The sequence below is a fragment of the Variovorax sp. Varisp53 genome (genome assembly GCF_059491555.1).
The window spans coordinates 2919788-3031126 of record NZ_CP168512.1 but is presented as its reverse complement, the minus strand read 5'-3'; the positions used below and the strand labels follow the sequence as shown (position 1 = coordinate 3031126).

The 111339-nt window shown below is 67.2% G+C and carries 109 protein-coding genes (2 of these 109 only partly in view); 53 read left to right on the top strand and 56 right to left on the bottom strand.

Going from position 1 to position 111339, the window contains the following annotated elements; genetic code table 11:
* The 13 genes in view from ACEOAB_RS14240 to ACEOAB_RS14180 are tightly spaced (at most 55 nt apart) and all read left to right on the top strand, a layout consistent with a single transcriptional unit that may run on beyond the window.
* Positions 1-394, top strand: partial view of a polysaccharide biosynthesis tyrosine autokinase gene (locus tag ACEOAB_RS14240; RefSeq protein ID WP_413750024.1) — the 3' portion only. Its footprint begins 1931 nt before the window's first position; 394 of the gene's 2325 nt are visible here — the last part of the coding sequence; the start codon falls outside the window, past its left edge; it ends in the stop codon at positions 392-394.
* On the top strand, positions 391-1095 hold the full coding sequence (locus ACEOAB_RS14235; RefSeq protein ID WP_413750025.1) for a sugar transferase: 705 nt from the start codon (positions 391-393) through the stop codon (positions 1093-1095). The genes ACEOAB_RS14240 and ACEOAB_RS14235 overlap by 4 nt, the downstream gene beginning before the upstream one ends.
* A 55-nt stretch (positions 1096-1150) precedes the next feature.
* Complete coding sequence (locus tag ACEOAB_RS14230) at positions 1151-2146, top strand: GDP-L-fucose synthase family protein (protein WP_495653798.1); 996 nt, start codon at positions 1151-1153, stop codon at positions 2144-2146.
* A 43-nt stretch (positions 2147-2189) separates the two neighbouring features.
* Positions 2190-2582: a hypothetical protein gene (locus tag ACEOAB_RS14225; RefSeq protein ID WP_495653797.1), complete on the top strand. Its 393-nt coding sequence runs from the start codon at positions 2190-2192 to the stop codon at positions 2580-2582.
* On the top strand, positions 2555-3511 hold the full coding sequence (locus ACEOAB_RS14220) for a hypothetical protein (RefSeq protein WP_495653796.1): 957 nt from the start codon (positions 2555-2557) through the stop codon (positions 3509-3511). Before ACEOAB_RS14225 ends, ACEOAB_RS14220 begins: the two co-directional genes overlap by 28 nt.
* A gap of 13 nt (positions 3512-3524) precedes the next feature.
* Positions 3525-4601 carry a glycosyltransferase gene (locus ACEOAB_RS14215; RefSeq protein WP_495653795.1) on the top strand — a complete coding sequence of 359 codons (1077 nt, stop codon included), beginning with the start codon at positions 3525-3527 and terminating at the stop codon, positions 4599-4601.
* Entirely contained in the window at positions 4598-5551 is a 954-nt protein-coding gene (locus ACEOAB_RS14210; protein WP_157610201.1) for a hypothetical protein, read from the top strand. The genes ACEOAB_RS14215 and ACEOAB_RS14210 overlap by 4 nt, the downstream gene beginning before the upstream one ends.
* Before the next feature lie 45 nt (positions 5552-5596).
* Positions 5597-6535, top strand: coding sequence for a hypothetical protein (locus tag ACEOAB_RS14205; RefSeq protein ID WP_413750028.1), 939 nt, complete (start codon positions 5597-5599; stop codon positions 6533-6535).
* A 13-nt stretch (positions 6536-6548) separates the two neighbouring features.
* Positions 6549-7808, top strand: a complete 1260-nt coding sequence (locus ACEOAB_RS14200) for an MATE family efflux transporter (RefSeq protein ID WP_495653794.1) — start codon at positions 6549-6551, stop codon at positions 7806-7808.
* Positions 7805-9052 carry a glycosyltransferase WbuB gene (locus ACEOAB_RS14195; RefSeq protein WP_413749751.1) on the top strand — a complete coding sequence of 416 codons (1248 nt, stop codon included), beginning with the start codon at positions 7805-7807 and terminating at the stop codon, positions 9050-9052. Before ACEOAB_RS14200 ends, ACEOAB_RS14195 begins: the two co-directional genes overlap by 4 nt.
* A gap of 30 nt (positions 9053-9082) precedes the next feature.
* On the top strand, positions 9083-10192 hold the full coding sequence (gene galE, locus ACEOAB_RS14190; protein ID WP_495653793.1) for a UDP-glucose 4-epimerase GalE: 1110 nt from the start codon (positions 9083-9085) through the stop codon (positions 10190-10192).
* Positions 10185-10961 (top strand): LuxR C-terminal-related transcriptional regulator, encoded by a 777-nt coding sequence (locus ACEOAB_RS14185; RefSeq protein ID WP_056596931.1) that lies wholly within the window; start codon positions 10185-10187, stop codon positions 10959-10961. The genes galE and ACEOAB_RS14185 overlap by 8 nt, the downstream gene beginning before the upstream one ends.
* 46 nt (positions 10962-11007) lie before the next feature.
* Positions 11008-12489 carry a mannose-1-phosphate guanylyltransferase/mannose-6-phosphate isomerase gene (locus ACEOAB_RS14180; RefSeq protein WP_413749749.1) on the top strand — a complete coding sequence of 494 codons (1482 nt, stop codon included), beginning with the start codon at positions 11008-11010 and terminating at the stop codon, positions 12487-12489.
* Between the two features lie 26 nt (positions 12490-12515).
* Here the strand turns inward: ACEOAB_RS14180 and ACEOAB_RS14175 are convergent, their stop codons facing one another.
* Positions 12516-13118 (bottom strand): DJ-1/PfpI family protein, encoded by a 603-nt coding sequence (locus ACEOAB_RS14175; protein ID WP_413749748.1) that lies wholly within the window; start codon positions 13116-13118, stop codon positions 12516-12518.
* Positions 13119-13214: 96 nt separating this feature from the next.
* Between ACEOAB_RS14175 and ACEOAB_RS14170 the strand changes: the two genes are divergently transcribed.
* From ACEOAB_RS14170 to ACEOAB_RS14150, 5 genes are all read left to right on the top strand, one after another.
* Positions 13215-14549 (top strand): aminotransferase-like domain-containing protein, encoded by a 1335-nt coding sequence (locus tag ACEOAB_RS14170; protein ID WP_056596917.1) that lies wholly within the window; start codon positions 13215-13217, stop codon positions 14547-14549.
* 80 nt (positions 14550-14629) lie between these two features.
* Positions 14630-14920, top strand: coding sequence for a DUF1330 domain-containing protein (locus ACEOAB_RS14165; protein WP_056596913.1), 291 nt, complete (start codon positions 14630-14632; stop codon positions 14918-14920).
* A gap of 74 nt (positions 14921-14994) precedes the next feature.
* Positions 14995-15342: a GFA family protein gene (locus ACEOAB_RS14160; protein ID WP_056596911.1), complete on the top strand. Its 348-nt coding sequence runs from the start codon at positions 14995-14997 to the stop codon at positions 15340-15342.
* Between the two features lie 155 nt (positions 15343-15497).
* Positions 15498-16178 carry a hypothetical protein gene (locus ACEOAB_RS14155; RefSeq protein ID WP_056596908.1) on the top strand — a complete coding sequence of 227 codons (681 nt, stop codon included), beginning with the start codon at positions 15498-15500 and terminating at the stop codon, positions 16176-16178.
* 411 nt (positions 16179-16589) lie between these two features.
* The gene (locus ACEOAB_RS14150) at positions 16590-17861 is read left to right on the top strand and encodes an acyl-CoA thioester hydrolase/BAAT C-terminal domain-containing protein (protein ID WP_056596905.1); all 1272 of its coding nucleotides are present in this window, start codon (positions 16590-16592) and stop codon (positions 17859-17861) included.
* Positions 17862-19013: 1152 nt separating this feature from the next.
* Here ACEOAB_RS14150 and ACEOAB_RS14145 read toward each other — a convergent pair.
* The 3 genes from ACEOAB_RS14145 to ACEOAB_RS14135 are packed head-to-tail and all read right to left on the bottom strand — an operon-like array spanning position 19014 to position 27129.
* Positions 19014-24653: an alkaline phosphatase D family protein gene (locus ACEOAB_RS14145; protein ID WP_495653792.1), complete on the bottom strand. Its 5640-nt coding sequence runs from the start codon at positions 24651-24653 to the stop codon at positions 19014-19016.
* 29 nt (positions 24654-24682) lie between these two features.
* Positions 24683-26443, bottom strand: a complete 1761-nt coding sequence (locus ACEOAB_RS14140) for a hybrid sensor histidine kinase/response regulator (RefSeq protein WP_495653838.1) — start codon at positions 26441-26443, stop codon at positions 24683-24685.
* A 2-nt stretch (positions 26444-26445) separates the two neighbouring features.
* Positions 26446-27129, bottom strand: coding sequence for a response regulator (locus ACEOAB_RS14135; protein ID WP_413751307.1), 684 nt, complete (start codon positions 27127-27129; stop codon positions 26446-26448).
* A gap of 465 nt (positions 27130-27594) precedes the next feature.
* Between ACEOAB_RS14135 and ACEOAB_RS14130 the strand changes: the two genes are divergently transcribed.
* From ACEOAB_RS14130 to ACEOAB_RS14120, 3 genes are all read left to right on the top strand, one after another.
* Positions 27595-28671: a phospholipase D family protein gene (locus ACEOAB_RS14130; protein ID WP_495653791.1), complete on the top strand. Its 1077-nt coding sequence runs from the start codon at positions 27595-27597 to the stop codon at positions 28669-28671.
* A gap of 24 nt (positions 28672-28695) precedes the next feature.
* Positions 28696-29019, top strand: a complete 324-nt coding sequence (locus ACEOAB_RS14125; RefSeq protein WP_495653837.1) for a phospholipase D-like domain-containing protein — start codon at positions 28696-28698, stop codon at positions 29017-29019.
* 168 nt (positions 29020-29187) lie between these two features.
* Positions 29188-29568 (top strand): cupin domain-containing protein, encoded by a 381-nt coding sequence (locus tag ACEOAB_RS14120; protein WP_413750639.1) that lies wholly within the window; start codon positions 29188-29190, stop codon positions 29566-29568.
* A 154-nt stretch (positions 29569-29722) separates the two neighbouring features.
* Here ACEOAB_RS14120 and ACEOAB_RS14115 read toward each other — a convergent pair whose 3' ends face one another.
* On the bottom strand, positions 29723-30376 hold the full coding sequence (locus tag ACEOAB_RS14115) for a hydrolase (protein ID WP_413750638.1): 654 nt from the start codon (positions 30374-30376) through the stop codon (positions 29723-29725).
* Positions 30377-30529: 153 nt separating this feature from the next.
* On the opposite strand from ACEOAB_RS14115, the gene ACEOAB_RS14110 reads away from it, so the two are divergent.
* Positions 30530-31441: a LysR family transcriptional regulator gene (locus ACEOAB_RS14110; protein WP_413750637.1), complete on the top strand. Its 912-nt coding sequence runs from the start codon at positions 30530-30532 to the stop codon at positions 31439-31441.
* Positions 31442-31506: 65 nt separating this feature from the next.
* On the opposite strand, the gene ACEOAB_RS14105 is transcribed toward ACEOAB_RS14110, so the two are convergent.
* From ACEOAB_RS14105 to ACEOAB_RS14095, 3 genes are read right to left on the bottom strand one after another with little or no spacing between them, the layout of a single operon-like run.
* Complete coding sequence (locus ACEOAB_RS14105; RefSeq protein ID WP_413750636.1) at positions 31507-32151, bottom strand: NAD(P)-dependent oxidoreductase; 645 nt, start codon at positions 32149-32151, stop codon at positions 31507-31509.
* A 21-nt stretch (positions 32152-32172) separates the two neighbouring features.
* The gene (locus tag ACEOAB_RS14100; protein WP_413750635.1) at positions 32173-32916 is read right to left on the bottom strand and encodes an SDR family NAD(P)-dependent oxidoreductase; all 744 of its coding nucleotides are present in this window, start codon (positions 32914-32916) and stop codon (positions 32173-32175) included.
* A 12-nt stretch (positions 32917-32928) separates the two neighbouring features.
* On the bottom strand, positions 32929-33375 hold the full coding sequence (locus ACEOAB_RS14095; protein ID WP_413750634.1) for a DoxX family protein: 447 nt from the start codon (positions 33373-33375) through the stop codon (positions 32929-32931).
* Positions 33376-33428: 53 nt separating this feature from the next.
* Here ACEOAB_RS14095 and ACEOAB_RS14090 point away from each other — a divergent pair, with 53 nt between their 5' ends.
* Positions 33429-33803: a winged helix-turn-helix transcriptional regulator gene (locus ACEOAB_RS14090; RefSeq protein ID WP_413750633.1), complete on the top strand. Its 375-nt coding sequence runs from the start codon at positions 33429-33431 to the stop codon at positions 33801-33803.
* A gap of 75 nt (positions 33804-33878) precedes the next feature.
* On the opposite strand, the gene ACEOAB_RS14085 is transcribed toward ACEOAB_RS14090, so the two are convergent.
* On the bottom strand, positions 33879-35012 hold the full coding sequence (locus ACEOAB_RS14085; RefSeq protein WP_413750632.1) for a DSD1 family PLP-dependent enzyme: 1134 nt from the start codon (positions 35010-35012) through the stop codon (positions 33879-33881).
* A 72-nt stretch (positions 35013-35084) separates the two neighbouring features.
* Here ACEOAB_RS14085 and ACEOAB_RS14080 point away from each other — a divergent pair, with 72 nt between their 5' ends.
* Positions 35085-36029, top strand: a complete 945-nt coding sequence (locus tag ACEOAB_RS14080) for a LysR family transcriptional regulator (RefSeq protein ID WP_495653790.1) — start codon at positions 35085-35087, stop codon at positions 36027-36029.
* A gap of 95 nt (positions 36030-36124) precedes the next feature.
* Positions 36125-36331 (top strand): dodecin, encoded by a 207-nt coding sequence (locus ACEOAB_RS14075; protein WP_056518453.1) that lies wholly within the window; start codon positions 36125-36127, stop codon positions 36329-36331.
* Positions 36332-36353: 22 nt separating this feature from the next.
* Here ACEOAB_RS14075 and ACEOAB_RS14070 read toward each other — a convergent pair whose 3' ends face one another.
* Positions 36354-36848 carry an arsenate-mycothiol transferase ArsC gene (locus tag ACEOAB_RS14070; protein ID WP_495653789.1) on the bottom strand — a complete coding sequence of 165 codons (495 nt, stop codon included), beginning with the start codon at positions 36846-36848 and terminating at the stop codon, positions 36354-36356.
* Between the two features lie 85 nt (positions 36849-36933).
* Here ACEOAB_RS14070 and ACEOAB_RS14065 point away from each other — a divergent pair, with 85 nt between their 5' ends.
* Complete coding sequence (locus tag ACEOAB_RS14065) at positions 36934-39633, top strand: bifunctional acetate--CoA ligase family protein/GNAT family N-acetyltransferase (protein WP_413749305.1); 2700 nt, start codon at positions 36934-36936, stop codon at positions 39631-39633.
* 137 nt (positions 39634-39770) lie between these two features.
* On the opposite strand, the gene ACEOAB_RS14060 is transcribed toward ACEOAB_RS14065, so the two are convergent.
* The 9 genes from ACEOAB_RS14060 to ACEOAB_RS14020 all read right to left on the bottom strand — a co-directional run bounded on the left by ACEOAB_RS14060 (position 39771) and on the right by ACEOAB_RS14020 (position 48343).
* Positions 39771-40778: an LLM class flavin-dependent oxidoreductase gene (locus tag ACEOAB_RS14060; protein ID WP_413749306.1), complete on the bottom strand. Its 1008-nt coding sequence runs from the start codon at positions 40776-40778 to the stop codon at positions 39771-39773.
* Entirely contained in the window at positions 40775-41719 is a 945-nt protein-coding gene (locus ACEOAB_RS14055; protein WP_413749307.1) for an ABC transporter substrate-binding protein, read from the bottom strand. The genes ACEOAB_RS14060 and ACEOAB_RS14055 overlap by 4 nt, the downstream gene beginning before the upstream one ends.
* A gap of 9 nt (positions 41720-41728) precedes the next feature.
* Positions 41729-42646 carry an ABC transporter substrate-binding protein gene (locus tag ACEOAB_RS14050; RefSeq protein WP_413749308.1) on the bottom strand — a complete coding sequence of 306 codons (918 nt, stop codon included), beginning with the start codon at positions 42644-42646 and terminating at the stop codon, positions 41729-41731.
* A gap of 37 nt (positions 42647-42683) precedes the next feature.
* Positions 42684-44519, bottom strand: a complete 1836-nt coding sequence (locus ACEOAB_RS14045) for an amino acid ABC transporter permease/ATP-binding protein (RefSeq protein ID WP_413749309.1) — start codon at positions 44517-44519, stop codon at positions 42684-42686.
* Entirely contained in the window at positions 44516-45058 is a 543-nt protein-coding gene (locus tag ACEOAB_RS14040) for a GNAT family N-acetyltransferase (RefSeq protein ID WP_495653788.1), read from the bottom strand. The genes ACEOAB_RS14045 and ACEOAB_RS14040 overlap by 4 nt, the downstream gene beginning before the upstream one ends.
* Positions 45058-46395 (bottom strand): LLM class flavin-dependent oxidoreductase, encoded by a 1338-nt coding sequence (locus tag ACEOAB_RS14035; protein WP_413749311.1) that lies wholly within the window; start codon positions 46393-46395, stop codon positions 45058-45060. Before ACEOAB_RS14035 ends, ACEOAB_RS14040 begins: the two co-directional genes overlap by 1 nt.
* A gap of 33 nt (positions 46396-46428) precedes the next feature.
* Positions 46429-47436, bottom strand: coding sequence for an LLM class flavin-dependent oxidoreductase (locus ACEOAB_RS14030; RefSeq protein WP_413749312.1), 1008 nt, complete (start codon positions 47434-47436; stop codon positions 46429-46431).
* A 101-nt stretch (positions 47437-47537) separates the two neighbouring features.
* Positions 47538-48038 (bottom strand): P-loop nucleotide/nucleoside kinase family protein, encoded by a 501-nt coding sequence (locus ACEOAB_RS14025; protein ID WP_413749313.1) that lies wholly within the window; start codon positions 48036-48038, stop codon positions 47538-47540.
* A 38-nt stretch (positions 48039-48076) separates the two neighbouring features.
* Complete coding sequence (locus ACEOAB_RS14020) at positions 48077-48343, bottom strand: hypothetical protein (RefSeq protein ID WP_413749314.1); 267 nt, start codon at positions 48341-48343, stop codon at positions 48077-48079.
* Between the two features lie 110 nt (positions 48344-48453).
* Here ACEOAB_RS14020 and ACEOAB_RS14015 point away from each other — a divergent pair, with 110 nt between their 5' ends.
* Entirely contained in the window at positions 48454-48882 is a 429-nt protein-coding gene (locus ACEOAB_RS14015; RefSeq protein ID WP_413749315.1) for a GNAT family N-acetyltransferase, read from the top strand.
* A 6-nt stretch (positions 48883-48888) separates the two neighbouring features.
* Here the strand turns inward: ACEOAB_RS14015 and ACEOAB_RS14010 are convergent, their stop codons facing one another.
* From ACEOAB_RS14010 to ACEOAB_RS14000, 3 genes are all read right to left on the bottom strand, one after another.
* Complete coding sequence (locus ACEOAB_RS14010) at positions 48889-50376, bottom strand: MFS transporter (protein WP_413749316.1); 1488 nt, start codon at positions 50374-50376, stop codon at positions 48889-48891.
* 49 nt (positions 50377-50425) lie between these two features.
* A complete protein-coding gene (locus ACEOAB_RS14005; protein ID WP_413749317.1) occupies positions 50426-51655 on the bottom strand; it encodes a class I SAM-dependent methyltransferase in 1230 nt (409 codons plus the stop codon).
* Between the two features lie 186 nt (positions 51656-51841).
* A complete protein-coding gene (locus ACEOAB_RS14000; protein ID WP_413749318.1) occupies positions 51842-52834 on the bottom strand; it encodes an AraC family transcriptional regulator in 993 nt (330 codons plus the stop codon).
* 240 nt (positions 52835-53074) lie between these two features.
* Between ACEOAB_RS14000 and ACEOAB_RS13995 the strand changes: the two genes are divergently transcribed.
* The gene (locus ACEOAB_RS13995) at positions 53075-54127 is read left to right on the top strand and encodes an aldo/keto reductase (RefSeq protein ID WP_413749319.1); all 1053 of its coding nucleotides are present in this window, start codon (positions 53075-53077) and stop codon (positions 54125-54127) included.
* Here ACEOAB_RS13995 and bioD read toward each other — a convergent pair.
* From bioD to ACEOAB_RS13975, 4 genes are all read right to left on the bottom strand, one after another.
* Positions 54110-54838 carry a dethiobiotin synthase gene (gene bioD / locus ACEOAB_RS13990; protein WP_495653787.1) on the bottom strand — a complete coding sequence of 243 codons (729 nt, stop codon included), beginning with the start codon at positions 54836-54838 and terminating at the stop codon, positions 54110-54112. The two genes, ACEOAB_RS13995 and bioD, sit on opposite strands and share 18 nt — an antisense overlap.
* Entirely contained in the window at positions 54835-56067 is a 1233-nt protein-coding gene (gene bioF / locus ACEOAB_RS13985; RefSeq protein WP_495653786.1) for an 8-amino-7-oxononanoate synthase, read from the bottom strand. The genes bioD and bioF overlap by 4 nt, the downstream gene beginning before the upstream one ends.
* Positions 56051-57439 carry an adenosylmethionine--8-amino-7-oxononanoate transaminase gene (locus ACEOAB_RS13980; protein ID WP_495653785.1) on the bottom strand — a complete coding sequence of 463 codons (1389 nt, stop codon included), beginning with the start codon at positions 57437-57439 and terminating at the stop codon, positions 56051-56053. Before ACEOAB_RS13980 ends, bioF begins: the two co-directional genes overlap by 17 nt.
* Positions 57440-57776: 337 nt before the next feature.
* Positions 57777-58088, bottom strand: coding sequence for a plasmid stabilization protein (locus tag ACEOAB_RS13975; RefSeq protein WP_495653784.1), 312 nt, complete (start codon positions 58086-58088; stop codon positions 57777-57779).
* A 228-nt stretch (positions 58089-58316) separates the two neighbouring features.
* Here ACEOAB_RS13975 and ACEOAB_RS13970 point away from each other — a divergent pair, with 228 nt between their 5' ends.
* The gene (locus ACEOAB_RS13970) at positions 58317-58529 is read left to right on the top strand and encodes a hypothetical protein (RefSeq protein ID WP_413749109.1); all 213 of its coding nucleotides are present in this window, start codon (positions 58317-58319) and stop codon (positions 58527-58529) included.
* 9 nt (positions 58530-58538) lie between these two features.
* On the opposite strand, the gene ACEOAB_RS13965 is transcribed toward ACEOAB_RS13970, so the two are convergent.
* Positions 58539-59168, bottom strand: a complete 630-nt coding sequence (locus ACEOAB_RS13965) for an alpha-ketoglutarate-dependent dioxygenase AlkB (protein WP_413749108.1) — start codon at positions 59166-59168, stop codon at positions 58539-58541.
* Positions 59146-61452 carry an ATP-dependent DNA helicase gene (locus ACEOAB_RS13960; protein ID WP_413749107.1) on the bottom strand — a complete coding sequence of 769 codons (2307 nt, stop codon included), beginning with the start codon at positions 61450-61452 and terminating at the stop codon, positions 59146-59148. Before ACEOAB_RS13960 ends, ACEOAB_RS13965 begins: the two co-directional genes overlap by 23 nt.
* Before the next feature lie 150 nt (positions 61453-61602).
* Here ACEOAB_RS13960 and ACEOAB_RS13955 point away from each other — a divergent pair, with 150 nt between their 5' ends.
* The 14 genes from ACEOAB_RS13955 (at position 61603) to ACEOAB_RS13890 (ending at position 76815) form a co-directional block, all read left to right on the top strand.
* On the top strand, positions 61603-65088 hold the full coding sequence (locus tag ACEOAB_RS13955) for a response regulator (protein WP_413749106.1): 3486 nt from the start codon (positions 61603-61605) through the stop codon (positions 65086-65088).
* The gene (locus ACEOAB_RS13950; RefSeq protein ID WP_200955466.1) at positions 65085-65954 is read left to right on the top strand and encodes a CheR family methyltransferase; all 870 of its coding nucleotides are present in this window, start codon (positions 65085-65087) and stop codon (positions 65952-65954) included. The genes ACEOAB_RS13955 and ACEOAB_RS13950 overlap by 4 nt, the downstream gene beginning before the upstream one ends.
* Entirely contained in the window at positions 65951-66556 is a 606-nt protein-coding gene (locus tag ACEOAB_RS13945; protein WP_413749105.1) for a chemotaxis protein CheB, read from the top strand. Before ACEOAB_RS13950 ends, ACEOAB_RS13945 begins: the two co-directional genes overlap by 4 nt.
* Entirely contained in the window at positions 66546-67760 is a 1215-nt protein-coding gene (locus tag ACEOAB_RS13940; protein ID WP_413749104.1) for a hybrid sensor histidine kinase/response regulator, read from the top strand. The genes ACEOAB_RS13945 and ACEOAB_RS13940 overlap by 11 nt, the downstream gene beginning before the upstream one ends.
* Before the next feature lie 16 nt (positions 67761-67776).
* Positions 67777-68133, top strand: a complete 357-nt coding sequence (locus ACEOAB_RS13935) for a response regulator (RefSeq protein ID WP_413749103.1) — start codon at positions 67777-67779, stop codon at positions 68131-68133.
* Between the two features lie 88 nt (positions 68134-68221).
* Entirely contained in the window at positions 68222-68953 is a 732-nt protein-coding gene (locus tag ACEOAB_RS13930; RefSeq protein WP_413749102.1) for a FadR/GntR family transcriptional regulator, read from the top strand.
* Positions 68954-69011: 58 nt separating this feature from the next.
* Complete coding sequence (locus tag ACEOAB_RS13925) at positions 69012-69857, top strand: substrate-binding periplasmic protein (protein ID WP_413749101.1); 846 nt, start codon at positions 69012-69014, stop codon at positions 69855-69857.
* Between the two features lie 25 nt (positions 69858-69882).
* On the top strand, positions 69883-70734 hold the full coding sequence (locus ACEOAB_RS13920; protein WP_056596778.1) for a transporter substrate-binding domain-containing protein: 852 nt from the start codon (positions 69883-69885) through the stop codon (positions 70732-70734).
* Positions 70735-70842: 108 nt separating this feature from the next.
* Positions 70843-71880, top strand: coding sequence for an L-idonate 5-dehydrogenase (locus tag ACEOAB_RS13915; protein WP_413749100.1), 1038 nt, complete (start codon positions 70843-70845; stop codon positions 71878-71880).
* 46 nt (positions 71881-71926) lie between these two features.
* Positions 71927-72592, top strand: coding sequence for an amino acid ABC transporter permease (locus ACEOAB_RS13910; protein ID WP_007832206.1), 666 nt, complete (start codon positions 71927-71929; stop codon positions 72590-72592).
* A gap of 13 nt (positions 72593-72605) precedes the next feature.
* Positions 72606-73265: an amino acid ABC transporter permease gene (locus ACEOAB_RS13905; protein WP_056596773.1), complete on the top strand. Its 660-nt coding sequence runs from the start codon at positions 72606-72608 to the stop codon at positions 73263-73265.
* Positions 73262-74053, top strand: coding sequence for an amino acid ABC transporter ATP-binding protein (locus ACEOAB_RS13900; protein ID WP_413749099.1), 792 nt, complete (start codon positions 73262-73264; stop codon positions 74051-74053). The genes ACEOAB_RS13905 and ACEOAB_RS13900 overlap by 4 nt, the downstream gene beginning before the upstream one ends.
* 27 nt (positions 74054-74080) lie before the next feature.
* Positions 74081-75292, top strand: coding sequence for a D-mannonate dehydratase ManD (gene manD, locus ACEOAB_RS13895; protein WP_056596768.1), 1212 nt, complete (start codon positions 74081-74083; stop codon positions 75290-75292).
* A gap of 14 nt (positions 75293-75306) precedes the next feature.
* Positions 75307-76815 carry a mannitol dehydrogenase family protein gene (locus ACEOAB_RS13890; RefSeq protein WP_413749098.1) on the top strand — a complete coding sequence of 503 codons (1509 nt, stop codon included), beginning with the start codon at positions 75307-75309 and terminating at the stop codon, positions 76813-76815.
* Between the two features lie 22 nt (positions 76816-76837).
* Here the strand turns inward: ACEOAB_RS13890 and ACEOAB_RS13885 are convergent, their stop codons facing one another.
* The 4 genes from ACEOAB_RS13885 to ACEOAB_RS13870 form a co-directional block, all read right to left on the bottom strand.
* On the bottom strand, positions 76838-77212 hold the full coding sequence (locus tag ACEOAB_RS13885; protein ID WP_413749097.1) for a hypothetical protein: 375 nt from the start codon (positions 77210-77212) through the stop codon (positions 76838-76840).
* A complete protein-coding gene (locus tag ACEOAB_RS13880) occupies positions 77209-78669 on the bottom strand; it encodes a DUF1501 domain-containing protein (RefSeq protein ID WP_413749096.1) in 1461 nt (486 codons plus the stop codon). The genes ACEOAB_RS13885 and ACEOAB_RS13880 overlap by 4 nt, the downstream gene beginning before the upstream one ends.
* Positions 78670-78689: 20 nt before the next feature.
* The gene (locus tag ACEOAB_RS13875) at positions 78690-80573 is read right to left on the bottom strand and encodes a DUF1800 domain-containing protein (protein WP_495653783.1); all 1884 of its coding nucleotides are present in this window, start codon (positions 80571-80573) and stop codon (positions 78690-78692) included.
* A gap of 239 nt (positions 80574-80812) precedes the next feature.
* Positions 80813-81760: an adenylate/guanylate cyclase domain-containing protein gene (locus tag ACEOAB_RS13870; RefSeq protein ID WP_007832214.1), complete on the bottom strand. Its 948-nt coding sequence runs from the start codon at positions 81758-81760 to the stop codon at positions 80813-80815.
* Positions 81761-82096: 336 nt separating this feature from the next.
* Here ACEOAB_RS13870 and ACEOAB_RS13865 point away from each other — a divergent pair, with 336 nt between their 5' ends.
* A complete protein-coding gene (locus ACEOAB_RS13865; protein ID WP_056596754.1) occupies positions 82097-82432 on the top strand; it encodes a hypothetical protein in 336 nt (111 codons plus the stop codon).
* 59 nt (positions 82433-82491) lie between these two features.
* Here the strand turns inward: ACEOAB_RS13865 and ACEOAB_RS13860 are convergent, their stop codons facing one another.
* From ACEOAB_RS13860 to ACEOAB_RS13825, 8 genes are all read right to left on the bottom strand, one after another.
* Positions 82492-83460, bottom strand: coding sequence for an LD-carboxypeptidase (locus ACEOAB_RS13860; RefSeq protein ID WP_413750580.1), 969 nt, complete (start codon positions 83458-83460; stop codon positions 82492-82494).
* Positions 83457-84563 carry a tRNA adenosine(34) deaminase TadA gene (tadA, locus tag ACEOAB_RS13855; protein ID WP_413750581.1) on the bottom strand — a complete coding sequence of 369 codons (1107 nt, stop codon included), beginning with the start codon at positions 84561-84563 and terminating at the stop codon, positions 83457-83459. The genes ACEOAB_RS13860 and tadA overlap by 4 nt, the downstream gene beginning before the upstream one ends.
* Positions 84553-84774: a hypothetical protein gene (locus ACEOAB_RS13850; protein ID WP_056518417.1), complete on the bottom strand. Its 222-nt coding sequence runs from the start codon at positions 84772-84774 to the stop codon at positions 84553-84555. Before ACEOAB_RS13850 ends, tadA begins: the two co-directional genes overlap by 11 nt.
* A gap of 1 nt (position 84775) precedes the next feature.
* On the bottom strand, positions 84776-85420 hold the full coding sequence (locus ACEOAB_RS13845; protein WP_413750582.1) for an FMN-binding negative transcriptional regulator: 645 nt from the start codon (positions 85418-85420) through the stop codon (positions 84776-84778).
* A 45-nt stretch (positions 85421-85465) separates the two neighbouring features.
* Positions 85466-86164, bottom strand: coding sequence for an ankyrin repeat domain-containing protein (locus ACEOAB_RS13840; protein WP_056596741.1), 699 nt, complete (start codon positions 86162-86164; stop codon positions 85466-85468).
* Positions 86164-86673: a GlcG/HbpS family heme-binding protein gene (locus ACEOAB_RS13835; protein ID WP_413750583.1), complete on the bottom strand. Its 510-nt coding sequence runs from the start codon at positions 86671-86673 to the stop codon at positions 86164-86166. The genes ACEOAB_RS13840 and ACEOAB_RS13835 overlap by 1 nt, the downstream gene beginning before the upstream one ends.
* Before the next feature lie 118 nt (positions 86674-86791).
* Positions 86792-87430, bottom strand: coding sequence for a response regulator transcription factor (locus tag ACEOAB_RS13830; RefSeq protein WP_413750584.1), 639 nt, complete (start codon positions 87428-87430; stop codon positions 86792-86794).
* Complete coding sequence (locus ACEOAB_RS13825; protein ID WP_056596725.1) at positions 87427-88905, bottom strand: sensor histidine kinase; 1479 nt, start codon at positions 88903-88905, stop codon at positions 87427-87429. Before ACEOAB_RS13825 ends, ACEOAB_RS13830 begins: the two co-directional genes overlap by 4 nt.
* A gap of 62 nt (positions 88906-88967) precedes the next feature.
* Here ACEOAB_RS13825 and ACEOAB_RS13820 point away from each other — a divergent pair, with 62 nt between their 5' ends.
* Complete coding sequence (locus ACEOAB_RS13820; RefSeq protein ID WP_495653782.1) at positions 88968-90050, top strand: DUF72 domain-containing protein; 1083 nt, start codon at positions 88968-88970, stop codon at positions 90048-90050.
* Here ACEOAB_RS13820 and ACEOAB_RS13815 read toward each other — a convergent pair.
* The 5 genes from ACEOAB_RS13815 to ACEOAB_RS13795 form a co-directional block, all read right to left on the bottom strand.
* Positions 90047-90541 (bottom strand): RidA family protein, encoded by a 495-nt coding sequence (locus tag ACEOAB_RS13815; protein WP_413748833.1) that lies wholly within the window; start codon positions 90539-90541, stop codon positions 90047-90049. The genes ACEOAB_RS13820 and ACEOAB_RS13815 overlap by 4 nt on opposite strands.
* Positions 90542-90627: 86 nt before the next feature.
* A complete protein-coding gene (locus ACEOAB_RS13810) occupies positions 90628-90948 on the bottom strand; it encodes a non-heme iron oxygenase ferredoxin subunit (protein ID WP_413748834.1) in 321 nt (106 codons plus the stop codon).
* Positions 90949-90956: 8 nt separating this feature from the next.
* Complete coding sequence (locus ACEOAB_RS13805) at positions 90957-91439, bottom strand: aromatic-ring-hydroxylating dioxygenase subunit beta (protein WP_413748835.1); 483 nt, start codon at positions 91437-91439, stop codon at positions 90957-90959.
* Positions 91436-92692 (bottom strand): aromatic ring-hydroxylating dioxygenase subunit alpha, encoded by a 1257-nt coding sequence (locus tag ACEOAB_RS13800; RefSeq protein WP_056596714.1) that lies wholly within the window; start codon positions 92690-92692, stop codon positions 91436-91438. Before ACEOAB_RS13800 ends, ACEOAB_RS13805 begins: the two co-directional genes overlap by 4 nt.
* Before the next feature lie 33 nt (positions 92693-92725).
* Positions 92726-93715: a 2Fe-2S iron-sulfur cluster-binding protein gene (locus ACEOAB_RS13795; RefSeq protein WP_056596711.1), complete on the bottom strand. Its 990-nt coding sequence runs from the start codon at positions 93713-93715 to the stop codon at positions 92726-92728.
* A gap of 125 nt (positions 93716-93840) precedes the next feature.
* On the opposite strand from ACEOAB_RS13795, the gene ACEOAB_RS13790 reads away from it, so the two are divergent.
* The 3 genes from ACEOAB_RS13790 (at position 93841) to ACEOAB_RS13780 (ending at position 97348) form a co-directional block, all read left to right on the top strand.
* A complete protein-coding gene (locus tag ACEOAB_RS13790) occupies positions 93841-94755 on the top strand; it encodes a LysR family transcriptional regulator (protein ID WP_056596708.1) in 915 nt (304 codons plus the stop codon).
* Positions 94756-95032: 277 nt separating this feature from the next.
* Complete coding sequence (gene mhpT, locus ACEOAB_RS13785; RefSeq protein WP_413748836.1) at positions 95033-96265, top strand: 3-(3-hydroxy-phenyl)propionate transporter MhpT; 1233 nt, start codon at positions 95033-95035, stop codon at positions 96263-96265.
* Positions 96266-96562: 297 nt separating this feature from the next.
* Positions 96563-97348 (top strand): acid phosphatase, encoded by a 786-nt coding sequence (locus ACEOAB_RS13780; RefSeq protein ID WP_495653781.1) that lies wholly within the window; start codon positions 96563-96565, stop codon positions 97346-97348.
* A 239-nt stretch (positions 97349-97587) separates the two neighbouring features.
* On the opposite strand, the gene ACEOAB_RS13775 is transcribed toward ACEOAB_RS13780, so the two are convergent.
* Together ACEOAB_RS13775 and ACEOAB_RS13770 are read right to left on the bottom strand one after the other, a co-directional pair.
* Positions 97588-98178, bottom strand: coding sequence for a DUF308 domain-containing protein (locus ACEOAB_RS13775; protein WP_413748838.1), 591 nt, complete (start codon positions 98176-98178; stop codon positions 97588-97590).
* Positions 98179-98238: 60 nt separating this feature from the next.
* Positions 98239-98862, bottom strand: coding sequence for a hypothetical protein (locus ACEOAB_RS13770; protein ID WP_413748839.1), 624 nt, complete (start codon positions 98860-98862; stop codon positions 98239-98241).
* Positions 98863-99087: 225 nt separating this feature from the next.
* On the opposite strand from ACEOAB_RS13770, the gene ACEOAB_RS13765 reads away from it, so the two are divergent.
* Both ACEOAB_RS13765 and ACEOAB_RS13760 read left to right on the top strand, forming a co-directional pair.
* The gene (locus ACEOAB_RS13765) at positions 99088-99783 is read left to right on the top strand and encodes a heavy metal response regulator transcription factor (protein ID WP_413748840.1); all 696 of its coding nucleotides are present in this window, start codon (positions 99088-99090) and stop codon (positions 99781-99783) included.
* A 29-nt stretch (positions 99784-99812) separates the two neighbouring features.
* Complete coding sequence (locus tag ACEOAB_RS13760; protein WP_056596690.1) at positions 99813-101177, top strand: heavy metal sensor histidine kinase; 1365 nt, start codon at positions 99813-99815, stop codon at positions 101175-101177.
* 104 nt (positions 101178-101281) lie between these two features.
* On the opposite strand, the gene guaA is transcribed toward ACEOAB_RS13760, so the two are convergent.
* From guaA to guaB, 4 genes are all read right to left on the bottom strand, one after another.
* On the bottom strand, positions 101282-102898 hold the full coding sequence (gene guaA / locus ACEOAB_RS13755; RefSeq protein ID WP_056596688.1) for a glutamine-hydrolyzing GMP synthase: 1617 nt from the start codon (positions 102896-102898) through the stop codon (positions 101282-101284).
* A 12-nt stretch (positions 102899-102910) separates the two neighbouring features.
* Positions 102911-103330, bottom strand: a complete 420-nt coding sequence (locus ACEOAB_RS13750; protein WP_056596685.1) for a type II toxin-antitoxin system VapC family toxin — start codon at positions 103328-103330, stop codon at positions 102911-102913.
* Between the two features lie 11 nt (positions 103331-103341).
* Positions 103342-103590, bottom strand: coding sequence for a type II toxin-antitoxin system Phd/YefM family antitoxin (locus ACEOAB_RS13745; RefSeq protein WP_056596682.1), 249 nt, complete (start codon positions 103588-103590; stop codon positions 103342-103344).
* Positions 103591-103756: 166 nt separating this feature from the next.
* Positions 103757-105226, bottom strand: coding sequence for an IMP dehydrogenase (gene guaB, locus ACEOAB_RS13740; RefSeq protein ID WP_007832241.1), 1470 nt, complete (start codon positions 105224-105226; stop codon positions 103757-103759).
* Positions 105227-105354: 128 nt separating this feature from the next.
* Between guaB and ACEOAB_RS13735 the strand changes: the two genes are divergently transcribed.
* Entirely contained in the window at positions 105355-105879 is a 525-nt protein-coding gene (locus ACEOAB_RS13735; protein WP_413748841.1) for a DUF4124 domain-containing protein, read from the top strand.
* Positions 105880-105886: 7 nt separating this feature from the next.
* Here ACEOAB_RS13735 and ACEOAB_RS13730 read toward each other — a convergent pair whose 3' ends face one another.
* Positions 105887-106225, bottom strand: coding sequence for an RnfH family protein (locus ACEOAB_RS13730; protein WP_413748842.1), 339 nt, complete (start codon positions 106223-106225; stop codon positions 105887-105889).
* Positions 106225-106671 carry a type II toxin-antitoxin system RatA family toxin gene (locus tag ACEOAB_RS13725; protein ID WP_007832245.1) on the bottom strand — a complete coding sequence of 149 codons (447 nt, stop codon included), beginning with the start codon at positions 106669-106671 and terminating at the stop codon, positions 106225-106227. Before ACEOAB_RS13725 ends, ACEOAB_RS13730 begins: the two co-directional genes overlap by 1 nt.
* 63 nt (positions 106672-106734) lie before the next feature.
* Between ACEOAB_RS13725 and smpB the strand changes: the two genes are divergently transcribed.
* Both smpB and ACEOAB_RS13715 read left to right on the top strand, forming a co-directional pair.
* A complete protein-coding gene (gene smpB / locus ACEOAB_RS13720; RefSeq protein ID WP_007832247.1) occupies positions 106735-107211 on the top strand; it encodes an SsrA-binding protein SmpB in 477 nt (158 codons plus the stop codon).
* Positions 107212-107390: 179 nt separating this feature from the next.
* Positions 107391-107786: a COG4315 family predicted lipoprotein gene (locus tag ACEOAB_RS13715; protein ID WP_056596670.1), complete on the top strand. Its 396-nt coding sequence runs from the start codon at positions 107391-107393 to the stop codon at positions 107784-107786.
* 102 nt (positions 107787-107888) lie between these two features.
* Here the strand turns inward: ACEOAB_RS13715 and ACEOAB_RS13710 are convergent, their stop codons facing one another.
* The 3 genes in view from ACEOAB_RS13710 to truB are tightly spaced (at most 25 nt apart) and all read right to left on the bottom strand, a layout consistent with a single transcriptional unit that may run on beyond the window.
* On the bottom strand, positions 107889-108806 hold the full coding sequence (locus ACEOAB_RS13710; RefSeq protein WP_413748843.1) for a DMT family transporter: 918 nt from the start codon (positions 108804-108806) through the stop codon (positions 107889-107891).
* A 25-nt stretch (positions 108807-108831) separates the two neighbouring features.
* Complete coding sequence (gene typA / locus ACEOAB_RS13705; RefSeq protein ID WP_413748844.1) at positions 108832-110670, bottom strand: translational GTPase TypA; 1839 nt, start codon at positions 110668-110670, stop codon at positions 108832-108834.
* Positions 110667-111339: the 3' portion of a tRNA pseudouridine(55) synthase TruB gene (truB, locus tag ACEOAB_RS13700; protein ID WP_413748845.1), read on the bottom strand. Its footprint extends 284 nt past the window's final position; only the last 673 of its 957 coding nucleotides appear in the window; its start codon lies beyond the right edge, outside the window — the gene reads right to left on this strand; it ends in the stop codon at positions 110667-110669. The genes typA and truB overlap by 4 nt, the downstream gene beginning before the upstream one ends.

Genomic DNA, 111339 nt, shown 5'->3' with positions numbered 1-111339 from the left:
GGACCCCGCCTCCATGATGACCAGCGACACCTTCGCGCACATGCTGTCTACGCTGTCCGCGCGCTACGACGTCGTGGTCGTCGATGGTCCTCCCGCCCTGCTCGCGTCCGAGACCGCCGCGATGGCACCGAGCATGGGCACGGTGCTGCTCGTGGCCCGCGCCGGCGAGAGCGAGCTCGGCGAGCTGGTGGAAAGCGCCAAGCGGCTGGCCCACGTGGGCGCGGCCTTCCACGGCGCGGTGTTCAACGCGGTCGACACCTCGAAGCGCCACTACCGCAGCTACAGCTACGGCTACTACGGCTATGCCCCGACCCGCCGCGAACCCACCTACGCGCTGGAAACGGCCGACACCGTCATGCCCAAGCGCATCCACCCGGAGCACGCAGAATCATGAACACGCTGCGATCGACATCCTCCACCGGGCGAGGCGCCGGTGGCACGGCGGCCAACACGGCCGCGTACGGGCCGCTGGGCGGCACGCCATCGCTGCGCCGCGCCAAGCGTGCGGCCGACATCCTGATGGCCGGCTCGTTCTTCCTGTTCTTCGGCTGGGCCTACGCGCTCATCTGGCTGGGCGTGCTCTACACCTCGGGCGGCCCGGCCATCTACATGCAGCCGCGCTACGGCAAGGACGGCCGCGTCTTCAAGTTCTACAAGTTCCGCTCGATGGTGGTCAATGCCGACGCGGTGCTGGCGCGCCACCTGCGCGACAACGAGGCCGCGCGGCGCGAATGGGCCATGTACCAGAAGCTGCAGAACGACCCGCGCATCACCCGCTTCGGTGCCTTCCTTCGCAAGTACAGCATCGACGAGTTCCCTCAGTTCTGGAACGTGCTCAAGGGCGACATGAGCATGGTGGGCCCGCGCCCCTGCATGTTCGCGCAGAAGGACCTGTACGGCGAGTACTGGGCCCACTACCGCGCCGTGCGCCCGGGCATCACGGGCCTGTGGCAGATCAGCGGGCGCAACGAGATCAGCTACCGCCGGCGCGCGGCGATGGACGCGGAATACGTGGCCCACCTGTCGCTGTGGCGCGACTTCGTGATCCTGCTGAAGACCTTCGGCGTGGTCGCCGGCGCGCGCGGGTCCCGGTAGCCGGCTTCGATTTTGTCTGGCCTCGAACTTCATCAACCCCTTCACGAAAGCTCATATGCGAATCTTTGTTGCAGGTCATCGCGGCTTGGTGGGTCAGGCGACGGCAAGGCGGCTGCGCGAACTGGGCCACGACGTGGTGACACGAACCCACAGCGAACTCGACCTCCTCGACCAGGCGGCAGTGGCCCGTTTCTTCGCGACGGAGCAGATCGACCAGGTCTACCTGGCAGCCGCCAAGGTCGGCGGCATCCACGCCAACATGACCTACCCCGCGCAGTTCATCTACGAGAACCTGACGATCGCCACCAACGTCACGCACCAGGCCTTCGTGTCGGGCGTGAAGCGGCTGCTGTTCCTCGGCTCCAGCTGCATCTATCCGCGCATGGCCGAGCAGCCGATCCGCGAGGAGTATCTGCTCAACGGCAAGCTCGAACCCACCAACGAGCCCTATGCGATCGCCAAGATCGCGGGCCTCAAGCTGTGCGAGAGCTACAACCGCCAGTACGGGGCCAGCCACGGCATCGACTACCGCAGCGTGATGCCGACCAACCTGTACGGCCCCGGCGACAACTACCACCTGGAGAACAGCCACGTGGTGCCGGCGCTGATCCAGCGCTTCCACCTGGCCAAGATCAGCAATGCGCCCAGCGTGCTGATCTGGGGCAGCGGGCGCGCGCGTCGCGAGTTCCTGTACGTCGACGACATGGTCGAAGGCTGCCTCGCGGTGATGAACCTGTCGCGCGCCGACTACGACCGGCAGACCGACGCGATGCGCGGGCACATCAACCTCGGCACCGGCGAAGACGTGTCGATCGCCGAGCTCACCGAGCTGATCAGCCAAGTCGTGGGCTACACCGGCAGCATCCGCTACGACCTCGCGCAGCCCGATGGCGCGCCGAGAAAGCTGCTGGACGTGTCGCGCGCCCCCAGCCTGGGCTGGCACGCGACCGTGCCGCTGGCAGAGGGGCTTCGCCGCACCTACGCCGACTACCAGAAGGCGCCCCGGCCACTCGAGGAAAGCAACCCGGTCCAGGCGCACGTGCACGCCTGAACCGTCCCGCCCCATTCATCCACCCGACCACGGCAGGCCCGCCATGCGAACCCTCTCCTTCTGGTCCGGCATCGTCTGCGCCATGCTGTGCGGCCTGGTCGATCCGGTGTGGGGCTATGCGGCGGTGTTCGCGCTGTCGCTGATCCAGCTCTCGATGCTGGGTTCCTCCGGCGGCAGCGTGTTCCTGCTGATCCACTACGCGACGATCCTCACCTACTTCTCGATCGCGCCGGCGATGCAGATCTCGCAGGACGTCGAGTTCTGGGAGGCCGGCGTCATGCGCACGGACGCGTACACGCAGGCGCTGATGCTCCTGTTGCTGTACATGGCCGGCGTGGAGGCCGCGCGGCTGGGCGTGCCCGACGCGCCCGAGCACCTGCCGGGGGCCACGACCGGCGGCTGGTCGGCGTGGCCCACCCTCTTCTTCTGTTGCTGAGCTGCTCGCTGGCCGCCTTCGCCTCGCTGTTCATCAAGCCCGAGCTCAACTTCGTGGCGCGCGGCGTCGTGGGCGGTGCCGGCGAAGACAACGTGCCAATCGACTACATCTTCTATTCCACGCTGCCCAAACTGGTGGTTCTGCTGTGCTTCGTGGCGCTGGCCATCCACGCGGTGCGCCGCCGCACGCTGTGGTCCTGGTGCGCGGCGGGCCTGGCGTTCGGCCTGGCGATGGCCGCGGCCAACCCGGTGAACACGGCGCGGCAGGTCCTGCTGATCGGGCTGCTGCCGCTGCTCATCCATGGGATGGGGCGCAGCCGGCGCTGGCTGCTCGCCGGGGTGATCTTCGGTTCCATCGCCGGCCTGGGCCCGGTGCTGAACCTGATCTCGCGCGGCAGCATGTGGGGCGAGGAGCTCACGACCTTCCCGTTCAGCCAGGACTTCGACGCCATGTTCGTTGTCGCGGGCATCCTGGAGCGCGCGCCCATTCCGGACCTCGGCTGGGGCCGCTACCTGCTCTCGGCGTTCTCCTTCTTCCTGCCGCGCGACCTGAAGATGTTTCCCGACTTCGACCCGCTCGGCTGGTCGGCCATCCTCGGCAACTTCTCCCAGAGCAACCTGTCGCTGCCGCCCTTCACCACGGCGTATTTCGACTTCGGCCTGGCGGGGCCGGCGCTGTTCGGCTTTGCGATCTCGGCGGGCTTTCGCATGGTCGATCGCGCCGTCGATCCGAACCGGCCGCTGTCGGGCGCCTACCTGTCGGCGCTGGTGCTGCATGCGGCCTACGTGCCGTTCATGCGAGGCCCGATCCTGGGCTGGGGTCCGTTCGCGGCTTCGGGCCTGATCGCCGCGCTCATTGCCGGCGCCCTGAGTTCCCGCGCCCGCCGCCCGCTGCCGCGCGCCGTGCGGCATGGCCTTCCGAGCGCATGAGAGGGGCATCGCCATGGCCACCTACCTCTACTACGACACCGTGCGCCTCAACAAAGCGGCCGGCGGCGTGCTCAACGTGTCCGAGGTGCTGCTGCGCCACATGCGGCTGTCTCAGGACGACCGGGTCGAGCCGGTCAGCGAGCGGCATCCGCGCCTGTTCGCCCTGGCGCAGCGCCTGAAGATCAGCCGCTTCATCCTCGACACGCTGCTCTACAACTTCCACTGCCTGCGCACGCTGTTGACGGGGGAGCGGCTGTACTCGTTCTTTCCCAACTACTTCCTGCCGTTCACGCTTTTCGGGCGGCACCGCAATTCGATCGTCATCGTCCACGACCTGCAGTACAAGGCCTATCCGCAGTACTTCAAGCGCAGCAAGCGCCTCTTCCTGGACTGGAGCCTGTGGCGCGCGGCACGCAGCGCGGCGGACGTGGTCTTCATCAGCCGCAGCAGCCAGCGCGACTTCGAGCGCCACTTCGGCCACTGCGAGCATTCGACGGTCATCTTCAACCCGGTGGACGCGCCCCGGGTCGCCGCGGCGCCCGCCGCGATGCCGAACGAGCGCTACCTCATCGCGGCCTACCACTACTACCCGCACAAGAACTTCGGCGGCATCCTCACGCTGTTCGAGCGCATGAGGCGCGCCGGCCTCGTCGACTACCTCGACATCACCGGCAACGGCGCGGCCGAGGTCGAGCGCATGGTGGCCGCGCTGGCGCCCGAGGTGCGCGGCTTAGTGCGGCACCCGGGGCTGGTGTCGCGCGAGGAACTGCTGCGGCTCTACCAGGGCGCCACCGCTTTCATCTCGCTGTCCACCTTCGAGGGCTTCAACCTCTCGGCGGCCGAGGCGGCGACGCTGGGCGTGCCGCTGCTGCTGTCGGACATTCCGGTGCACCGCGAGTTGTTCGAGGGCTACGGCTTCTTCGTGGGGAGCGCTTCCAGCGACCCCTTCCGGCTCGCCAAGCACCTCGCCCAACACGAGCGCACGCATCCGGTGTGGGCGCATGCCGCCGCCTGCGCGCCCGCCACCATCGCGGGGCGCTACCTGATGCTCAAGCGCGGCACGCTGTCGCTCGCCAGGGCCATGACATGACGAAGCGGCCGCTGCGCGCCATGCGATTTCTCGCGGCGCTGCTGTTGTTCCAGCTGGCGGCGCTGCCGCTGGCCGGCCATGCGCAGCCTGTGGGCAGTCCGGTGCCGGGCTTCGGCGTGATGGTGCATTACCTGCCCGACAAGCAGTCGATCGGCGAGATCGGGCGCTTCGACGTCGAGGCCTTCGCGTCGGCACTGGCGGACATGCGCGCCTCGCACCTGATCCTGACGCTCGGGCAGAACAACGGCCAGTACATCGCGCCCAATGCCGCGCTCGAAGTGCTCTGCCCGGCCAGCGCAGGCAATCGTTCGCCGCGCGACCTGCCGATGGAGATCGGCCAGGCGCTTCGCAGCCGCGGCATTGCGCTGATCCTGTACCTGCCGTTCCGCGCGCCGCAAGGCGACCGCGCGCTGATGGAATGCCTGGGCGACGTGTCCGAGCAGGAGCCGCCGCCCGCGCGCTTCATCGCCGCCTGGTCGAGCGTGATCCGCGACTGGTCGGAACGCTACGGGTCGCTCCTGAGCGGCTGGTGGTTCGACGGCACCTACAACACGAAGGGCATCACGCCGGCCGGCTGGGAGCTGCTGTGCAGCGCAGCCCGCGCGGGCGGGGTCAACCGCTGGCTGGCCTTCAACGCGGGGGAAGGCGCGGAGCGCTTCAGCGCGAAATCGGCGCCCTGCCAGAACCTGATGGCCGGCGAGTACATGCAGCCGCCCGCGCGTCTGTCGGCGCCGCCGTCGGAGCTGGCGCTCCACGTGCTCACGCCGCTGACTGCCTCGTGGGGCCGCGAGGCGCCCGCGCGCTTCTCGGCCACGCAGCTGCGCAACTGGATCTCGGAAGCGGCCGCCGCGCGCGGCCTCTTCACGCTGGACATGCCCATCGACGCCACCGGCCGTTTTCTTCCCGCGCATGTCGCGCTGATGAAGAGCGTCACGGCGCGCACCCCCTGAATTCAACGATTGCTGTCACATCCCTTCAACCCTCAAACAAGAGCCATGAATCCATCCTTGCCCTTCATCGTCGTGGAAGACCGCCAGAACAAGACCCTCGCGCTATGCCGCGAATCGGCCGCGCTGGCCGGCGAGCCGCTTTTCGTGCTCTCGAGCACCGACGCCGGCCCGGCCTACGAACGCTTCTGCCGGTCGTACGTGCATCTGTCGAGCAACTCGCCCGAGTTCGAGAAGATCTGCTTTCGGCGCTACTTCCTTCTAGCGCAGTTTCTGGAATCCAACCCGGAGGTGCGCCAGTTCACGCTGATCGACAGCGACGTGCTGCTCTTCCAGGGGGCCGGGCCGCATGTCGCCCGGCTCGTGGGCAAGGCCGATTTCTCGGGTTCCTGCATGCAGACCTCGGACGGCTGGAACCACTGCCAGATCTCGCCGCACGTGAGCTACTGGACCGCGAACGGCCTGCGCCGCTTCGTGGCCTACGTGCTCGACTGCTACGCCTCCCCGTCGGGGCGCAGGAAGCTGCGCGAAATTGCCGCGCGCTTTGCCGCGCGGGGCGTGCGCGGCGGCGTGTCGGACATGACACTGCTCTACCTCTGGGCCCACGCCACGGGCAACGACGCGCCCATCAACCGCGTGCTCAACGGCACCGTCATCGACCACAACATCAACGGCATGCACAACCAGCTGCAGCGGGAGTTCAAGGTGCTGGGCGGCGCCAAGCGCATCGCGTACCGAGAGGGCAAGGCCTGGCTGACGAGCACCGCCGGCGAAATGACGCGCGTGGTGGCGCTGCACTTCCAGGGCAGCGCCAAGATGGCCATGCCCTACGCACTGCGCGGCCACACGTACACCGTGGCGGGCGTGACCTTTGCGCTGCAGATGGCACGCCGCGCCAGGAACAACGCGTTCCGCGCCGCGACGTTCGCGCGCCGGCTGTTCGACCCGCGCCGCGCGCCCCGCGCCTCGGCCACCAAGCAACCGTGAACCGGTCCGCGCCATGAAGCACTTCAGCCCGCAACTCGCACTGCCCGGCGCCCGCATGGCCTGGCTTTCGGGCGTGGGCGCGCTGGCTTCGCGGCTGTATGTGTACCTGTCGGGTTTCCTGGCCATCTTCCTGATGGCGGCGAGCATTTCCCCGGCGCGCTTCGGCGAGTACTCCATCTACCAGTCGGTCATGGAAGTGGCGCTGGTGGTGGGCACGCTGGGCAGCTCGCTGCTGTTCTCGCGCAATGCGGCCACCGTGCCGCCGGGCGTCACGCGCGGCGACGTGATGCGCACGCTGGCCATCGGGCTGCCGCTGGCCGCGGTGCTGGCGACCGTGATCCTCACGGTGCAGCACATGCCGGTGGGAGACGCGCCCTTCCTGCTCGTGATTGCCACGCTGGCGGTCTTCGCGTTCAACAGCCTGCGCCTCTCGTTCAGCCGCGGCCTCGGCCATGCGGGGCTGCTCAACCTAGAGACCGGCATCCGCTCGACCATCCTGGTCGCCGGCGTGAGCCTCTGCGTGGCGGTGCGCTTCGAACTGGGCGTGGCGCACCTGCTGCTCATCAACCTGTTCGCCGTGGTGGTGGTGTGCGTGGCCATCGGCCTGCCGGGCAACGGCACGGCGCCGCCGGCCGGGCGGGCCGCGCTCGGGCTGGCGTCGCAGGCCGGCGCAACGGTGTATTCGCTGCTCATGTTCCTGCTGCGCAAATCGGACCTGCTCATCGTGGCGTACTTCATGCCGCTCGGCTACGTGGGGGCCTTCAAGATCGCCTTCCTGCTGGCCGAGGCACCGTCGCAGTTCGTGCAGGCTTTTCTCATCACGAAGACACCCGCGATGCTGGAGACGGATGCGCACGATTTCTCCGCGGAAAAACTGCGCCTCGCCAAGTATTCCTTCCTGCTGGGCTGCGGGCTCTTCGTCGGGCTGGCCGCCCTCATCTCGGTGGCCGCTCCGCTGCTCAAGCTGGGCAACGAGGCGCGCTCCATCTTCCTGTGCATTGCGCCGTACTTCCTGCTGCGCACCTACACGATCCATCACGAGATGGTGCTCTCGCTGAAGACCTCGATGGGGTCGCTCGGCCGGTGGGCTCTGCTGGAGGTTGCGCTGCGGCTGGCGTCTTACGTCGCGGTGGCGGCGATGTTTCCGGGCAAGCCGCACTACGTGTTCTTCATCGCCTGTGCGACCGACCTCGCGCTGTACGAAACACGCATGCGCCTGCATTTCGGCTTCTTCCCCCTGCTGCGCCTGCTGGCGCGGAGGCAGGCATCGTGAAGATCCTCCTCTACTCGATGAACTTCGCGCCCGAGCTGGCCGGCATCGGCAAGTACTCGGGCGAGATGGCCGAGTGGCTGCACGCCCGCGGACACGAGGTGCGGGTGATCGCGTCGCCGCCCTTCTTTCCGCAATGGTCGGTGTTCGAGGGCTACTCGGCATGGACCTGGCGCAAGACCGGCTGGAACGGTGTCACGGTCTGGCGCGCGCCCACCTGGGTACCGTCGAAGCCCCGTGCACTGGGGCGCATCGGGCACCTGCTGTCCTTCACGCTGTCGAGCATTCCGCTGCTGCTGGCGCACCTGCGCTGGAAGCCCGACGTGATGTTCGTCGTGGAGCCGCCCATTTCCTGCACACCGGCCGCCTTGTGCTTTGCGAAGCTGCTCGGCATCCGGTCGTGGCTGCACATCCAGGACTACGAGGTGGACGCGGCATTCGGCCTCGGCTGGGTGCGCGGCGAACGGGTGCGGCGCTTCGCGCTGGCGGCCGAGCGCTGGCTCATGCAGCGGTTCGACCGGGTGTCGAGCATCTCTTCAGCGATGTGCACCAAGGCCCTCGAAAAAGGCGTGGACGAGGCCCGGCTGGTGCTGTTTCCGAACTGGGTCGACGTGGAGGCCGTCCAGCCTGTCGCACGGCCGGCAGTGGCCGAAGGCGTGCCGCCGCAGGGCTATCGGGCCGAGCTGAACATTCCGGCCGACGCGGTGGTGGTGCTCTATGCGGGCAGCCTCGGCAGCAAGCAGGGCATCGAGCTGCTGGCCGAGGCGGCGCGCCTGCTGGTCTGCTCGCACGGCATCCACTTCGTGTTCTGCGGCAACGGACCGAGCCGCGCTTCGCTGATGGACGCCTGCGTCCGGCTGGCCAACACGCATTTTCTCGACCTGCAGCCGGCCGAGCGATTCAACGAACTGCTGGGCATGGCCGACATCCACGTGCTGCCCCAGCGCGCCGATGCCGCGGACCTCGTCATGCCGTCGAAGCTGGGCGGCATGTTCGCGAGCGGCCGAGCCGTGATCGTCACCGCGCACGCCGGCACCGCGCTCAGCGAGGCCGTGTGGGGCCGCGGCGTGGTGGTCGAGCCGGGCGACGCGGCCGCGCTGGCCGATGCCATCGAACAGCTCTCCATGTCGCCCGCGACGCGCGATCTGCTGGGCTCGGCCGGCCGCCGCTTCGCGGAGGAAGAGCTGGACCGCAACACCATCCTGCAGCGCCTCGAAGAGGAACTGCAGCGCTGCATCGCGCGCTGACGAAACGCGCCGCACACCAGGACCACGACCATGCGCGCACCCAGAATTCTCGTGACCGGCGGCGCTGGATTCATCGGCAGCCACACCTGCGTGGCGCTGATCGCGGCGGGCTACCTGCCGGTGGTGCTCGACACGCTCGTCAACAGCGACGCGCGCTCGCTGCAGCGGGTGGCGTGCATCACGGGCGTCGAGCCCGTCCTCGTGTGCGGCGACGTGCGCGACGCGCTGGCGCTCGACCGGGTGTTCGCGGCGTATGACGTCTCGGCGGTCGTGCATCTCGCTGGCCTGAAGGCGGTCGGCGAATCGGTGGTCGACCCGGTGAGCTACTACGACGTCAACCTCGCCGGCACGCTGGCGCTGGTGCAGGCCATGGACCGGGCCGGCGTGCGCACGCTGGTGTTTTCCTCGTCGGCCACGGTGTACGGCGACTCGCAGCCCTCGCCGATCGCGGAGAGCGCGCCGTACGCTGCGGTGAACCCCTACGGCCGCACCAAGGCAATGGTGGAAAGCTTGCTGGCCGACCTCGCACGGGCCGATGCGCGCTGGGGCATCGCCTGCCTGCGCTACTTCAACCCCATCGGCGCACACGAAAGCGGACTGCTCGGCGAGCGGCCGCACGGGCCGCCCAACAACCTGATGCCCTACATCACTCAGGTCGCGGCCGGCCAGCGCGAATGCCTGGTGGTGCATGGCGCCGACTACGACACCATCGACGGCACCGGCGTGCGCGACTACGTGCACGTGATGGACGTAGCCGAGGGCCACGTGGCGGCGCTGCGCCACGCTGCCCGCCGGCCCGGCATTCTCATGGCCAACCTCGGCACCGGCCGCGGCGCATCGGTGCTGGAGGTGGTGTCGGCCTTCGAGCGCGCGAGCGGCCGCCGCATCGCGCTGCGCATCGGGCCGCGCAGACCGGGGGACGCACCCGCCTACTGGGCCGATGCGCGCGGTGCCTGGCAGGCCTTCGGCTGGCGCGCGCGCCGCGACCTCGACCAGATGTGCGCGGACAGCTGGCGCTGGCAAGCCGCGAATCCGCACGGTTTCGACGACCCGGCACCGGCCCATGCCTCGGGCCTGCCGCGCTTCCAGGACAACACCAGCACGAGCATCAACTCCAAACCGGGACACAGCCATGCCTGAAAACGCATCCTCATCTCCTGGCGAGCAGGCCGCCGGCCACTCGGGGTATCCACCGGGTGTCTGCGCGCCCGCCGCGCCGCTATGGCCCGGCTTCCTGAGGGGGCAGGAAAACGCGCCGGTGCGCGTGCTGCTCGTCGACGACGACGAGTTCATGCGCCGGGTCATCGCGCAGGAACTGCTGTCGGACCTGCGCATCCAGCTCGAAGGCCAGGCCGGCAGCCTGCGCGACGGCCGCCGGCTGCTGGTCACGCACGAGTTCGACGTGCTGATGGTCGACCTGCGCCTGGGCGACGGCAGCGGCTTCGAACTGATCCAGGAGGCCCGCGAGCTCCACCGCGCGGGAGAGGTCATCGTGATCTCCGCGATGGAGGACGAGGCGCACGTGCTGCATGCCTTCGAACTGGGCGCCACCGGCTACCTGCTGAAGGACGCCTGGCTGCAGAGCTTTTCCCAGGCCGTGCTGCAGGTGGTCAACGGTGGCGCGGCCATCACGCCGCGGCTGGCGCGGCGGCTGCTCTCGCGGCTGATCCATCGGCCCGGCAACATGCCGCCGTCGGTGGAGCCGCCCGCGCGCGAAGCGACGCTGACGGCCCGCGAGTGCGAGATCCTGCGCTGCGTGGCGCGCGGCCACGTCACCGACGAGATCGGTACCAAGCTCGGCATCTCGGGCCAGACCGTCAACGCGCACATCAAGAACATCTACAAGAAGCTGCACGTGCATTCGCGTGCGCAGGCCGTGAGCTACGCGGCGTACTCCGGGCTGATCTGAAGTTCCCCTTTCCCACTCCCTCAAGAAGAAACGCAGGCAGGCCATCATGAAAACTCCTCTCATCCATCCCGTGGTTCTGTGCGGCGGCAGCGGCACGCGGCTGTGGCCGCTGTCGCGCAAGGCGCTGCCCAAGCAGTTCGCGCCGCTGGTCGACGGCAAGAGCCTGCTGCACCTCACGCTCGAACGACTGTCGGTGCTGAACCGCGACATCACCTGCATCACGTCGGAAGACCATCGCTTCCTGGTGAAGGAAACGATGGAGAACACCAATGCCACGGGCCGGCAGATCCTGGAGCCGGTGGCGCGCAACACCGCCGCGGCCATGGCCTCGGCCGCGCTGCTGGCCGATCCCGGCGATCTGCTGCTGTTCGCGCCGGCCGACCACCACATTCCCGACACCGCGCTGTTCGCCCGCACCGTGCGCACCGGCGTCAAGGCGGCACTGGCCGGCAAGATCGTCACCTTCGGCGTGGTGCCGAGTTTTCCGAGCACCGCCTATGGCTACATCGAGGCCGGCGAGCCCTCGGCCGACGGGCGCAGCCAGGCCGTGGCGCGCTTTGTGGAAAAGCCGACGGCGGCGGTGGCCGAAACACTGATCCTGCATGGCGGCTACAGCTGGAACGCGGGCATCTTCCTCGTGCAGGCGCGCACGCTGATCGCGGCACTGCGCGAGCACGCGCCCGACATCCTGCTGGCCTGCGAACAGGCTACCGCCGCGGTGGCCGCCGACGGCAGCTTCCTGCGGCTGGAGCCCGTCGCCTTCGAGGGCTGCCGCGCCGACAGCATCGACTACGCGGTGCTCGAAAAGCACAAGAACATCGCGGTCGTGAAATTCGAAGGCGCCTGGAGCGACGTCGGCAGCTGGAACGCGGTTGCCAGCCTGCATCCGGCGGACGATGCGGGCAACCGCCTGAGCGGCAAGGCCAGCGCGCTGAATTCGCGCAACACCTTCATCCACGCGCCGCACCGGCCGGTGGTGGCGCTGGGCACCGAAGACCTGATCATCGTGGACACCCCCGACGCCGTGCTGGTGGCCGGCGCGGGCTGCGCCGAGCAGGTGGCTGACGTCGTGCGCAAGCTCGTGCGGGAAGGCTGCGCCGAGGCCACCCAGCACCGCCGCGTGGTGCGGCCCTGGGGCGCGTACGACAGCATCGACCTGGGCGAGCGCTTCCAGGTCAAGCGCCTGACCGTCAAGCCCGGCGGCAAGCTGTCGCTGCAAATGCACCACCACCGCGCCGAGCACTGGATCGTCGTGCAGGGCACGGCGCGGGCCACCTGCAACGGCGAAGTCACGCTGGTGCACGAGAACGAATCGATCTACCTGCCCCTGGGCGCGATCCACCGGCTCGAGAACCCGGGCAAGACCGTGCTCGAAGTGATCGAGGTGCAGACCGGCGGCTACCTGGGCGAGGACGACATCGTGCGCTTCGACGACACCTACGGCCGCTGCGGGCCGGCCAGGATACTGGCGGACGCGTCGGCCGGATCGGGCGCGACCGCGGTGCTGCAGGCGCCCGTGGACCACTGAGGTCCACGTTCAGCCGAGCCCGGGTGTCATAGCGGCAGGTACGGCGCGATGTTCTTCAGCGCATTGGCAACGTAGGCGTCCTTCTCGCCCACGGGTGCGACGTAGTGGAGCGCCGCGGTGGCGGCTTCGAGCCCCTCGGTGCGGGCGATGATCCAGCCGGCCAGGTAGGGAGAAGCAAGGCAGCCGCCCGCGGTGGCGACATTGCCGCGCGCATAAAAGGGCTGGTTCAGCACCTCCACGCCCGCCTCCTGCACCCAGGGCTTGGTGGTCAGGTCGGTGCATGCCGGCACGCTGCCCACGAGGCCCAGCTTTGCCAGGATCAACGTGCCCGAGCACTGGGCCGCGATCAGCTGGCGCGCCGGATCGAGTGCGAGGCGCCCCATCAACTCGGGACTGGCGACGACATCGCGCGTCCGGATGCCGCTGCCGACGACAACGGCATCCGCATGGCGCGCGTCTTCGAGCAGGGACTGCGCACGAACGGTCACGCCGTTCATCGACGTGACTTCAGCCGCCGGGCAGCACAGGCTCACGCGCCAGTCCGGCTTCTTGATCCGGTTGAGGACGCCCAGCGCGATGAGCGAATCAAGTTCATTGAAACCGTCGAAGGTGAGGATCGCGATGTGCATGGTGTTCGTGGTGCTCGTGCGTTGAGAAGGAGGGGCTCATCCATCGTAGGAGAGACGATCAATACAATCAAAAAATTGTCATGGATACATCCCGCGATGGCCGAAGCCCGCTACAAGCAACTGGTCGATCAACTCGCCGCCGAGATCCGCGCGGGGCGCCTGCAGCCCGGCACCCGCCTGCCCACGCACCGGCGGCTGGCCGAACGCCACGGGCTGGCGCTGGTCACTGCATCGCGCGTCTATGCGGAGCTCGAGGCCATGGGGCTGGTCAGCGGCGAGGTCGGTCGCGGCACTTTCGTGCGCGAGACCGTGCGGCCTCGCGGACTGGGCATCGACCAGCAGGCCGTGGCCGCGGGCCTGGTGGACCTGAACTTCAACTACCCCTCGCTGCCCGGACAGGCCGAACTGCTGCGCGGCGCATTGCGCCAGCTTGCCGCCGGCGGCGAACTGGAAGCGATGCTGCGCTATGCGCCCCATGGCGGCCGGATGCACGAACGCGCCTGCATTGCGCGGCACCTCGAGTCGCGCGGGCTGGCGGCCGAACCGTCGAGCGTGCTGATCGTCGACGGCGCGCAGCACGGGTTGGCAGTGACGGTCATGGCGCTGCTGCAGCCGGGCGACGTGGTCGCGGTCGATGCCCTCACCTACCCGGGCTTCAAGGTGCTCGCCGAGGCGCAGCGGCTGGAGCTGGCACCCATTCCTGCATCCGGCCAGGGACCCGACCTCGATGCACTGGAGCGCCTGTGCATGCAGCGCCGCGTGCGCGCCGTCTACACCATGCCGACCTTGCACAACCCGCTCGGCTGGGTGATGAGCGCGAGCCGGCGCCGCCGCCTGGCAGCCATCGCGCGGCGGCACGGCCTGCTCGTCATCGAAGACGCGGCCTACGCCTTTCTGGCCGACGACCCGCCTCCCCCGCTGGCAACCCTGGCACCGGAGACGACCGTGTACGTCTCGGGCTTGTCCAAGAGCGTGGCGACCGGGCTGCGCGTGGGCTTCGTCGTGGCCCCGGAAGCCTGGGTGCCGAAGATCGAACGGTCGATCCGGGCCACGACCTGGTGCAACCCCGGCGTGACTACCGCAATCGCCTGCGCGTGGCTGGAGGACGGCACCGTCGGCCGGCTCGAATCCGAGAAACGGCACGACGCCGCGACGAGGCAAGCCATTGCCGGCGACGCACTCGCCGGGCTGCGCTGCGTGCGCCACCCGGCGTCGTACTTCGTCTGGCTGCCCTTGCCGGAAGAAACGCGCGCCGACCGCATCTCGGCGGCGCTGATGCGCGATGGCGTGTCGGTGTCGACGGCCGAGCCTTTTTCCGCCTCGCAGCACGTGCCGCATGCACTGCGGCTGGCGCTCGGCTCCGTCGGGTTGGACAGCCTGCGCAGTGCATTGCAGACAGTGCGCCGGGTGGTTGCGGAACAGTCCTTCTGAGAGTGCCTGCATGCCGGCGAGCGGCGGCGAGGAGCCATCGCAAGCTATATTGCCAGCTCCCCAACCTGAGAGAAATCACCATGGCAAAAGCCTACTGGGTCAGTGCATACCGTGCCATCAAGGACGCCGACAAGCTTGCGGCCTACGCAAAACTGGCCGGCCCGGCAATCACCGCCGGCGGCGGACGCTTTCTAGCGCGGGGGCTGCCGGCCCAGGTCTACGAATTCGGACTGGCCCAGCGCACCGTGTTGGTCGAATTCGACAGCATCGACCATGCAAGATCCGTTCACGACAGCCCCGATTACCAAGCCGCGCTGGCTGCACTGGGCGACGGTGCCGAACGGGATCTGCGGATCATCGAAGGGGTGTGAGCAATCGCCGGTGAGGCGAGCACGGAATGCGCGACCGATCATTGTCCACGCGCAACTTTTCTTATGGAGGACCGATGAACTACCAAGGCAGCTGTCACTGTGGTCGGATCGCTTTCGAAGTCGAGGGCGACATCCAGGGGGCAATGGCATGCAACTGCTCGATGTGCCAGCGCAAGGGGTCGTTGTTGTGGTTCGTGCCGCACGAGCGGCTCAGGCTGAAGACGCCACCCGAGGACATGAGCAACTACATGTTCAACAAGCACGTGATCTCGCATCGCTTCTGCCCGGTCTGCGGCATCCATCCCTTCGGCGAAGGCACCGATCCCAAGGGCAACAAGATTGCGGCCATCAACATTCGCTGCCTCGAGGGCATCGACCTCGAGGCGGTGCCGGTACAGCATTTCGACGGGCGTTCGAAGTAAACCCGGCGCAACGCGGTCCGGCCGCGCGATGACTGGGGCAAGCAGCAGCCCCGCAATGATGTTGAGTTGCGGTCGCCGCATGGGTAGCGGGCTTGGGTTGCCGCTGACACGATGGTGCGGTAGCCTCCCCGCTCCAATACAGCCAGGAGACTCCGATGCCAAGTCGCTTCATTCTTTCCGCTGGCGCCGCCGTCGCAGCCGCATCTCTGATCATCGGTTGCGGTGCCATGGGGTCGTCGGGCGGCAACGCCATGAGCTTCTTCATCACCAGCGCCAACCCTGGCAAGGGCGGCGACCTCGGAGGCCTGGCCGGAGCCGATCGCTTCTGCCAGTCGCTGGCCACGAGCGCCGGGGCGGGCAGCAAAACTTGGCATGCCTATTTGAGCACCGCTGCCGCGAACGGGCAGCCGGCTGTCAATGCGCGCGACCGGATCGGCACCGGTCCGTGGACCAATGCCAAGGGAGTCGTCGTCGCCACCAGCGTGGCTGACCTGCACAGCGCCAACGCCAAGGTGGGCAAGGACACCTCGCTGACCGAGAAGGGCGAAGTTGTCTCTGGCTTCGGCGACCCGGTCAACCGCCACGACATCCTCACTGGCTCGCGCCCTGACGGCACCCTGGCCGTGCCCGATCCCGGCAAGGACACCACTTGCGGCAATTGGACCAAAAGCGACGGCGGCTCCGCCATCGTGGGTCATCACGACCACAAGGGCACCAATCCCGATCCAGTGGCCAATGCCTCGTGGAACTCCTCGCACGGTACGCGCGGCTGCAGCGTCGACCAACTCAAAATGAGCGGCAGTGATGGGCTGATGTACTGCTTTGCGACGAACTGACTTTGGCGGATAGGCGGGCCTCGGCCCGCGTGGTCTCGTCCACAGTGGCCCTGCCCATCTCGAGCGGGAAGAAGAAATGCAGAACCCAAAGACCGAATCGACGCGGGCAAAGCTCTTGAAGAGGCTAAAGCTTGGTTGCTGCGTTCCTCGGCGAGGGCAAACCAAAAGTCGGCCAAAACCGCGTATTGACAAGATCCCTCCGAAAAGATGGCCAAGTTCTATCCGGGCGCAAAGCTAGATGCAGTCCTCCACTTCATTGAGGGCGCGGTTGGGCTAGGTCTCATCTCCGGGGCCGCCCTAGCTGCCCTCGTTGGGCAACTGATCTTGGGAGGAATACTTGCCATGTTGGCAATCGGAATACTCTTACGTTTCAAGCGTGGCCGAGCGCGCAAGGGCACTCCTTCTTAGCCTATGAAGTTCGACACGTTGCCCCAAACCTGTCTCGTCGATGAGACCGTTGCAATTCGCGTTCTGGATCTTCAGCCGGGGGTGGTAGTCACCTTGAAGCTCTGGAGCAGCTTTAATGATGTCGTTCTGCTGTCGAGCGCCACCTTCAAGGCTGACGCCAACGGCGTTGTAGACCTCAGCACTCATTCTCCGACTTCAGGGTCATACGAAGGTATAGACGCCATGGGGCTGTTTTGGTCTCGGGCGCCAGTTTATGGAGCCCTTGCCAAGGGCTTCGAGGGCATGAGCAGGGACCCTCTGACCGCGACACTGGTTGCGGAGATGGAGAGCGGTGCATCGCCTATCTCACATCCAATTCGGCGCGTCTACATTGGTCCAGGCGTCGTGTCGCGAGAAGTGCGAGAGCGCAAGCTTTTCGGCAAGATGTTTGAGCCCGCCCAAACCGGACCGCACGAGGCTGTGCTTGTGGTTGGCGGTTCCAACGGAGGGCTGGCCTGGTCTCAGGAGATGGCGGCACTGTTGGCGTCCCACGGATATGTGGCGCTTGCCTTGGCGTATTTCGCCGCAGAAGGCTTGCCGACAACGCTCGACCGCATCCCGCTCGAGTACTTCGGCACGGCACTGGATTGGCTGTCGGATCAAACTAGCGTCGCCGCGAACCGCATCGGCGTCGTAGGTGTTTCGCGAGGCGGAGAACTTGCGTTGCTTCTAGGTGCGACCTATCCGGAAATTCGGACGGTGGTCGCCTATGTGCCCAGCGGCATCCTGTGGCCGTCGTACCCCGAAAGCGGCTACGGCGCGTGGACGCAGAACGGCCAAGAGATTCCCTATGCCCGAACACTTACCTATGAGCAATGGGACAAGGCGCTGGCCGCCGGCGACGCAAGAAAGGACAGCTTCGACTGGTATTCCATTCCGTTAAGAGATGCTGCATACGCGAATGGAGCTTCCATCCGCGTTGAAAACATCAACGGGCCCGTGCTTATGATTACAGGAATCGACGACAAGCTTTGGCCGTCGACCGAATTGACGGAGTTCGCCGTGCGGCGATTCAAGCAACAAGGCTTTCGCCATCGCGTGGAGCACTTGGCGTACGCGAATGCGGGACACAGCATTGCCTGGCCGAACGGTCCGACAACAATGCTTAAATCGAAGCATCCCGTGTCCGGCGAAGCAATGGACATGGGTGGGACGCCTGAAGGGACCGCGCGCGCACGACAGGACTCATGGCCCAGAATGCTCGCGTTCTTGCGCAGCGCCCTGGGTGACGACTAAGACTACAGGCTGCCAGGAACAGACATTCGCTCCCCAGGCAAGCTCGCTACACGCATCGGTTGCGTGGCCGTCCAGTTGAATGATGCCCCTCTCCTCGTGACAAACTCAATTCCGTTTTACGCCAAGAACTACGATGTATTTGTACTGCTTGGTGCGCCGGGCTTGTTACCTTGGCAATGGCAGGTATGGGTGAAGATCGAGCCGTTGCTAGCGTCATTTGCCTCCTCAGACCGTGGAAAGCCGACAGTCCGTTCAAGCCAGGCCTCGGGTTTGGGGAAAGAACATCGATCGCTCGCCTTCGGAAAGCTGGGATGGGATTTGAAGTCACATGCACGTTGGACGCACGGTTCGCCCTCCAACGCCCTCGAGTCGAATCCTTGGAGATTCCTTGGGACGGAAGCATGGGCACCATCATGGACGGTGTGCGAGAAAGAACATGAGGCGCCCGACTTCTACTTGCATCTACTTCGGGCGCCTGACGTCCGACAAAGAGGCGTACCTCAGTTCGGTTCCATATTGGTGGTCGCATTAGCAGCTTCTGCCTCTGAAACGCGCCAGCGAGAGCTTCTCTCTGCAATGGGCGCCATCGCAACGCTGCTCGAGAGCCCTCTTGCGGTTTGCAAGCGCCGAGCTTGGGGTATCGCGTCAGGCGCTGCGGGTGGCTTTCGGGATGCCGTGCAGGATTTCGGCGTTGGCCGCGGATTGTTTAGAGAAGAAGACCCTCACGCGCAGCCGATTTGCCTCGAAAGCTTTTCTGAGGCGTGGAGCCCGCTTCAAGCTTGAACAACGATGCAGGCTCAGGCGACCTGAGCGCCGATTCGGCGTAGGCGCTTATGCTGGGCGGCTGCAGAGAAATCGTCGGGAAGATAGCGGATCGACACCCAGCCAAGAAGACGACCAAGGAATTGTTGACGCGGGCCAAGGAATTCCTCGCAGGTCCCACCTGATCGCTGCGCGAACGGATCTACTCATGTCGATGGTTCGTGCGTGAAGCTGTCACGAACGACCGCTTCGCAGCAAAGCGACGGTCGTCTCAGTGCCCTTCGTGACGGTGTCGCGACCAGCTACGGTCGCCAGGATCAGTCACTCGCCGGCAGCCTGTAAACGACCCGTTGATTTCGCGCGCCCGTTTCGTCTGTCTGCTGTCGCGGATCACAGGCGCTCCCCGCGTGCGAAGCGCGCCGGCCCCTGCACCGTCCAGCCACCGCCGGCCGGATCGAGGTCGCGAAGGCACTGCGTGAGCCCGTCGTCCAGGTCGAGGGTGACGCCGAGCCGCCAATGCCCGGTGGCGCCGCGCTCCACCTGCAGCACGGCGAAGCCGTTGCCGGTGCCCACGGCCGCCGTGAGCATGGTGGCGCCGAAGGCACCCGGCACGGCGCCGAGCTCGACCTGGCCGTCGAGCCAGAACGCGTCGGGCCGCGCATTGACGAAGGTCCAGGGCGCATACAGGCCCGAGGACACGACCGAGATCACCTCCACCGGTCCGCCCGCCGCCTGCAGCCAGAGGCTCGACACGCTCGACATGTGGCGGTCGCCCGACAGCACCACCACATGGCGCGCGGTGGTGTTACGCAGCAGTTCGAGCAGCGCGCGCTGCGAGGCCGGGTAGCCGCTCCAGTCGTCCATCCCCAGGCGTTGCGCCGGGTCGCCGAAGACCGCCGCGCGCGGCATCGGGAACAGCGCCACTGGCGACACGATGAACTTGGGCAGCTCGGCGGGCGCGGCCTCGAGCCACTTCTTCAGGTCGCCCATGCCGGCCTCGGCACGGATCGCCGCCTGGTCCAGCGGCGTGGCTTGCGCGTCCGTGCGCAGCGCCCGCCGCTGCCGCGTGCTGCGCGTGTCGAGCATGTAGAACGGAAAACCGGCCGGCGCCATGCGGTAGTCGAAGGGACGCGGGTCGCGGTGCGGGCCGATGCCCCGCACCAGCTTGTGCTGCTGCGCGAAGTAGCCGTCGAGCGCGGCACGCACGGCCGGCGTTCCATAGGGATCGGGGCCCGGCTCCCAGTCGTCCATCACCTCGTGGTCGTCGAGCAGCGGACAGGTCGGCAGCGAGGCCATCACCTGGCGTAGCGCTTCCAGCCTGAAGGTGAGCGCATAGGCCTGGCCGACGTCGTCGCCGCCGGCCGGCACGAAGAGCCCCGCGGTCTGGTCGACATACACCTGGTCGCCGGCCAGCACCAGCAGTTGCGGCTTGTGCGGCGGCGCGAGCACCTCGAGCCGCTGCGCGAGCCGCCGGTACGACGCCTGCGCGGGCACCCGGTCGACCAGGCCCGGTACGTACTGGCAACTGGCGAGCGCGAAGCACAACGAGGCCTGCGCGGGCTCGCCCTCGCGCTGCACGGCGCCGGTCCATGCGGGGTCGAGGCGCACCACGGCGCGCTCGCGCTGCGCGTCGGTGGCCGCGTCCAGTGTCTTCATCACCTGCTCGCGGATGGGCTCGATCGGTTCGTCCTGCGGCTGCGCGAACAGCCCGGGCGCCAGCCTCCGGCCCAGCACCTCGATGGGGCCGCGCGCCATGGGCAGGTCGTCGTGCGCCGTCAGCACCGCGAAGCCCTGGTAGTCGGCAAGCCGGTCGTCGAACAGGTCGATCTCCACCGCCTCCTGCAGGAGCTTTTCGCGCGTGGTCTCCAGGCCCACCATCCATTCGAAGTCGAAGCACCAGCGCCCGTCGCGGCGCCACGCGGGCACGAAGACCACGGCGCGCGCCGACACATGCGCGGGCGGCGGGCGCAGCGCCAGCCGGCAATGCAGCCGGCCCGCGTTGTTCGCCGCGCGGCTCGCATGGCCGAGCCACGGGCCGGTCCACGGCAGGCTGGCCCGCCAGTCGGGCGCTACCGGATTGCCGCGGCCGGGCTTGTTGTCGAAGGCCTCGAGGAAGCGCACGATGTGCGGGAACACGTCGATGCAGGCCTTCTCGCCGATCAGCGTGTCCTGGTGGCCGTAGTCGCCGAGCACCAGCAGTTGGTGCGGCGTGCCTTCGCCAAGGAACAGGTCGCCCCCGGAAGGCTTCGAAGCGTCCGACGGATCCGGCAGCTCAGGTGGCTCGCGCGGCAGGCCTTCGTCCTTGCCGAACACGCGCTTCAGCAGCCAGAAGCTCTCGTACGAGCCTCGCCAGTCGAACACCGCGTTGCGCTGCCCGTGCAGCATGAACACCGGAAAGCCGAAGCGCTGGCCGACCTGCTCGAAGCCCACCGCATGGCCCTGCCCGCCGGCATCGGTCAGCACCTCTTCGCGGGCGTAGTTGCCGACCTGGGCGAGGCCGCGCACCTTCACGAAGCCGTAGATCGAATCGAGCGCATCGAGCGTGTCCTTACCGATGTTGTGCAGCCGCATGGTCTGGCCGAAGATGGCGTCGGCCCGGTGCCGCACGGCCGCGAAGCCCGGCGCCTCGCGCAGGCGCTGCGCCTCCCCGTCGTCGTCGGGATAGGGAAAGGTCGCCAGCAGGCCGTCGACGAGCAGGCGCTTCATGCGCGTGAGCGTGGGTCGCGTGTCGAACTCGTCGATGCCGATGAACTGCTGCAGGTAGCCCGCCACATAACCCCGGAAGCGGTTGAAGGCCGTGGCACGCAGCAGCGGCCCCACCTGCGACAGCACCACCGCGCCGATGGAGGCATGCAGCCCCGGCAGGCGCAGCACCGCCACGCTGAACATGGCGGCGCCGATGCAATGGGCCACCACGTCGACCTGGATGGGCGCCGCTTCGTCGGGCGTCGCATACGCCGCCTGCACGGTGTGCAAGGCATCCGGAATGTCGGTCTCGGCCACCTCGTCGAACGACCAGTAGCGTCGCGGCCGATTCGGGAAGCCGATGCTGGTGCGCAGGTCGAGCACCCAGACCTCACGCCCAGCCGCGAGCAGGCTGCGCACCAGGTTGCCGGGGATGCTCTTGTGCGCGAAGGTGGCGCCGCTTGCGCCATAGCCGTGGATCAGCATCACGGGCCGCGTGCCTGCGCGGCGCGCCGGCGGGCGGTAGCGCGACAGCAGCCGCGGTGGCGCGCTGCCCGGGCCGGCCGCGGTGGCGAGCTCGACCGGCTCAGGCCGCACGCCGCTCACCTCGCCGGGCAGGCGCTCCCAGTCGCGCTGCGGCGAGTCGGGCGGCGGCACGAAGTGCAGCAGGTGAACCTGCTGCACGATGCGCAGCACCCACAGCGCCATCTCGGCCAGGTCAGCCAGCTGGTTGGGCATGTCCTGCTGGTGCTCGACGCGCAGCAGGGGTTGCAGCGTCTCGACGAAGTAGGAAGGGTCCAGCACCAGCCGGCCCAGCGGCGTCGGCGCATCGGGGCCGAGCTGCTGCAGCTCGCCCTCGCTCAGCTGCCGCCACGGGTTGCCGCCTTCGACGAACGCGATGCGCTTGGTGAGCCGCAGCCGGTCGCCCTCCTTCAGTGGCGCGCCGTGCGCGATGCGCGCCACCGTCCAGTCGTACTCGATGAGGCGCACCTGCCCCAAGTGCGAGCACAGCGCCAGCAGGTCGGCCATGGCGGGGCCCTCGAAGACAGCATCGTCCTCATCGATCGCGCCGCCGGCCGATGCGGCGCGCGCGTCCAGCAGGCTTTGCACCAGCGCCAGCAACTTCTTGCGTGCCAACCCGTGGCTGCGCAGGATGCGTTCGATGCTGTCGCTCTTCTCGCGCAGCAGCATCGATGCGGTGCCGGTGCAATGCGCGACGGGCGCGTCGTCGCCCTTGCCGAAGCGCAGGACCACCACCGGCTGGGACAGCACGCGCGGCGTCGCACGCAGGGACGGCACGTCGAACGGCTCGAATTCGACTTCGGCGCTCAGCGCGAAGGCCTGACCGTCGATGTGCACGCGGCCCGTCATGCGCTCGCGCAGCGAGACGCGCGTGGGCGCGGGCGCGCGGGGACGGGTCAGGTCGCGGCGCAACGGGCGCTGCGACGGCGGCGGCTGCGGCGAATCGGCCAGCGCCAGGCCCCAGTCCGCTGCCAGCACGGGCACCGCGCGCTCGGCCAGCGCGGCGATGGTGAGCGAGGGGTTGATGCCGAGCGACACCGGCACGATCGAGCCGTCGAGCACCGCCAGGCCCGGCAGCAGCGACGGCGCAGCAGAAGCGCCCGCAGAAGCCGCAGCAGCACCGTCGTAGACGCGGCCCCAGCTGTCGACCACGCCGCCCTTGCACCCGTCGGCCATGCGGCAACCGCCCAGCGGGTGCACCGTCAACACCGAGCCCACGTCCTCCAGCTGACCGACCAGCGCGGCAAGGCTGCCGAACGGCGGTATCGGTTTCCACAGCGGATTGGGCAGCACGCGCCCGCCGAGTCCGCCCGCGCCATCGTGGGCCGCATGCAGTGCGCGCATCTGCGCCTCGAACACGGGCAGTGCGGCCACCTTCGGCCACGCCACGCGCACCTGCGCGTCGGCCAGAACGGCGCCCTCGCCGCCATGACCGACGAAGCTGACCTGGCCGGCCGCCCCGTCGTCGCCCATCATTCCGTAGACCGGCGTGCGGCGCAGCATGTCGTCGTCCACGGCCAGCGGATCGCGCCCTTCGTCCGGCGCGTGCAGGTCGAGGTCCATGCGCGCAAGCGCCTGCAGGGCGTCGGTGGTGGTCACCACTTCGGCCAACAGGCGGCGCAGCGGCGCGGGAATGGCGAACTCCTCGATCACCAGCGGGCGCTCGCCCGGCTTCGCGCAGGTGCGCAGTAGCCCGGTGATGGTCGGCCCGATGCCGCGCTGAGCCGGCGCATCGCCTTCGGGCGCGCTGGACAGCGCTTCGTCGTTCTGCGCCGCCGCCACCGCGATCATGTCGCCGTTGGCCGAGAAGCCGCGGCCCACGGCCTGCGAGACGGGCAGGCCCGCGCCCCTGGAGCGCAGCAGCAGCTCGGTCGAGCCCAGCGTGCCGGCGGCCACCACCACCCGCCGCGCGCGCACCACGTAGGGCCGGGCGTTGTCGGTGCGTGCCTTGCGTCGGTCGGTGAAGAAGAACTCGACGGCATAGCCCCCTCCTCCCGGCAGGGCCGCGATGCGGTGCGCGGTGCCGCCGGTGAACAGGCACGCGCCCCGTGCATGGGCCAGCGCCAGGTAGTTGGTGTCCAGCGATTTCTTGGCGCGGTGGTTGCAGCCGCTCACGCAGTCGCCGCAGCGCAGGCAGCGGTGCATCGCCACCTGGGCCGGCGTGCGCGTGCCGTCGTCGAAGGCGATGGCGACATGGGCCTTGCCGCTCGCCGCATGCAGCCGCGCGCCGGCCTTCAGCAGGGAGTCGAGCTTCGACACGCTCTCGGGGATCTGCTCCGGCGCCAGCATGGCTTCGGCCTTGCCGTAGCCCTGCGCCAGCGCGGCAAGGTCGAGGCCCGCGGGCCAGGCGCCGCCCTCGAAGGCATCGGACGTGGCGCGTTCCATCACCGCCGCATTGATGAGCGAGCCTCCGCCCAGCCCGTTGCCGAGCAGCGCGTTCACTTCGCCGCCCAGGCGCAGGTCGAACAGCCCCGAGGCGTTGCCGCGCGCGGGCCTGCCGTCCTGCATGCTGAAGCGCACATGCCCCGGCAGCTCGGCGAAGGTGGCCGGAAATTCGCCCGGCAGGTATTCGCTGCCGCGCTCCAGCACATAGACCTTGATCGGCACGGCGCCCGGTGCGATGCCGGGCGCCGCGTCCAGCGACAGCGCACCCGCCAGCCGTGCCGCCGCCACCGCGCCGCCGTAGCCGCTGCCGATGACCAGCACATCGCAGTGCAGCGCGTCGGGCGGCGCCGCGGCGATCTCGCGCACCAGCACCTCGGCGCCCTGCGAGAGCAGGCGGTCGCCGGGGTCATCGTCGTCGTCGCGGCCACCGTCGTTCATGTTCGGCTCCTCGCAGGATGGTCGCGGATTCAGGAATGTTCGATGGCCGCGGCCAGCGCGCGGCCGAGCGTCTGGTCGTCGACAGGTTTGCGCAGCAGCGGCAGCGCCTGCTGCCGCGCCGCCTCGACCACCGCCGGGTCGGTGTCGGCCGTGACCATGACGATGGGCAGCGCGGGGTGTGCGGAGCGCTGCGCGCGCAAGCGCTCGGCGGCATCGAAGCCCGAGGCGCCGCCACCGAGCCGGCAGTCGAGCACCACCGCATCGGGCTCGTCGACCTGTGCCAGGGCCTCGTCGAGCGTGGCGGCGGACAGCACGCGGCAGCCCATCGCGCCCAGCGCGTTGAGGTAGGCGCCGCGCACCATCGGGTCGTCCTCCAGCACCAGCACGCAGCGCCCGGCCAGGCTCCACAGCGCGCCGGCGCCGTCACCCCCTGAGCCATCGGCGCCGACGGGCGCGGCACGCGGCAGCCGCAGGCGGAAGCAGGCGCCCGCGCCGAGGCGGGACTCGAGCTCGACCGGCACGCCCAGCAACTCGGCCATCCGCCGCACGATGCCCAGGCCCAGGCCATGCCCCGCGGCGGGCGTGGCGCCGGAGCCCGACGCCTGGAGTTGCACCAGGTCCTCGAACACGAGCCGGTGGTTCTCGGGGGCGATGCCGGGGCCGCTGTCCTGCACGGTCAGCTCGACCTCGGCATCCGATGCGTCCTGTGTACGGACCCGCACCTCGACCTGCCCGCCCGCGGGCGAGAACTTGATCGCGTTGTCCACGAGGTTGGCCAGCATGCGGCGCAGCAGGTCGGGGTCGGTGCGCACCGCCAGGCCGGGCGGGCAGTCGGTGTGCAGCGCCACCCGGCGCGCCGCCGCCGCGGCGCCGAAGCTGGCCATCACGGCGGTCAGCAGCCGGTCGATCTGCACGCGCTGCGGCTGGGCCACCACCACGCCGGCGTCGAGTTTCGAGACGTCGAGCAGCGCGTCGAGCATGGCGCGCAGCTGCTCCAGGCTGCTGTCGACCACCTCGACGATCGCGCGCGCATCGGGCGCCATCGCCACGTGCCGCAGCGCACCCACGTTGAGCGCCATCGCCTGCAGGGGCTGGCGCAGGTCGTGGCTGGCGCCGGCAAGGAAGCGGCTCTTGTCGTTGTTGGCGCGCACCGCCTGGTCGCGCGCGATGGCCAGTTGCGCGCGCTCGAACTCCAGCGAAGTGGCCAGCGCCTGGTTCTCGGCGCGGATGCCGAACGACTCCTCGAAGGTCTGCAGGTTGCGCCGGGCAAAGCGCGTCTGCACGCCGAAGAACATCAGCACCAGCGCCGCCACGCCCCCGCCGAGCCAGCCGCCGGCCACCAGCCACATGGCGGCCGTGGGCACGAAGAGCAGCCCCGCGTAGGCCAGGAAGGCGGGCATCACGGTCGCGCTGGTGGACACGGCGCCCGCGCCCCAGGACACCAGGATCATCGTGAGGACCGCGTCCAGCGTCGGGTCGAGCCGGGCCATGAACAGCGCCGCGGAGCCGTTGCAGGCGCCGATCAGCACGTTCCAGTGCACGGTGGCACGCAGCCGCGCGGCGATCGGGCGGGCGCGGTCGGCGGCCATGCGCGCGAGCGCGGCGGCGCGCCACTCGCGGCTGGCGATTACCGCCGCGAACCAGCCGAGCACCCAGAGTGTTGGAACGTCGCGCCAGACGATGGCCGCGACGACGACGGCGGTGAGCAGGATCTGCCAGCGCAACCCCACGGCCTGCTCGGCGACCACCTGCAGGCGCCGCTCGTCCAGATCGTCCAGCGCGGCCGGCATGCTCACGCAGCCTCGAGCGCCCATGCCGCCTGCGCGTCGAAGACGCGGCACATGGCATCGGTGCGGTTGCGCGCCCCGAGCGCCCGGTAGACCATCGACAGGTGCACCTTCACCGTGCCCTCTGCAATCAGCAGCTGGCGCGCGATCAGCTTGACCGGCATGCCCCGCATCGCCAGCGCCAGCACCTCGCGCTGGCGCGGCGACAGCTCGACGCGCAGGAAGCCCGCGAGGTCCTCACGCGGCAGCTCGTCGGGGTCGCGCGCACGGGTCACGTCGTCGGCCAGCACGAACTCGGCCGGCAGGTAGATCTTGTGGCGCAGCACCACGCGCAGGGCGGCCTCCATGTCCTCGAGCCGGTACGACTTGGGAATGAAGCCGGCCGCGCCGGCCTCGATGACCTCGCGCACGCGCTGCGGCGAGCTTTCCGCCGACTGCATGCACACGGGCGTGGCCTCGAAATGCGCCTTCACGGCCTTGAGCGCCGCCAGCCCGGACAGCTGGGGCAGGTGGTAGTCGAGCAGCAGCAGGTCGATACCGGCGGGGTCGAGCTGGCAGGCCTGCTCGGCGTCCCGCACGGCGTCGAAATGGAAGGGACGGCCGGGTTCGATCTCGGCGGCCATGCGCTCCAGCAGGAGGCGCGTGCCGTTCCAGACGATCTCGTGGTCATCGACCAGCAGAACCTTCATACAGGCCTCTCGTCTACGGTGACCCTCCCCGTCCTGAATGCAGATTAGCGCAAAGCCCCCCAAGAAGCGAGCGTGCGCACCTACACCAAAGGCCTAGTCGGATGGCCACGCCGGGGACTAGGCGCTGCGTCCAATGGTTGCGGCGCGCGCCGCGCGGAAAACTGGCTGCATCGATCGCCACTTCGCATCCGATGCACCGAGGTCCGCCATGAACACCCCCCAGTCTCTTGCCGCGCTGCGTGCCGCATGGGAACCCCTTGCGTGCCGCTTCTGCATCCTGGCGCTGCACCATGTGGCGCTCGCCCGCTGGCTGTGCAGCGCGGCCATGCTCGCGGTCTCGCTGCTGGCGGGCTGCGCTGCATTGCCCAACGAGGTACCCCGTGTTGCGTCGCACGCGCGCACCGACCTTGGGGACAGCCCCTGGCGCGCATTGCCGCCGCGTCGCTGCCGGCATCGGACAGCGCGGTGTCCGATGCATCCGGCGTGCGCCTGCTACCGGGCGGCGACCAGGCCTTCGACGCACGCATCGCACTCGCGCAAGCCGCACGGCACACCATCGACGCGCAGTACTACGTGGTGGCCCCGGACAGCGCGGGGCGGCAGTTCCTGCGCGAGTTGCGCGACGCGGCGCAGCGCGGCGTGCGCGTGCGTCTGCTGGTCGACGACCTGTACACGGGCGGAGACGACGAGATGCTGGCCGGGCTGGCCGCGCACGCCAACGTCGAGGTGCGCGTCTTCAACCCGCTGCGCACGCGCGTGCTGCTGTCGCTGCACGAGATCGGCCGCGTGAACCGGCGCATGCACAACAAGCTCTTCATTGCCGACAACAGCTTCGCCATCACCGGCGGACGCAACATCGCCGACGAGTACTTCGGGCGCAGCAAGCCGGCGAACTTCATCGACATGGACGCGCTGGTGGCCGGGCCGGCGGTGCGCGCGCTGTCGGCGAGCTTCGACGCCTTCTGGAACGGACCGCTGTCGTACCCCTTCGAAGCCATCGCAGCCAGTGGCTCCCCGGCACCGGCCCATGCGCGCGAACGCTTCGCCGCGCTGGTGCGCGACCTCGGGCGCTTCATGCCTCCCGCCGACGAACCAGATGCGCTGGGACACGGCCCGGTCGGCGCGCAGCTGGCGCAGGGGCGCGTCGCGCTGGTGCCTGCGCAGGTGCGCGTGGTTGCGGACGCGTCGGTGCCAGGCTTCTTCGCGGGCGACGCCGGCGGCAACGTCGAAGAAGCCGCGGAGCCGCAAGGCCGCGAGGGCGCGGTCATGGCCGCGAACCTCGACCTGTTCCGGGCCGCGCGCTCGGAAGTGCTCGTCGTCTCGCCCTACTTCGTGCCCATGCCTCGCATGATCGAGGCGCTGAGCCATGCGAGCCGCGAGGGCGCGCGCGTGTCGGTGATGACCAATTCGCTCGCCACCACCGACGAACCGCTGGTGCACTATGGCTACGCGCGCTACCGCAGCGCCCTGCTGCAGATGGGCGCCATGCTGTATGAGCTGATGCCGGCCAGCGAACCGCATCCGGCCTGGAGCGACACCTAAAGCGGCCGCGGCTCGCTCGGGCGCCTGCACGCCAAGCTGGCGGTGGTCGACCGGCGCTGGTTCTACGTGGGGTCGATGAACATGGACCGGCGCTCGGCGCACTGCAACACCGAACTGGGCCTGATCGTCGACAGCCCCGCGCTTGCAAGCGAGCTGGCCGACCTGATCCAGCGCGTGCGCATGCCCGCGAGCTTCACCGTGAGCGAGGTACCCCAGCGAGGCGGCCTGCAATGGAGCTTCCTGCGCGACGGACGCCGCTGGGTGCTGCATCGGGAGCCCGAATCGAACTGGGCCCAGCGACTGCGCTGGTCCGTGTTGTCGCTGGTAGTGGACGAAGATTTTCTGTAACCCGGCTTACGCAAACTGCCACATGAAACCCGCTGCAAGAGCGGCACTGCCGTGCAAGAAATAGATCACTGCAAGCGTGACCCAGGACTACCATTCCATCGTTCACGTGCGGTTCGGCACGAGACTGCCGCGGACTGTTTGCTCACTCGTGCCGCAAGGAGAGTCGCGATGGCAAGTCCGATGAACGTCAGCAAGCTTCAGACGAAATCCCATGACGAACCGGATGAGGTTCGGCAGCCCGACAAGACCCGCGTCGAAGTGGTCCGCCTCGAGGGCTACACGCTCGGACGCTTCAAGTTCGAGCCCGGGTGGCGCTGGTCGAAGTGCATCAAGCCGGTCGTGGGCACGGACAGTTGCCAGGTGGCTCACGTCGGGTATGCGGTGTCCGGTCGAATCACCGTGCAAATGAATGACGGCTCGCAGACCGTCATCGAGGAAGGCATGTCGTACACCATTCCGCCGGGTCACGACGCGTGGGTCGAAGGCAACGACTCGTTCGTCGGCCTCGAGGTGATGAGCGCAGAGGAATACGCAAAGCCCAAGAGCTGACCCAAGGCGGGAGGCCTAAGGAGCAGAAATCTTCGGGATGGTCGAACGGGGACGTGGTCCGTGCGCCCGCAAAACCCTTCGACCAGCTCTTGGAGATGTCGTCAGCCCTCGCACGGCGCTACCCGTCGACACACAAGTCATTGTTTAGCTCAGATCATTTTGCGTTTCCAGGCACTGGCGTGTTGAGAAGCTGCCGCTCCCAAAGGTAGGCGATGCCGCTGCCGCTGAAGTGCTGGATGAGAATCTCGGTCAGGTCCTCGACATGCTCGGTGCGCGCCCAATCGCGTTGCCACTCGCCAGCGAGCGCCATCACGGTCATCACGTTCGCGCCGGCCGCGATCATTCGCTGGACGGCAACTTCGTGAGACTCCTTCGAAATCCCGCCAGATGCGTCGGTGATCACGGTCACGTCCCAGCCTTCGCCGGCGGCCTGGATGACGGGCATTGCGACGCAGACCTCGGTCCACAGGCCGGCGATGATCAGCTGCTTGCGGCCAGTCGCCTTGACGACGTTCACCACATTCTCGTCCTGCCAAGTGTTCACCCAAGTGCGATCGATGACTTCCTGGTCTGGAAATACATCGGTGATCTGCTTGAAGAGGAATCCACCGCGCGCCGCGATCACGCTGGTGAGAATGGTCGGAACATTGAAGGCTTTTGCCAGCTTCGCCAGCGCGGTCGTGTTGTTGACCACAGCTTGCGGATCGTGGCTGTTCAAGTTCGCAAGCTGATAGGGCTGGTGGTCGATGAGAACGAGTACCGAATCTTCGGGACGAAGAAGCGATGCAAGGCCGTTGCGAAAAGTCATTGATGCGTCCTTTGTTGCGTTGTGAGCGGATTGGCTTTCAGGGAAACAAGCGCCAGCGGCGACGTTGCCCCGAAGCAGGATTGTGTTGTTCCTCTTTTTGATCCGGTAGTACCATTTCGCGGCGAGCTGTGTCGCGAAATCAGGAACACCGAGTTGGACATTGAAGAGCTGCGGACATTTGTAGAAGTTGCCGACGCTGGAGGGGTTTCGTCTGCTGCGCTTCGGCTCGGCGTGTCCAAGTCAATCGTCAGTCGTCGTCTCTTCCGGCTTGAAGCGGAACTGGGTATCCAGTTGCTTGCGCGATCCACCCGCGGGGCTGCTCTCACCGAAGCCGGGGCCACGTTCCGGGACCATGCGGCCAGGGTCTGCGCCGAAATCGACATGGCCAGGGAAACGATCCTGCCCGCCGGCGACCTTCGGGGCCGCTTGCGCGTCGCTGCGCCGTTTTCTTTGGGCCCGACTCACTTCGCTCCCATGCTTGCGGAAATGGCACGACGCCACCCTCAGCTTCACATCCAAACCTGCTACAGCGATCGCTTCGTCGATCTCATCGCTGAGGGTTACGACTGTGCGATACGGGTTGGCTATCTTCAGGACTCCAACTTGATCGCAAGACGCATCGGCCTGGTCCACGGGAAGCTCGTCGCGAGTCCGGACTATGTCAAGGCGCATGGGTCGCCTGAGACACCGGAGGAGCTAGTCGCCCATCAGGCCCTCTTGCAGGGAACCGAGGCCTGGCAACTGATGGATGGCGACGAGATCATCACGGTTCGTCCGCAGGGGCGCTTCAAGGCCGACAACGGCACGGCGCTGGTCGCCGCTGCAGCAGCAGGACTCGGAATCGCCTACCTGCCCGATTGGCTCACCCATGAATACGTGGCCTCCGGGGCACTCGTGCCGGTCATGACACGTCATCCACCACCCCCGGCAGGTGCATATGTCGTCCGGCCGCCGGGCCAGCATCCCGCACGGAAGATACGGGTCCTCACCGAACTTCTGATCGAGTGGTGCGACCGGTCTTCGCAGACGCCGTCACGCCGCCCTCTGTCAACGGCGGCTTCCTAGTTGAAGCGCGCCGCGATAAGTGCGCTCGAATCGGTGCGATGGTCTATCGCAAGAACGGCCAGTTCCTATCGCAGCTTGCCTGAGCTGATTCCGGGAGCCTTGTGCACGAATTCAGTGCTCGAAACCTGATCGAACATGAACGCGGCAACCTCCGCCCTGGAGACCGACATCGAGTGCCGGGTGTGGCCATACAGACCTACGTTCAGGCGCCTGGAGGCGGGGTGATCGTTCAGGAATCCAACCCGGACCATGGTCCACTCCAGCTGCGAGGTTCGCATGAACCTCGCCAGTCCGACGATGTCGCGATAGGCACTGGACATTGCAACCCTGATCAACCATGCAGGAGCCCGGATCTTCCAATCCGAACCGTCGCCGGGATCAACGGCCGTTCCGGTCGACACGGCAACCAGGCGCCTCACCTCCTCCTGCTTCATCGCCGAGACGATGGCTTCCGTGGCCCTGGTGATGGGCAGATCCTTGGGGTGGGGAATCGATGTTGGCCCGAGCGCGGACAACACGGCGTGCGAGCCACGAACGGCCTCTCTCAGGAGGCGGATGTCGGTCAACTCTCCACGCACGACTCGCACGTCGGGATTCTCGAACGAGGTGCCCGGGCGCGCAAAGACGGTGATATCCATCCCGCGCCTCAAGCCCTCCTCGATCAGGTACTTTCCTGTTTTTCCAGTCGCGCCGAATAGCGATACTTTCATACGGGCAATCTCAGGAAACGCTCAGCGCGCGCTGTCGATGATCGAGCCACCGTCCGGCGTGAGGCTGTAGCCTGTCAGGAACTGGCCATCCTTGCTTGCAAGGAACAGGACAACGGGTGCGATGTCTTCCACCGGTGAGCCAAAGCGCGCGAGGGCGTTGGTCGGGGCGGGCACGTTGGCCTCCTTGCCCCATGTCTCTGCCAGGGGCAGGACATTGTTTACGGTGATCTTGTCCGGTCCCCACTCGCGAGCGGCGGTTCGGGTCAATGCGCGTACCGCCTCTTTCGCCATGTTGTAGGGGGCGTAGCCCACCAAGCCCATGACTGCGGCCATGGAGCCGAAATTGATCACGCGGCCTTCCCCACTCGCCTTGAGGTACGGATAGCAGGCCTGCATCGTCCTGAGGTAAGCAATCGGGCCCGTTTCAAAATTGCGCTGAAGCTGCTCCACCGAAAGATCGATGACGGTCGAGAACGGCGCTGAAGGATCGAAGGCGTTGTTCACCAGGATGTCGATGCCGCCGTAAGCCGCAACCACCTTGTCTACCGCCGCCTTGATCTGGTCGGCATTGCCGATGTCGCAAACGACGCCGAGCGCGTTGCCGCCCGCGGATCGAATGTCGGCAACAACGTTTTCGACATTGGCGGGCGTGCGTGACACTACCGCCACCTTCGCGCCTTCCGCTGCAAACAGCTTCGCGGTGGCACGGCCAATGCCGCGACCGGAACCTGTGACAAGAGCAATTTTTCCATTGAGACGACTCATGTTGAATTTCCGTCAGTTGAGGGTTGCTTGGTGTGTCGTCACGGGCGCGTAGGGCGATGGAAGCTCGCGCGCCCCGTTCTGCGTCGTGAACGAAGCGACCAGCAGCACAAGGCCAACGGCTGCCGGCACCGCAGCGCCCGGCTTGCGGACCCCGAGGTGTGCAACGCCCGCGAGCAGGAGGTGATAGAACATTCCGACGTAGGCGAGATCGCTGAGCGCCACGCTCAGGCGCGACAACACGGCCGCTACTGCCAGCAGCTTCACCGCAGCGAGGATCGGCACGAGATAGCGCGGATAGTTCATGTCGGCCAGAGCCTGACGAACCCATTCGCTCTTGGCGATGTACATGGTGGCGGACGCCAAATAGAGCGCTGACAACAGCGCCGTGCTGATCCAATAAAGAAGGTTTCCATTCATGAGTTTTTCCTGAGCCGGCGTGATTGCATCGGCTTGCAGCAAGGATCTCGCCTAACATCAATACCCGCAAGTAGGATGAAAAAGTGGCACCTAGTATGAAAAAACAGACTAATGGCGGCAACGAGATCAACATGCACGAGGAAATGCGCCGCGCATTCGCGCTGCTCTCGGGCAAATGGAAGCTGGAAATCATGTGGTTGCTCAACCAGCGGGTCTATCGCTTCGGGGAACTGCGCAAGGCGATTCCTGGTATCACCCAGCACATGCTCACGGCGCAACTGCGCGAACTGGAAGCGGATGGCCTGGTGTTGCGCACCGTGTTCGCGGAGGTGCCTCCGCGAGTCGAATATGAAATCACGCCGAAGGCCCGTGGACTTGGGCCGACGATGCAAGCGCTAACGGCGTGGTGGCAGTTGCATGGAGGCAGTGTTCCGAAGCGGCCGGCGGTAGGCCGCAAGGCGAAAGTCTAGGAGCCAGGAAGTCTCATTCGCGCGAACAGGTGCCGCGTTCGGCACATGCATTCCTGATCAGATACGCCCTCCGCGTCACCAACCGTGGAACCGGCCCCAGGTCTTCAGCCCGCCCTCTTCCGACAGCGCGTGATATTCGGGAAACTGCGCGCCGGTCGCGCAGGCGTGGTTCGGCAGGATGCGCAACCGCGTGCCGATGGGAAAGCGCGCCGCGATGTCCGTGTCCAGCGCGCCTTCGCGCGAGAGGATGCCGTGCTCCTGGTTGGCACCGCTGAGCACGTAGCCATTCAGCACCTTGCCGTCGATACCGCAGACCTGCCCGTAGCCGAAGTCGCGCTTCTGCTTCTGCGTGCCGCGGTCGCGGCTCATGGCCATCCAGCCCGCGTCGACGATGGCCCAGCCCTTTTTGGCCTGGTGGCCGATCACCGTGGTGAGCACGCTCAAGGCGATGTCGGCCTCGGTGCAAACGCCGATGTTGCGCATCACGAGGTCGAAGAACACGTACACGCCGGCCCGCACCTCGGTCACGCCATCGAGCGCCTGGGCCATCAGCGCCGTGGGCGTGGAGCCGACGCTGACCACGGGACATGGCAGGCCCGCGCCGCGCAGGCGCTGTGCAGCGCGCACGCAGCCCGAGCGCTCCTGTTCGGCCATCGCCCTCAGGGCTTCGGGCGTGTCCAGCTCGTAGCTGGAGCCGGCATGGGTCATCACGCCGCCAAGGCGCATGCCGCCGTCGTGCAGCGCGTGTGCCACGTCGAGCAGCGCGTCTTCCTCGGGGCGGATGCCGGAGCGGTGGCCGTCGGTGTCGACCTCGATCAGCACGTCGAACACTTCGCCGTTCGCGCGGCCGAACGCGGCAATCGCCCGCGCCGATTCCACGCCGTCGGTGATGATGCCGAGCGCACAGCCTCGCCGGCGCAGGTCCAACGCATGCGGCAGCCGGTGCGGTGCCATGCCGACGGCATAGAGGATGTCGGTGAAGCCCCCGGCGAAGAACTGCTCGGCCTCCTTCAGCGTGGAAACGGTGATGCCCTGCGCGCCCGCGTCGCGCTGCGCCTTGGCAACGTCGATGCATTTGCTGGTCTTCACGTGCGGGCGAAAGCGCACGCCGAGTTCGTTCATGCGCTGCTGCATGCGCGCGATGTTGTGCAGCATGCGCGCCTGTTCGATGAGGGCGGCAGGTGTGTCGATGGTGGAAAGAGTGCTCATGGCCACCGACTGTACGTTTCAAGGCCATGCCTGTGCTTCAATGCACGGTCATCAATCGTTAAGCAGAAGTTAATGATCCAGATCGAGGACATGCAGCTCGCCGCCGCCCTTTTGCGCGAACCCTCACTGAGCGCTGCGGCCCGCGCGCTCGACGTGACGCCACCCGCGCTGTCGATGCGGCTGCGCAAGCTCGAAGCCGCGCTGGGCCTGTCGCTCGCCACCCGCACCGCGCGGCAGCTGAGCCTCACGCCCGAGGGCGAACGCTTCGCGCGCGAGGCCGCCGCGCTGCTCGGGCAGATCGAGGGCCTGCGCGAATCGATGCAGCGCGACGACCGGCGGCTTACCGGCGCGCTGCGCATCGCCGCGCCCTTCGGCTACGGGCGGCAGTACATCGCGCCGATGCTGGCGCGCTTCGCCCGGCTGCATCCGGGGCTGCGCGTTCAGCTCGACCTGCGCGAAACCCCGTGGCCCGACCGGCACGACGCCGACGCGGTGATCCACATCGGCACGGTGCGCGATTCTTCATGGGTGGCGCGCACGCTGAGCGCCAATGAGCGCTGGCTGTGCGCGAGCCCGGACTACCTGCGCCTGCGCGGCATGCCGCGTGCGCCGCGCGATGTGCTGGTGCACGACTGCATCTGCATCCGGGAGAACGACGAGGACGTGACGCTGTGGCACATGCGTCCGGCCAAAGGCGCAGCGGGGTCATCGGGCAAGCGGTTGGCCGCGCGAGAAACGCTGCGCATCTCGCCCGCCTACGTCACCAACGATGGCGGCGTGGCCCGGCAATGGGCCGAGCAAGGCATGGGCCTCGTGCTGCGTTCCGAATGGGACGCGGCCGACGCCGTCGCGCGCGGCACGCTGGTGCGCGTGCTGGCCGACTGGCAGTTCGACAGTGCACCGGTCACGCTGCTGGTGCCGAGCCGCAAGGGCCGCACGGCGCGCGTGCAGGCCGTCGTCGGGTTCCTGGTCGAGAGCTTCGGGGCTGCGGGAAAGCAGTTGGGTGCATATCGATAGCCGGATTCGTCCACTGCCGCCCGCAACAGGACTACGATGTTTTGCGGCCGCCTTGCCGCCGCTGTCCAACCAACAACCTGAAGGAGACCGATCCCATGTCCAACCATGTCTACAAATCGCTCGAGCTGACGGGCTCTTCGCCGACGGGCATCGAAGATGCCGTGCAGGCGGCCATCGCCAAGGCGCACGAGACGGTGCGCAACATCCAGTGGTTCACCGTGACCGAGACACGCGGGCATGTGGTCGACGGCAAGGTGGCGCACTGGCAGGTGACGCTGAAGATCGGCTTCACGCTGGAGTGAAGCGAACGGACGCGCAGGCCCGCTAGCGCAAGTACCCCAGGTCCCGCACGTCGGAGCGCACGGCCGAGCGATCCACCCCTTGTATCGGCAGGCTCACGAGCAGCTCCAGCCGGCGGCGCAGCGAGAACAGCATCTGGATCGCGTCGTGCGCGATCTTGTCGAGGTCGCTGCCATCGGCCACGTCCGGGTAGGCCCACAACGCCGCGTCGGGCTGGCCGGGCCATGGCGGCTGGCGGGATTCGGTGGTTGCATCCAGCGTGATGACGAAGTCTGCCGCCGCTGCATTCGCGCGCACCAGTTCGTCCCAGCTGCGCGGCGGCCGCAGCGGCACGGGGATGCTCGTGCTCTTCAATGCGGCGACGGCCGCGGGATGGAACTCGCGGGCGACCTGCCCGGGTTGACCGCAGGAAGATGCCGAGAACCGCTTCGGGTCCAGGTGCGCGAGGCACGCTTCGGCCAGGATGCTGCGTAATGAATTTCGTCGCGAGACGAAGATCACGCCGATACGTTTTTGCATGGAACCTTGACTATAGCCAAGCGGGCTGAATCCGTCCTGACCATCGCACTGCACAACGGCCGGCGAACGGTGCAGACTTGGGGGCATGGACAAGCATTTTCTGACCCCGCTTTTCGCGCCCGCCTCCATCGTGGCCTTCGTCGGCCACGCCGACGATCCGGGCGGCCAGACTCCGGCGGGCCACACGCTGCGCGAGGCCTTTCGCGCCGACCGCTTCGACGGCACATTGCGCTTTCTGGACGTGCGCACCAAGGGCACGCTCGAAGAGTTGGCCCATACCCATGCCGACCTCGCACTGATCGCGCTGGCACCGCGCGACGTGGCTGCCGCACTTGAAATCGCGGGGCGCATCGGCTGCACGGCGGCAGCGGTTCTTTCGAGCGGCATCGGCGCGGACCAGGCAGCTCAGTGGCGCAAGATCGCGCAGCGCGAAGGGGTGCATCTGCTGGGGCCGAACTCGCTCGGTTTCCAGCGGCCGCTGCTGCATCTGAATGCGAGTGCGGCCGGTCCGCTGGCCAAGCCGGGGCCGCTCGCACTGGTGTCGCAATCGGGTGCGCTCACGGCCTCGATGCTCGACTGGGCGCGGCAGAACGGCGTCGGTTTTTCCAGCGTGGTGTCGCTGGGTCCGCACACCTCGGTCGACATTCCGCAGGTGCTCGACTTCCTCGCCAACGACCGGGCCACGCACAGCATCATCGTGTACCTCGAAGGCATTGCCGACGCGCGCCGCTTCATGAGCGCGCTGCGCTCGGCTTCGCATGCCAAGCCGGTGGTGGTGCTCAAGGCCGGCCGCAAGCCCGCGGGCAACGAGGCCGCGCAGACGCACAGCGCGGCCATCGTGGGCAGCGACGACGTGTTCGATTCCGCCTTGCGCCGCGCAGGCGCCGTGCGCGTGCGTTCCTTCGTCGAATTGTTCTCGGCCGCCAAGTGCCTGGCCTCGCGCTACCGCCCCGTGGGCAAGCGGCTTGCGGTGGTCACCAACGGCGGCGGGCCCGGTGTGCTGGCGGCCGACTGGATCAACGAGATCGGGCTCGACCTGGGCAAGCTCTCCGCGCCCGCGCAGAAAGTGCTGCAGCCCGCCCTGCCCCCGCTCGCCTCGCTGGCCGACCTGATCGACCTTTCTGAAGAGGCCTTGCCCGAGCACTACCGCGCCGCCATCGACGCAGCCTCGGCCGACAGCCAGGTCGACGGCGTGCTCGCCATCTTCTCGCCCAAGGCCGGCGCCGATGCGGCCGCCACCGCGAAAGCACTGGCCGACATTCCGCGGCCGATGAACAAGCCGCTGCTGGCCTGCTGGATGGGCGACTCTTCCGTCGGCAAGGCGCGCTCGGTGCTGGCCGAGGCAACCATTCCGAGCTTTCGCACGCCGGAAGCCGCGGTGGGCGCCTTCGGCAACATCGCGGCCTTCTACCAGAACCAGCAGCTGCTGCAGCAGACGCCGCCGCCGCTGTCGGCGCTGGCCAAGCCCGACATCGAGGGTGCGCGCCTGCTGATCGAAAGCGTGCTGGCCGAGCGGCGCCGTGTGTTGACGGAGATGGAATCGAAGTCGCTGCTGTCGTCCTTCCACATTCCGATCACGCGCACGATGCTCGCGCGCAGCGCCAGCGAGGCGATGATGATCGCGACGCAGCTTGGCTTTCCGGTGGCGCTGAAGATCGATTCGCCCGACATCCCGCACAAGTCGGACGTCGAGGGCGTCGCGCTCAACGTGATGAACGGCACCGGCGCGCGCGACACCTACATCGAGATGATGGAGCGCGTGGCCCGCCTCGCGCCAGAGGCGCGCATCAACGGCGTGACCGTGCAGAAGATGGTGCGGGCGCGGCGCGGCCGCGAGATCTACGTGGGCATGGTGACCGACGAGCCCTTCGGCCCGGTCATCGTGTTTGGCGCGGGCGGCACCATGATCGAGCTGCTGAACGACCGCGCAATGGAGCTGCCGCCGCTCAACCAGTTTCTCGCGCACCGGCTCATCGAGCGCTCGCGCGTGGCGCAGACGCTGGGCGAATGGCGCGGCGCGAGTGCCGTGAACATGGAAGCGATCGAAGACGTGCTGCTGCGCGTGTCGGAAATGGTGTGCGAGCTGCCCGAGCTGCGCGAGATGGACATCAACCCGATCATCGTGGACGAGTCGGGCGCGGTGTCTGTCGATGCGCGCATCGTGATCGGCAGCAGCACGCAGGCGGCGGCGGGCCACCTGGGCAACGGCTACCAGCATCTGGCGATCATGCCGTACCCCGCGCGCTACCGACGCGAGTGGCCCCTGCCGGGCACCGGCGGCGGCACCTACATCGTGCGGCCGGTGCACCCCAACGACGCCCAGATGCTGCAGGCGCTGGTGCAGGGCCTTTCGCCCGAGAGCCGCTGGTTTCGCTTCGTCTCGCGCTTCCACGAACTGCCGCCGTCGATGCTGTCGCGCTTCACGCTGATCGACTACGACCGCGAGATGGCGCTGGTGGCGGTGATGCTGGAGCGCAGCGTGTCGCCCGAAGGCACCGTGCTCGAGAGCGAGCACATCGTGGGCGTGTCGCGCTACGTCACCAACCCCGACCAGACCAGCTGCGAGTTCTCACTGGTGGTGGCCGACGAGTTCAGCGGCAAGGGCATCGGCTCGCGGCTGATGGAAAGCATCATCGACGTGGCGCGCGACAAGGGCCTCGCGGAAATCGACGGGCTGGTGCTGGCCAACAACCCCGACATGCTGAAGCTGGTGCGGCGGCTGGGCTTCACGGTGAAGCCCTTCCCCGAGGACCCGGACTTCAAGCTCGTGACATACATGCTGTAGGGCTCGCCTTCTCCTGGAAAGAAAAAAACGGGCCGAAGGCCCGTCGAAAAGTCGCCCGTCGAATTAAAGCGCAACCCGACTCCGACTCACCTCGAACTCAACGCCTCAGGGCCTCTCTTCTCTCTCCATCCTCCAGTTCAAAGCGCCCGCCAACCGAGTTCCGACGCGATGCGGCCAGACAAGTCGGTCAGGATCTGTTCGTATTCCGCACCGCTGAAGTTATAGGGCAGCTCCACCCGCAACTCGCTCACATGCGGCAGCACCGGGTCGCGCCGCAGGCGCTGCAGGATCTCGTCGGACGTGCCCACGAGGTCGGCCGCATACAGCGTGCGCCGCTCGCCCTGCGGCGTCAGCGTGCGTTCGACGCGGCCGGCCGCAAACTCGCGGTAGCGCTTGCGCGTGGCGGCATCTGCGCCATCGAGCGGCACGATGACGCGGCCCAGCGCCACCCTGCCCCCGCGCCCATCCACTTCGCTGGCGCGATAGCGCTCGACGAGGCCCAGCTGCGCCTGCAAAAAGTCGTCGGTGGTCTCGCCCGACAGCACATTGCCCAGCAGCAGGTTGAACGCATTGCGTCCCGCCCACTCGACCGAGCGCAGCGAACCGCCGCCGTACCAGAGCCGGTCGGTCAAGCCCTGCGCATACGGTTGAATGCGCGGCCGCACGCGACCGCCGGCCGACTCGACAAAGGTCTGCTCATCGCCGAGCAGCGTGTCCTCCAGGTTGGCCTTGAGCCGCCCGACGCGCTTGTGCGTGAAGTCGATGGTGTTCGGCGCCGCGTCGTGGAAGCGATTGCCCAACAGCGCGCCATGCAGCGGCGCGCCCGCGCTCAGGCCCACCTGCAGCCGGCCGCGCGAGAGCACGTCGACCGTGGCGAGGTCTTCGGCAAGCCGGAACGGATTCTCGTAGCCCATCTGGATCACCGCCGCGCCCAGCTCGATGCGACGCGTACGCTGCGTTGCGGCGGCCAGGAAGGTCGCGGCCGACGACACGCCGCGCTCCAGGTGCCGCTGCCGCACCCATGCACCATTGAAGCCGAGCTTCTCGCCGAATTCGAAGAGCTTCAGCGCGGCTTCGAGCCCGGTGTGCGGATCGCCCTCGGCGTAGTTGCCGGGCGTGAGAAATGCAAGATGGCGGATGCTCATGGCGCGAACTTCGGCAAACCGGGCGGGTTGGTCTCCGACTTCGGCAAGGCTTCTTCCGCGAGGCTCCAGCGCGCCAGCGCCTTGGCGTAGGCACCGTTGCGGATCAGGCCATTGGCCGCGGTGGTCAGCGCCACCGCGAGGCCGCTGCCCTTGCGTGTGGCAATGGCCACGTCCGACTTCAGCGGCCAGCCCGCGTTGACCGTGCCGACCAAACGGATCTGCCCGTTCTTCGCCGCCTCATAGGCCTGCGGCGCATTAGGATTGAAATTGGCATCGACCCGCTTAGTAACCACCGCCAGCGTGCGCGTCACATCGTCGTCGTAGTACTGGATCTCGACGGGCTTCAAACCCGCCGCAACGTTCTGCCGGTTCCATTCGAGCAGGATGCGCTCCTGGTTGGTGCCGGCGCCGGTCGTCAGCTTGAGGCCCGCCACGTCCTTCGGCTCCTTGATCGACTTGATCGCGCTGTCGGTGCGCACATAGAAGCCATGCAGGCCGAAGCGGTAGGTCGAGAAATCGAACTTCTCCTTGCGCTGCTCGGTCACGCCCACGTTGGAGATCACCGCGTCGTACTTGCCCGAGCTCAATCCCAGCGGCCAGTCGGCCCAGGCGATGGGCTGCAGGTCGAGCTTCAGGCCCAGCGCATCGGCGATGAGCAGCGCGAAGTCGGCGTCGAAGCCGACGACCGTCTTCGCGTCGGTGGCGTAGGTCGAGATGGGCGGCGCGAACGGCGCGATGGCGACGGTCAGCACACCTTCCTTCACGAACCTGAAGCTCGATGGAATGGCATTGACGGCTTCTGTGTCCTTGCCGGCGCGCAGGCGGCTGCGCTGCTCGGGGCTGAAGTCGAACTTGTCGGCGGCCTGCGCCGCGCCGGCAACCAGCGTGAGTGCGACGAAGCTGCGGGCGATCCAGGCGCCCGGTGCGTACTTGAAAGTCATGCCCATCGCTCAGTTCTTCGGCAGGCCCGGCGGATTGGTGCGCGAGGCCTCGATGGCTTCGGAGTTCAGGTTCCAGCGAGAAAGCGCCTTGGCGTAGTTGCCGTTCCTGATCTGCGCGTTCAGTGCGAGCGTGATGGCGTCTGCAATGCCCGAGCCCTTGCGCGAGGTGACTGCAATCTCGGCGTTCTGCGGCCAGCCGCCAGAGAACACACCCGCGAGCTTCGTCTTGCCGTCGCGCGCCTCATAGGCCGCGATGGCGTTCGGGCCCACGTACGCATCGGCGCGGCCCGACTGGATCGCCAGCCGCTGCACCACATCGTCGTCGTAGTACTGGATCTCGACCGGCTTCAGCCCGGCCGCCACGTTCTGCTTGTTCCAGCGCAGCAGGATCTGCTCCTGGTTGGTGCTGGCCGACACGATCACCTTCAGCCCTGCGATGTCCTTCGGCTCCTTGATGGCGCCAAGCTTGCTGTCGGACTTCACGTAGATGCCGATCTGGTCGTTGCGGTAGGTGGAGAAGTCGAACTTCTCCTTGCGCTCCTCCGTCACCGTCACGTTGGACACCACCACGTCGAACTTGCCCGACTGCAGGCCCAGCGGCCAATCGGCCCAGGCGGTGGACACCAGCTCCAGCTTGCGGCCGAGGCTGTCGGCCACCAGCTGGGCGATGTCGGGGGCGTTGCCCACGGGCGTCTTCGTGTCGGTCGCATAGGCCGCGAACGGCAGGCGGCCGGTGGTCGTACCGACGACGAGCACGCCCTCCTTCTGGAACTTGAAGTCCTTCGCGAGCTTGACGGCCTCGTCGAGCTTCTGCGTGCGCGGCCGGCCGGCCTGCTCGGGGCTCAGATCGGCGGCGGGTTGCGCCAGGGCAACCAGGGGCAGCAACGTCGCCAGAAGAGCGGACAGGATGTTTCGTCGATGGATCATGAAGAGCGATGCAGTAGAGAGGGAAAAGGAGAAGGAATCAAAGAACCTTGGCCAGGAACTCGGCCGTGCGCGGGTGCTCCGGCGCGTTGAATACCTTGTCGGGCGTGCCGGTTTCGAGAATGCGGCCGCGCTCCATGAAGACGATGGTGTCGGCCACCTCGCGCGCAAAACCGATCTCGTGCGTCACGATGACCAGCGTGGTGCCCGAGCGCGCCAGCTCCTTGATGACGGCCAGCACCTCGCCCACCAGTTCGGGGTCGAGCGCCGAGGTGGGCTCGTCGAACAGCAGCACCTTGGGCTTGAGTGCGAGCGCGCGGGCAATGGCCACGCGCTGCTGCTGGCCGCCGGAAAGCTGGCGCGGATAGGCATGCGTCTTGTCGCCCAGGCCCACGCGCACCAGCAGCTCGGAGGCCAGCGCTTCGGCCTCGGCGCGCGGCAGGCCGCGCACCGACACCGGCGCCTCGACGATGTTCTCCAGCACCGTGAGATGCGGGAACAGGTTGAAGTTCTGGAACACCATGCCCACGTCGACGCGGCGCTTGAGGATTTCCTTCTCGTGCAGCTCGTAGAGCGTGTCTGCATCGCGGCGGTAGCCGATGAGCTCGCCGTCGATGGCAATGAAGCCGTCGTCCACGCGCTCCAGGTGATTGATGGCGCGCAGCAGCGTCGACTTGCCCGAGCCCGACTGGCCAAGGATGACCGTCACGCTGCCCTGCCCCACGGTGAGCGTCACGTCGTCGAGCACCTTGAGCGTGCCGAAGCTCTTCGAAACGCCGTGGATCGTGACCTCGCCGCCCTGCGTGAGCGGATCGGTCCAGCGTGGTACCTGCGCGGGGGCATCGGCGGCAGGCGCGTCAACCACGGAAGCCGGCCGCGACACCCTCGAACGCCATAGGCTGCCCACCACGCGACCCAGCCGCGAACTCGGTGGATTGCGCAGCGCCCCGCGCGAGAAATGCCGCTCCACATAGTGCTGCACCACCGACAGCACCGTGAGGATGATGAGGTACCACACGGTGGCCACCATCAGCAGCGGAATCACTTCCAGGTTGCGCCTGTAGATGATCTGGATCGTGTAGAAGAGCTCCGGCAACGCCAGGATGTAGAGGTTGGAGGTGCCCTTGGCCAGCCCGATGATGTCGTTGAAGGCCGTCGGCAATATGGTCCGCATGGCCTGCGGCAGCACGATGCGGAACGACTGCCGCCCGCGCGAGAGCCCCAGGGCCGCAGCCGCTTCGAGCTGCCCCTGCTCCACCGAAAGGATGCCGCCGCGCACGATCTCCGAGGCAAAGGCCGCCTGGTTCAGTGTGAGGCCCAGCAGTGCCGCCACGAACGGGCTGATCAGCTGCGTGGTCGGGTACGAGAAGAATGTGACGTCGGTGCCCGGAATGCCCAGCGTCACCGTCTCGTACAGGTAGCCGAGGTTGTTGATGATCAGCAGCAGCACGATCACCGGCACCGAGCGGAAGATCCAGGTGAACACCCACGCGAGCCGCGCCAGCAGCGGCGAGCGCGACACCCGCGCCAGCGCCAGACCGGTGCCGAAGAAGAAGCCCAGCAGCGCGCCCAGCGCCGTCAGCAGCAGCGTGCGGCCCAGGCCCTGCAGCACCGGCTCGGCGAAGAACCACTGGGCGAACACGCCCCAGCCCCAGCGCGGGTTGGTGAGCGTCGAATGCAGCACGACGCCGATGACCAGCACCGCGAAGATGGTGCCAGCGGTGCGCGCCGGGTACCGGGCCGGCACGATGCGGAAGTGCGAGTAGTCGCCATTGGCCGGGGGCGCCGCGGGCGGGGAAGAACGCTGCGGCTGCGGTGCGCGCACCGGTGCGGGGTTTCGCGGCTCGGCGCCGGCGTCGAGAACGGTGGTGTTCATCGCTGTGCCGCTCCGACCAGTTGCCCTGAAGCAGCAAGCCCGTGCTGGCGCCCGGTGTCCAGGTATTTCTCGAAAGGCAGCTTGCGCGGCGTCTCGGGGTCGATGGGCGGATCGAACAGCGCCGTGTAGCCATGGCCGAGGTACAGGCCCACGGCCTCGGGCTGGCGAAAGCCCGTCGTCAGGTAGATGCGCTCATAGCCCTGCCGCAGCACCTGCGCTTCCAGCTCGGCCAGCACCTTGCTGGCCAGGCCCTGCCGCCGCAGGTCTGCATGCGTCCACACGCGCTTGAGTTCCGCCGTGCGCTCGTCATGGCGCATGATGGCGCCGCCGCCGATCGCCACGCCGTCGCGCAGCAGCAGCACGAAGTTGCCGCCTTGCGCGGGAGAGAACGCCTCGGCGGGGTAGCGCTCCATCTCGCGCGGCTGGCCCGGCTCGCGCATCACGTCGCCGTAGCGGCTGTCGTACTCGAAGGTCAGTCCTTCGATCAGCGGCGTCGCGCGCGGATCGAGCGGCGTGGTGTAGAGGAACTGCTCGCTCATCACGCGGCCTTCCGCACTGCGGGCACAGCTTCCTGCGCCGCGTGGCGGCTTGCCTTGCGCGGCAGGCCCAGGTGGTCGCGCAGCGTCTGGCCGGGCAGCTCGCGCTGGTAGCGCCCGCGCGCCTCCAGTGCCGGAATCACGAATTCGATGAAGTCGTCCAGGCCCTGCCCCAACACCGGAAAACCGAGGATGAAGCCGTCGGCCGCGCCCTCGTCCACCCAGCGGATGATCTCGTCGGCGATGCGCTCGCCCGTGCCCACGAACTGCGTGCGCGGCGTGGCCACTTCCAGCGCCACTTCGCGCAGCGTCTGGCCCTTGGCCTTCGCGTTGGCCTTGATGCGGTCGGTGGTCGAGCGGAAGCTGTTGCGTCCGAGCTCGCCCAGATCTGGGAAAGGTGCGTCCAGCGGGTACTGGCTGAAGTCGTGGTGGTCGAAGAAGCGGCCGAGGTAGGCCAGCGCCTCTTCCACGGTCAGCAGCTCGCGGATGGCACGGTACTTGGCCTCGGCCTCTTCCTCGGTGGCCGCGACCACGGGGCCGATGCCGGGAAATATCTTCACGTCGCCGGCCTGCCGGCCCTGGGCGACGGCGCTGGCCTTCACCTGCCGCAGGAAGGAGCGCGTGTCCTCCAGCGAAGGCGAGTGCGTGAACACGGCGTCGGCGTACTTGCCCGCGAGCCCGATGCCCGCGTCCGACGAGCCGGCCTGGAAGATCACCGGCTGGCCCTGCGGCGAGCGCTGGATGTTCAGCGGACCCGACACCTCGAAGAAGCGGCCCTTGTGGTCCAGCGTGTGCAGCTTGTCGCGGTCGAAGAAGCGGCCGCTCTCGCGGTCGCGCACGAAGGCGTCGTCGTCCCAGCTGTCCCACAGGCCCTGCGTCACGGCCAGGTACTCGTCGGCGATCTCGTAGCGCAGCGCGTGCTCGGGGTGCGCGCGGCTGTAGTTCTTCGCGCTGCCTTCCAGCGGCGTGGTCACCACGTTCCAGCCGGCGCGCCCGCCGCTGATGAGGTCGAGCGAGGCGAACTGGCGCGCCACCGTGAACGGGTCGCTGTACGAGCTGGAGACGGTGCCGGCGAGGCCGATCTTCGAGGTCACGGTGGCGAGCGCCGACAGGATCGAGATCGGCTCGAAACGGTTGAGGAAATGCGGGATCGACTTTTCGTTGATGTAGAGCCCGTCTGCCACGAATGCGAAGGCGATGCCGGCCGCTTCGGCCTTCTGCGCGGTGCGCACGAAGAAGTCGAGGTTGACGCTGGCGTCGGCCGGCCCGCCCGGATGCTTCCATGAATTCATGTGGCTGCCGGCACCCTGCAGCATGACGCCGAACTTGATGTTGTTCATGACGATCGTTCTTGTGAGGTTGAAAGAAAGGGCTCAGGCCAGCGCGGGTTCGCGTGCCTTGGCGAGCAGTTCGACACAGGCGTGGCGCTCGGCGAAACCGGCCACGGGGATGTCGATGACGAACTCCTCGATGCCGTAGCGCTCGCTCAACGCGTCGAGCGCGTCGCGCACCTCTTCGCCGGTACCTGCGATCACATGCGGGCGGCGTTCTTCGGTGCGGTAGTCGCTCACGCCGGCCTGCCGCGCGAACTCGGCGGCCGCTTCGAGGCTCGGCAGGTTGACGCTCTGGCCCGTGGGCAGGTGCACGCGAAAGCTGCGCAGCGCACCGACAAGCTCCGCGGCCTTCTCGTGCGTCTCGGCCGCGAAGGCGAAAAGTGCAAGCAGCGGCGCGCGGCCCGTCTCGGCGCAGTAGGCCTCGATCGATTGCGCGAGATTCACCGGGTCGCCATTGAAATGCCCCGCATAGACAAAGTCCCAGCCGAGGCGCGCCGCCAGCACCGCGCTTTCAGGGCTGCCGCCAAGCAGCACGCGCTGCGGCAGCTGCGGTGGATTGGGCGTGGCCACCGCGCCGGCCAGCGCATGGCCGGAGGCAATGCCATCGTGCAGGAAGGCATCGAGCTCGGCCAGGCGCAGCCCGAAGTCCTCGCCCTTCGCCTTCACCGGATCGTGCAGCCATTGCAGCGCCTTGCTCGTCAGCGGCAGGCCGCCGGGCGCCTTGCCGATGCCCAGGTCCACGCGCCCCGGTGCCAGCGAGGCCAGCACGCGGAAGGTCTCGGCCACCTTGAACGGGCTGTAGTGCTGCAGCATGACACCGCCCGTGCCCACGCGGATTCGCGAGGTCTTCGCGAGCACATGCGCGGCCAGCACTTCAGGGGCGGAGCCCGCGTAGTTCCTGTTGCCGTGATGCTCGGCGAGCCAGTAGCGGCGGTAGCCCAGTCGCTCCGCGCTTTGCGCGAGCGCAATGGTGTGCTGGAACGCTTGAGCGGCGTCGGCGCCTTCGGGAATCAGGCTCTTGTCGAGCAGGGACAGCGAGTAGGACACGGTATGCGGCGAAAGACGCCTCGGAAAGAATTGCTGCAAATTCTCCGAGGCATCGCGCGCACCGTTTGCGCTGAATTTCTATATCGATATTTGCTGAATGCTCAGTCGCGCACGTGGGACAGGATCGATTGCGCGGCCTCGCGCGTACTGAGGGTTGCGGTGTCGATGACAAGGCGTTGGGTGGTCCAGGGCGCGTAGTCGTGGCGCTGCACCGAGGCCCACGTCGGCGGCACGAGGCCCGGCACGTCGACGCTGCGCTGCTCGACGCGGCGCCGATGTTCAGCGATATCGGAGCACACGATCTCGACCTCGACGATGCGCGACGCGGTATCTGCCGCGACAGTGCGCCAGGCCTCGCGCGTTACCGGCAAGGGATTCACGCAGTCGGCCACGACCGCCTGCCCCAGGGAAAGATTGGCGCGGGCCAGGTCATAGGCCACGATGTAGCCGGCCGGCCCCACGTCACCGGCCAGCACCCTGGCCGACCGCAGCGCCTGCTCGATGGTGTCGATGCGCAGGTAGACGGCCGGCACGAGTTCGGCGATCTCGCGCGCGATGGTGGTCTTGCCCGTGCCCGGCAGACCGCCCAGAACGATCAGCATCTTCTCTTGTCTCCAGGTTCATGGCCCTGGCGCCAAGTTCACCACGAATGGGGCAGCAAGGCCAGCACCGCGGCCGCATGAAGCCGCCGCAGCGCCCGCACAGGCATATAGCCATGCGGCGCCCGGCGCGCCACTTCGCGTGCCGAGCGCGGCGGAATGCGCCAGGCAGTGGCTGTCAGGGCAAGAACTTTGCGGCCCTGGGCCGACGGAGAAAGATGAAAGGTACGCAGTGGCATGGCAATGGTCGAACGAGCGCTTCGGCCGATTCTGTGCAGTGCCACCGCTTTTCCAAAGACGGATTCCAAGTTACCTGATGAGGTTCGCGATGGAAGGGCGTGAGCGGGCTGCAGTTCGGGTTCGGACTTCGGGCGGGCCGGTAGAGTTGCGCCGTTCCATCGCACAGCTTTTCTCCCGAATGAAAAACCTCACCATTGCCCCCGCCACGCCTGAAGAAGTCCGCTCCGGCGAGCTCGGCCTCAAGCTGCGCCACTACAACTATGGCTTCGTCGGCGAGTACCCCGAACAGCAGTACATCCGCCTCAACGCAAGGGACGAGAACGGCCGCCTCCTCGGTGGACTGCGCGGCTTCGTGTTTCTCTACTGGCTCAACATCGAAGTGCTCTTCGTCGAAGAAGACGCGCGAGGCTCGGGCCTTGGCAGCCGCCTGCTGGCCGAGGCCGAGCAGCAAGCCATCGCGCTGGGTGCGAAGAACGCAAAGCTGGACACCTTCGAGTGGCAGGCGCGCCCGTTCTACCTGAAGCACGGCTACGAGGAGTTCGCCCGCATCGACGATTACGCGCCCGGTTTCTACCTGGCGTACATGAAGAAGTCGCTGGTACGCTGAAGCGGCCTACTTCGGCACCGGCTTCCCAGCCCCGACCGCATGGCTCTCCAGCCCTTCCTTCGGCAACAGCAACGCCAGCGCGACCACACCCAGGCTCACGGCCAGCATCGCCACGAAGGTGAGATGCAGCGAACCGCCCAGCGCCAGGCGAATGCCCGCGTCATTGGCGGCCGAACCCTGCACACCCTGCAGCAGCAGGCGCAGCTGGTCGTCGGTGAACATCTGGCTGCCATCCCCTCGCGTCAGTCCGAAGTTGAAGACTGCGCCGAAGAAGGCCGCGCCCAGCGCACTGCCGAGGTTGCGGGAGAACACGTTCGACGCCGTGGCGATGCCGCGCTGCGCAAGATCGACGCCTTCCTGGATGAGGATGAGCGAGCTCAGGCTCATCACGCCCATGCCCAGGCCGATAACGAAGGAGCCGATGGCGGGCAGCACCGGCGAACTGCCTGACGCGAGCAGGACGAAGGCCGAGGTGCCCACCGGAATCAGCGCCGCGCCGACCACCACCATGCGCCACAGGCCGATGCGATGGAAGGTGCGCGAGGTCAGCGTCGCGCCGATGGGCCAGCCGAGCATCACCATCGTGAGCGTAAGGCCGGCCGTGACCGACGAACGCTCGAGAACCACCTGCACGTACATCGGCAGGAAGGTCGTGATGCCGATCAGCACCATGCCAGCCAGCATTGCCGCGCCGTTGACGGCGGCGATCATCCGCGCGCCCCAGAGCTTCAGCGACACCATCGGGTCGGTCGCACGGCGCTCCTGCGCGATGAACAGCACGAGCGTGATGACGAACAACCCGGCCCACGCGAACGCCACGCCCGAATTGCCGACGCCGAATTCCGTCAGCGCGATCATCAGCGCCGCGATGCCGATGGTGAACAGCACCGCGCCCACCATGTCGATGGACGAGCGGCGCACCGTCGGCGCTTCGTGCAGGAAGAGCCAGAAGCCAGCCGCCGCCGCCAGGCCGATGGGCACGTTGACCCAGAAGATCCAGGCCCAGGACAGCTTCTGCACGATGAGCGCGCCGATCATCGGCCCCACCACAGCCGACACGGCCCAGACGCTCGCAAGCCAGCCCTGCACCTTGCCGCGTTCGCGCACCGGATAGAGATCGCCCACGATGGTGAGCGCCACCGGCTGAATGGCGCCCGCGCCGATGCCCTGGATGAGCCGGAAGCAGATCATGGCCGGCATCGACCACGCGAAGCCCGCCAGCACCGAGCCGAGGACGAAGACGGCGATGCCCACGAACATGATGGGCTTGCGGCCGTACAGGTCCGAGAGCTTGCCGAACACCACGGTCATCGCGGTCTGCGCCAGCAGGAAGGAGGCGAACACCCAGCTGTACAGATGCAGTCCGCCCAGTTCGGAGGCGATCTGCGGCATGACGGTGGAGACGATGGTGGCTTCGATGGCCACCATCGCCATGGAGGCCATGATCGAGGCGATGACGAGGGGACGGTTTGTTGTTCTGTTGGTGGAGGTCATGAGCCGTGCATGCTATAGACGGCTTGAGCCCTTGTCCGGCGCTCAAGCTCTAGGGGCTTCCGAACGAGGTGCCGTCGTAGATAGAGCGGCGCGACCACGGCAGCGTGTTCGCCGGCCGCCCGGCCTTGCGGCCCACGATCTGGTAGATGGCCACATCGTCGTTCTCGAAGGCATAGGCGCAGCCCGCGAGGTAGATGCGCCAGATGCGGAATTTTTCTTCGTCGACGAATGCGTGCGCCTTCTCGCTGTTGGCTTCGTAGGCGTCGCTCCAGCAGCGCAGCGTTTGCACATAGTGGCGGCGCAGGTTCTCCACGTCGAAGGCTTCGAGGCCGCCCTGCTGCATCGCCTGCAATGCCAGGCTGATGTGCGGCAGCTCGCCGTTGGGGAATACGTAGCGGTCGATGAAGTCGCCGCCGCCGTACGACACGCCGCCGCCAGCGGGATCGGACGAGGTGATGCCGTGGTTCATCACCACGCCGTCGTCTGCAAGCAGCTCCTGCATGCGCCTGAAGTACGCGGGCAGGTTCCTGCGGCCCACGTGCTCGAACATGCCGACGCTGGTAATGCGGTCGAACCGGCCGGTCACGTCGCGGTAGTCCTGCAGTCGGATCTCGACGCGGTCCTGCAGGCCGGCGGCCTTCACGCGTTCGGTCGCCAGCTCCAGCTGGTTCCGGGAGAGCGTCACCCCCACGCAGCGCGCGTCGAACTTCTGCGCCGCGCGGATCGCCAGCGCGCCCCAGCCGCAGCCGATATCGAGCAGCGTCTGGCCCGGCTTCAGTTCGATTTTGGTGAGGATGTGGTCTATCTTCTTCAGTTGCGCGGTGGCGAGGTCTTCGTCGCCATTCTCGAAGTAGGCGCATGAATAGACCATGTTCGGATCGAGCCACAGCCGATAGAACTCGTTGGACACGTCGTAGTGGTACTGGACGGACTTCCTGTCCGCCGATTTCGTGTGCGCGAAATAGCGCGCCATGTTCCGCACCGCCCCACCATGCTTGTCGATCGACGTCCTGGCGAGGCCGTAGGCGATGTCGATGACATCGCTGAGCTTGCCCTCGATGTCGATCTTGCTCTTGACGTAGGCCTCGCCGAGGTTGTCGAGCGTGGGATGCAGCATCAGCGGCAGCGCGGCGGGCGACTTCAAATGCAGCGTGACCGAAGGCCCGCTGAAGGTGCCGAAGTCGTAGGACTGGCCGTCCCACAAGGTAAGCCGCACAGGCAGGTTGGCGCGTTCGCGGACCACGTCGCTCCATCGTGCCAGCTTCTTTTGCCAAAGCATGCATTACTCCGTGTTGCTGCAGCGAACAAAACGATAGCGGAGTTCCGCGAAACCTGCATGGCAGCGGCGGCGCAGGAAATTGCAGCAAGTGCTACAGGGCTGCGCCTGTTCTTGCGGCGCTGGCGTCGCCTGCTGGTGCGTCGCTCGCCTCGACGAAGATCCGCTCCGTGCGCTCGGTGGTCAGACTCAGGCCGCTTCCATCGACGCGGCACCCATCGCGTCGTTGCCCGCCTCGCCGAGCCAGCGGCGCTTGTCGCGCAGCGGCGGCGCGCCGAACATGCGGCCGTACTCGCGCGCGAACTGCGACGGGCTTTCGTAGCCCACGTTGTGCGCGGCGCTCGCCACGTCGGCGCCGGCGATCAGCATCTGCCGGCGCGCTTCCTGCAGGCGCAGCTGCTTCTGGTATTGCAGCGGGCTCATCGCGGTGACGGCCTTGAAGTGGTGGTGGAACGACGACACGCTCATGTGCACCGCCCGCGCCATGTCTTCCACCCGCAGCGACTGCGCGTAGTTGACGCGCAGCGCGCTGATGGCTTTCGCGATGCGCTGGGTGTGGCTGTCCTGCAGCGCGATCTGCCGCAGCCGCGCGCCCTCGCCGTTGACCAGCAGTCGGTACATGATCTCGCGCTTGATCAGCGGCGCCATGATCGGCACGTCTTCCGGCGCATCGAGCAGCCGCAGCAGGCGCAGCACGGGCTCGAGCACCGGCATGGCGATGCGGTTGACGTACATGCCGCGCGAGGCTGGCGCATTGGCCTTGGCGGGCAGCTTCTCGTCGCCGATGAGCTCGCCGATCTCGTCGAGGGCCAGTTCCAGCCGCACGCCGAGGTAAGGCTCCTTCTCGCTCGTCACGCACACCTGGCCGCACACCGGCAGGTCGACCGAGGTGACGAGGTAGTGCATCGGGTCGTACACGTAGATGTCGTCGCCCACGATGATCCGCTTGGAGCCCTGCGCGATCAGGCCCAGCGCCGGAGATGCGAAGGCGTGCTTGGGGCCTTCGGGCTTGCTGATGCAGAACACCTGCAGGCCGGGCACGGCGGTGATGACGGTGCCGTCCTGCCCGCGCGTGATGTGTTCGATCAGCGCCACCAGTTCCTTGCGGGCTTCGTCGAGTTCGGGCTCCAGCGGCATCGGCTGGGCGATGACGGCGGCGATTTCGGGTGTTTCGTCGGACATGTTCGAGGCCTTGTCATGGTTGGGGGCCAAAGGGGCGGCCACCATGGAGGAATGAGCGGTTCGAAGCTTAGCGCTCCTCCATCGGATTCGCACGTGCCGCGCGGGAGGTCTGGAGAATCAGGCAAATACTTTGCAGGAACGCGCTCGCCATGGGCCGGGCGCCGGCCGGATACTTTTCTGCAGTCGCCCGGGCTTGTCGGCTCCTTTCGGCGCCTGCTTCCAACGCAAAGGAACTCCCGCATGCAATACCGCAAATTCGGCCGCACCGGCCTCCTGGTTTCCGAACTGTGCCTCGGCACCATGACCTTCGGCGGCTCCTCCGGCATCTGGGGCCAGATCGGCAACCTGCAGCAGTCGGAGGCCGAAGGGCTGGTCGGCCGCGCGCTCGACGCCGGCATCAACTTCATCGACACGGCGGACGTGTACTCCGAAGGGCAGTCGGAAGTCATCACCGGCCAGGCGCTGAAGAACCTCAAGGTGCCGCGCGACAGTTTCGTGCTGGCCACCAAGGTGCTCAGCGAAACCGGCAGCAAGGGCGTCAACTCCGCGGGCGCCTCGCGTTTTCACATCATGGATGGCGTCAAGGCCAGCCTGCAGCGCCTGCAGCTCGACCACATCGACCTGTACCAGATCCACGGCTTCGACCCCATCACGCCCATCGAGGAAACCGTGCACGCGCTCGACAACCTCGTGCGCCAGGGCCACGTGCGCTACGTGGGCGTGTCGAACTGGGCGGCCTGGCAGATCGCGAAGGCGCTGGGCATCGCCGAGCGCGACCGACTCGCGCGCTTCGAGTCGCTGCAGGCCTACTACACCATCGCGGGGCGCGATCTGGAACGCGAGCTGGCGCCCATGCTGCGCAGCGAGAACGTCGGTCTGATGGTCTGGAGTCCGCTCGCCGGTGGCCTGTTGAGCGGCAAGTACGGCCGCGACACGCAGGCGGAAAAAGGCAGCCGCCGCACCACCTTCGACTTTCCGCCGGTGAACGTCGAGCGCGCCTACGACTGCATCGACGTGATGCGCCAGCTGGCCGAAGCGCGCAAGGTGTCGGTCGCGCAGATCGCGCTGGCGTGGCTGCTGCACCAGCAGGTGGTGACCAGCGTGATCGTCGGTGCCAAGCGCGCCGAGCAGTTGGACGACAACATCGCCGCCACGGCCATCAAGCTCACGGGCGACGAGCTGGCCGCGCTGGACAAGGTGAGCGCGCTGCCGGCCGAGTACCCGGGCTGGATGCTGGAGCGCCAGGGCGGCGTGCGAGCCAAGCGGCTCGTCGAATCAGGCCAGCGCGGCTGATTCCTCCGCCGCGGCACGGCGCGCGGCATGGGCCGCCGTCGCGCGCAGTGCACGCAAGTCGATGTGGCGGGCTGCCTGCGCGGCGCCGGGTTGTTGCAGATGCGGCACCACGCCGAGCAGCGGCGCGCCGAGTCGGGCCCGCAGCGTCTGCAGGTTGGCCTGCGGCGCCAGCATCGAGGGATCGACGACGCTCGCCACCCAGCCCGCCAGCACGAGGCCCCGCGCGCGAATCGCCTCGGCGCTCAGCAGCGCATGGTTGAGGCAACCCAGCCGAAGGCCGACCACGAGGATCACGGGCAGGCCCAGCGCCACGGCGAGGTCGGCGCTGTCGAGGTCGTCGCCGAACGGCACGCAGAAGCCACCCACGCCTTCGACCACCACGGCATCGGCGCGCGCCGAGAGCTCCGCGAAGGCCGAGAGCATCGGCTGCAGCGTGATGTGCACCCCCTCTTCCCTGGCCGCCAGGTGCGGCGACATCGGCGCGCGCAGCAGGTACGGGCAGCGCAGCGCCATTGGCGCGTCGACGCTGCCGGCCGCGTGCAGCTGCTCCACGTCTTCGTTGCGCCATTCGCCGTCGCGGTCGTCGAGCCCTGCGGCCCCCGGCTTCATGCCGACCGCGCGCAGGCCCGAGCCGGCCAGCAGGCTCAGCATGGCACTGCTGACCAGCGTCTTGCCGATGCCCGTGTCGGTGCCGGTGACGAACCAGTTCATGCGGCCTCCTTCCAGGGCTGCGCCAGTGCATCGCCCAATGCATCGACGAGCCGGGCGACGTCGGCTTCGCCGTGGCTGGCCGACAGCGCGATGCGCAGCCGCGCGGTGCCGGCGGGCACGGTCGGCGGGCGGATCGCGCCGACGCGCAGGCCGCGCGCATCGAGCTGCGCCATGGTGCGCATCGCGCGCGCGTTGTCGCCGACGATCAGCGGCTGGATCGCGGTGGGCGACTCGGGCAGCCATGCGCTGCCGTCTGTTGGCAGCACGGCGGTCAGACCCCGGCGCAATTGCGCGATGCGTTCCCGCAGCCGTGAACGGCGTTCGACGCCCTCCTCGCCCTCGATCAGCGCAAGGCTCGCGCGCAGCGCGGGGGCGACGGCCGGCGGTGGGGCCGTGGTGAAGATGTACGGCCGCGCGCGCTGCACCAGGTAGTCGACGACGGTGCGATGCGCCGCCACGAACGCGCCCGACACGCCCGCCGCCTTGCCCAGCGTGCCGATCAGCACCAGCCGCTCGGAGCGCAAGTCCATGGCTTCAAGCACGCCGCGTCCGTTGGCGCCAAGCACGCCGAAGCCGTGCGCGTCGTCGATCACCAGCCAGGCATCGTGCCGCTCGGCCAGCGCGAGCAGTTCGGCCACGGGCGCGATGTGGCCGTCCATGCTGAACACCGCGTCGCTCACGATGAGCTTCACCGGCGCGTCGCAGGCGGCGAGCTGCGCGTCGAGCGCGGCCACGTCGCAGTGCGGATATCGCTCGACGCGCGCCTTGGCCAGCCTCGCGCCATCGATCAGCGAAGCGTGGTTGAGTGCTTCCGAGAAGATGACCGCCTCGGCGCCGCCGAGCGCCGACAGCACGGCGAGGTTGGCCATGTAACCGGTGCAGAAGAACAGGCTCTGCGCTTCGGGGATGAAAGGTGCCATCCACTCGGCGAGCCGCTCCTCGAGCTGCGCGTGGGCGCGCGAGTGGCCGAGGATCAGGTGCGAACCGCCGCTGCCCGTGCCGTACAGCGCGGCGCCTTCGGCCCATGCCTTCGCCAACGCGGGGTGCGCGGCAAAACCGAGATAGTCGTTGCTGCTGAAGCCGAGCATGGTGCGCGGCGCGGCGGCGCCGGCCAGTGTGAGGACCTGTTCGGGCGCGCAGGCGGTTTCGGCGATCTGCCGGCGGCGTCGCAGCGACTGCGCATCGAGCGCGTGGATCTCGCCCTGCAGGCGGTCAAGCAAGCGCGACATCGCGGGCTCCTTCTTCCTGGTTCGTGGCCATGACGGCTTTCAGCGTGGCCAGCGTGCCGTCGACCAGCTGATCGATCTCGTCGTCGCCGATCGTGTACGGCGGCATGAGGTACACGGTGTTGCCGATCGGCCGCATCAGCAGCCCGTGCGTGCGCGCCGCCAGGTGAAAGCGTTCGGCGAAGCGCGCGCCCGGCTCGCGCACGTCGAAGGCCGTGATCATTCCGCGCTGCCGCAGATGATCGACCGCCTGCCCTGCAAGCCCGTCGCGCAGATGCCGCAGCAGGCGCGCGGCACGGCCGCGGTTGCGTTGCAGCGCATCCTCGCTCTCGAAAAGATCCAGCGTGGCAATTGCCGCGCGGCAGGCCAGTGGATTGCCGGTGTAGGAATGCGAATGCAGGAAGCTGCGCGCTGCGTCGTCGTCGACAAAGCCTTCGTAGATGGCGTCGCTCGTCATCACCAGCGCCAGCGGCAGGTAGCCGCCGCTGATGCCTTTCGAGAGGCACAGGAAGTCGGGCCAGATGCCGGCCTGCTCGCACGCGAAGAAGCTGCCGGTGCGCCCGCAGCCCACCGCGATCTCGTCGGCGATGAGGTGCACCCCATGGCGATCGCACAGGGCGCGCAGCCGACGCAGGTACTCGGGGTCGTGCATCGCCATGCCGGTAGCGCATTGCACCAGCGGCTCGACGATCACTGCGGCGATGGTGTCGTGCTGCTCGGCCAGCAGCGCTTCGAGTTCGGCGGCGGCGCGGCGCGCGACGACGGCCGCGTCCTCGCCGGGCCGGGCGTTGCGCGCATCCGGCGAGGCAACGAGGTGCGCCTCAGCGAGCAAGGGCGCATAGGCATCGCGGAACACCGGCACGTCGGTCACGTGCAAGGCGCCCAGGGTCTCGCCGTGGTAGCCCCGCTTCAGCGCCACGAAGCGCCGCTTTCCGCCGCGCCCGGCGTTGCGCCAGGCATGAAAGCTCATCTTCAGCGCGATCTCCACGGCCGAGGCGCCGTCGGAGGCGTAGAAGCAATGGCCGAGCGCGTGGCCCGTCAGCGCGGACAGGCGCTCGGCCAGTTCCACTGCCGGCGCATGCGTGCAGCCCGCGAGCATCACGTGCGACAGCTTGTCGAGCTGGTCCTTGAGCGCGGCGATGATCGCCGGGTGCGCATGGCCGAAGAGGTTGACCCACCACGAGCTGGTGGCATCCATGTAGCGGCGGCCTTCGGCGTCGATGAGCCACACGCCGTCGCCGCGCGCAATGGGCAGCGGCGGCACCGCTTCGAGGCGGATGCTCTGCGTGCAGGGATGCCAGACATGGCGCCGGCTGCGTTGCTGCCAGCGTGCATTGGCATCGGAGCCAGGGGAAAAAGCTGTGGTGACGGGCACTCGCGCGGTCCTTTCGTGAAGGGCAAGGCGCGGGATCGTATCGACGCGTCGAAGGCGCGGCAAACGACGAAAACGGCGGCGGAATGACCGCCGGTTGCCCGATGTTGGGCGGCATAGAAGCCGTGTTCGGCGCAGCGTCGCCGAACAAGCCGGCAACGCGCGTCCACCGCCGGGTGGCGGGAAATCGCAAGTCGTCCGGCTGGCGCCAGAAACAGGTCAGGAATGTCCGGTTTTCGCGGCTTCCCGAGGAGAAATCCGATTTTCGGACATGCCCGATGGCTGGTTTCGGCAGGCCGCCGGAACTCGCACGTTCAGGCCGTGTTCCTCTTCACCGCGCTCAGCCGCGCTTTTCGGCGTTGCGCTTGCGCGTGGCAGCGGCCTTCTTCGCCGAGGCCGAGCGTTCGGCGGCGGTGCGGTGGGCAGCGGCAGCGCCGCCCAGGCGCCCGCCCTTGCGCGAGGGGGCGTGGTTCTCCGCCTTGCCGCGGCCCGAACCCGACTTCTTGCCGCCGCCTGTCTCGGCGTTCACCGTGGCCCAGGCGCGGCGCTCGGCCTCGCCCTTGCCCACACCGCGGTGCTCGTAGCCCTCTTCAATGTGTTCGGCCTTTCGCTTCTGCTTGTCCGTGTAGGACGACTTGTCGCCTCGTGGCATGGCATTGCTCCTGCGGGTTGAGAAGCCCCCATGCTGGGCGCATGGCGCGCGCAAGGGGTAAGAAGACGCACGCGCTGCGCGTCAGCGAAGTCTGTCTTCCGCCCCATGGCGTGGGTCGGCCGCTGCCGCGCGGCTTGGACGACGCACGAGGTCGGTCCATTCCCACAGGCATCCTTCATCGGCCGCAGGACAAATGAATGTCCTGTCCACCCCTATCCAGGAAGCCCCATGACGAGCCACAGGCAGCGCCCGAAACACAACCCCGACGCCATCACCACCGACGAGCACGACACCGTGCCCACGCAGCACAACAAGGCGGGCAATCAGCCCGCCACGCCAAGGAACGAGCCGCGCCGCACGCCGGAAAGCCGGCACGACCGCGAGAGTCACGTCGGCGGAAGCAACCAGCTGCAGGCGCGCCGCGGCGGCGGCACGCGATGACGGCCACGATCACGGCCCGGGCGACCTTCTTCGCGTGCGCAACGTGATCGAATAACGCAATGCCTCGGTCGGCGCGATGGCGTGCTGCCACGCCCACCTTGCCGGGCCACGCAGCATGTAGATCGAGCGCGGCTCGACAAGAAATTCCAGCGAGCTCGGTCGCGAGGCCGCCGCGCCGGGCACATACGGCCTGAACTGCATGACCGCATCGCCGAACAGCGAGATGCCGACGATGTCCTCGAAGTCCGGCACGTCGCGGTGCCAGCCCAGCGGCGTGCCAGGCCGGTATTCGGCGATGAGCATGTGGGTGAGGTCTTCGGGCGCCATGCCGGCCCATGCGGCCGCTTTCGCCCGCAATGGGTGCAGCACCTCGGGCAGCGGCGGGCCGGGCTTGAGGCGGTTGGTGTCGAAATCGTAGCTGCCGCCGAAGCTGGTGCCGCGCCGCCGCGCCGTGTATTCCTTGTAGCGCATCTCCCTGAGCGGCAGGCCCTGGACGATGTGCAGCAACGCGGCCTCTTCTTCAGCCGACAGGAACCCGCTTTCATAGCGCAGCCCCTCGATGGCAGCCACGGGCGCCTCGCCGAACAGGTCGGGCTGGCCGGCGTGTTCGAGGCGTCTAGCGGTGCGCATCTTCTTCATGGCCTCCACCCAGTTGCACATGCCACCAGCGCGGCAGCAGCTCCCGGATTTCTGCACGCGCGAAGCGGTCGTCGAGCAGGTGGAGCACGCCACGGTCCTGCTCGGTGCGGATCACGCGGCCGGCCGCCTGCACCACCTTCTGCAGGCCCGGGTAGAGGTAGGTGTACTCGTAGCCCTTGCCGAAGCGCGTCTGCATGCGCTCGCGCGTGATCTCGTTGAGTTCGTTGTACTGCGGCAGACCCAGGCTGGCCACGAAGGCGCCGATCAGGCGGCTTCCCGGCAGGTCGATGCCCTCGCCGAACGCGCCGCCGAGCACCGCGAAGCCGATGCCCTGCCCGCCCTCCTCGAAGCGCGCGATGAAGCCGTGGCGGTCGGCCTCGCGCATGCCGCGCGTCTGCGTCCATACCGGCACGCCGGGATGCCGCAGCGAGAAGGCGGCGCAGGCTTTCTCGAGGTAGTCGAAGCTGCTGAAGAAGGCCAGGTAGTTGCCGGGCAGCCGTTCGAACTGCGCGCCGATGATGTCCGCCACGTTGCGCAGCGACCCCGCGCGGTCGCGAAAGCGCGTCGACACATGCATCGCCACCTCGACGCGCAGCTGTTGGCTGTTGAAGGGCGATGCCACGTCGAGCAACGCGGTGCCTTCGGGCAGGCCGAGCGCATCGCGGTAGAACTCGAACGGCGACAACGTGCCCGAGAAGCAGGTGACCGACACCGCATCGCCGAAGCGCGCCTCCAGGAATGGCGCGGGCACGAGGTTGCGGATGGCGAGGCCGCGATCCTGCTGCGCCGCGCCCAGCGTGCGCTCGAACACCGAGTGGTCGCCGAAGGCCTCGGCCAGCCGGGCGAAGTGCAGCGCGTTGAAGAAGAAGCGCTGCAGCGGCCCCTGCGAGGCATCGGGCGTGGCGGCGAAGTACTCGGCCATGGCGGTGTTGGCGGCCTGCAGGGTGCGCAGGAAGCGCTCGGGAATCTCGTCGCCGGTTTCGTAGTCGGCCACCTGGGCCTGCTGCACCGTGTCCCATTCGCGGAACAGCCGGGCCAGCGGATCGCGCAGCGCGGCCGGCGCGACTCGGTGCGCCTCTTCGAGCGCCGCGCCTTCGAGCTGCGCGGTGTACATGCCGCGCGAGCGCTCCAGCAGGTTGTGGGCCTCGTCCACCAGCACGGCCACGCGCCAGTCGGCGTCGCGCATGGTGGCGTAGAGAAAGGCGCTGCTGTCGAAGTAATAGTTGTAGTCGCCGACGATGGCGTCGGCCCAGTGCGCCATTTCCTGCGCGAGGAAATAGGGGCACACCTCGTGTGCGAGCGCGATGTGGCGCAAGGCTTCGCGATCGAGCCACGCCACCTGCGCGGCCTGCTCGCGTGCGGCTGGCAGGCGGTCGTAGAAACCCCTGGCGAGCGGGCAGGCATCGCCGTGGCAGGCGCGGTCGGGATACTCGCAGACCTTCTCGCGGGCGGCGAGTTCGAGCACGCGCAGCCGGCCCTGGCCCTGCCCCCTGTCGAGCACGCGCAGCGCGTCGAGCGCCACCGGGCGGCCGGAGGTCTTGGCGGTGAGGAAGAACACCTTGTCGATCCTGCGCGCGGCGCGGGCCTTGAGCAGCGGGAAGATGGTGGCTAGCGTTTTGCCGATGCCCGTAGGTGCCTGCGTCATGAGGCAGCGCCCGCCCATGGCCGCGCGGTAGACGGCTTCGGCCAGTTCGCGTTGGCCCGTGCGGAAGTTGCGATGCGGAAATTCGAGCTGGGCCAATGTTTCGTCGAGCGCGGCGCGGTGGCCGGCTTCACTCGCGGCCCAGGCGCTGTAGCGGCCGCACAGCAGCTCGAAATGCTCCCGCAGCGCTTCGCGGGTGTGATGCTCTTCGAGCACGGTCTCGTCGCCGGTGGCGAGGTCGAGGTACACCAGCGCCACCGTCATTTCGTCGTGGCCGTTCAGTTCGCACAGCATCCAGCCGTAGGTGCGGGCCTGCGCCCAGTGCAGCGCGCGGTGGTTGCCGCGGAAGGTTTTTATCTCTTCGACGCGGGCCTTGCGCGCTTCATAGCCGTCGGCCCGGCCGCGCACGCGGACTGAACCGCAAGTGGCTTCGAGCCCGACTTCGCAGGCGTAGTGTTCGGGGTCGCGCCGGTGCTGCACCAGCGCGTGGCCTGCCATGCCTTCGAGCGCGCTGGGCGCGGGCACGAACCGCAGGTCGAGGTCGCCCGCCTTCGCACCGAAGGCGCACAGGGCCTTGACGGAAACGACATGGGCGGCAACGGTGGCCGCATCATTCTGCGGGTTGGAGGGTGTGGCGCCCATCTGGCAATGCTGTATGAATTCACAGTATAGCCACAGGGTGCCGACGATAAGGCTTCCTCGCCCACGTCAAAATTGCGACGGGCCCTTCTCCGACAGGGTCCCCCCGATTTATCGGCAAGACTCGATAGGTTTTGCTTACAAATGCGCCTGATGAAAACTCCCACCGCGATCGACCCCGACCACTTCGAGCGTCTGCTGAGCCGCAACCTCAAGCTCCCGCTGATCGGCGGCGTGTTCGGTGCGGTGGTGTTCGTCGGGCTGATCCTCTTCCTGCTGTCGACCATCGGCTGGGTCGAGCACACCGACCGCGTCACCCGTGTCGCCAGCGAGCTGCAGCACCAGAGCGTCGACATGGAGACCGGCATGCGCGGCTTCCTTCTCACCGGCGACGACGCCTTCCTGGAGCCCTACCAGAGCGCCCTGCCCCGCATCAACGGCGACACGGCCACGCTGCGCAAGCTGGTGTCGGACAACCGCCAACAGGTGGAACGCGTCGACCGCATCGCCGCCATCCAGAGCAACTGGAACGAGCTGGCCGCCCAGCTGATCGCCGCGCGCCGTGCCGGCCCGGACCCCCAGCTCGAGGTGCGCCTGGGCCAGGGCAAGCGGCTGGCCGACGCCATGCGCGCCGAGTTCACGGCGTTCATGGAAACCGAGCAGACCCTGCGCTTCCAGCGCAACAACGACGCCAACCGCACCGCATGGTGGGTGGTCGGCCTGTTCCTCTTGTTCACGCTGGTCATCACCGGGCTGGCGGCCTACTTCGGGCGGCGCCAGCTGGTGCTGCTGTCCGACAGCTACGACGTGGTGCTGAAGGAGCAGGCCGAGCACGCGGACAGGCTCGCCCAGGAGGCTTGGCTGCGCAGCGCACAGACCGAGCTGGTGGGAGAGCTGGTAGGCGAACTCAGCGCGCCGGACATGGGCCGCAAGATCCTCGCGTTCTTCTCGCGCTACCTGGGCACCTCGGTCGGCGCGATGTATGTGCGCGAGCGCCACGGTCCGCTACGACGGGCGGCGAGCTATGGCTTTTCGAGTTCGGCCGAGGCGATGCCGCAGGTCTTTTCCCCCACCGAGAGCCTGGTGGGCCAGGCCGCGGCCGAGCGGCGCCGCATGCTGCTCGACCCGGTCGATGCCGACTACCTGAAGGTCAATTCGGGCCTGGGCGAGATGTCGCCCAAGGCCGTGCTGCTGGTGCCCGTCGCGAGCGCCGGCATGGTCAACGGCGTGGTCGAGCTCGGCCTGCCCGGCCCCCTGGACGAGCGCGGCAGCCAGCTGATCGACACGGTGGCCGACGACATCGGCAGCTCGCTGGCGGCGGCGCGCTACCGCGAGCAGCTGCAGGACGTTCTTGCCCAGACCCAGCAGCTCAACGAGGAACTGCAGGTGCAGCAGGAAGAACTGCGCACCGCCAACGAAGAACTCGAAGAACAGTCGCGCGCCCTGCGTGCCTCGCAGGCCATGCTGGAGAACCAGCAGGCCGAACTGGAGCAGACCAACAGCCAGCTCTCCGAGCGCACCGAGGCGCTGGACCAGCGCAACACCGCGCTGCGCCGCGTGCAGCGCGACCTGGAGGACCGCGCCGACGAGCTGCAGCGCGCGAGCCGCTACAAGTCGGAGTTCCTCGCCAACATGTCGCACGAGCTGCGCACGCCGCTCAACAGCGCGCTCATCCTCGCCAAGCTGCTAGGCGACAACCCGCAGGGCAACCTCACGCTGGAGCAGGTGAAGTTCGCGGAGTCGATCTACTCGTCGGGCAACGACCTGCTGGTGCTGATCAACGACATCCTCGACATCGCGAAGGTCGAGGCCGGCAAGCTCGAAGTGGTGCCCGAAGACGTCGCGCTCGCCAAGCTGGCCCGCAGCCTGGAGAGCACCTTCGGCCCGCTGGCGATGCAGAAGAACCTGGGCTTCCGGCTCGAGGTGCGGCCCGACGCGCCGGCCTCGCTGGTCACCGACCGGCACCGGGTCGAGCAGATCCTCAAGAACCTGGTGTCGAATGCGCTCAAGTTCACCGACAGCGGCGAAGTGGCGCTGGTCGTTTCGCCGGCACCGGACGGTGGCGCCGCCTTCGCGGTCTCCGACTCGGGCATCGGCATCGATGCGCAGCAGCACGAACTGATCTTCGAGGCCTTCCGCCAGGCCGACGGCACCACCAGCCGGCGCTATGGCGGTACCGGGCTGGGCCTGTCGATCTCGCGCGACCTCACGCAGTTGCTGGGCGGCACGCTCACGGTGCAAAGCGAGCCGGGCCGGGGCAGCACCTTCACGCTGCAACTGCCGGCGAAGGCGCCGCAGGCTTCGCCGGGGCTGCAACAGTCGTCGACGGTCTACACGCCCCGGCCTGCACCTGCACCGCCCGTGCCGTCCGCTGCGCCGCTGGCGCCGAAGCCGCCTCCCCCGACGCCTGCACCGCAGTTCGCCGACGACCGCAGCCTCCCGCGCGACCAGGTGCGCCGCGTGCTCGTGATCGAGGACGAGCCGCAGTTCGCGCACATCCTCTACGACCTGGCGCACGAGCTGGGCTACCGCTGCCTGGTGGCGCATGGCGCGGCCGACGGTTTCGAGCTGGCCACGCAGTTTCTGCCCGACGCGATCCTGCTCGACATGCGCCTGCCCGACAGCACCGGGCTCGGCCTGCTGCAGCGACTGAAAGACTCGCCGCACACGCGCCACATTCCGATCCACGTCGTGTCCGCCGCCGAGAACGCGCAGAGCGCGGCGCTGCAGATGGGCGCCATCGGCTATGCGCTGAAGCCGGCCACGCGCGACGAACTGAGGAAGGTGTTCGGCCGGCTGGAGGAAAAGCTCACGCAGAAGGTCAAGGTCGTGCTGCTGGTGGAAGACGACGAGCTGCAGCGCGAGAGCGTCATCCGGCTCATCGGCGACGAGGACATCGAGATCGTTGCCGTCGGCTCCGGCGAGGAAGCGCTGGAGCTGCTGCGCACCCGCGTATTCGACTGCATGATCACCGACCTGAAGCTGCCCGACATGCAGGGCAGCGAGCTGCTCAAGGCCATGGCGGCCGAGGAGATCGTGTCGTTCCCGCCGGTCATCGTCTACACCGGGCGCAACCTCACGCGCGACGAAGAAGCCGAGCTGCAGCGCTATTCGCGCTCGATCATCATCAAGGGCGCCCGCTCGCCGGAGCGCCTGCTCGACGAAGTGACGCTGTTCCTGCACAAGGTGGAGGCCGAGCTGTCCAGCGAGCGCCGGGGCATGCTGAAGACGGCGCGCGGGCGCGACCGCATCTTCGAGGGCCGCACCATCCTGCTGGTGGACGACGACGTGCGCAACATCTTCGCGCTGACCAGCGCGCTGGAGCAGCGCGGCGCCATCGTCGAGATCGGACGCAACGGCCGCGAGGCGCTGGAGCGGCTCGACCAGGTCAGCGAGATCGACCTCGTGCTGATGGACGTGATGATGCCGGAGATGGACGGCCTCGAAGCCACGCGCCGCCTGCGCGACGACCCGCGCTTCGAGAAGATGCCGGTGATCGCCATCACCGCCAAGGCCACCAAGGACGACCGCGAGCAATGCCTGGCTGCCGGCGCCAACGACTACCTCGCCAAGCCGGTGGACCTGGAACGCCTGTTCTCGCTGCTGCGCGTGTGGATGCCGAAGATGGAGCGCCTGTGACCACACGCCCCGGCACATCGCAGGCCGCGCAGACGCCGCCGCTGCACCCGCTGAGCGACACGGAGATCGAGCTGCGCCTGCTGATGGAAGCCATTTACCTGAAGTACAGCTACGACTTCCGCAACTACACCGTGGCCTCGCAGAAGCGCCGCGTGCTGCACGCGCTCGAGCAACTCGGGCTGCCGAGCATCTCGGCGCTGCAGGAGCGGGTGCTGCGCGAGCCATTGCTGTTCGGCCGGCTGCTGCAGTTCCTGACGATCCCGGTGAGCGAGATGTTCCGCGACCCGGCCTACTTCCTGGCCTTGCGCGAGCATGTGGTGCCGATCCTGCACACCTACCCTTCCGTCAAGGTCTGGGTGGCGGGCTGCAGCACCGGCGAGGAAGTGTTCTCGCTGGCCATCCTGCTGCGCGAGGAAGGCCTGCTCGCGCGCACGCAGATCTACGCCACCGACATCAACCCCGCTTCGCTGGAGAAGGCGCGGCTGGGCATCTTTCCGCTGGAGGCGATCCGCGGCTACACCGCCAACTACCAGCGCGCGGGCGGACGCAGCGCGTTCTCCGACTACTACACCGCCGCCTACGACGCCGCGCGCTTCGACCCTTCTCTGTGCGCCGACGTGATCTTTGCCGACCACAGCCTGGCCACCGACAGCGTGTTCGCCGAAACCCAGCTGGTGTCGTGCCGCAACGTGCTGATCTACTTCAATCGGGAGCTGCAGGACAGGGCGCTGGGTCTGTTCCACGAGTCGCTGTCGCATCGTGGCTTTCTCGGGCTGGGCTCGAAGGAAAGCATCGACTTCTCGGGCTACTCCGACCGTTTCGACACGCATGCGCGTGCCGAGCGCATCTACCGCAAGGCCACATGAACCGCCACCTTCGCTCACCCGTTCGCAAGCGCGTGGACGCCGTGGTGCTCGGCGCCTCGGCCGGCGGCATCGATGCGCTCTCCGCGCTGCTGCACGGCCTGCCCGCTGGTTGGCACATTCCGATGGCAGTGGTCCTGCATCTGCCCGAGGGGCACGCGAGCCACCTCGCCGAGATCTTCGCGCAGCGCCTGCCTATTCCGGTGCACGAAGCCGCCGACAAGATGCCGCTGGCGGCCGGCAGCCTTTACTTCGCACCGCCCGGCTATCACCTGTCGATCGAGCGCGAGCGCACCTTCTCGCTGAGCTGCGAGCCGCCGGTGCTGTTCTCGCGGCCGTCCATCGACGTGCTGATGGCTTCCGCCGCCGACGCCTACGGCCCTGCCCTCGCCGGCTTTCTGCTGACCGGCGCGAACGAAGACGGTGCCGAAGGCCTGCACCGCATCCATCTGGCCGGCGGGCTCACCGCCGTCCAGGAACCGAAAGAAGCACAGATTCCCACCATGCCCCAAGCCGCCATCGCGCGCCACGCTCCCGACTACGTGCTCCCCCTGCGCGAACTGCGCACCTTGCTGCTTCAACTGGAGGCCGCCCATGAACATTGACGTCCAGAGCAAGCTGCTGATCGTCGATGACCTGCCGGAAAACCTGCTGGCGCTGGAGGCGCTGATCCGCGCGCCGGGGCGCATCGTGTACCGCGCCGCCTCGGCCGACGCCGCGCTCGCGCTGCTGCTGGAGCATGAATTCGCGCTCGCCATCGTCGACGTGCAGATGCCGGGCATGAACGGCTTCGAGCTGGCCGAGCTGATGCGCGGCACCGAGCGCACGCGGCACATTCCCATCATCTTCGTGAGCGCGGCCGGGCGCGAGCTGAACTACGCCTTCCAGGGCTACGAGAGTGGCGCGGTCGACTTCCTGCACAAGCCGCTGGACCCGCATGCGGTGGTCAGCAAGGTGCACGTGTTCGTCGACCTGTACCGGCACCGCAAGGCGCTGCGGCACGAGATGGAATCGCTCGCTGCCGCACATCGCAAGCAGGAAGAGCTGGTGCAGCAGCTGCAGCAGACGCAGCACGAGCTGGAGCGCGCGGTGCGCATGCGCGACGACTTCATGTCGATGGTGTCGCACGAGCTGCGCACGCCGCTCAACACGCTGTACCTCGAGGCGCAGCTGCGGCAGCTGCACCTGTCCAAGGGCAATCTCGCCAACTTCGCGCCCGAGCGCCTGCCCGCGATGATCGAGCGCGACCAGCGGCAGATCCGCAACATGGTGCGGCTGATCGACGACATGCTCGACGTCACGCGCATGCGGCGCGACGCTCTGTCGATCAAGACCGAGCCGGTCGACCTGGCCGCGCTGGCGCGCGCAGTGGTGGAGAACCTGCGCCAGCAGGCCGAAGCCGCGGGCTCGGCCATCACGCTGATTGCGCCCGCCGAACTGCACGGCGTGTGGGACGAGTTCCGCATCGAACAGGTGCTGACCAACCTGCTGACCAACGCCCTGCGCTACGGCGGCGGCAAGCCGGTCGAGATGGTGGTACAGCAGATGGGAGGCACCGCCCAGGTGGCCGTGCGCGACCAGGGCATCGGCATTGCGCCCGAAGACCAGGAGCGCATCTTCAAGCAGTTCGAGCGCACCAAGGACAGCCGCAAGCATGCGGCCGGGCTGGGCCTCGGCCTGTACATCACGCACAAGATCGTGAGCCTGCATGGCGGACAGATCGGCGTGGAAAGCGCGCCGGGCGAAGGCTCGCGCTTCGTGGTCGACCTGCCGCTGGAGCCGCCCGCCATACTTCCCTCTTCAACCTGAAGGAAAGAAACCCCTAGTGAACGTGCTGATCGTCGACGACAACAAGGCCGCGGCCGACCTGCTGCAGGAATTGCTGGGCCTGTTCGGCCACACCGCGCGCTGCACCTACACGGCGCAGCAAGCGCTGGACGCGGCCGCCGCCGAGAGCTTCGATGCCGCGCTCATCGACCTCACGCTGCCCGATTTCCCGGGCACCGAGGTGGCGCGGCGGCTGCGCGCCAGCACCGCCCAAGGCACGCCGAAGCTGCTGATCGCGATCTCGGGTTTTTCGGCGGAGGACACGGGCGGCGAGGCAGCCGAAGGGCTGTTCGACCACCACCTGCAGAAGCCGATCGATATCGAAAGGCTCGGCGGCCTCCTGGCGCAGGGCTGAGCGCGGCCGGCTGCCGGCAAGCCGGCAGTTGGCTAGTGGTAAACCACTATCGGTAAATTGGTGAACCACTTTTAGACTGGCTCACCACATGGCGACCATTCACGAACTCCCCCGCCTGCCTGCGACCGAGCCGGATTCCGACCGCTCTTACCAGAAGCTCGCAGCCAGCATCGCCGCCCTCATCACCGAAGGCGAATTCAAGGTGGGCGACCGCCTGCCGTCCGAGCGCGCACTGGCCGACCGCTTCAGCGTGAGCCGCACGCTGGTGCGCGAGGCCATCATCGTGCTGGAGATCCAGGGCAACGTCGAGGTGCGCGGCGGCTCGGGCATCTATGTCTGTGCGCCGGCATCCGGCGCGGTGGCACCCGCCTCGGCCTACACCCTGTCGCCCGGCCCGGGCCCCTTCGAGCTGCTGCGCGCGCGCTGCCTGATCGAGGCCGAGATCGCGGCGGTGGCCGCCGAGAGCCGCAAGGACAGCGACCTCGACCGCATCTACAGCGCGCTGGCCGAGATGCGCGAGAACATGCACGACAAAGAGGCCAACGAAGCGGCCGACCGCCTGTTCCACCTGCGCATTGCCGAGTCGACCGGCAACAGCGTGCTGCTGCAGATGGTGACCGCGGTGTGGGACCACACCAAGGCCCCGATCTGGTCGCAGCTGGAAGCCCACTTCCACACCCCGGCGCTGCGCCGCGCCTCGCAGGACGACCACCAGCGCGTGTTCACCGCCCTGCTGGAGCGCGACGCGGACGCGGCCCGCAAAGCCATGCGCGCGCACATCGAGCGCGTGATCAGCGAATTCGCGCAAGCCTGGCGCTGAGCAGGCACCCTGCGTCCGGCCTGCCGGCCGGCGCCACCCGAACCACGGAGACAAGACCATGAGATCGACAGTCCTTCGGCGATGCCGCATCGCCGCGCATTGCTTCGCCCTGACATTGCTGGCCGCTACCGCGGGTGGCGCGTCCGCCCAGCCGGCGCCCGGCGCCAGCCCACGCATCGACGCCATCCGCAAGGCAGGCGAACTGCGCGTGGGCGTGCTGCAGAACGCACCCTGGCTGATGGAAAACACCACCGGCCAGGGCGAGCCGTGGAGCGGCCCGGCCTGGCTGCTGGCCAACGAATATGCGCGGCAGCTCGGCGTGAAGCTGCGCACCGTGCCGGTGTCGCACGAAACCAAGGTGCCGGTGCTCGCGGCCAACCAGGTCGACATGACCATCAGCCCCCTGGGCGAAACGCCCGAACGGCTCAAGGTGGTCGACTTCGTCATCTACTCCGCCACCAGCGTGTGCATGTTCGGTCGCGCCGACAACGCGAAGCTGGCCAAGGCCGCCTCGGTGGACGACCTCAACCAGCCCGACGTGACGATCGCCTATTTCACCGGCGGCGCCGAGGAAGGCTGGGTCAAGGAGCGCTTCCCGAAGGCGAAGCTGCGCGCCGTCGCCAGCTCGGGCGCCACCGCCCCCATCGAGGAAATCATGGCGCGCCGCGCCGATGCTGCGCCGATCAACCGCGTGCCATGGGTCGGCCTGCAGCAGAAGGTCAAGGGACTCGCCGTGCTGCCGAAGGACAACAACTGCCAGTCGAGCACCGAGAAGGCCTCGCCCGTCGGGCTCGCGGTGGACAAGAACCAGCTGGCGTACCTGAACTGGCTGCGCGAGGTCGCCAAGGCGCAGAAAGCTCGCCTCGACGCGGACGAGGCCCGCATCGTCGGCACGCTCAAGTGAGCATGAATATCAGGAGACAGACAGCATGACGAAGATCAAGACCTTCCTGGCGCGCGCATCGCGCGGTGCCGTGTTCGCTGCGGCACTCGCGGCCCTTGGCTCGACGGCCCTGGCGCAGACCCCGCCCGCGCCGGGTGCCAGTCCCCGCATCGACGCCATCCGCAAGGCCGGCGTGCTGCGCGTCGGCGTGGTCAACAACCCGCCCTGGCTGGTGCAGAACACCAGCGGCGACGGCGAAGACTGGGCCGGCCCGTCGTGGATGCTGGGCAAGGAATTCGCCAAGCTGCTCGGGGTGAAGATGATGCCGGTGGCGGTGAGCCACGAAACCAAGGTGCCGGCGCTGGTGGCCAACCAGATGGACATCATGATCGGCCCGCTGAACCAGACGGCCGAGCGCGCGAAGATCATCGACTTCGTCACCTTCTCCAGCACCGGCGTGTGCATGTTCGGCCGCGCCGACAACCCGAAGTTCACCGGCGCGAAGACGCTCGAGGACTTCAACAGGCCCGAAGTCACCATCGCCTATTTCTCGGGTGCCGGCGAAGAGCCGCTGGTGCGCCAGCAGTTCCCGAAGGCCAAGCTGCGCGGGGTGGCCAATTCAGGCTCGGTCGCACCCATCGAGGAAGTGGTGGCCGGGCGCTCCGACGTGGCGCCGCTCAACCGCATGCTGTGGCCCAACATCAGCAAGAAGGTGAAGGGGCTGGCCGCATTCCCGAAGGAAAACGACTGCCAGGACAGCAAGATCTTCGAGATCCAGTCCGGCATGGGCGTGGCCAAGGAGCAGCAGGTGTACCTCGACTGGCTGCGCTCGGTGGCGCAGCGCATGCAGCCCGCGCTGACCGCGGAAGAGCGGCGCATGACGCAGAACCTCAAGTAAGTCGAGCGCCTTCGGGCGCTTCCTCCACCTCCCATCGAAGCCTTTCGGGCCGCCGCCATCGGCGCGGCCCGCGGGGACTCCCTTGCCCATCATTTCGAGACCTTCACCATGTTGAATTGCCAGATCCACGGTGCCCGCGACCTGCGCGTGGAAGACGTGCCCACTGAAACACTCTCGCCCACGCAGGTGCGCGTCGGCGTCAAGGCCGTGGGCATCTGCGGCTCCGACCTGCACTACTACCAGCACGGCCGCGTCGGCGACTTCCTGATCCGCGCCCCGCTCACGCCGGGCCATGAAGCCTCGGGCCAGGTGCTGGAAGTGGGCGCGCAAGTGACCTCGGTGCGCGCCGGCGACCGCGTGGCGCTCAACCCCTCGCGCACCTGCGGCCACTGCCGCTTCTGCCGCATGGGTGCTTCCAACCACTGCGAGAACGTGCACTTCTTCGGCAGCGCGAGCAAGTGGCCCCACATGCAGGGCGCGATGCGCGAGCAGGTAGTGGTGGAAGCGAGCCAGTGCGTGCCCGTACCCGACGGCCTGTCGTTCGAACTGGCCGCCTTCGGCGAGCCGCTGGCGGTGGCGCTGCATGCGGTGCAGGAGGCCGGCTCGCTGCTGGGCCAGACGGTGATGGTGATCGGCACCGGCCCCATCGGGGCGCTGATCCTCATGGCTGCGAAGCTGGCGGGCGCGAGCCGGCTGATCGCGGTGGACATCCAGGACCAGACGCTGGCCGCCTGCACCCGCGTGGGCGCCACGCAGACCATCAACGCAGCGAAAGACCCGGCGGCACTGGACGCGCTGGCCGAGGGCAAGGGCCAGGTCGACGTGAGCTTCGAGGTGTCGGGCAACTACGCGGGGCTGGCCAACTGCATCCGCCTCACGCGCCCGCGCGGCACCGTCGTGCAGGTCGGCACACTCAACGGCAGCAGCGAGGGCTGCCCGTTCAACCAGGTCATGGTGAAGAGTCTCACCTACGTGGGCACCTTCCGCTTCATCGGCGAGTACGCATGGGCGGTCGACTACCTGAGCCGCGGCGTGCTCGACGTGTCGCCGCTGCTGACCGACGCACTGCCGGTGTCGCGCGTGCACGAGGCCTTTGCGCTGGCCGCCGACCGGCAGCGCGCCATGAAGGTGATGGTCACGTTCTGAAGAACGCGCCCGCCCTTCCCTTCATCACCTCACGGGGGTTCTTCCCATGAACTTCGATTTCTCGCCGATCGCGGACAACTGGCGCTTCTTCGCCAGCGGCCTGGGCATGACCGTGCTGCTGAGCATCGTCAGCGCGGCCACGAGCCTGCTGGCCGGGCTCGTGATTGCGCTGCTGCGCCTGTACGGCCCGCGCTGGCTGCGACCGCTGCTGGTCTTCTACATCGACTCGATGCGCGCCATTCCGGTGCTGGTGGTGCTGATCTGGATCTACTTCGCGTTTCCGATCATCGCGAACGTGACCTTCCCGCCCTTCTGGGCGGCGCTGGTCGCGCTCACGCTGCACATCGCGGCCTATGCGGCGGAGGTGATCCGCGCCGGCATCGAGTCGATCCGGCCGGGCCAGACGCGCGCCGCGCTGGCGCTGGGCATGTCGCGCGCGCAAATTTTGCGCAAGGTGCTGCTGCCGCAGGCCATCGTGCGGATGCTGCCGGCCTTCGGTTCGATCCTCACCATCGCGATCAAGGACACGGCCATCGCCACCGTGATCGCGGTGCCCGAGCTGATGCACCGCGCCGAAACCGTGGCCGGCCAGAGCTACCGGCCGGTGGAGGTGTTCACCGCGGTGATGGTGGCGTACTTCTGCATCCTGTTTCCCGTGACGCGGGGCGTGGACCGGCTCTATCGCCGCTTCGCGCACCTCGGCCGCTCCTAGGAAAGACACAGCCATGACATTCGATTGGTCCGTGATCTGGACGCACCGCGCCGCGCTGCTCGAAGGCGCCGCCCTCACCGTGGGCCTGACCGTGCTCACGATGCTGCTGGCGGTGCCCGGCGGCATCGTGCTCGCGCTGATGCGCCTGTCGCCCAACAAGCTGCTGCAGTCGGTTTCGCTCGGCTTCGTGGAGTTCTTCCGCAACCTGCCGCTGATCCTCATCATCTACTGGGCCTTCTACGTGATGCCCATGGCCTTCGACGTGCAGTTCTCGGCGATCACCACCGCGCTCGTGGCGCTCGTGCTGAACGTCGCGGCCTACAACGCCGAGACCTTCCGCGCAGGCATCAACTCGATCCGCAAGGGCCAGATGGAGGCCGCGCTCGCCATGGGCATGTCGCGCCGCCAGGCGATGTTCAAGGTGGTGATCCCGCAGGCCGCGCGCCGCATCCTGCCGGTGATCGCGAGCACCTGGATCTCGCTGTTCAAGGACACCTCGCTGGTCTCGGTCATCGCCGTCAGCGAGCTGGCCTACACCTCGATGCAGATTCGCGCGCAGACCTTCCGCGTGCTGGAAATGCTCACCGCCATGGCCGTCATCTACTGGCTCATGGGCTACCCGCAAGCCAAGCTGGTGGACTGGATCCACCGCAAATACGGAGTCAAGGAATGAACGCAACCACCCCAACCGCTCTTTCCCCGGCGCGCAAGAACGCCGACCAGCCGCCCGTGCTGGTGTACGAGAACGTCCGCAAGCTGTACGGCGACTTCGTGGCGCTGCGCGGCGTGTCGCTGCAGGTGCACAAGGGCGAGGTGATGTGCCTGATCGGCCCCTCGGGCTCGGGCAAGTCCACGCTGCTTCGCTGCACCAACGCGCTGGAGACCATCGACGGCGGGCGCGTGCTGGTCGACGGCGTGCCGCTGCCCTCGCAGGAGTCGCAGGTACGCAAGGTGCGCCAGCGCATGGGCATGGTGTTCCAGAGCTTCGAGCTGTTCCCGCACAAGTCGGCGCTCGACAACGTGGCGATGGGCCCGGTCACGGTGCTGGGCATGCCCGAGGACAAGGCCCGCGCCCGCGCGATGGTGCTGCTGGAAAAGGTGGGCCTGGCGAACAAGGCCGGCAACTTCCCGGCCAACCTCTCGGGCGGCCAGCAGCAGCGCGTGGCCATTGCCCGCGCGCTGGCGATGGAGCCCGAGGTGATGCTATTCGACGAGCCCACCTCGGCGCTCGACCCCGAAACCGTCGGCGAAGTGCTGAGCGTGATGCAGAAGCTTGCGCAGGAAGGCATGACCATGATCGTGGTGACCCACGAAATGGGCTTCGCGCGGCGCGTGGCCGACTGGGTGGTGGTGTTCGAGGCCGGCGCCATCATCGAACAGGGCCCGCCCACGCAGATCTTCGACAACCCGACGGTGGAGCGCACCCGCGATTTCCTCGGTCACCTCGGCTGGAACGGCTGAACCACACACCTCCTGAAGCCACGCATCATGAAAATCACCAACGCACGTGTCATCGTCTGCAGCCCCGGGCGCAACTTCGTCACCCTCAAGATCGAAACCGACGAGGGCCTCACCGGCATCGGCGATGCCACGCTCAACGGGCGCGAGCTGGCCGTTGCGGCGTACCTCACCGAGCACGTCATCCCCTGCCTGATCGGGCGCGACGCGCACCAGATCGAGGACATCTGGCAGTACCTCTACAAGGGCGCCTACTGGCGCCGCGGCCCGGTCACCATGACCGCCATTGCCGCGGTCGACACCGCGCTGTGGGACATCAAGGCCAAGGCCGCGAACATGCCGCTGTACCAGCTGCTCGGCGGCAAGAGCCGCACCGGCGTGATGGTGTACGGCCACGCCAACGGCCGCGACATCGAGCAGACGGTGGACGAGGTGCTTCGCTACAAGGACGAAGGCTACCTGGCCATCCGCGCGCAGAGCGGCGTGCCGGGCCTGGAAAAGGTGTATGGCGTGGGCCGCGGCACCATGTTCTACGAGCCGGCCGACGCCGACCTGCCCAGCGAGCACGACTGGTCGACCGCCAAGTACCTGGAGCACACGCCGAAGCTCTTCGACGCGGTGCGTAGCGCCGTCGGCCCCGACATCCACCTGCTGCACGACGTGCACCACCGCCTGACGCCCATCGAGGCCGGGCGGCTGGGCAAGTCGCTGGAGCCCTTCAACCTGTTCTGGATGGAAGACGCCACGCCGGCCGAGAACCAGGAGGCCTTCAGGCTCATCCGCCAGCACACGACCACGCCGCTGGCCGTGGGTGAGATCTTCAACAGCATCTGGGACTGCAAGGACCTGATCGAGAACCAGCTGATCGACTTCATCCGCACCACGGTGGTCCACGCGGGCGGCATCACCCAGCTGCGCCGCATCGCCGACCTGGCTTCGCTCTACCAGGTGCGCACGGGCTGCCACGGCGCGACCGACCTGTCGCCGGCCTGCATGGGCGCGGCGCTGCACTTCGACATGTGGGTGCCGAACTTCGGCATCCAGGAATACATGCGCCACACCGACGAGACCGACGCGGTGTTCCCGCATGCCTACAGCTTCGCCAACGGCATGCTGCATCCGGGCGAGGCGCCGGGCCACGGCGTGGACATCGACGAGAAGCTCGCCGCCAAGTACCCGTACCAGCGCGCCTACCTCCCGGTGAACCGGCTGCAGCACGACGGCACGCTGTGGAACTGGTGAGCGGGGAAAGCGCCGTGCCACACCTGAATCCCGACACCCTGCCCTCGCTGCCCATCGACGTCGCGAAGCCGCGCTATGACCGCGACGCACTGCGGGCGGGCATCGTCCACCTCGGCGTGGGCGCCTTCCATCGCGCGCACCTCGCGGTCGTCAACGAGGCTGCGCTGCATGCCAGCGGTGACCTGCGCTGGGGCACGGTGGGCGTGTCGCTGCGTGCGGCCGACACGCGCGATGCGCTGCAGCCGCAAGGCGGCCTCTACACGCTGGCACTGCGCGATGCGGCCGACGACGGCAGCCCGCGCGAGGCGCTGCAGGTGGTGGGCAACCTGCTCGACGTGCTCGTGGCGCCGGAAGACCCGCAGGCCGTGCTCGAACGCCTCGCCCATCCGGACACGCGCATCGTCACCCTGACGATCACCGAGAAGGGTTACCACCACGACCCGGCCACCGGCGCGCTGCGGCTGGACGATGCGGACATCGCACGCGACCTCGCACACCCGCAAGCGCCGCGCACGATGCCCGGCTTCGTCGCGTACGCGCTGAACCTGCGCCGCCAGCGCGGGCTGCAGCCCGTCACGCTGCTGTCCTGCGACAACCTGCCCGCGAACGGCGACACGCTGCGCGGCATCGTGCTGGCCTTTGCGCAGCAGGTCGACGAGGCATTGCACAGCTGGATCGACGCGCACTGCACCTTCCCCAATTCGATGGTCGATCGCATCGTGCCGCGCATCACCGACGCCGATCGCGCACGCATCTCCGCGCGCCTCGGTGCCGAAGATGCATGGCCGGTGATCGGCGAGCCCTTTCTCGAATGGGTGGTGGAAGACCGCTTCGCCAATGGGCGCCCCGACTGGGCCGCGGGAGGCGCGCGCTTCGTCCAACATGCGGAACCCTTCGAGCGGCTGAAGCTGCGCATGGTCAACGGCAGCCATTCGGCGCTCGCCTACCTGGGTGCGATGGCGGGCTTTCGCACGGTGGACCGCGCGATGGCGGAGCCGGCCTTGCGCAACTTCATCGATGCGTTGATGCGCGAAGAGATCGCCCCCACGCTGCCGGCCATGCAGGGCCTCGACCTGGACAGCTATCGCGCGCGGCTGCTGCAGCGCTTCTCGAATCCCGCACTGCAGCACCAGACCAAGCAGATCGCGATGGACGGCTCGCAGAAGCTGCCGCAGCGCCTGCTCGGCACCGTGCGCGACCGGCTCGCTGCCAGACAGCCCATCGACCGGCTCGCGCTCGCCATCGCCGCATGGATTCACTACCTGCGCGGCGTGGACGAGACCGGTGCCACGCACGAGATACAAGACCCTCTCGCCGAAGCACTGGCCCAGCGGCTCGTGCAAGCCAACGCGGCACCATCGGTGCAGGAGCGCGTTGCCTTCTTCGCGGGATTCTCGCCAGTCTTCGGCGAGCTCGGCGGTAAACCGCGCTTCGTCGCGGCAGTAGCGCGCCAGCTGGGCGCGCTCGAGACGCGCGGCGTGCTTGGCACGCTGACCGTCTTCGACTCGACGGCCAGCGGCTGACGTCCGGCTCTGCGGCGGCGCCTCAACGCTTCTTGCGGCGCCCCTTGTAGGCGGGCATGGCCTCATAGCGGTAAACGCGGAATCCGTCCTTCTGCATGAAGCTGACCGGCTCCCAGCCGCGTGCCAGCGCGCAGTCGGTGATTTGCGCCATCTGCACGCCAAGGTAGTCCTGCAGGCTGTCGGCCACCGCGAGTTCGAATTTCTTCAGTTCGCGGTCCAGCGACTCCACTGCCGCGATGGCGGCCTCGACGCGGGTGAAGGGACGCACGTGCGTCACCCCCTTGCTGCGCACCGGGGTGGACTCATTCGCGGGGTGTTCCGCGCTGAAATTCACGCTGGCTCCACCTTCCATGCCGTTGAGGCCACCGATGGCGCCCATGCTGCTCATTTCGTTCATGCCATGAATCCCATATCGCGCGGATAGCTGATGCCACTCGGCGCAGTCACGTTGTTGAAGTTCTTCAGGTTGGGCAGGATGCCGTCGAGCTCCGCGTCGGGCACGCCGAACCATTTGGCCAGCGTGGCCGCGTACTGGTCGACCGAGGTGGTCGGCAGCAGCCGGCCCTGGCCGACGTGCCACTGGTCGTCGTCGTTGGTGGTGTTGCCCACGCTCACTGGCGGCGGTGTGCCGTACAGCGCCGTTCCCTTCACCGCGCCGCCGACCACGAAGTGATGGCTGCCCCAGCCGTGGTCGGAACCATTGCCGTTGCTCGACAGCGTGCGGCCGAAATCGGAGGCGGTGAAGGCCGTCACCTTGTCGGCAAGGTGGAGCGCTTCCATCTGCCGCTGGAATGCGGCCATTGCGTCGGACAGCCGCTGCATCAGACCACCCTGCTTCGTGTCGAGGTCGTCGTGCAGGTCGCAGCCACCCATCGAGACGAAGAACACCTGCCGCCGCACGCCCAGTGCGGTACGTCCGCGGATCAGGCGCGCCACCATCTTGAGCTGGTCGGCCAGGTTGTTGCCGCTGGGGAAGTTGCCGCTCAGGTCGTCGGGCTGGATGGCCGCGAATACCTTGCCTTCGGCCTCTACCGCGCGCGTGGTGACCTTGTTGTATTCGTTCTCCAGCGTGTGGCTGCGCGCCTGCTGCGCGAGTTGCTGCATGGCCGCCTTGACGGCCGAGGAGCCATAGACGCTGCCGGTGGTGGCGCTCACGCTGTTGATGCGCACCGCGCCGCGCGTGCCGACCTGGTACTGCAGCGCCTCGTCGCCCGACAGGAATACCGTGTTGCCAGCCACCGAGATGCAGGTGAAGAGCGACGCGTTGCGCTGGCCGCCCAGCATCAGGTCGCCGAGGTTGCCGCCCCATCCGATGGTGGAGCCTTCCGGCGAGGACGACTGCCAGACCGATTGCTGGTCGTTGTGCGAGAACAGCTTGGGCGGGATCGGGAAGGCCTTGCGGTTCGGGCTTTCGAACTGCGCGCGTGTGAGCGGCTTGACGAGCGGACCGACGTTGAGCTGAACGGCCATCTTGCCTTCGTCGAACAGCGTGGCGAGCTTGGTCATCGCCGGGTTCAGCGCGTACTTGCGTCCGTTGGCGAGCGAGACGGCGGGCTTGAGTTCGGTGGCCGCAAGCGCCGCATCGGATGGCAGCGCGATGGCGCCGCGGATAGCGCTGTACTTCGCGTAGCTGTCGGCGTCGTAGTTGACGAGGGTGTTGGCGTAGTCGTTGCCGCCGAATAAAAAGACGCAGACCAGCGCCTTGTAGTCGTCGCCGGGCGCAGCCTGCGCGGCGGCTTCGCCCATGGCGGCGAGGTTGAGCGCGAACGGCAGCGCGGTGCCGGCGATCGCGAGCTGGCCCGTGCGGCGCAGGAAGGCGCGGCGCGTGTGCAGGGCAGGATGGATCAGGTGCATGGTCGGTCGGCTCCGGCTTCTTATTTCTGGACGAGATATTCGGGCGAGCCCATCACCAGCAGCACGCCGGCACAGACGAGGTCGAGCCTGCGGGCATCGGTGGCGGGGTTCGCCAGTGGCGGCTTGCCCAGCGCGTCGGTGATCAACGCCACGGTGGCGGCCGAAAGCTGGTTGCCGGTGAGCAGCAGGTCGAGCCGCAGCACCAGTGCGGCGGGGTCGAGCGCCAGCGCCTTTTCGACCGCGTAGTTCGCCACCACGTCCTTGCCGTTGAAGCCGCCCTGAAGCACGTTCTGCATGAAGTTGAGATAGCCGCCTACGCTGGTCTCGTTGACCAGCTGGAATTCGGGCGCCACCAGCTTGTTGCTGGCGATGGCGGTCGAGGGCGGCACATAGCCGGGGCGGAAGTAATTGAACACAGAGGGCGAGCGCAGCGGACTCTGGCCGAGGCTCTGGCTCGGGTCGGAGGTGTTGCCGATCTCCCAGGTGTCATCGGCCGAACCGATGCCGAAGCTGCGGCCCCATTGCACGAGCCGCAGCATCGGTTCGCGCAAGCGGCCGAAGTTCGGGTCGGAAAGGCCGGCGGGGCCGCGCGCCTCGTCGTCGAGCAGCACGGCCGCGAACACGCTCTTCATGTCTCCGCGCACGCCCGCCCCGTTGTTGGCGAAGGTGTCGGCCACGCGCCTGACGTAGGCCGCGCTTGGGTTGCTCGTGACCAGCCGCTGGATCAGCTGCCGGCCAATGAAGGGGCCGACGTTCGGATGATTGAAGAGCGTGTCGAGCGCGATCTTCAATGCCGCCGGGCCTGGCGTGCCGGCGGGCACCGTGGCACCGAGGAAGCGCGCTTCGAGCATCGAATGGTTACCCGCCGTATAGGCCATCGGCCGCGTGGTCCAGGCATTGGTCTCGATGGTGTAGCTCGCGTCGGGCGGGCGGAAGGCGTTGCGCTCTGCAGAGCGGATGTCGAGGTCGTAGCCGGTGAAGACGCGTGCGAGGTTCGACACGTCACTCTGCACGTAGGTTTCGATGGGCAGGCCGTCGGGGCCGGTCTTCGGCGTGCCGTCGCCTTCGAGCTGGTACAGGCCGATGGTCATGAGCTGCATGACTTCGCGGGCGTAGTTCTCGTCGGGCTGCCGGCCCGAGGCATTTTCCTTCCGGTTGCCGCGGGTATTGAGGTAGAAGCCCATCGCGGGGTTGAGCGTCACGTCTTCCAGCAGCTGGCGGAAGTTGCCGGTGACGCCGCTCACGAGCATGTCCCAGTACTGGGCCATCATGGCGGTGGGCCAGCTCGAGCCGATATCGGTGCCGGAGACCACGAAGATCTCGCTGAGCGCGAGCGCCATGCGCTTGCGCACCGGGTCGGCTGCGGTCATGAGCTGGCGCCAGATCATGGCGTCGGTGTCGACGGCGCCGTAAGTCTTGCCGTTGACCCAGTCCCAGGCGTCAGGATCGCTGGCCGCACCGAACTGCTCGCTGAGCCACGTCATGTAGCCCTTGGCGCGCACGGCGGCGATCTCGCTGTCGGAGGCGGAGAACTGGGCTTGCAGCAGGAAGCGCGCGGCCTCCGCGTCGCTCCGGGCCTGGGGATAGTGATAGGGGCCGGTGTCGGGTGCCGCGCCCGGAACGGCGCCCGGGTCAGCGCCCGGACTGGCGCCCGGACCGGCGCCGAGACCGCCGCCAATGGGAAAGCCGGGCCCCCCAGCGCTGCCTCCGCCCCCACCGCCTCCGCCCCCACCGCATGCGGCCAACGCGGCGGCCATGGAGAACGCGGCTGCAGCCTTCAGGGGCCGCGGGACGTCCGACCTTGTTTCATCGATTGCCGCTGCCGCCGCATGTGCCGGCGCCGCGGCGATGCACATTGCTTCGTCGACCGGGCTTGCGCAGCCGGCCTCGAACTGTTCCACCATGATCCTCGCTCCTCCGGCGTATCGGCGCCGACCGAGCGATCCAAGGCAAGCGGCATGCCCTGCGGGAAACAGGCTGGCGGACATCCAGAAGCCAGCGCCGCCGCCACATTAATGTGTATCAATGTGACTTTTTAGTCACTTCCTGAAACAAAATTGGCATGCCAGCACGACTGGCAGGGCCGTAGTAGATGCGGCCGGGCCGAGGGCTGTAGACGGCTGGCAATGTCACGCGTGCAGCGTCAACGCGCGATCTCCCGGCGCGACAGCATCACATCGCCGCTGTTCGTGTTGAAGGCGATGGTCGGCGCGCTGACATCGCTGAGCGGCGCGCCCAGCCCGATCTCGCCGCGCCCGTGCAGCACGCATTCCTCGCGCCGCAGGGCGATCTCGGTGCTCGGTCCGCCGTTGCCGTGGAAGCGCACCCAGGTGCCGTAGGTGCTGACGTCGATCAGCACGCAGCTGCCCTGTCGCAACTCGATGCGCGCATGCAGCCGCGAGACGCGGGGATCGTTGACCACGAACTGGGCGTCGTTGACGCGTCCGAGGTGGATCGGGAGTTCTTCGGTACGGAACATCGAACGAACGTCGAGCCAGGCCAGTTCGATCTGGCCGAAGGTGGAGTCCGGCATCCGCAGCGGAGCGAGCGCCGCAGGCACGGTGAGGAAGCTCGTCACCTCCTCCTGCCAGTCGATCCGGTGCACCACCGACATCTCGCTGCGGCCGCGGATGTTGATGAGGCCCAGGTCGCGGTGCTGCACCGTACCTTCGCGCAATTGCGAGATGACCGCATCGGTCACCCAGATCTGGCCGGGACCGGCCAGGTCGCTCAGGCGCGAGGCCAGGTTGACGGCGTCGCCGTAGCAGTCGCCCTCGACCTCGACCACCTCGCCGCTGGCCACGCCGATCTGCAGCGCCATGCGCAACGGCACAGGCCACGCGAGCAGCCGCTTCTGGTGATAGCGCTGCAGTTCGACGACGGCGTGCGTGGCGGCAGCACCGCTGGAGAAGATGGCGAACACGCCGTCTCCGAGCGACTTCACCACCCGGCCGCCATGCGCCTGGCACACGCCGCCGATCCATTGCGTCAGCCGCGTCACCGTTTCCGTGGCCCGCGCATTCCCCATGGCCTCGAAGACTCTCGTACTCCCCGTCAAGTCCGCGAATACGACTGTGGAATTGACACCCATATTGTTGTGATTCTCGATTTTTCTATCGCAGGTTGTGAACGTTCAGGCTCTCTACCTTCCTCCGCAAACAGCTCTCCTGGCTATCCATCGCGCACAAAAAGAAGCGGCGTGCGCTCTCTTCGTGTTGACCGCCGGGTATACCCCGTTGGGCACGGAGCAGACATACCAGGGGTCTTTTGGCCGCTTGTAGTGCTTTTGAAAACAAAACACAACGACGGAAAAAATACTAAGCCAAGGGTGTTGTTTGCAAACAAGAAACATCGTTTCAGATCTTGTGGAACTGTTGACTGAGGCTTAAGGTAGCGGCCGTCCTGGCTTCCCACACGCATCCCGCCCATGCTTCTCCGCCTCCTTCGCCTGCTGAACGTACCCGGCTCCGGATCCCGCCAGGCGACGGAGAGCCAGCTGGGGCGCATTCGCACCGCGATGCTGTCGGTGCTCCAGGCCCATGGCGGCCACTCGGTGCAGCGCGTCAGCCAACGCGTGCGCTTCGCGGCCGACGTCGAGGCGCTCTGGTACCTGCGCCAGGACGTGATGATGGCGCTGAGCGCCATCGACGGCGAAACCGCCGCCCGCCGTCAGATGAAAGCCATCAACAGCATGTTCAAGGGCGGATTGCCGGGCTCGATGGGGCCTCGCGCGCACCAGCGCTTTACCAGCAACAACAGCTGAAGCTGCGGCGGCCCTTCGGGGCCGTTTTTCTTTTTTCGCTTTCTTCTCCCTGCCCGTGGTCAATGGGCGTGATGATGATCATGTTCGTGGTGGTGCCCGTGCGCCGACGCGTGCAAGTGGCCCCAGACGAGGAAGACGTCGCGCCCTTCCGCCGCCATCGACACCTTCGCGCCCACCGGCAGCAGCACCTTCGTGGGCACGTGGCCGAACGGCAGGCCCGCCAGCACGGGCACCTTGAGCGAAGCGCGCAGCCGGTCGATCACCGTGTCCAGGCCAAAGCCGCGGTCGTAGCCCGGCACCTTGCGGATGCCCGTGAACTGTCCGAACACGATGGCACGCTGGCGCGCCAGCACGCCGGCCATCTTCAACTGGTCGAGCATGCGTTCGATGCGGTACGGATGCTCGTTGGTGTCCTCGATGAAGAGCACGCCCTTGTCGACCGCGGGAAAGTACGGCGTGCCGAGCAGGCTGGCCAGCACGCAGAGGTTGCCACCCCACAGCACCGCATCCTGCACCGGCTTGAACTTCAGGTCGGCGTCGCGCACCGGCATGCGCCAACCGGTGCCTTCGCCCTGCCCGCTCACGAGGTCGTCGAAGCAGGCTTCCATGATGTCGTCGGGGCCGGCCTCGGCGCCGAAGTCTTCGCCGAGCGCAGGGCCCGACCAGCTCACGGCGCCGGTCTTGACCAGCAGCGCGCTCTGCAGCGCGGTGAAGTCGCTGCAGCCGACGAACTCGGTGCCCTTGCCGATCGCCTTGGCCACGGCCTTGTACGGAATGGCGTCGAGGATGCGCGTGAGGCCGTAGCCGCCGCGCGCGATGAGCGCCACGTCGGCACCGCTTGCTGCGGCGCGCGAAATCGCGGCGAGCCGCGTGACGTCGTCGCCCGCGAAGCGTTGGTAAGCCGAGAGTGCCGCCTCGTCGATTTCGACTTCATGGCCCAGTGCCTGGAGCCGCTTCACGCCACGCCGGAAGGCGGCTTTGTCGCGGACCGCGCTGGCGGGGGAATAGATATAGATGTGTTTGCTCACGTGTTCGAGTATCCCATTGCGTTTCGCACCTGCCGCACGAACGTTCGGGCTTGCGCCGGCGCAGGTCCCGAGGACGTGGCGATGGGGCCGAGCGCGCGCAGCGCTGCTTCGTAGCCCCGATCGGGGAAAGGTGCGCGCCAAGCGCCCTCGATTTGCTCGCCGCCGTCGGGCACGAGCAGCATCGCCGCGAAACGGCCGGGCGCTGCGGCCTGCAGCAGCGCTGCCAGGTCGGTCGCGGCCGCGCTGTGCGCGAGCACCATCGCGCCGGGCTGCACGCGATCCAGCCATTCGAGCAGCACGTCGCGGTGCCATTCGAGGCGATGCGGCGCTTCGCGCTTGGGCTTGTCACTCTTGCCGAAACCGATCAGGTCGGGCACGAGCGTGCGCAGCCCGGGCAGGCCCACGAGGTGCCGGAAGAAGTAGCCCCATTCGCCCGGGCCGTGCAGGCACAGGCAGCAGACGTCGCCCTCACCGCCTTCATCGACGTAGTGCATGCGCCAGCCCTGCTGGCTCGGCAGGTCCTGCACGTGGTGCGGCGCGAAGGCGTAGTCGGTCAGCGCGTCGAAGCGCTCCTGCGGCGTGCGCAGCGCGTCGTCGCGCAAGGGTTCGGCTTGCGCGCGCGCGGCGCTGCGGCGCTGCTGGAAGAAGGCCTGCAGCACGGCGGCGCACTCCTGCGCCAGCACCCCGCCCTGCACCAGCGTGCGATGGTTCAGCCGAGGTTCGGCGAAGAGATCGAGCACCGAGCCGGCTGCACCGGTCTTTGGGTCGGTCGCGCCGAACACGACGCGCGCCAGGCGCGAATGCAGCATCGCCCCCGAACACATCGCGCACGGTTCCAGCGTGACGAACAGCTCGCAGCCATCGAGCCGGTAGTTGCCGAGCGCGGCGGCGCCGGCGCGCAGCGCGTTGATCTCGGCATGCGCGCTCGGATCGTGCTGCGCGACGGGCGCGTTTCGGCCCGTCGCGATCAGCTGGCCGTCCTTGACCAGCACAGCGCCGACGGGCACCTCGCCTGCCTCGGCGGCAAGCTGCGCCTCGGCGAGCGCGAGCGCCATCCAGTGCGCGTCGCCCGGCATCGGCGCGGGAATGGCCTCAGTTGTCATCCGGCATCTGGCGCGCCTTGGCCGCCGCGTCGAGCGCTTCCTTGACCTGCTGCTGCACCTGTTGCGCATTCACAGGCGCTTCGCCTGCCGGTGCGGCAACGCCGGGCACGGCCGGTCGCGAAGAAGAAGCCATGCTCGTCATCTGCTTCTTCGCAACCAGCCCGGCGATCACGAGTGCCAGCACGAGGCCGATGAGCCCGAATCCGCGCATCTCAGCGTTCCTCCGCCACGGGCGCATCGGCCGTCATGCCGAGCCGGCCCATCCACACGGCAAGCGCCTGCTCGTCCGGCGTGCCCGCGCTGTAGACCGCATGCATCGCGGCATGCGACTCGCGGCGGTGCTGGTTGAGCTTGACCTTGCATTGCAGCGCCGTCACGCGCAACTCGAAGCCTGTGATGCCGGCCAGCATCTTGAGCTGGAACTCCTCGCCCAGGTCGCGCCACTGCTGCGCATAGGCAGGCTCGTGGTCGCCGATGAGTTTCTTGAGCAGCGCGTCCTTGTCCGCGGGCTCCTCGATCAGCCGGGCCTCGACGGTGCAGTGCACGGCCAGGTAGTTCCAGGTCGGCACGCGGGCCAGGTCGGGGTACACCGAAGGTGACAGGTACGAATGCGGGCCGAGGAAGGTAACGACCGCCTGGGGTCGCGCCCGCAGGTAGCGCCAGTGCGGATTGGGCTTGGCGCAATGCCCCAGCAGCACCAGTTCGTCGCCACCGCGCGGCTCGGCCACCAGCGGCAGGTGCGTGACGTACGGCAGCCCGTCGTCGTCGTTCGAGATCAGGCTCGCGAACGGGTGCGAGCGCATCAGCTCCAGCGCGATGGACGGATCCTTGGCATTGAACTGCGGGGGCATGTACATGGGCGTTTTTCCTCGTGGCGAGGCCCGATTGTCCCCGAGCTGCCCCTATCTTGTACGCGGCGCCTCCAGCAGTTTCACCATCGCGGTGTAGCCGCGCGCCTTGGCCAGCTGCAGCGGCGTGTTGCCCTGGCGGTCGGTCAGCTTGAGGCTGGCGCCGGCATCGATCAGCGCGGCCAGCGTGCGCTGGTGGCGGGGGCCGCCGTCGCCGAGCACGATGGATTCGATCACGGCCGTCCAGTGCAGGTTGTTGACGTGGTCGAGCGGCGCACCGGCCGCGATCAGCCGCCGCACTACCTCGTCGTGCCCGAGGTGCGCGGCCGCGATCAGCGCGGTGCCGTCGTAGCGGCTCGTGGTCTGCCCAGCCTTGGCGCCGAGCGACAGCAGCAGGGAAAGCGTCGGCGTGTCGTCGGCCACCGACGCGATGGTGACGGCGTCGTAGCGATCGTCGTCGAGCAGGTCGAGGTTGGCGCCGGCCTTGGCCAGCAGCTTGATCGCCTCGCGCTGCCGCGCATGCGTGGCGACATGCAGCGGCGTGCGGCCGCGCGTGTCGCGCGCATCGAGGTTGGCGCCCGAGGCGGCCAGCGCCTTCAGCTTCTGCAGGTCGCCATGCCATGCGGCCTGGTGCAGTCCTTCGTAGGCCAGCACCTCCGCCGCCAGCGGCGGCACCTGGGCGAGCACGCTGACCGGCACGCCCAACCCGAGCGCGATCGCCAGCACACCCGGCCAGATGCCGCGCGCCTTCATCAGAGCAGGCCCTTGACCTTTTCCAGCGCCGCGTTGGCGCACTGGTCGTCGAGGTGGCCGCCGGGTGCGCCGCCCACACCGACCGCGCCGATCACCTCATTGCCCGACTTGACCGGCACGCCGCCGCCCAGCAGCAGGAAGCCCGGCAAGTAGACCAGGTTGGCCGCACCTGCGTTCTTCTGCGCGCCTTCCATCATGGCCTGCGTGGGGCTCTTGGCCGAGGCCGAGGTCCAGGCCTTGCGCTCGCTCGAAGCCAGCGTGTGCGGGCCGGCGTTGTCGGCGCGCTGCACGGCACGCACGGTGCCGGCGCGGTCGACCACGGTGGCCGCCACGTTGTAGCCGTTGGCCGCGCAGGCGGCTACAGCCTCGGCCGCAATCTGGTTGGCCAATGCGAGCGACATGTTCTTTTCGGTGCGCACGGCCGAAGCCGTGGGTGCGGGCGTCTGGGCCTGGACTGCGGAAGCGGCGAGCAGAGCGGCGAGGCCGCCGAGGCGAAGGATGGAATGCATTGTTCGTTTTCTCCAGTGGATGCGGGTGGTTGCGCCGGCAGTTGCCGACGGCTGCGCCACTGTAGAAAACCCGGCGCGCAACGGCCATTCGTACGGCTACGCGCGGTGCTCCGTAGTTCTACGGAGCGCTGTCCACCAGCACGGCATAGCGCCGGATCAATTGCGCGAGCGAATCGCAGCCGAGCTTGGCGAACAGGTTGGCGCGGTGCGTCTCGACCGTGCGAGGCGACAGCTCGAGCGTGCGCGCGATCTCCTTGTTGGTCAGCCCCTGCACGATGAAGGCGAGCACCTCGCGCTCGCGCTCCGACAGCTGCGCCGCCCGCTCGCGCGCGGCGTTGTCGGCCTGCGAGCGTTCGCGCGAGCGCACGTGCTGGCGCACGGCCTGCTGCAGGGCTTCGAGCAATTGCTCGTCGTCCACCGGCTTTTCGAGGAACTCGGCCGCGCCGGCCTTGAAGGCGCGGCGGCACATCTCGACCGTGCCGTGGCCGGTCAGCATGATCACGGGCTGGTCGACGCCCTGCGCCACCAGACGGTCGAGCACCGTGAGCCCGCTGATGCCGGGCATGCGCACGTCGAGCACGATGGCGCCGACGCTCGCGCGGTCGAAGCCGTCGATGAAGGCCTGCGGGTCGGCCCAGGCCTGAACGCGCAGGCCGACCGTGCCGATCAGCAGCGACAGGCTGTCGCGCACCGCCTGGTCGTCGTCGATCAGGTGGACCAGCGGGGATTGCGGAGGATGGATGCTCGATGTGTTCACGGGTTCGGTGCGACCAGTGGCAGCAGCAGGGTGAAGCGCGCGCCGCGGGGCGAGGCGTTGGCCGCGCTCAGACTGCCGCCCATGCCGCTGGCCAGGGTTTCGCTGAGGCTCAGGCCTAGGCCCAGCCCGCCTTCGCGCGTGCTGAAGAAAGGTTCGAAGAGGCGCGGCAGCGCTTCGGGCGCGATGCCGCGTCCGTTGTCGGTCACGGTGAGCACGCCCTCCTGCCCGTTGCGGCCGACCGAGACGACAAGGCGCCGCTCGGCCGCCGGCACGAGCTCGAGCGCCTGAAGCGCGTTCATGAGCAGGTTGTGCACGATCTGCTCGAGGGCCACTGCCTCGGCCTGCACGCGCACCGGCGCCTGCGCGGCGGCGTCGAACTGCGCATTGATCGTGTGCTTCGCGAACTCCGGCGCCAGCAGGTGCATGGCGCTGCGCACCACCTCCTGCAGCACCAGCGGCTTCGCGTCGCCGCCGGCCTCGGGACGCTCGATGACGCGACGCAGGCGCCCCACCACGCCGGCCGCGCGGCGCGCCTGCTCGACGGCCTGCCCCATCGCGTTGCGCGCCGTGGCCAGGTCCGGCGGCTCGTCGTCGAGCAAACGGCGCGCGGCCTGCGCGTTGGCCAGCACCGCCGTGAGGGGCTGGTTGAGTTCGTGCGCCAGCCCGGCAGACAGTTCGCCCAGCGCATTGAGCCGCGCGACCTGCCCGAGCCGCAGCAGCTCTTCGGCCCGCCGCCGCGCAACCCGCTGGCGCTGCGCGGCCCACAGGCCCACCAGCAGCGCGGCCGCGGCCACGGCCCAGCCGGCGATGCCGCGCCACGGCAGCTCGCCCCACCCCACCTGCCGCTCGGCCACGAGGTCGAAGGGCTGGCTCGGCGAGGCCAGCGCCTTGGTCAGGTCGAAGCGCCATCCGTTCGTGGCCGGCGTACCGGGCTGCAGCACGAGCTGCTGCCCGTCGCGCTGCAGGCTCACCCTCACGGGGCTGCGCTGCGGATTCATCGGCCAGTCGCGCCACGGCACGGAACCGGCCAGGTCGATGTCGAGCGCGTAGCTGAACGGCGTGGCGCCGATCACGAGCACATAGCGGCCATGGGCCAGGTCGAGCGCGGCCAGTTCGGGGCGCTGCAGGCTGCGCGAACGCGCCTCGGCCGCGGCCAATGCGCCGGCCTGCGCGCTGTCTGCCCAGGGCTCGTCGCGGTCGCGCCGCTGCACGCGCAGGATCGACGAATACACCGAAGGCAGGCGCTGCTCCGGATGGTCCGCGCCGGTGCTGGGCTCCAGCAGCGCGAGCGTGGCCAGCACGGCGTCGTACTGCACCATCTGCTGGCTCATGAGCCGGTGCGCGATGCGCACGTCGGTCTCGAAGTCCTGGTGCACCTGCGCCAGTTCGGCGCGCGCGAGCCACACCGCGCCCGCGGCGGTGAGCGCCAGCCATGCCAGCCACCAACCACCCTGCGTGCGCAACCACTGTTTCATGGCGCGGATTGTGCCCGGCGCAGCGAGCCCGTCCGGCGTTGGCCGAGAATGCGGGCCCAGACATGGCTGACGTACAGGACTCTCTTTTTCCCGATCTTCCGCGCCCTGAAGAGGCGTCAGCGGCCGCGCCGGCGCCCGCCAAGGCGGAAGCCGAACCGCCCGCGAAGAAGAAATCGCGCACCGGCACGGTCGAGCCCGCCCCCACCGATCCGGCGCTGGTCGAGCTGGCCGCTGCGCTGCCGCCCAAGCTGCGGCTCGGCACCTCGTCGTGGTGTTATCCGGGCTGGGCCAACCTGGTTTGGGATGGCGAATATGCCGAGACCGTGCTGTCGAAGCACGGCCTCTCGGCGCTGGCAAAGCACCCGCTGTTTCGCACCGTGAGCCTGGACCGCAATTTCTACCGCGCCCTCACCGCCAGCCAGTACGCGCGCTACGCGGCGATGGTGCCGGACGACTTCCGCTTCGTGGTGAAGGCGCCGAGCCTCGTGACCGACGCCACCGTGCGCGACGAAAGCGGCCGCGGCATGCAGGCCAACCCCGTGTTCCTCAGCAGCGAGATCGCGCGGCAGGAGTTCGTGCTGCCCGCGCTCGAAGGGCTGGGCCATCGCATCGGCGTGCTGGTGTTCCAGCTGAGCCCGATTCCCGGCCACCTGCTGGCCGACCAGCCCGCGCTGCTGGCACGCATCGCCGAGATGCTTGACTCGCTGCCCGACCTCGCGTCGGTCGCGCCCGATGCGGTGATCGCCGTCGAAGTGCGCGACCCGCAGCTGCTGAACCCCGCCTTCGCCGAGATGCTGCGCAGCGTGCGCGCCACCTTCTGCATGGGCCTGCACGCCAAGATGCCCCCCATCGAGGAGCAGTTGCCGATGCTGCGTGCGCTGTGGCCCGGTCCGCTGGTGTGCAGATGGAACCTGCACCGGCGCCACGGCCGCTTCGGCTACGAGGATGCGGAAAAGCTCTACGGCCCCTTCGACAAGATCGTCGATCCCGATCCCGAGACGCGCGCGGCGCTGGCCAAGGTGATCGCGGGAACCACGCGCGCGGGCCAGAACGCCTTCGTCACCGTGAGCAACAACGCAGAAGGCTGCGCGCCGCTGACCATCGCCCAGCTGGCACGCGACCTCGTCGGCCTGGCGTCGCGCTAGCCGATGCGCTGCTTGGCGGCGACTGTCATCTCGACTTCGACCGTCGCATTCTTCGGCAGTGCATACACACCGACCGCCGTGCGCACGTGCACGCCGGCCTCGCCGAACACACGGTGCAAGAGGTCGGAAGCGGCATCGGCCACTTCGCTCTGCTGCGTGAAGTCGGCCGTGCATTGCACGAACGCGCCGACGCGCAAGACCTTCTCGATGGCATCGAGCGAACCGAAGGCCCTGCGCAGCAGCGCCAGGCTGCGCAGCGTGCAGATCTGCGCGCCTTCGCGGGCCTTGTCGAGCGACACCGTATCGCCGACGCGGCCGGTGACCACCACCGTGGTGCCCACGCGCGGCACCTGGCCGCTGAGGTAGACCGTGCGGCCGTCGCGCACGAGCGGCACATAGTGGCCGCCGGCGATGATTTCGCCATCGAAGCTGTGGCCCAGCTCCGCGGCAATCTGGTCGGCGATCTGGTCCCGGGTCTTTTCTGCTGTCATGGCGCTTCCGTGAAAGGGAGGCTCATTGTCGCCAGCCCTCTCACCGCGCAACAGATACAGAGACTGCAGATCAGCGGCAGAACAGATCAGCCCTCGAACGCGAGAAACACCCGCCCGTCCTCGATCTTCACCGGGTAGCTGCGCAGGTCTTCGGTGAGCGGCGCGCACATCGCCTTGCCCGTGCGCACGTCGAAGCGCCCCTGGTGCAGCGGGCATTCGATTTCGTGGCCTTCGAGAAAACCGTCGCACAGCCGCGCATGGCCGTGCGTGCAGATGTTGTCCGTGGCGTGGATGCCGTCCTCGGTGCCGTAGAGGGCGATGTCGCGCCCCTGCACCTCGATGCCCACCACGTCGTCGGAGGGAATGTCGTCGACGGCCGCGGCGTCGACCCAGGTCATGGTGCTCATGGTCGCTTTCAGATGGGGTAGATGATGGAGTTCGGGATCATTTCGCTGTCGAACACGCACAGGCGCGACGCGAACTTCAGGCCTTCAGGTGTGGGCACCACGGCGTCGATGTAGCGGCCGACGTTGAACACCGTCGAAGGCCCGTCGAGCTTGGTGCGGAACACCGCGTAGTTGGCCTCGCTGTGGATCGTGCCGTCTTCGTCGACCTTGTGCACCAGTGGCAGGCCGACGACGTGGCGCTGGTAGTACGGATCGTGGAACAGCGTCTCCTTGATGCCGTAGACCCGGTCTTCCAGCATGCCCCGGCTCTCGAACGAGAGCGTGGCCAGCGGCAAATTGCGCTCGTGGTTTTCGCGCGGCTGAAGGCGGTAGCTGCATTGCTCCGTGAAGAACGCGGGCCACAGGTCCCAGTGACCGGAATCGACCGCATGGGCATAGGCCGCATAGAGGCGCGACAGCTCCAGGTAGGCGTTGGCTTCGAGGTTCTTCATGCTTCCATCACCTCGCGCCAGTAGCGGTACATGCCGCGAATCAGTGTCTCCGTCACCATGTGGTCGGTGTTCTCCACCTCGCGCCCGCCGAGCTCGGCCAGCGTGCGGTGGAAGGGCTTCTGCTCGAAGCCTTCTTGCGAGAACTCGATTACTTCGCCGTCATCGGCCGAGACGAAACCCGCCGGGCCGAACAGGTTGGCCTGGCGCAGTCGCCGTTGTGTCATCTCCTCGGTGTCGTCCTCGAAGCCGAAATGCGTCCAGACGAAATCGAAGGCGTCGTGTCCCACGGGCTGGATGTGCCGGGTCGAGACGCTGTTGACCTGCTGCTGAAGGATCAGGCTGGGGAACAACGTCATCATCACCGCGGTCGGCCCGCCCCACCAGGGCTCGGGCACGATGTCGAGAAAGCGCGGGTCCTTCAGCTGCATGCTCTCCTTGAAGCTCGACACCTGCGTGACCTGCGACGCCTTGCCGCCGGTGCCGCGCGTGGAGATCATCGCGGCGTGGCGGCCGTGCGCGTCCATCTTCAGTTCCGACTTGTTGTCGGCGCGCCAGAGCCCGAAGGTCACGAACCAAGTATGCAGCAGGCCCGGGTGGTACGGGTCCTTGATGTTCTCCTGCATGAGCTTCCAGTTGCCTGGAATGCGCTGGCGGCTGTAGCCGAGGATGGTGAGCTTGCGGCCGTCGAACAGGCGGTCGAAGTAGTGCAGGATGTCGGGTCCGAGAAAGTCCTCGAGCGACTCGATGCCATGGTCGAACGACGCGAACACCACGCCGCCGCGCGAGGCCACCTTGAGCTTGGTCAGGCCGTGCTCCTCGGTTTTGAAGTCCGGTGGCATGCCGCCGTTGACCTTGCCGTCCTGCTTCACGCCGCGGCGGAACGGCACGCCCTGCAGGTCGCCCTTGAGCGTGTAGTTCCACTGGTGGTAGGGGCAGACGAACTCCTTGCGGTTGCCATGGCGCTCGCGGCAGAACTGCATGCCGCGGTGCGCGCAGACGTTCTCGAAGACGTGGATCACGCCCTCTTCGTCGCGCGACATGACGACCGACCGCTCGCCGATGGCAGTGCGCTTGAAATCGCCGGGGTTCGGAATCTCGGCTTCGAGACCGACGTAGCACCAGTGCTTTTCGTAGAAGAAGCGCTGCAGCTCCTTCTTGTGCAGCGCCTCGTCGGTATAGGCCATGAAGGGAATGCGGCTGCTCTTTTCGCTTTCCCATTTCAGCTCGATGGGGAACACGGTTTGCGTGGTCATCGCGGGTCTCCTCTTTTCTCGTGGTTTCTTGCTTCAGACGCCTTGCAGGTAGAAGGCATCGGCGTGGATCTGCTCGGGCGCGAGGCTCCGGCCACGCACCAGCTGAGTCACGGCCTCGACCATTGGCGGCGAGCCGCACAGGTAGGCGCGCCATCCATCGAGGTTACCGGACCAGTCGGCGCGGATGGCATCGGTGATGAGGCCCACACGCTGGTTTTCTTTCGCGGGGCCGGTGACGACCACCACGTGCACATTCAACCCTGGATGCTGCGCCTGCAGTTCGCGCAGCTCGCCCAGGCCGTAGACGTCGGCATCGGAGCGCACACCCAGATAGAGGTGGATAGGCTGCGTCAGCCCGGTCGCTATGGCACCGCGCACGATCGAGAGGATGGGCGCCAGCCCCGTGCCGCCTGCCGCGCAGAGCATGGGCCCGCGGTGTTTGGTACGCAGGTAGGCGGTGCCCAGCGGCCCGCTCACGCGGACCGAATCGCCAACGCGCAGCTGCTCGAAGATGTGCGCCGTGACGCGCCCGCCGGGCACCCTGCGCACGTGGAATTCAAGCTCGGCGTCGCGGCTCAGTCCGGCCATGGAATACGGCCGCGCCAAGTCGGGCGCGAACTGCAGTTGCGCATACTGACCCGGGGAAAACTCCAGCGGCTTGTTCGGCTTGAGGCGCAGGCGGCGGATGTCGTGCGTGAGCACGTCGATGCCGGTGACCGTCGCCTTCAGGATGCGCGCCGGGTGCACCACCACTTCGTCGGGCTCCGGAATCTCGATGGCGCAACTTTCGGTCAGCGTGCTCTGGCAGGCCAGCACGTAGCGCTCGCCCTGCCCGTCCGGTCGGATCGCGTCCTGGCCGCCGTCGAGCAGCTGGCCCGACACCACCTTGCAGCGGCAGGTGCCGCAGCGCCCCGACATGCAGCTGTACGACACCGGCACATGGTGTTCGCGCAGCACTTCGAGCAGGTTCGCGCCGGGGCGGACCTCGAGGGTGCGGGCAAGGGGGTGAATGTGAAGGTCCATCGTGGGTTTCTCTTGCGCCGGTGTGGATCCAGCTTGTCTCCGGGACCGATGATGCTCGGCACCGGCCGATTGACCAATAGAATTTGGTGAATCATCTGCATCACTGTGCTGAATAAAGGTACGCCATGCAACTCAAGGACATCGACCTCAATCTGCTGCTGGTGTTCGACCGCATGCTGGCCGAAAAGCGCGTGTCGGCCGTGGCTGAATCGCTCGGGCTTTCGCAGCCGGCCATCAGCAATGCGTTGGCGCGGCTGCGCAAGCTGCTAGGCGACGAACTGTTCCTGCGCACCGCGCGCGGCATGGAGCCCACCCCCTTCGCGCTGCAGCTGGCCGAACCGGTGGCCTACGCCATGGGCGCGCTGCACACCGCACTCAACCAGCAGGTGGTGTTCGACCCCGCCACGAGCACGCGCGGATTCACGCTCGCGATGACCGACATCGGCGAGATCTACTTCACGCCGAGGCTGATGGAGGCGCTGTCGGTGGCGGCGCCGGGCGTGACGATCAGCACGGTACGCAACAACACCGCGACCAACCTGCGCGACGAGTTGGAAGCCGGCCACGTCGACATCGCCATCGGCCTGCTGCCACAGCTGAAAGCGGGCGTGTTCCAGCGCCGGCTGTTCCTGCAGCGCTACGTGTGCCTGTTCTCGAACGCGCATCCGCTCGCGTACAAGCGCAGCGTTTCGCTCAAGGACTTCGGCGCGGCCGACCACGTGCAGGTGCTGGCTGCCGGCACGGGCCACGGCAAGGCAGACGACGTGATGGCGGCACAGGGCATCCAGCGGCGCATCCGGCTCAAGGTGCCGCACTTCGTGGCCATTGGCCACATCCTGCGATCGAGCGAGATGATCGCGACCGTGCCCGAACGGCTCGCACAGAGCATCGCCGAGCCGTTCGGACTGGTGTGGCGCCCACATCCGGTGGCGCTGCCGCAGATCGCGATCAACCTGTTCTGGCACGCGAAGGTGCACCGCGATCCGGGCAACCAGTGGCTGCGCGGGCTGTTGTTCGACAACTTTGCCGATGGTGACTAGATCGGGCCTCGTTCTCGCGTGTCGAATCCGGCAAATTTGATTATTTATTGAAACCATATTCCGACCTTCCAAAGCGAGGGAAAGCACCTACGGTCGAGCGCCGAATCCCGCTTGTATTGGTTATTTTTCATAACCACAATCCAGCCAGCGAAGAGCACACGATGACTGGTATCTCTTTCGCTGCGCCTGCCTTTGGATTGGAAGGGCTGGAAGGCCCGACGGACTCCCGGCGCGCATTTCACCTGTGTCAGTCGCTACATAAATGGGAGCAACCTCAATGATCGAGACACATTCAAGCCCCAGCACGCCGGGGCAACAATTCAAGACGCTGATACTGTGCTTCATCGTCGCGCTGCTGGAGGGCCTGGACCTGCAGGCCGCAGGCATCGCGGCAGGCGGCATTGGCAAGGAATTCCATTTGCTGCAACCGCAGATCGGCGCCATGTTCAGCGCCGGCCTGCTGGGGCTGCTGCCCAGCGCGCTGCTGGGCGGCTGGCTGTCGGACCGGATCGGCCGCAAGAAGGTGCTGGTGGTGTCGGTGCTGATCTTTGGCGTGTTTTCACTGGCCACCACCCAGGTGTGGGACTTTCACAGCCTGCTGGCCGCCCGCTTCCTGACCGGACTGGGCCTGGGTGCGGCGTTGCCCATCCTGATTGCCATGTCGTCCGAGGCGGCCCAACCGCGCCACCGCAGCATCGCGGTCAGCATTACCTATGCCGGGGTGCCTCTGGGCGGTGCCGCTGCCGCCGTGCTGGGCATGGTCAACTTTGGCGGCGACTGGCGCGGCCTGTTCTACGTGGGCGGCGTGGTGCCCATCGCGATCGCCGTGTTGTTGATGCTGATGCTGCCCGAGTCGCAGGCCTACCAGTTGCGCCAGCAGCAAGCCGCTGCCTCCCACCGCCCGGTGGCCACCGAAGGTGTGTCCGGCTTGTTTACGGGCGGCATGTGGAAGTCCACCATGCTGCTGTGGCTGGCCAGCTTTTTCGTGCTGACCGTGCTGTACATGCTGCTGAACTGGCTGCCCTCGCTGATGCAGGGCAAGGGCTTCAGCCGCGAGGACAGCAATCTGGTGTCGCTGTTGTTCAACTTTGGCGGTGCCGCAGGCTCGCTGATGGTGGGACGGCTGATGGACTCGTCCGCCCGCGTCAAGACCGCTGTCTGCATCTACCTGGGCATGCTGCTGTCGCTTGCCGGGCTGGGCTGGGCCCAAGGTCTGCCGATGATGCTGCTGGCCGGGCTGGGTGCCGGGTTTTGCGCCACGGGCGGCCAACTGGTGCTGTACGCCATGGCCCCGGCGCTCTACCCCACCTCCATCCGTGGCACCGGCGTGGGCGCGTCCATCATGGTGGGCCGCCTGGGTGCCATCGGCGGCCCGCTGATCGCCGGACAGGTACTGGCGGCAGGCCTGGGCGTGGCGGGCGTGATGGCCGCCAGCGGCCCCGGCATTGTGGTCGCCGCTTTTGCCGCGCTGACCCTGGTCCGCGCACCCAAAAAGCAAACTGCGTATTGATCCGGCCCAATAAGGCCGGCTACTTCCTACTCAAGACCGCGAACCTCGGCGCGTCGTACGACCTCGGCATGGTCGTCGAGCTGTTCGGTGAGGTCCCGCACATGAACGACGATTTAAACATCACGTCGTCACTGCCCACGACCTCCGTATCCGTCGCTCATTCCGATTCCGTTTCGATTTACCGTTTCAAGAAATATTGGAGACCTTATGCGAATTTCCTCTTCCCTTCTCCTGCTCCTCGCCGCTCTAATGGCAAGCGCCTGTACCAGCACCGATCTGGCTCATCCAGGCAGTGCCATGCCTGCCGCGCCCCCCTCCATCAGCCCAAGCGCGGTTGGTGAATCTCGACCAGGCTCGGGCTTCCTCAAGGGCTACCTTGCGGCGGATGAACTGCCTGACAGCCTGGCGCTGCTGGCCGCTCCCCCCGCTGTCGGTTCTGCCGAGCAGGAGGCCGACAATGCAGCCTTCCATGCGCTGCGTGCGCTGCAGAACAGCGCACGAGGAGAACTCGCCAGGGAGGATGCCAATCTCAAGTTCCCCCCGGCAGAACAGGTTTTTGCCTGCGCGCTGGGAATTCCGATCTCCGAGCAGGCCACACCGCATCTGAACATGTTGCTGCGGCGCGTGCTGACCGATGCGGCCGCCTCGACTTCCAAAGCAAAGAACAACTACAACCGGACGCGTCCGTTTGTCGCATTCAAGGAAAGTAGCTGCACTCCGGAGGAAGAAGATTTTCTGCGCAAGAACGGTTCATACCCGTCAGGCCATGCGGCTGCCGGCTGGGCCCAGGCGCTGGTGCTGGCGGAACTCGCGCCCGACCGCAGCGATGCGCTGCTGCAACGTGGACGGGCTTACGGGCAGAGCCGCGGAATCTGCCGTGCGCACTGGAAGAGCGATATCGAGGCCGGACGCCTGGTTGGCGCTGCAGCCGTGCCACGGCTGCACACGAATCCGACGTTCATGGCGCAGTTCAACGCCGCGCGCAACGAGGTCGTAAAAGCCCGCACCCATGGCGCAAAACCCGCGCGTGACTGTGCGGCGGAGGCGGCCTCGCTGGCGACGTCGAGCGCGTTGACTCCCTGAGTGCCGGATCGCGGTAGCCGGCCAAGGCTTCAAGGTGGTGTCGCTGGCAGGAGCGCCCCCGCGTGAAGCCTTGCGAACGATCGCCAGGCCGCAAAATTCGAATCTTCCGGTTCTCTTGATTTGAATCAAGACCACCTGTTATCGAACCGTGGCTTCCCTTTGGCCGTCTCGCGCATCTGGCGCACCTTCGGCTTGCATGCGAACTTGTCAAACCGGTCTTGCGCTGTCTGTGCAGATGATCAATTTCTGTTCTGGATGCTCGGGCCAATGCTCCGCATGTGACGTGCCGTCAGCCAGACGCCCGAGATCAGAAAGTAAAGCGCGCCGAACCCCGCATAGCCGGCCACGTTCGCGATGGAGGGAGGCGTCTCCATTCGTGACTGGGCAATGAAGAAGCCACCTGCCAGAGCGGATTGGGCCCCGCTCAGGATCATCGTCCACTGCGCACCATGGCTTTTCCATCGCCGAACCGCCGTGCTCAGTTGAAGCAGGCCGGAAGCGATGGCCCATGCGCCGACGACCGCGATCACGGCACCCATTCCGGAATTCAATGCGACAAGTACCGCCGCCGTCGCAACGCCGCTCACCCCGACATTGATGCGTTGCGTGCGATTCTTCGCGAGACCGCCGCTGCGGGTCGCATCGATCCAGTTGGCGGTCGCATCCCATGCGGGATAGACAACCAGCAGCAGCGCCGCAATTGCGGGCACTTTGGTACCGACAGCGAAAGCAGCGGTTACCCAGACTATCGAGAACAAGGCGCGTAAGTAGTAGTAGCGCTTCAGCCACTGTTCCTGGTTGGCATCGGGGAGATCAAATGTTGTAGACATGGAAGTTGGCTCTCGTGTTGTTCTGAGGTCGCACGGCCGGCGCAGTGCCGGCCACTTCGCTTACATCGGCGGAACGACGCCGTCCTTGCCGACCACCAGACGTCCTGAGGACAGGCTGCCGTCAGCGCCCTTCTCTGCAGAGACGAACACGACTGCGCCAGCCTTGACGTCGTCTGCGGTCGCCTGAGTCAACGTCACGACAGGCGTACCGGTCGGGATCGAGATCTTCTTTTCCTGCCCGTGATACGTCACCGTGACGACGCCACCGTCGACCGCTTTCACGGCGTTGGAAACCGTGGCATTGGTCATGGAGCTTTCCGGCTTGAGGTCCCATCCGAAGCTGCCTTCGCCCATGCCCTTCATCGCCGCCGGAAAGATGAGGACCTCCAGCGCACCGTCGCCACCCCGTGCCCTGGGCAAAGACGCAATGCCAACGTAGTCGCCTTGCTTGATGTCGGAAATTGCTGCCCTGGCAACGCCGTTGGCAGTCCAGCCTTGCTTGAGTTTGATCGAGACGAGATTGCCTTCGCGGGCCTTCACTTCGAGCTGGTCACCGTTGCGGGCGACGACCGTGCCGCGAACGCGCACGGTCGCTTCCGGGCCGGCCGCGAACGAGACGGTAGGAATGACGACGGCCAGCGCGACGAGGCCGGCTGCGAAAAGCGAGTTGAGGCGTTGATGCATAGGAAACTCCTTGAGATGAAATGATCGTGGTCGATGGCGGACACGGATGAGCTCTGCAAGAGGCCGCGCCACAGAGGCCCTGAACAAACGGAAAGCCTTTTCTTCGTGCGAATCAGGCGATGCGGTCGAAGAGACTCTAGGTATTCGGTCGCCGGTTGGGGGTGACAAGTTGATGACGAAAATGTCATGCCTTCCGTACCTCCGTCGGGGCGAGAATCCACTCGCATGAAGATCCTGGTCATCGAGGACGACCCCAAGACCGGCGAGTACCTGAAGAAGGGGCTCCGGGAGAGTCGCTACACCGTGGACCTGTCACGCACCGGGCCCGACGGCCTTCACGCGGCGCTGAACAACGACTACGACCTTGTCGTTCTCGATGTGACTCTGCCTGGCATCGACGGTTGGCAGATCATGCCGGCGCTTCGCGAGAAGGGTGACATGCGCGTGCTGTTCCTGACCGCCCGAGACCAGCTGAGCGATCGCATCCGCGGCCTTGAACTCGGCGCCGACGACTACCTCGTCAAACCCTTCTCCTTCACCGAACTCGTGCTGCGCATCCGCACACTGCTGCGACGCGGCGTCGCTCGCGATGCCGACATGTACCAGGTCGCCGACCTCAAGCTGGACGTTCTGCGACGCAAGGTCACACGCGAGGGCGTGGAAATCGCATTGACCAACAAGGAGTACCTGCTGCTGCACCTGCTGGTGAAGCGCCAGGGCGAGGCGCTCTCGCGCACGCTGATCGCTTCCGAAGTCTGGAACATGAACTTCGACAGCGACACCAACGTCGTCGATGTAGCGGTCAAGCGGCTGCGTGCCAAGATTGACCGGCCATTCGCGACGCCGCTGATACACACGGTGCGCAACGTCGGCTACGCCTTCGGCGATGCGCTCAACGACTTGGAAGGGAGCGCGGATTGAAGGGGCACTGGTTTCCGCAATCGCTCGCAATGCGGGTGACGCTGCTGTGCGGCTTGATCGCGCTCTCGATGACGAGCATGCTCGGTGGCTACTTCTTTTTCTTCGCGCGAACCGCCATCACTGCGCATGCCGACGACCAGCTCATTGGACGTGCCGAGCATTTCCGCCGGCTCGTTGGCGACGCGCGCACGATGCAAGACCTGCGCGATCGATCTCTGCTCTTCGAAGCCCTCCGGGGTGGGACCACCGACGTACTCATACTGCGCCGCGCTGGAGAGACTCCTTTCGTCGAGGTGAATCCGGATCGCGTGGAGGTGCCCGCTGCCGTGATGCTTGCGCCTGTTGGCCGACAGATGGTGGCGCAGGACGTGCTGCGGACGACCGACCATCCTCGGATGCATTGGGTGGCGGGCCTCGCCCGCTCGGGACAAGACGGAGAACTGGTGGAGGTGGTGGCCGGGCATCCCCTCGAGAGCGAGATGCGGATGATCGGCGAGAGTCGATTTCAGGTCATCCGAAGCACGCTGATGTCGATAGTCGCGTCTGTGCTGCTGGTCTACGTGGCGCTGCGCCATGGACTCCGTCCTCTGCGTCGTGTGTCGGAACAGGCAGCGCAAATACACCCGATCAACCTCGCCATTCGTTTTCCGGAACAGGACGCCCCGCGAGAACTAAGGGAAATGGTGGCCGTGTTCAACGCGATGCTCGACCGCATCTCCCAGGGTTACGACCGGTTGTCCCAGTTTTCGGCTGACCTCGCGCATGAAATTCGCACGCCGGTGGGAGCGATGATCGGGCAGACCCAAGTCGCGCTCAACCGCGTGCGCAGCCCAACCGAGTACCAGCAAGTGTTGGATTCGAACCTCGAGGAGATGAACCGCCTGAGCCTGATCGTGGACAACATCCTGTTCCTGGCCAGGGCCGATCATGCCGCGCTCGACATCGAGCGCGTGCCGCTTGCGATGGCTGACGAACTGCGGGGAATCGCCGACTATTTCGAAGGGCCTGCAGAAGAAGCCGGTTTGCAGTTCTCGGTACAGGCGAGCGGCTCCGTGCTGGCCAACGCGCCGCTGGCGCGCAGAGCCATTCACAATTTGGTCGTCAACGCGCTTCGCTACAGCACCATCAACACGACTGTGCGCCTGATCGGTACGCAGCACGAATCCGGTTCGACGATCGCTGTCGAAAACGACGGCATCCCCATTCCACCTGAGCAACTCGAGCGACTGTTCGACCGCTTCTATCGCGCCGACGCGACGCATGACCGTCCAGCCGAGTCCAGCGGGTTGGGATTGGCGATCGTCAAGGCCATCATGGGAATCCATCGCGGGGAGGCGCGTGTCTCGTGCTCCCCGACCGGAACAATTCGCTTCGAGCTTCGCTTTCCGAACTGAACGCGAGATCCGGCGGTCGCGATGCTGCCGGGCGTGGCGGTGGCCGGCGAAACGGTCACGCACTCGAGTGGATGACCGTTCGAATACCGCTCAACTTGCGTTCCTCACTCCCACTCGATCGTCGCCGGCGGCTTGCTCGACACGTCGTACGTCACGCGGTTGATCCCGCGCACCTCGTTGATGATCCGCCCCGACACCTTCTTGAGCAGCGCATAAGGCAGCTCCGCCCAGTCGGCGGTCATGAAGTCGCTGGTTTGCACGGCGCGCAATGCGACGACGTAGTCGTAGGTGCGGCCATCGCCCATCACGCCCACGCTCTTCACTGGCAGGAACACCGTAAAGGCCTGGCTCGTGAGGTCGTACCAGGTCTTGCCGCTTTCGTCCGTGAAGTTGCGCAGTTCCTCGATGAAGATCGCGTCGGCGCGGCGCAGCAGGTCGGCGTATTCCTTCTTCACTTCACCGAGGATTCGCACGCCCAGGCCGGGGCCGGGGAACGGATGGCGATACACCATCTCGGGCGGCAGGCCGAGCGCCACGCCGAGTTCGCGCACTTCGTCCTTGAACAGGTCGCGCAGCGGCTCGAGCAGCTTCAGGCCCAACTGCTCGGGCAGGCCGCCCACGTTGTGGTGGCTCTTGATGGTGACGGCCTTCTTGCTCTTGGCGCCGCCCGACTCGATGACGTCGGGGTAGATCGTGCCTTGGGCCAGGAAGGTCGCGCCCTTGTGGCCGCCGTCGCCGGCCTTGAGCTTGGCGGCTTCCTGCTTGAACACGGTGACGAACTCGCCGCCGATGATCTTGCGCTTGGCTTCGGGGTCGCTCACGCCGGCGAGCTTGCCGAGGAACAGGTCGCTGGCATCCACGCGAATCACCTTCGCATGCAGCTTGCCTTCGAACATCTCCATGACCATGTCGCCTTCGTTCAAGCGCAGCAGGCCATGGTCGACGAACACGCAGGTGAGCTGGTCGCCGATGGCGCGGTGGATCAGCGCGGCGGCCACGCTCGAATCGACGCCGCCTGAGAGGCCTAGGATGACTTCTTCATCGCCCACCTGTTCGCGGATCTTCTGCACCGCTTCAGCGATGTGATCGCGCATGACCCAGTCGGGCTTCGCTTCGCAGATGCCGAGCACGAAGCGCTCGATGATCGCCTTGCCCTGAACCGTGTGCGTCACTTCGGGGTGGAACTGCAGCGCGTAGTAGCGGCGCGCCTCGTCGGCCATGCCGGCGATGGGGCAGCTGTCGGTGCTGGCCATGAGCTTGAAGCCCGGAGGCAGTTCGGTGACCTTGTCGCCGTGGCTCATCCACACGTTGAGCATGCCGTGGCCTTCGGGCGTGGTGAAGTCCGAGATGTCCTTCAGCAGCGCGGTGTGGCCATGGGCACGCACAGCCGCGAAGCCGAACTCGCGCTTGTGGCCGCCTTCGACCTTGCCGCCGAGCTGATGCGCCATGGTCTGCATGCCGTAGCAGATGCCGAACACGGGCACCCCGAGGTCGAACACGGCTTGCGGGCACTTGTCGGTGGTTTCTTCGTACACGCTGGCATGGCTGCCCGACAGGATCACGCCCTTGAGGTGACCGTCGGCCGCGTATTCGCGCACCCATTCGTCGGTGACGTCGCAGGGGTGCACCTCGCTCAGCACGTGGGCTTCGCGCACGCGGCGTGCAATGAGTTGCGTGACTTGCGAGCCGAAGTCGAGGATGAGGATCTTGTCGTGTTGCATGGGCGTTGGGACTCAGAGCGTTGAAATGTCGAACAGCTTCACGCCCGCCTTGGGCGCTGCCTGGATGAGGTGCTCGTCGAAGGTGGCGAGCGGGAGATTGAGCGACTTGGCGAGCCAGAGGTAGCCGGCGTCGTAGAGCGACACGCCAACGTCGATGGCCACGGCGAGCACGGCCTTGTGCTGCGCGGGAGCGAGCTCATGCAGTTCGACGCGGTGGCGAATGGCGTCGAGCACACTCCACAGCCCTTCGACTGCCGACGTCGGAATGCGGCCGCTGCGCACGCCGTTGGCGAGGATGTTGGCGCACTCCCATTGCCAGGCATTGGGCGCCTGCGGCTCGACCTCGTCGCGGCGGATGGCGGCGTAGAGCTTGCGGGTGTGTTCGCTGGCCATGTCGGGCAGCAGCCAGGCGGAGGTAACCGAGGCGTCCATGACGAAGGCTGTCACGATTGGCGCCCTTCGTCGAGCAGCACGCGCAGTGGCAGACCCGGCTGGATGGCGGCGTGCAGCGCGTCGATCTGCCCGAGTTCGCGCTCGATCTGCTCGTCGGTGATGACCGGCTTGCGGCGCACCGGCAGCATGCGCACGACTTCCTTGCCGTGGCGGGTGATGCGAACCTCCTCGCCCCTTTCGACCGAGTCGATCAGGGCCGAGAAGTTGTTCTTGGCTTCAGCGATGCCGATGGATTGCATTTGGGCCAGAAAATCTGAATCTGGCCCAAATTCTAAACTAAGTCTGGCCCGACTTTCAAGGTCTGGCCAGAATGGGCTTCAGGCCGGCGCCGGGCCGCCCCAAGGCGGCCTGCGGCCCCCTCGGGGGGCAGCGACCCACACGCAGTGGGGGAGCGTGGGGGCCAGACTATTCAGCGCGGTAGTTCGGCGCTTCCTTCGTGATCTGCACGTCGTGGACGTGGCTCTCACGGATGCCGGCCGTGGTGATCTCGACGAACTCGGCCTTGTTCTGCATGTCGGCGATGGTGGCGCAGCCGCAGTAGCCCATGCTGGCACGCACGCCGCCGGCCATCTGGTAGACGATGGAGACGATCGAGCCCTTGTAGGGCACGCGGCCTTCGATGCCCTCGGGCACGAGCTTGTCGGTGTTCGGATTGCCGGTGGTCGATTCCTGGAAGTACCGGTCGGCACTGCCCTGCTGCATCGCGCCGATGGAGCCCATGCCGCGGTAGCTCTTGTAGCTGCGGCCCTGGTACAGCACGATTTCACCCGGCGCCTCTTCGGTACCGGCGAACATGCTGCCCATCATCACGGTGCTGGCGCCGGCCGCGATGGCCTTGGCGATGTCGCCCGAGTAGCGCACGCCGCCATCGGAGATCAGCGGAATGCCCGTGCCTTGCAGCGCGGTGGCGACGCTGTCGACCGCCATGATCTGCGGCACGCCCACGCCCGCCACGATGCGGGTGGTGCAGATGGAGCCAGGGCCGATGCCGACCTTGACCGCGTCGGCGCCGGCGTCGGCCAGCGCACGCGCGGCATCGCCGGTGGCGATGTTGCCGCCGATGACGTCGACCTGCGGATAGTTCTTCTTGACCCATCGCACGCGCTCGATCACGCCGGCGCTGTGGCCATGCGCGGTGTCGACCACGATGGCGTCAACGCCGGCCTTCACCAGCGCCTCCACGCGCTCTTCGGTGCCGTCACCCACACCGACCGCCGCGCCCACGCGCAGGCGGCCGTTGGCGTCGCGTGCGGCGTTGGGGAAGCTGGTCTGCTTGGTGATGTCCTTGACGGTGATCAGGCCCTTGAGCTCCCAGTCGCCGTTGATGACCAACAGGCGTTCGAGCTTGTGCTTGTTCAGCAGCGCCTTGGCCTCGGCCAGCGTGGTGCCGTCGGGCACGGTGATGAGCCGGTCGCGCTGCGTCATGATTTCGCTGACGGGCACGTCGTAGCGGTTCTCGAAGCGCAGGTCGCGTCCCGTAACGATGCCGACCACCTTGCCGGCGTCGACCACCGGGAAGCCCGAGATGCCGAGCTGGTCGGACAGCGCCATCACCTGGCGCACCGAGTGCGTCGGCGTGATCACCACCGGGTCGCGCAGCACGCCCGACTCGTAGCGCTTCACGCGGGCCACTTCGGCGGCCTGCTGTTGCGCGGTGAGGTTCTTGTGCACGATCCCGATACCGCCCTCCTGCGCGATGGCGATCGCGAGGCGGGCTTCAGTCACGGTGTCCATGGCCGCCGAGACGAGCGGCAGGTTCAGCGTGATGTTGCGGGAGAATTTGGTGGCGAGAGAGGTGTCCTTGGGCAGGACCTGGGAGAACGCTGGCACCAACAACACGTCGTCGAAGGTGAGCGCTTTGCCGAGAAGGCGCATGGGTGAAGCTCCAAAAGACGGATTGTAACGAGGCCCCCGACCTGTTTGCCGGGCCGGGCTTTTTCGAAGCGTTGCAAAATCACCCACCCTGCATGTTGCAAAAAGTAAGGCCCGGCTAAACTTCAGGGATGAAATTCGTGCACTGGCTGGTACTGGGATGTGTCGTTGCGCTGCCGCTGTCGGCGAGCGCGCAATGGCAATGGATCGACAAGAACGGCAAGAAGGTCTTCAGCGATCAGGCGCCACCGCCCGATGTGCCGGAGAAGAACATCCTGCGCCGCGTGGGTCCTCCGCCGGTGTCGCGCGCGAATCCCAACGTCGATGCACCGCCCGCCGAAGGCGCGGCCGCGGAGGCTGGTGCACCTGCCAAGACGGCGGGCACGCCGAAGCCCACCGGCGTCGACAAGGAACTCGAGGAAAAGACCAAGAAAGCCGAGGCCGAGGAAAAAGCCAAGCGGGCTGCGGAAGAAGCCAAGGTTGCGAAGGCCAAGGCCGACAACTGCGCGCTCGCGCGCCAGGGCAAGGCCACGGTCGACAGCGGCATCCGCATTGCCAAGGTCAACGCGCAGGGCGAGCGCGAGATCATGGACGACGCTGCGCGCGCCGCCGAGCAGAAACGCCTTCAGACGGTCATCAACAGCGACTGCAAGTAACCGGCGCTCAATAGCCGGCCTTGCCGCCCTTGCGGCGATTGGCAAACAGGCCTGTGCCCCGAGCACCCTGGCGCTGGAACCGCTGCCGGCGCGCCACCTTGGGGTCCACCTTGAGGGGACGGCACAGCTCGATGCGGTCGCCGTCCTTCAGGGCCTGCTCCCACTCCACCGCCCTGCCCCAGACGCCCGGTGTCATGGCGTGACGCCAATCCAGATCCGGAAAGCGCAGGGAAAGATCGCTGGCCCGGACCGCATCGGCCAGCGTCGTGCCGGGCGCGAGCCGCAGGACCTGCTCGAACACCTCGCGCGCCGCCGGCGAGCAGCTCAGCGTGACCTCGATGATCATCAGGACGAGCCGTAGACCTGCTCGGCGCGCTTGACGAAGGCCTCGACCAGGCTGGAGGCGATGGTGTCGAACACCGGCCCCACCAGTGCCTGCAGGGCGAAGTTGCTGAAGCCGTAGCTCATGTGCAACTCGACGCGGCAGGCACGCTCGCCTTGCTCGCCCACAGGCACGAACTTCCACTTGCCGTCGAGGTTGGAGAACGGCCCGTCGACCAGCTTCAGTTGCACCTCGCGCCCCGGCACGTGCGTGTTGCGGGTCGTGAAGCTCTGGTGCAAACCGGCGAATGCCAGACCGACTTCGGCCGTCATGCCGGCCTCGTCCTGCTCGAGAATGCGGGCCTTGTCGCACCACGGAAGAAACTGCGGATACCTCGCCACATCGGTGACGAGCGCATACATCTCTTCGGCGCTGTACCAGATGAGGACGGACTTGTTGACTGTTTTCATAGAATCGGCACAGCGTGCGCGACGGATTGTATTGAAGCCATGCAGCCCCCACATTCCCGAGTCATGGCCACAAAGAAACAAGATACCTCCTCCCGCATCGCCGACAACAAGAAGGCCGCGTACAACTATTTCTTCGAAGAGCGCTTCGAGGCCGGCATGGTCCTCGAAGGCTGGGAAGTCAAATCGCTGCGCGAAGGCAAGGTGCAGCTCACCGACGGCTACGTGGTGATCCGCAACGGCGAACTGTTCGTCGTCGGCTGCCAGATCAACCCGCTCAAGAGCGCGTCCACCCACGTCAATCCCGATTCGGTCCGCACCAAGAAGCTGCTGCTGAAGAAGGACGAAATCCGTCGCCTGATAGGCAAGGTCGAGCAAAAGGGCTACACACTGGTGCCGCTCAACCTGCACTGGAAAGCCGGCAAGGTGAAGTGCGAGATCGCGCTCGCCAAGGGCAAGGCCGAGCACGACAAGCGCGACACCATCAAGGACCGCGAAGGCAAGCGCGAGGTCGAGCGCGCGATGAAGAACCGCAGCCGCTGAGTCTTTTCCCGCAGGCGCCATCTCCGGCAGGTGGCCGCACCGCCCTTTTGCTCGAACTCGCGACCCCGGCCTACCGCAATTTGTCGTGCCGACCGCATAAACTGCCGGCTCGCGCAATCATCTCGCCTGGCCTGTCACCAAGCTCGTTGTCGCGATTTTTCAACTGAAGGAGAAACTGCATGAAATTGCTCAGCGCCTCGATCCTCGCGGCGGCCCTGCTCGCCGGCTGCGGCGGCATGTCCAACAAGACCGCCAGCGCGCCCGACACGCCCACCCGCACCGCTGACGGCGTGCTGGTCGGACCGAACGGGATGACGCTGTACACCTTCGCCAAGGACACCGCGGGCTCCGGCACCTCCGCCTGCAACGCCCAGTGCGCCACCAACTGGCCCGCGCTCGGCGTGGCCGACGCCGCCAAGCCCATCGGCGGCTACACCATCATCATTCGCGAAGACGGCAAGCGCCAGTGGGCCTACAAGGGCTGGCCGCTGTACTACTGGTCGAAGGATGCCAAGCCCGGCGACAAGACCGGCGACGGCGTCCTGAACGGCGCCTGGAAAGTCGCCCGCCCCTGATCCCCTGCGGATCTGACGCAAGAACGCCGGCATCTGCCGGCGTTTTTTCTTGGTTTTCCCGGTGTGGAGGCCCGCGCCGCCGCACACGGCAGAACCGGTTCCTCAGTGGGCGCCCGGCACCGCGATGTCGGAGATCGTGCTGCGCCGCCCGCGCAATGCCAGCAGTTCGTTGAACACCAGCGCGCCGATGACCAGCACCCCGCCGGTCAGCACGCTCGCTGCAGGCCGCTCTCCCGCGCCGATCCAGGCCAGCGCGATGCCGAAGATCACCTCCAGCAAGGCCAGCAACGCGACCTCAGGCGCCTTCAGCACCTGGGCGCACAGCACCGAGAGCACACAGGGAATGGCGAGCTGGAACACGCCCAGGAAAGCCAGCAGCCCGAGATCATGCGCATTGGCCCTGAAGGGCCAGGCGAAGGGCAACGTGAACAGCGCCGAGAGCACCGCACCAATCAGCACGGCAGGTACCAGGTCGATCCTGTGACCTTTGGCTTGCGCGTGTTGAACCACGGTCCAGTTGGTCGCGCCGGCCAACGGCACGCACAGCGCAACGAGCGTACCGGCCAGTGAACCGCCGCCGCCCTGCAGCAATTGCGTGCCGTACATCCAGCCGATGCCGGCCCCCGCGACCACGATGGCCAGCCAGGTGCGCGCGGGCAGCCGATGCCCGATGAAAAAGCGCGCCGCCAGCGCAGTGAACAGCGGCCCGAGCGACATCGTGACGAGCACGCTGGCCGTCGAAGCCAGCGTGAGCGCGACCATGAAGGCCGTGAACATCACGGCCCAGCACACGCCGGAGATCCAGAGTTCGCGCCCGGCATTACGCAGCTGCGAGAACACCGCGCGCCCCCGCCAAAGCGGCAAGATCACCAGCAGCGCCAGCATCGTGAAGAAGCTGCGCCAGAAGGTGATCTCGAAACTGTGCGCCTGCGCGAGGTGCCGCGTGACGACGCCCGCCGTGCCCCACATCAGGGTCACGACGGCCATCAGCCAGACTGCGCTGCCGTGCGTCAGGCGCATGAAGGGGGCTGCAATCCGAAAGCGATCAGCCCTGCGACGTGTCGCGGCCTGCGCGCTTGCGCTCGTGTTCCTTCAGGTAGCGCTTGCGCAGGCGCACGCTCTTGGGCGTGATTTCGACCAGCTCGTCGTCCTCGATGAATTCCACGCCGTATTCGAGCGTGAGTTCGATCGGAGGCGTGATCTTGATCGCGTCTTCCTTGCCCGAGACGCGGAAGTTCGTCAGCTGCTTGGTGCGCGTGGCGTTCACCACCAGGTCGTTGTCGCGGCTGTGGATGCCGACGATCATGCCTTCGTACACCGGGTCGTTCGCCTTCACGAACATGCGGCCGCGATCGTCGAGCTTGCCCAGCGCGTAGGTGAAGATTTCACCGTCGTCCATGGAGATCAGCACGCCGTTCTTGCGGCTGCCGATCTCGCCCTTGTGCGGCTCGTAGCTGTCGAAGATATTGCTGATGAGGCCCGAACCGCGCGTCAGGTTCAGGAACTCGTTCGTGAAGCCGATCAGGCCACGCGCCGGAATGCGGTACTCGAGGCGCACGCGGCCGCGGCCGTCCGGTTCCATGTTGACGAGTTCGCCCTTGCGCTCGCCCAGTGCCTGCATCACGCCGCCCTGGTGCTGTTCTTCGATGTCGGCCGTGACCAGCTCGATGGGTTCGTGCTTTTCGCCATTGACGTTGCGGAACACCACGCGCGGCTTCGACACGGCCATTTCATAGCCTTCGCGACGCATGTTTTCCAGCAGGATGGTCAGGTGCAGTTCACCGCGGCCCATGACTTCGAAGACACCCTCTTCGTCGGTCTCGTTCACGCGCAGCGCCACGTTGTGCTGCAGTTCCTTCTGCAGGCGGTCCCAGATCTGGCGGCTGGTGACGTACTTGCCTTCGCGGCCAGCCAGCGGGCTGGTGTTGACGCAGAAATTCATGGTCAGGGTCGGTTCGTCGACCTTGAGCATCGGCAGCGGCGCCGGGTTGGCAGCGTCGGTCACGGTAACGCCGATGCCGATGTCGGCGATGCCGTTGATCAGCACGATCTCGCCGGGGCCGGCTTCGGTCGCCTGCACGCGGTCCAGGCCCTGGAAGGTCAGCACCTGGTTGACGCGGCCCTTCACGGCCTTGCCGTCCGGACCTTCCATCACGATCACGTCGGTCATCGGCTTCAGCGTGCCCTGGCTGATGCGGCCCACGCCGATGCGGCCGACGAAGGTCGAGAAGTCGAGCGCGGAAATCTGCAGTTGCAGTGGCGCAGCGGGGTCGCCCTTTTGCGACGGCACGTGCTTCAGAATGGTGTTGAACAGGGCCGACATGTCGGGGCCCCACTGCTCGCCCTGTGCGCCTTCTTCCAGCGACGACCAGCCGTTGATGCCCGAGGCGTACACCACGGGGAAATCCAGCTGCTCGTCGGTTGCGCCGAGCTTGTCGAACAGGTCGAAGGCGGCATTGACCACCTTGTCAGGGTTCGCGCCGGGCTTGTCGACCTTGTTCACCACGAGGATGGGCTTCAGGCCCAGGGCCAGCGCCTTCTTGGTCACGAAGCGCGTCTGCGGCATCGGACCTTCCTGCGCGTCGATCAGCAGCACCACGCCGTCGACCATCGACAGCGCGCGTTCCACTTCACCGCCGAAGTCCGCGTGGCCCGGGGTGTCGACGATGTTAATGTGCGTGCCTTCCCAGGTCACGGCGCAGTTCTTGGCCAGGATCGTGATGCCACGTTCCTTTTCGATGGCGTTGTTGTCCATCACCGTGTCGACCACTTTTTCGTGCTCGGCGAAGGTGCCCGACTGGCGCAGCAACTGGTCAACCATCGTGGTCTTGCCATGGTCAACGTGGGCAATGATGGCGATATTGCGGATTTGCTTGGTACTCATGGTGTCGCTTCGGTCTGTTGTGCGTTCAAAAGAATTTGCTGGATTTCGATGGGGTTCAGCAAGCGCCCCGGTATCAGTTCGCCGGCCGTGACGTGGGCCGTGCCGAGGAAGGCAGGTGGATCGGTGCCGAACACGGCCACCTCGCTCGCATCGGCCCAACTGCCACGGCGGCGCAGGCCCGAGAGAAAACGTGCCGAATCTTCCGCGCCGAGCGTGACGCGGCTGTGGCCGTCCACCAAGGTTTCGGCAGGCAGGAGTTGTGCCAGTCGCCCCTCCTCGTCCAAGGCTTCGAGCGCCTCGAGCGTGATGCACTGGGCTTCGACGAAGCCGCCCGTGGCGGTGCGGCGCAGCGAGGTCAGATGTGCGCCGCAACCCAGCGCCTCGCCGATGTCTTCGCCGAGGGTGCGGATGTAGGTGCCCTTGCTGACGGCAGCAAGGATGCGGATCGTGTTGTCATCGATGGCGGCGAGTTCGAGCTTGTGGATCACCACGTCGCGCGGCGCGCGCTCGACTTCGATGCCTTCGCGGGCGTACTCGTACAGCGCCTTGCCGTCTTTCTTGAGCGCGCTGTGCATCGGGGGCACCTGGCGGATCGGGCCTGTGAACTGCGCTTCCACGCGCACCAGGTCTTCCGACGTGACATGCACGGGCCGCTCGGCGATCACGTCG

Excerpts from the sequence above, each read along its gene's own strand:
- ACEOAB_RS14005 (WP_413749317.1), bottom strand. The coding sequence starts at position 51,655 with ATGCTTTGGCAAAAGAAGCTGGCACGATGGAGCGACGTGGTCCGCGAA.
- ACEOAB_RS13745 (WP_056596682.1), bottom strand. The coding sequence starts at position 103,590 with ATGCAATCCATCGGCATCGCTGAAGCCAAGAACAACTTCTCGGCCCTG.
- ACEOAB_RS14080 (WP_495653790.1), top strand. The coding sequence starts at position 35,085 with ATGATCCAGATCGAGGACATGCAGCTCGCCGCCGCCCTTTTGCGCGAA.
- ACEOAB_RS13870 (WP_007832214.1), bottom strand. The coding sequence starts at position 81,760 with ATGGGTGTCAATTCCACAGTCGTATTCGCGGACTTGACGGGGAGTACG.
- ACEOAB_RS13840 (WP_056596741.1), bottom strand. The coding sequence starts at position 86,164 with ATGAAGGCGCGCGGCATCTGGCCGGGTGTGCTGGCGATCGCGCTCGGG.
- ACEOAB_RS14025 (WP_413749313.1), bottom strand. The coding sequence starts at position 48,038 with ATGCTGATCGTTCTGGGCGGTCTGCCGGGCACGGGCAAGACCACCATC.
- ACEOAB_RS14135 (WP_413751307.1), bottom strand. The coding sequence starts at position 27,129 with ATGAAGGTTCTGCTGGTCGATGACCACGAGATCGTCTGGAACGGCACG.
- ACEOAB_RS13845 (WP_413750582.1), bottom strand. The coding sequence starts at position 85,420 with ATGTACATGCCCCCGCAGTTCAATGCCAAGGATCCGTCCATCGCGCTG.
- ACEOAB_RS13775 (WP_413748838.1), bottom strand. The coding sequence starts at position 98,178 with ATGTCTACAACATTTGATCTCCCCGATGCCAACCAGGAACAGTGGCTG.
- ACEOAB_RS13770 (WP_413748839.1), bottom strand. The coding sequence starts at position 98,862 with ATGCATCAACGCCTCAACTCGCTTTTCGCAGCCGGCCTCGTCGCGCTG.
- ACEOAB_RS14050 (WP_413749308.1), bottom strand. The coding sequence starts at position 42,646 with ATGATCCATCGACGAAACATCCTGTCCGCTCTTCTGGCGACGTTGCTG.
- ACEOAB_RS14010 (WP_413749316.1), bottom strand. The coding sequence starts at position 50,376 with ATGACCTCCACCAACAGAACAACAAACCGTCCCCTCGTCATCGCCTCG.
- ACEOAB_RS13930 (WP_413749102.1), top strand. The coding sequence starts at position 68,222 with ATGGCGACCATTCACGAACTCCCCCGCCTGCCTGCGACCGAGCCGGAT.
- ACEOAB_RS13715 (WP_056596670.1), top strand. The coding sequence starts at position 107,391 with ATGAAATTGCTCAGCGCCTCGATCCTCGCGGCGGCCCTGCTCGCCGGC.
- ACEOAB_RS14040 (WP_495653788.1), bottom strand. The coding sequence starts at position 45,058 with ATGAGCGAGCAGTTCCTCTACACCACGCCGCTCGATCCGCGCGCGACG.
- ACEOAB_RS13905 (WP_056596773.1), top strand. The coding sequence starts at position 72,606 with ATGACATTCGATTGGTCCGTGATCTGGACGCACCGCGCCGCGCTGCTC.
- ACEOAB_RS14225 (WP_495653797.1), top strand. The coding sequence starts at position 2,190 with ATGCGAACCCTCTCCTTCTGGTCCGGCATCGTCTGCGCCATGCTGTGC.
- ACEOAB_RS13880 (WP_413749096.1), bottom strand. The coding sequence starts at position 78,669 with ATGCACCTGATCCATCCTGCCCTGCACACGCGCCGCGCCTTCCTGCGC.
- ACEOAB_RS13920 (WP_056596778.1), top strand. The coding sequence starts at position 69,883 with ATGACGAAGATCAAGACCTTCCTGGCGCGCGCATCGCGCGGTGCCGTG.
- ACEOAB_RS14100 (WP_413750635.1), bottom strand. The coding sequence starts at position 32,916 with ATGAGTCGTCTCAATGGAAAAATTGCTCTTGTCACAGGTTCCGGTCGC.
- ACEOAB_RS13995 (WP_413749319.1), top strand. The coding sequence starts at position 53,075 with ATGCAATACCGCAAATTCGGCCGCACCGGCCTCCTGGTTTCCGAACTG.
- ACEOAB_RS13965 (WP_413749108.1), bottom strand. The coding sequence starts at position 59,168 with ATGAAGAAGATGCGCACCGCTAGACGCCTCGAACACGCCGGCCAGCCC.
- ACEOAB_RS13730 (WP_413748842.1), bottom strand. The coding sequence starts at position 106,225 with ATGATCATCGAGGTCACGCTGAGCTGCTCGCCGGCGGCGCGCGAGGTG.
- ACEOAB_RS13900 (WP_413749099.1), top strand. The coding sequence starts at position 73,262 with ATGAACGCAACCACCCCAACCGCTCTTTCCCCGGCGCGCAAGAACGCC.
- ACEOAB_RS13735 (WP_413748841.1), top strand. The coding sequence starts at position 105,355 with ATGAAATTCGTGCACTGGCTGGTACTGGGATGTGTCGTTGCGCTGCCG.
- ACEOAB_RS14085 (WP_413750632.1), bottom strand. The coding sequence starts at position 35,012 with ATGAGCACTCTTTCCACCATCGACACACCTGCCGCCCTCATCGAACAG.
- ACEOAB_RS13970 (WP_413749109.1), top strand. The coding sequence starts at position 58,317 with ATGACGAGCCACAGGCAGCGCCCGAAACACAACCCCGACGCCATCACC.
- ACEOAB_RS13800 (WP_056596714.1), bottom strand. The coding sequence starts at position 92,692 with ATGACCACGCAAACCGTGTTCCCCATCGAGCTGAAATGGGAAAGCGAA.
- ACEOAB_RS13945 (WP_413749105.1), top strand. The coding sequence starts at position 65,951 with ATGAACCGCCACCTTCGCTCACCCGTTCGCAAGCGCGTGGACGCCGTG.
- ACEOAB_RS13885 (WP_413749097.1), bottom strand. The coding sequence starts at position 77,212 with ATGAACGAAATGAGCAGCATGGGCGCCATCGGTGGCCTCAACGGCATG.
- ACEOAB_RS13750 (WP_056596685.1), bottom strand. The coding sequence starts at position 103,330 with ATGGACGCCTCGGTTACCTCCGCCTGGCTGCTGCCCGACATGGCCAGC.
- ACEOAB_RS14185 (WP_056596931.1), top strand. The coding sequence starts at position 10,185 with ATGCCTGAAAACGCATCCTCATCTCCTGGCGAGCAGGCCGCCGGCCAC.
- ACEOAB_RS13850 (WP_056518417.1), bottom strand. The coding sequence starts at position 84,774 with ATGCGCGGATTCGGGCTCATCGGCCTCGTGCTGGCACTCGTGATCGCC.
- ACEOAB_RS14115 (WP_413750638.1), bottom strand. The coding sequence starts at position 30,376 with ATGACTTTTCGCAACGGCCTTGCATCGCTTCTTCGTCCCGAAGATTCG.
- ACEOAB_RS13955 (WP_413749106.1), top strand. The coding sequence starts at position 61,603 with ATGAAAACTCCCACCGCGATCGACCCCGACCACTTCGAGCGTCTGCTG.
- ACEOAB_RS13815 (WP_413748833.1), bottom strand. The coding sequence starts at position 90,541 with ATGACAGCAGAAAAGACCCGGGACCAGATCGCCGACCAGATTGCCGCG.
- ACEOAB_RS14070 (WP_495653789.1), bottom strand. The coding sequence starts at position 36,848 with ATGCAAAAACGTATCGGCGTGATCTTCGTCTCGCGACGAAATTCATTA.
- ACEOAB_RS14140 (WP_495653838.1), bottom strand. The coding sequence starts at position 26,443 with ATGCCGGCCGCGCTGGACGATCTGGACGAGCGGCGCCTGCAGGTGGTC.
- ACEOAB_RS13915 (WP_413749100.1), top strand. The coding sequence starts at position 70,843 with ATGTTGAATTGCCAGATCCACGGTGCCCGCGACCTGCGCGTGGAAGAC.
- bioD (WP_495653787.1), bottom strand. The coding sequence starts at position 54,838 with ATGAACTGGTTCGTCACCGGCACCGACACGGGCATCGGCAAGACGCTG.
- ACEOAB_RS13765 (WP_413748840.1), top strand. The coding sequence starts at position 99,088 with ATGAAGATCCTGGTCATCGAGGACGACCCCAAGACCGGCGAGTACCTG.
- ACEOAB_RS14120 (WP_413750639.1), top strand. The coding sequence starts at position 29,188 with ATGGCAAGTCCGATGAACGTCAGCAAGCTTCAGACGAAATCCCATGAC.
- ACEOAB_RS13805 (WP_413748835.1), bottom strand. The coding sequence starts at position 91,439 with ATGAAGAACCTCGAAGCCAACGCCTACCTGGAGCTGTCGCGCCTCTAT.
- smpB (WP_007832247.1), top strand. The coding sequence starts at position 106,735 with ATGGCCACAAAGAAACAAGATACCTCCTCCCGCATCGCCGACAACAAG.
- ACEOAB_RS13725 (WP_007832245.1), bottom strand. The coding sequence starts at position 106,671 with ATGAAAACAGTCAACAAGTCCGTCCTCATCTGGTACAGCGCCGAAGAG.
- ACEOAB_RS14035 (WP_413749311.1), bottom strand. The coding sequence starts at position 46,395 with ATGAACAACATCAAGTTCGGCGTCATGCTGCAGGGTGCCGGCAGCCAC.
- guaA (WP_056596688.1), bottom strand. The coding sequence starts at position 102,898 with ATGCAACACGACAAGATCCTCATCCTCGACTTCGGCTCGCAAGTCACG.
- ACEOAB_RS13820 (WP_495653782.1), top strand. The coding sequence starts at position 88,968 with ATGGCTGACGTACAGGACTCTCTTTTTCCCGATCTTCCGCGCCCTGAA.
- ACEOAB_RS14205 (WP_413750028.1), top strand. The coding sequence starts at position 5,597 with ATGAATCCATCCTTGCCCTTCATCGTCGTGGAAGACCGCCAGAACAAG.
- ACEOAB_RS14180 (WP_413749749.1), top strand. The coding sequence starts at position 11,008 with ATGAAAACTCCTCTCATCCATCCCGTGGTTCTGTGCGGCGGCAGCGGC.
- ACEOAB_RS14160 (WP_056596911.1), top strand. The coding sequence starts at position 14,995 with ATGAACTACCAAGGCAGCTGTCACTGTGGTCGGATCGCTTTCGAAGTC.
- ACEOAB_RS13910 (WP_007832206.1), top strand. The coding sequence starts at position 71,927 with ATGAACTTCGATTTCTCGCCGATCGCGGACAACTGGCGCTTCTTCGCC.
- ACEOAB_RS13875 (WP_495653783.1), bottom strand. The coding sequence starts at position 80,573 with ATGGTGGAACAGTTCGAGGCCGGCTGCGCAAGCCCGGTCGACGAAGCA.
- ACEOAB_RS13810 (WP_413748834.1), bottom strand. The coding sequence starts at position 90,948 with ATGAGCACCATGACCTGGGTCGACGCCGCGGCCGTCGACGACATTCCC.
- ACEOAB_RS14175 (WP_413749748.1), bottom strand. The coding sequence starts at position 13,118 with ATGCACATCGCGATCCTCACCTTCGACGGTTTCAATGAACTTGATTCG.
- ACEOAB_RS14200 (WP_495653794.1), top strand. The coding sequence starts at position 6,549 with ATGAAGCACTTCAGCCCGCAACTCGCACTGCCCGGCGCCCGCATGGCC.
- ACEOAB_RS14060 (WP_413749306.1), bottom strand. The coding sequence starts at position 40,778 with ATGAGCATCCGCCATCTTGCATTTCTCACGCCCGGCAACTACGCCGAG.
- typA (WP_413748844.1), bottom strand. The coding sequence starts at position 110,670 with ATGAGTACCAAGCAAATCCGCAATATCGCCATCATTGCCCACGTTGAC.
- ACEOAB_RS13825 (WP_056596725.1), bottom strand. The coding sequence starts at position 88,905 with ATGAAACAGTGGTTGCGCACGCAGGGTGGTTGGTGGCTGGCATGGCTG.
- guaB (WP_007832241.1), bottom strand. The coding sequence starts at position 105,226 with ATGCGCCTTCTCGGCAAAGCGCTCACCTTCGACGACGTGTTGTTGGTG.
- ACEOAB_RS14165 (WP_056596913.1), top strand. The coding sequence starts at position 14,630 with ATGGCAAAAGCCTACTGGGTCAGTGCATACCGTGCCATCAAGGACGCC.
- ACEOAB_RS14215 (WP_495653795.1), top strand. The coding sequence starts at position 3,525 with ATGGCCACCTACCTCTACTACGACACCGTGCGCCTCAACAAAGCGGCC.
- bioF (WP_495653786.1), bottom strand. The coding sequence starts at position 56,067 with ATGTCGCGCTTGCTTGACCGCCTGCAGGGCGAGATCCACGCGCTCGAT.
- ACEOAB_RS14170 (WP_056596917.1), top strand. The coding sequence starts at position 13,215 with ATGGCCGAAGCCCGCTACAAGCAACTGGTCGATCAACTCGCCGCCGAG.
- ACEOAB_RS13960 (WP_413749107.1), bottom strand. The coding sequence starts at position 61,452 with ATGGGCGCCACACCCTCCAACCCGCAGAATGATGCGGCCACCGTTGCC.
- ACEOAB_RS13790 (WP_056596708.1), top strand. The coding sequence starts at position 93,841 with ATGCAACTCAAGGACATCGACCTCAATCTGCTGCTGGTGTTCGACCGC.
- ACEOAB_RS14150 (WP_056596905.1), top strand. The coding sequence starts at position 16,590 with ATGAAGTTCGACACGTTGCCCCAAACCTGTCTCGTCGATGAGACCGTT.
- ACEOAB_RS13940 (WP_413749104.1), top strand. The coding sequence starts at position 66,546 with ATGAACATTGACGTCCAGAGCAAGCTGCTGATCGTCGATGACCTGCCG.
- ACEOAB_RS14210 (WP_157610201.1), top strand. The coding sequence starts at position 4,598 with ATGACGAAGCGGCCGCTGCGCGCCATGCGATTTCTCGCGGCGCTGCTG.
- ACEOAB_RS13795 (WP_056596711.1), bottom strand. The coding sequence starts at position 93,715 with ATGGACCTTCACATTCACCCCCTTGCCCGCACCCTCGAGGTCCGCCCC.
- mhpT (WP_413748836.1), top strand. The coding sequence starts at position 95,033 with ATGATCGAGACACATTCAAGCCCCAGCACGCCGGGGCAACAATTCAAG.
- ACEOAB_RS14000 (WP_413749318.1), bottom strand. The coding sequence starts at position 52,834 with ATGTCCGACGAAACACCCGAAATCGCCGCCGTCATCGCCCAGCCGATG.
- ACEOAB_RS13710 (WP_413748843.1), bottom strand. The coding sequence starts at position 108,806 with ATGCGCCTGACGCACGGCAGCGCAGTCTGGCTGATGGCCGTCGTGACC.
- ACEOAB_RS14235 (WP_413750025.1), top strand. The coding sequence starts at position 391 with ATGAACACGCTGCGATCGACATCCTCCACCGGGCGAGGCGCCGGTGGC.
- ACEOAB_RS13760 (WP_056596690.1), top strand. The coding sequence starts at position 99,813 with ATGCGGGTGACGCTGCTGTGCGGCTTGATCGCGCTCTCGATGACGAGC.
- ACEOAB_RS14145 (WP_495653792.1), bottom strand. The coding sequence starts at position 24,653 with ATGAACGACGGTGGCCGCGACGACGACGATGACCCCGGCGACCGCCTG.
- ACEOAB_RS13865 (WP_056596754.1), top strand. The coding sequence starts at position 82,097 with ATGCTTCTCCGCCTCCTTCGCCTGCTGAACGTACCCGGCTCCGGATCC.
- ACEOAB_RS14155 (WP_056596908.1), top strand. The coding sequence starts at position 15,498 with ATGCCAAGTCGCTTCATTCTTTCCGCTGGCGCCGCCGTCGCAGCCGCA.
- tadA (WP_413750581.1), bottom strand. The coding sequence starts at position 84,563 with ATGACAACTGAGGCCATTCCCGCGCCGATGCCGGGCGACGCGCACTGG.
- ACEOAB_RS13975 (WP_495653784.1), bottom strand. The coding sequence starts at position 58,088 with ATGCCACGAGGCGACAAGTCGTCCTACACGGACAAGCAGAAGCGAAAG.
- ACEOAB_RS14015 (WP_413749315.1), top strand. The coding sequence starts at position 48,454 with ATGAAAAACCTCACCATTGCCCCCGCCACGCCTGAAGAAGTCCGCTCC.
- ACEOAB_RS14045 (WP_413749309.1), bottom strand. The coding sequence starts at position 44,519 with ATGAACACCACCGTTCTCGACGCCGGCGCCGAGCCGCGAAACCCCGCA.
- ACEOAB_RS13780 (WP_495653781.1), top strand. The coding sequence starts at position 96,563 with ATGCCTGCCGCGCCCCCCTCCATCAGCCCAAGCGCGGTTGGTGAATCT.
- ACEOAB_RS14090 (WP_413750633.1), top strand. The coding sequence starts at position 33,429 with ATGAAAAAACAGACTAATGGCGGCAACGAGATCAACATGCACGAGGAA.
- galE (WP_495653793.1), top strand. The coding sequence starts at position 9,083 with ATGCGCGCACCCAGAATTCTCGTGACCGGCGGCGCTGGATTCATCGGC.
- ACEOAB_RS13925 (WP_413749101.1), top strand. The coding sequence starts at position 69,012 with ATGAGATCGACAGTCCTTCGGCGATGCCGCATCGCCGCGCATTGCTTC.
- ACEOAB_RS14230 (WP_495653798.1), top strand. The coding sequence starts at position 1,151 with ATGCGAATCTTTGTTGCAGGTCATCGCGGCTTGGTGGGTCAGGCGACG.
- ACEOAB_RS14075 (WP_056518453.1), top strand. The coding sequence starts at position 36,125 with ATGTCCAACCATGTCTACAAATCGCTCGAGCTGACGGGCTCTTCGCCG.
- ACEOAB_RS13835 (WP_413750583.1), bottom strand. The coding sequence starts at position 86,673 with ATGCATTCCATCCTTCGCCTCGGCGGCCTCGCCGCTCTGCTCGCCGCT.
- manD (WP_056596768.1), top strand. The coding sequence starts at position 74,081 with ATGAAAATCACCAACGCACGTGTCATCGTCTGCAGCCCCGGGCGCAAC.
- ACEOAB_RS14055 (WP_413749307.1), bottom strand. The coding sequence starts at position 41,719 with ATGACTTTCAAGTACGCACCGGGCGCCTGGATCGCCCGCAGCTTCGTC.
- ACEOAB_RS14105 (WP_413750636.1), bottom strand. The coding sequence starts at position 32,151 with ATGAAAGTATCGCTATTCGGCGCGACTGGAAAAACAGGAAAGTACCTG.
- ACEOAB_RS14065 (WP_413749305.1), top strand. The coding sequence starts at position 36,934 with ATGGACAAGCATTTTCTGACCCCGCTTTTCGCGCCCGCCTCCATCGTG.